Consider the following 115,343-nt stretch of genomic DNA (forward strand, 5'->3'; position numbering starts at 1 on the left):
TTTTGTGCAATTAATTTCCCTTCACCTTTTGGCATAAAACGTTCCTTCCCTTCAGCCGTACTTACGTATATGTATGATATTATGTATCATTTTACTGTATGGAAATCTAAACAACAACTAAAACGTTTAATGGAGCTGTTTTGAAGCAGAAGGACTATCCTTCTGCTTCACTGCTGTCGATTATTTGCGCTTTTTCTTTTTACGCTTAACGTTTGGGGCACCCTCGAAGAATCTCTTTTTCTTTTTCTTCTTTGGATTTTGAGTGGACCATTCTTCATTTTTGCTTCGGCTGCCCTCTCGACCTTTTCCTTTGTCATCTTTGCGTGATTTTTGCTTTGCTTTAATCACTTTAGGACGATCTTTGGATAAACGCTTACGACTTTCTTTCATTCCTACAATAACAAAGTCTACTGAACGCTCGTCTTTATTCACAGCAGCAACTTTTACTTCAATTTCGTCTCCGATTCGGAAGACATTTCCAGTTCTTTCTCCAATCATCGCATAGTGACGTTCGTCATAACGATAATAGTCATCCGTTAAATCACTAACGTGAACTAACCCTTCAATCGTATTTTCTAGCTCCACGAACATTCCAAAGTTGGTAACAGAGCTAATAATACCATTAAATACTTCCCCAACTTTATCAGCCATAAACTCAGCTTTCTTCATATCGTCTGTTTCCCGCTCAGCATCAACTGAACGACGTTCCATATTAGAAGAATGCTCAGCAATATCAGGCAGAAGCTCGCGCCATTTTTCTTGCGTTTGCTGATCTGATTTTCCTTCAATTAAATACGTGCGAATGAGACGATGAACGATTAAATCTGGATAACGACGGATTGGAGATGTAAAATGCGTATAGAACTCCGCTGATAAACCGAAATGGCCTAAGCTTTCTGCTTCATATTTCGCTTGTTTCATCGAACGAAGCATAACAGTTGAAATAACCATTTCTTCAGGCGTACCTTTTACTTCTTCTAAAATATCCTGCAGCGCACGCGGATGAATATCGTTTCCGGTTCCCTTCACCGTATAACCGAAGTTTGTAATAAACTCTAAGAAACGAGTAAGCTTCTCTGCATCTGGATCTTCATGAATACGATAAATGAACGGCACGTTCATCCAGTGAAAATGTTCCGCTACTGTTTCGTTTGCCGCCAGCATAAATTCTTCGATTAGCTTTTCAGCAACTGAACGTTCACGCAAAATAACATCGTGCGGATGGCCATCATCATCTACCAACACTTTTGCTTCTTTGAAATCAAAATCAATGGCACCGCGATCCATTCTCTTTTTACGAAGAATAGCAGCCAGCTTTTCCATACGCTCAAACATTGGAACGATTGGCTCGTAGCGTGCTAAGACTTCTTCATCTTTATCCACTAAGATTTTGTTCACGTCTGAATACGTCATTCGTTCTGTCGTTTTAATGACACTTTCAAAAATCTCGTGTTTAACTACTTCACCCTGTGCATCGATTTCCATCTCGCATGAAAGCGTAAAACGGTTAACTTTTGGATTCAATGAACAGATTCCGTTAGATAAACGATGAGGAATCATCGGAATAACACGGTCTACTAAATAGACGCTTGTTCCGCGCTCTGCTGCTTCTACATCAATGGGAGAACCTTCTTTAACGTAGTGGCTTACATCTGCAATGTGAACGCCTAATTTGTAGTTTCCGTTTTCAAGCTCTGTAACCGTTACGGCATCATCCAAATCTTTTGCATCTGCTCCGTCAATGGTTACAATAACTTGATCACGAAGATCGCGGCGGTTACCGATATCTTTTTCGTCAATCGTTTCAGGTGTATCAATTGCTTGTGTTAAAGCATCAGCAGGAAATTCTTGAGGAAGACCGTGCTTATGGATAACAGAAATGATGTCAATCCCCGGGTCATTTTTATGTCCTAGAATTTGAACAACTTTTCCTTCTGCATTCATGCGGCCTTCCGGATAGGTTGTCAGCTCTACTACTACTTTATGACCTTCAACTGCACCGTTTCTTGCTGCTTTGGGAATAAAGATATCACCTGCAATTTTTTTGTCATCCGCAATCACAAAGCCAAAATTCTTGCTTTGCGTATACGTGCCTACAATTTGCTGAGTACCTCGTTCTAAGATTTTTACAATTGTTCCTTCACGACGAGCACCTGATGATTCTGATAACACTCTTGCAAGCACAATATCCCCGTGCATAGCATTGTTTGTTTCAGTAGGCGGAATAAATACATCTCCCGCGTCTTTTTCTTCAGGAACTACGAATGCAAAGCCTTTTGCATGTCCGCTTACTTTCCCTTTAACAAAATTCATTTGTTCCGGCAGCCCGTAGCGGTCGTTTCTTGCTCGGATAATTGAACCCTTCTCTTCCATAATAACAAGTGCCTTCACAAACTCTTTGAATGACTCTGCATCCTCAGTATTAAATTCTTTTGCAAGCTCTTGGACAGTCAAAGGTTTATAATTATCCCTTTTCATAAAATCCAATATTTCATTCATATAGGGCTGATTTTCTTCTTTCACTTTTTGTCCCTCCTTTTTCCTTATTCACATTATCTCTATTACCAATCAAGTGATTCCAAAAATGCATATACATCCTCATGAAGCTGATCACGCTCTTTATCAAAGGTAATGGTATGACCAGACTCTTCGTACCATTTAATATCTTTTGTAGGAGACTCGACGCTATTATAAATAATATTGGCGCTGTCTGTATTAATCATATGATCATGACGACCTTGTACAACAAATGTCGGTGCATAAATCATATCAACTGAATTTCGCACCTCAGCGATTAATTCCTGTAAAGACTTTAATGTGTTCATTGGTGTTTGTTTGAACTCTTCCATTTCCTGTTCAATCTGTTCAGACGATTTACCTTCACGCTTTTTATATTCGCGTGCATACGCTAAAACACCTTCATACATGACTTCTTCACTCTTTATATACATAGGCGCGCACATAGGCACAATACCCTTTATAGGTACAGTGTAACCTAATTTCAGTGAAAATACGCCACCTAGTGAAAGACCTACAGCAGCAATACTTTCATGACCCTTGCTTTTTAAAAACTCATAGCCTTCCATGACATCTTTCCACCAATCCTCCGGACCAGTATGAACAAGCTCTTCAGGCGCTACACCGTGTCCTTTGTAATGAGGTGCGTGGCATGTGTATCCTTTTTTCTCTAAAAACCGACCTAACATGCGAACATCAGCAGAGTTTCCGGTAAAACCGTGAAGTAATAAAACAGCTTTTTCGCCGCCTTCAAATGTAAATGGCTTTGGTTGTGCAATTTTCATATATCATTTAACTCCTTTTAGTTATAATATCTGCAGTCCTAATAGAAAAAAACATGTATTTATGTGACGGTCATCACATACACGGATATATGCCCGTCAACTTTTGCGCTTTTATGCTATATTTAGTACTTTTTTCTAAAGCTATATTATATCATTACTTAAAAATGAAATTAAAGTATTCAACACGCCCATTAAAAAACCACCTAATACATAAGTTGGTATACACCAAGTACATATGCATTGGGTGGCAGTCTATCCAGTAACATATTAAAGTTTGAAATAAGATACAGCAAGTGTTAAAGCAAAAAATAAGATAGATAACACTACTGTCAAACGGTGTAAAACTAAGTCAATTCCACGTGCTTTTTGTTTTCCAAATAACGTTTCAGCCCCACCGGAAATAGCTCCAGATAATCCAGTAGTTTTGCTTGATTGTAAAACGACCACAACAATCAATGCAATTGAAACAATCACTAGCAAAGTAATCAGCAATGTATGCACTAAGACACACCTCCTACACCAAGTAATAGTCAATCAGCGGGGTTTCTTCATCCCTTCTGACTGGCATTACCGGGGATAAAGTACGCGCACTACGCTAAGGTTAATTTATCATAAAAAGCCCTCTCATACAAGTAACGACAGCGAAATACACCGGATTTTAACATAAAAAAACGGATGACAATCGTCATCCGTTTTTTATGATTTCAACTTATTTTTTTAAGTTGTAGAAAGATTTAGCACCATCGTATACAGCTAGAACACCTAGCTCGTCTTCGATGCGTAGTAATTGGTTGTATTTCGCAATACGATCTGTACGGCTCATAGAACCAGTTTTGATTTGACCAGCGTTTGTTGCAACAGCGATATCAGCGATTGTTGCATCTTCAGTTTCACCAGAACGGTGAGAAACTACTGCTGTGTAACCAGCACGTTTAGCCATTTCGATAGCTTCGAACGTTTCAGTTAATGTACCGATTTGGTTAACTTTGATAAGGATAGAGTTACCTACGCCTTGTTCGATACCTTGAGCAAGTTTTTTCGTGTTTGTTACGAATAGATCGTCACCAACAAGCTGTACTTTGCCGCCAATGCGCTCAGTTAATAGCTTGTGACCATCCCAGTCATTTTCGTCTAAACCGTCTTCGATTGAAACGATTGGGAATTCGTTAACTAACTGCTCGTAGAAATCTACCATTTCAGCAGAAGTTACGCCTGTACGGCCTTCGCCTGCTAAGTCATATTTACCAGTTTCTTTGTTGAAGAACTCAGAAGAAGCTACGTCCATACCTAATTGGATGTCTTTACCAGCTTCATAACCAGCTTTTGTGATTGCTTCTACGATTACTTCTAATGCTTCACGGTTAGAACCTAAGTTAGGAGCGAAACCACCTTCGTCACCTACAGCTGTGTTTAAGCCTTTAGAAGCTAAAACAGATTTTAACGCGTGGAATACTTCAGCACCCATACGGATTGCTTCTTTGAATGTAGGAGCTCCTACAGGTAAGATCATGAATTCTTGGAAGTCAACGTTGTTATCAGCATGAGAACCACCGTTGATGATGTTCATCATTGGAGTTGGTAATTGCTTAGCGTTGAATCCGCCAAGGTAACGGTATAATGGAAGACCTACGAAGTCAGCTGCTGCGTGAGCTACTGCCATAGATACACCAAGAATAGCGTTGGCACCTAATTTACCTTTGTTTTCAGTACCGTCTAACTCGATCATAAGGCGGTCGATACCGATTTGATCAGTTACATCCATACCTACTAATTCAGGAGCGATAATTTCGTTTACGTTTTCTACTGCTTTTAATACACCTTTACCTAGGTAGCGAGATTTGTCACCATCGCGTAATTCTACTGCTTCATATTCACCAGTAGAAGCACCACTTGGTACTAAAGCGCGTCCGAAAGCGCCTGATTCAGTATATACTTCCACTTCAACTGTTGGGTTACCGCGAGAATCTAATACTTCGCGTGCATAAATGTCAAGAATTGCTGGCATTTTAAAACTCTCCTTTATAATTAATTATTTAATTAATGTTTTACCTGTCATTTCTTTTGGCTGTGCTACATCTAGAAGAGTAAGCATCGTAGGAGCTAGATCTCCTAGGATACCGTCTTCACGAAGCTCTAAGCCTTGTTTGGTTACGATTACTGGAACAGGATTCGTTGTATGAGCCGTCATTGGATTACCTTCAAGCGTAATCACTTCATCAGCATTACCATGGTCTGCTGTGATGATTGCTGTACCGCCTTTAGCTAAAATTGCATCTACAATTTTGCCTAAGCACTCATCTACTGTTTCAATCGCTTTTACCGTTGGTTCTAACATACCTGAATGGCCTACCATATCAGGATTTGCAAAGTTTAATAAAATAGCGTCCTGCTTGTCGCCTTCGATTTCTGCAAGCAACGCGTCCGTCACTTCATAAGCACTCATCTCAGGTTTCAAGTCATATGTTGCTACTTTTGGTGAATCGATTAAGATACGTGTTTCACCAGGAAACTCTGCTTCACGTCCACCGCTCATAAAGAACGTTACGTGAGGATATTTTTCTGTCTCAGCAATACGAAGCTGCTTTAAGTTATTTTGAGATAATACTTCACCAAGCGTGTTATCTAAGTTAATTGGCTTAAAGGCTACATATCCGTCAACTGTTTCGCTAAAGTGAGTTAAACATACAAAATGTAAGTTTTTCGGATGTTTTTCACCGCGATCAAATGAGCGGAAATCTTCGTTTGCGAACGTGTTTGAAATTTGAATTGCGCGATCCGGACGGAAGTTGTAGAAAATAACTGCATCTTCGTCTTGAATTGTCGCAACTGGCGATCCGTCTTCTTTTGTAATAACAGAAGGTAAAACGAATTCGTCATAGATTCCATTTTCATATGAATCTTTTACGCACTCTTCAGCGCTTGTATATGATGGACCTTCGCCGTAAACCATTGCGCGGTATGATTTCTCTACGCGCTCCCAGCGTTTGTCGCGGTCCATTGAGTAGTAACGTCCTGAAAGTGTTGCAATTTCACCAACGCCGTACTCTTCAATTTTTTCATTAAGTTCTTTTAAATACGTTTCAGCAGATTGAGGTGCTACGTCACGACCATCTAAGAAGCCATGAATGTAGACTTTTTCTAAGCCTTCACTCTTAGCTAGACGCAATAATGCATATAGATGTTCGATGTGACTGTGTACACCGCCATCAGATAAAAGTCCGAAAAGATGGAGGTTTGTACCCTTTTCTTTTGCGTGCTTTACAGCTGCTAGAAGCGTTTCGTTTTGTTCAAACTCGCCTTCACGAATTGCTACGTTTACACGAGTTAAGCTTTGGTACACAATTCGGCCTGCGCCGATGTTTAAGTGACCTACTTCAGAGTTACCCATTTGGCCTTCTGGTAAGCCTACAGCTTCTCCAGATGCCTGAAGTGTAGCATGAGGATACTCGTTCCAGAAACGGTCGAAGTTTGGTTTTTTTGCATGTGTTACCGCATTACCTTTATCTTCATCGCGTAATGCAAAACCATCTAAGATGATTAATGCTACTGGCTTTTTACTCATTACTTACCAGCCTCCAAAAGCTGTAAGAAAGAATCTGCTTCTAAGCTTGCTCCACCTACTAAAGCTCCGTCAATGTCTGATTGAGACATATATTCTTTAATATTAGCAGGTTTTACGCTACCGCCGTATTGAATACGTACAGCATCTGCAACATCTTGAGAGAATTGTTCTGCAACAACGCTACGGATGTATGCACAAACTTCGTTTGCACCTTCAGCAGTTGAAGATTTACCTGTACCGATTGCCCAAATTGGCTCATATGCGATAACCGTTTGTTTTACTTGCTCATCAGTTAGACCCGCTAATGCTTTTTGTACTTGATTAGCTACAACTGTTTTTGTTTGGTCTTGTTCGTATTCTTCGTTTGTTTCACCGCAGCAAACAATTGGTGTTAAACCGTGTTTGAATGCAGCAATTGTTTTTTGGTTTACTGTTTCGTCCGTTTCAGCAAACATTTCACGACGCTCAGAGTGTCCTAAAATAACATAGTTCACGCCTAAATCTGCTAAAGCAACAGGGCTCACTTCTCCAGTGAACGCACCGTTTTCTTCAAAGTGCATGTTTTGTGCACCAATTTTTAAGTCTGTGCCTTTAGTCGCTTCTACTAAACGATCTAAAAATAGTGCAGGTGCACATACTACTGAATCTACGCTTTCAGGAGATGGTACTGCTCCCTTTACTTCTTCAACAAAGCTAGTTGCTTCAGAAAGTACTTTGTTCATTTTCCAGTTTCCTGCAATAATTGGTTTACGCATGTATAACACCGTCCTTTGTTTATTGTGGGTTTTCCCTTCACGCGTTAGATGTCCAAGAGGGTGCTGTTAAAAGTGATTCGGTCCCTTTTATCTTTTGGTCATCCTTCTTCGCTGCTTGATAATTATTTATATTATCAGTCGTCAGGTCGGTCCTCCGTCTTACTGAAACATAAACTTACTTATCGTTTAGTGCAACTACGCCTGGAAGTTCTTTACCTTCCATAAACTCTAGTGACGCACCGCCACCTGTAGAAATATGGCTCATTTTATCAGCTAGGTTGAATTTTTCAACAGCTGCTGCAGAGTCTCCTCCGCCGATTACTGAATATGTGTCAGTTGCTTCTGCTAAAGCTTCAGCTACTGCTTTTGTTCCGTTAGCAAATGCATCTAATTCAAATACACCCATTGGTCCATTCCAAATAACTAACTTAGAGTTTTTGATTACGTCAGCATAGATTTCACGCGTTTTCGGTCCTGCGTCTAAGCCTTCCCAATCGCTTGGAATGTTTTCAATTGATACAACTTGAGTATTAGCATCATTTGAGAAGTCATCTGCTACTACCACGTCCACTGGCATGTAGAAGTTTACTCCGTTTTTCTTAGCTTTTTCCATGAAAGATTTTGCAAGTTCAATCTTGTCTTCTTCAAGAAGTGATTTACCTACTTCATGACCTAGTGCCTTAATAAATGTGTAAGAAAGTCCTCCACCGATGATTAAGTTATCTACTTTATCAAGTAAGTGGTCAATTACACCGATTTTGTCTTTAACTTTTGCTCCACCAACGATTGCAGTAAATGGACGTTCTGGGTTTGATAATGCTTTTGAAAGCACATCAAGCTCTTTTTCCATTAAGAAACCTGCTACTGCTGGAATGTGTTGAGCGATTCCTTCTGTTGAAGCATGCGCACGGTGAGCTGCACCGAATGCATCATTTACGTATACATCTGCTAATTCAGCAAACGCTTTTGCTAATTCAGGGTCGTTTTTCTCTTCGCCTGGGTAAAAACGTACGTTTTCAAGTACTAAAACATCGCCTTCGCTCATGCCGTCGATTGTTTTCTTTACTTCTTCACCAAAAGCTTCGTCAGCTTTTGCAACGTCTTTACCAAGAAGAGCTTGTAAACGTTCTGCAACAGCATTTAGACGTAATTCTTCAACAACTTCGCCTTTTGGACGTCCAAGATGGCTAGCTAAAATTACTTTTGCACCTTGTTCTACTAAATATTGAATAGTAGGAACAGCTGCACGAATACGAGTTTCGTCTGTTACTTTTCCGTCTTTCATTGGTACGTTAAAGTCTACGCGACAAAATACTCGCTTTCCTTTTACATCGATGTCTTTCAACGTTTTTTTGTTCATCGTTAAAAGGCCTCCTTAAGTATTTATGGTACTAAGCAAGTAGGCTTCTATGTAATCATCAATCCACAAACCACCGTACATTTCATTTTATATATTGGCGCCTTTCTATATAAAGTGAAACTCCAGTTAGCTGTTTATGACGCTTTTTCATGTAGAAGCCAATACATAAATCAAGGAAGAGGGGGTATGCCCCTCTCTTCCTTAGCAAGTCTTATTATAGTCGTTCTATTTTCAGATATCCAATAAAAAAGGAAAGTCTAGTCGATTTCTGTCTTATTGAATCAAATAGAAGCGAATTTTAAGTTATTCTTATAGTCCTTTAGCAGCGATGTATTGAGCAAGGTCTACTACACGGTTAGAATATCCGCTCTCGTTATCGTACCAAGAGATAACTTTAACCATGTTACCTTCCATTACCATTGTAGATAATGCATCGATTGTAGAAGAGTTGATGTTACCATTGTAGTCACCAGATACTAGTGGCTCTTCGCTGTAACCAAGGATGCCTTTAAGATCGCCTTCAGCAGCTTCTTTAAGAGCGTTGTTTACATCTTCAACAGTTACTTCTTTGTCAAGTTCAGCAACTAAGTCTACTAAAGAAACGTTTGGAGTTGGAACACGCATAGCTCCACCGTTTAATTTACCTTTTAATTCAGGTAATACTAGAGATACAGCTTTAGCAGCACCAGTTGAAGTTGGGATGATGTTTTCAGCAGCTGCACGAGCACGACGGTAATCTTTGTGTGGTAAGTCTAAGATTTGTTGGTCGTTTGTGTAAGAGTGAACTGTTGTCATCATTCCGCGTTTAAGACCGAACTTGTCGTTTAACACTTTAGCAAATGGCGCTAAGCAGTTAGTTGTACAAGAAGCATTTGAAATTACGTTGTGGTTAGCTGCATCATATTTGTCTTCGTTAACACCCATTACGATTGTGATATCTTCATCAGATGCTGGAGCAGAGATAATTACTTTTTTAGCTCCTGCTTCTAAGTGTTTTGCAGCGTCAGCGCGTTTTGTGAAGAATCCAGTAGATTCAACAACGATTTCTACGCCTTGTTTGCCCCAAGATAATTGAGCTGGGTCACGTTCAGCAGAGATTTCGATTGTTTTACCGTTTACTACTAAGTTGCTACCATCTACTACTACTTCTGCATCTAATTTTCCGTGTACAGAATCATATTTTAAAAGGTGAGCAAGCATGTTAGCATCTGTTAAGTCGTTGATTGCTACTACTTCAACGTTATCATTTTTTAAAGCTGCGCGGAATACATTACGGCCGATACGACCAAATCCGTTAATACCAATTTTTACTGCCATGGGTATTTCCTCCTTGAATGTAAAAAGTATTTTTTATATGAGGGATTAATTAAAATCCCTTACTAACTCTTTTGCGGCGCCTTCATCTGTAATGAGAATCGAATCATGCGCTTGTTGCATAAACGCTTTAATTGCCTTTGCTTTTGATGAACCTCCTGCAACAGCAATAACACATTTATTGTTCTTTAAATCATCGAGTTGTATGCCAACTGTTTTAACTTTATGAACAACTTCGCCTTGATGATTAAAATAGTATCCAAATGCCTCACCTACAGCATGTCCATTTTTCACTTTTTCTAAGTCAGCTTGTGGTGTTTTACGGCGTTCTGCCATTGTCATAGCGTCTCCTATTCCGTGAACAACCATACCAGCGGACTTGATTAAATGAAGCATGTCTTTAATAGATGGCTCACCGATAATGGATCGGTATGCTTCATCACTAAGCTGATCTGGAACATGAAGCAAGCGATAGTGACTCATGGACTTTTCAGCCATCTTAGCACAAATCGTGTTTGCTTGGTTTTGTACATTTTCACCTAGCCCTCCGCGAGCAGGTACAAAAAGTACATCAGGGTGTTTTGAATCAGGTGTCATCATTTCCGCAACGGCGGCAAGCGTTGTACCACCTGTAACAGCAACGGTATTTTTTTCACCAACAAGGCGCTCCTTGATACACGAAACAGATGCTCGACCCATTTCATTTTTGACCCAAGGAGACTGATCACTATCTCCAGATACAACAACAACTTCTGATAAAGAAAACGCCTCTTTTAATGTTGTTTCCAATAATCGAAGTCCTGAAACTTCCTTCATTACTTCTTCTAATTCAGCTAGAAGTAGTTCTCCCTCGTTTGTAAGCGTCATCCCACTAGGGTAAATGTCAATCAAATCTTGTTCTTTTAAGAATGTTACTTCGCTTCGTAACACACGCTCTGTTAGCCCAAGGCTTACAGCTAAGTTTCTGCGGCCAATCGGCTGCATTAAACGTATGTATTGCAAGATTTGATAGCGCTTTTGCATAACTGAGAGAAGTTCAGGTAATAATTTTCGTTGTACTTCTATTAAAGAACGCATGTTAAAATCCCCTTAAGGCATAAACTTGCTGGACATATTTTGTCCCGTATAGACATATTATGTCCCACCTTGCGCAAAAAAATTCACCCTGCTACAAATTCTATTCTAACAGGAGTGAATCCTTTATTCAACTCATGTGTTGCCTATTTTTAAAAGTAAGCGTTTTCTTAATGGAATACCTGTTATTTTTCCATATTCCACTTCTTCTCCATCCATTTCTACTACAGGAATCGCAAGGTGATACTTTTCCAGCCACTCATCGTTTTTGTAAATATCTCGTTCAATAAGCTGAAAGGGAAACTCAGACTGCAGCTCTGCAAGCAGCTTCTTTGCATCATCGCATAAATGACAGCCATTTTTGATATACAGTACGACTTCCACATTCTCACTCCTTTACTGTGTGACAAAAAGTTTTCGTTGACTAGATGGTAGAACGTTTAATTGGTCTCGATATTTGGCTACCGTTCTTCTTGAAATAGTAACGTTATAATTGCTTTGCAAGACGTTAGCCAACTGCTGATCTGAAAGCGGACGCTGTTTGTTTTCTTCCGATACTAGCTTTTTAAGCAGTTCTTTTACGTGAGTTGTAGAAGTCGCTTCGTTGTTGCCCAGTTGAATGCTAGTTGAGAAAAAAGATTTCATTGAAAAGGTGCCAAAAGGCGTTTGAATATATTTGTGCCGAGTAGCACGGCTAATCGTTGATTCATGCACAGATGTTTGCTCCGCTACTTCCTTCATTGTTAAGGGCTTCAAATACGAAGGACCCTTTTTAAAAAATGCTTCTTGTTCAACGAGTAAGGTATTCATTAATGCGTTTAATGTATCTTTGCGTGTGTGTAAGCTTTTCATAATCCATTGAAATTCACGATATTTCTCTTGTAAATAAGAAAACATTTCTTGGTTTTGCCTATTTTTCAGCTGAAGTTTGTACTGTTCATTCACTGAAAGTCGAGGTTCCAAATCCTCATTTGCATAAGCAACGACATTTCCATCTTCAATTTTTACAATAAAATCCGGTACAATGAATCGTTCATTGGACTTCATATAAAACGATCCAGGACGAGGATTTAATTTCTTAATCTGTTCATGTAAGTGTTGAAGAGCTTCAAGTGAGATTTGACATAACTTTGAGATTTTCATCCATTTTTTATACGCAAATTCCTCAAAGTGATGTGTCAAAATTTGCTCTATTTTTTCTGTCCATTGATTATTCCTTTTTAATTGAAGCATTAAGCACTCTTGTAAACTTCTTGCCCCTACTCCTGCCGGGTCCATCTGCTGCACAAGCTGGAGAGCCTTTTCAACCTGCTCTTGATCTTGGCCCAGCTGGTTAGCAAGTATGATTAACTCATCGTGCAAATAGCCAGCATCATCCAGACTATGAATAACAAACTCAACGGCTGCCTGCTCACATTCATCTAATTTTAATAATGCGGATTGATTCATTAAATGTTCGTACAGCGTTTCTTTAGGAGCTGGTATACTGCTCATATAATCTGTTGAATCAGAAGTTGCATGATTTTTTTGATTGTGAGATGTATAGACGGGCAGCTCTGAAAAATCTATAAGCGGATTTTGAAGCGCCTGCTCATGTAAAAACGCTACAATATCCATCGATGAATATTGTAAAAGAGAAATAGCTTGTGATAATTCTTTTGACATCGTCAGCTTTAACGACTGCTGCTGAAATAATCCAATCTCCATTATTTCTCCCCTCCCCTTCATCTATTTTACTATAAAAACGCTTTCAAAGAGCATGTAACTATTTTTTATATGTAATTTTTTCATCAAAAAATCTCCGTCAACCTTTGTTAACGAAGCGGTTCATCCTACTTTTAATTACTAACCATCAAATAAGTAATAGAGCTATACACCTTTATAACTTTTCATTATAATTCGCACCGACCACATGATCCGAGTAATAATCCGACATGACGTTTTCTTCGTCATGTCGAATTTTCTGCATTTGTATAATATATAGAAGAATTGCTTATTGAATAGTTTGTGCCATTTGCATAAACTTGTCCAAGTTTTCTTCATCATTTTTCGTAAAAATGGTTAGCTTCATTGGTTTCTTTCCTTTAACTAACACGGCATTTACCGTATGATCGCCAGATGTGGCTTCATACCAAACAGAATCTTTGAAGATTCCATTCTCTTCAAGATTCTTTTTCTCTGCTGCATTTTTATTAACTGCTGCTGCCGTTTGTTTAACAGATTGAGCAGCGTCGTCCAGCGATGCTTCTGATGAAAGCATTTCAATACGCATAAATTGAGAATCATCTGAAGTTAATACTAACGCATCTTTTCCTGGTTCTTCACCCGTTAGTTGATAACCGTCCATTACTTGAATAGAATAATCTTGTTCTGGGCTTTTTGTTAGTTTTGTTTCTGAAGAAGACGTTGACTGTCCATCTTCCGCTGTTTCGCTAGTTGATGATTGACTTCCTGAAGGTTTGGCTGAGACCTCAGAAGAATCCGCATCTTTTTTCGAATTTTCTTTTGCAGCGCCTGATGTTTGATCAGATTTAGAAGCTGTATCCTGCTGAACATTTTCTGCTTGATCATTAGACTTCGGCTGAGCAGAATCTTCGTTCGTCCCGCATGCAGACAGCAATAGTGCTACCGATGCACTGACAATGAAAAGTTTGTTTATATATTTCATATTTATTCCTCCTCCGTGTTTCTTTTCCTTATATACTGTTTTATAGTATTCTGACAAATTCCGCAACCGGTACAATGGAATTAATTTCTTGCTTCCTTACGCGTATAAAGGATTACAGAAGAAAAATAAATATTGTTTTTTGAGAATATGAGCCTTTTTACTCAAAATAAAAAACGCTGCGTAATCCGCAACGTTTTAAGACGCCCTCGACAGGATTCGAACCCACCCTAAGAGAACCGGAATCTCTTGTGCTATCCACTACACTACGAGGGCATATTTGTCACAACTTCCATTATAGGAGAGAAAACTTCTCTTTTCAATAGAATACTACGTTTATTTTTTTTAGAAGGGGGAAAAATTTTAATAATGTCAAAGAGGAATACATAGTCTTTTAAGCGAATATGTGTAGTAGAGGTTCTTTTGTTTGACCTTTATTGACCATACGTGTATTATAGGTACATAACAAATTATTCTTGTTAAGGAGGAATTTAATATGAACTTAATTCCTACAGTTATTGAACAAACAAACCGTGGTGAACGTGCTTATGACATTTATTCACGTTTATTAAAAGACCGCATTATTATTTTAGGTAGTGCTATTGACGATAATGTAGCTAACTCAATCGTTTCTCAGCTTCTATTCTTAGCTGCTGAAGACCCAGAAAAAGACATCTCACTTTATATCAACAGTCCAGGTGGCTCTATTACAGCTGGAATGGCTATCTACGATACGATGCAATTCATTAAGCCAAAAGTTTCTACAATTTGTATCGGTATGGCTGCATCAATGGGTGCTTTCTTACTGGCTGCTGGCGAAAAGGGCAAACGTTTTGCTCTTCCAAACAGCGAAGTAATGATTCATCAACCTCTTGGTGGTGCTCAAGGACAAGCTACTGAAATCGAAATTGCGGCAAAACGTATTCTATTCTTACGTGAAAAACTAAATTCAATTTTAGCTGAGCGTACAGGTCAACCGTTAGAAGTGCTACAACGTGATACAGATCGTGATAATTTCATGACTGCTGAACGCGCTTTAGAATACGGTCTAATTGACAAAGTATTAGAAAACGACCCTAAATAAGAAAAAAGCCTTTCCCACTTTGGGAAAGGCTTTTTTATGCATCGTTCTCTACGTAAGCTACTAACGCATCCATTGCTTCTTTTTCATCTACCCCTTCAACAATGAGCGTAATAAGAGACCCATTATTAATCGCTAAGCTCATTAACCCCATGATACTTTTAGCGTTGACTACTTTCTCATCTTTCTTCAAGTACACATCAGATGTAAAACGAGTTGCTTCTTGCACAAATAGTGCCGCAACACGAGCCTGTAATCCCGTTTTTAATTTTACTTCTACTTGTTTTTCCATGATAAAATCCTCCCCCTTGCAATTCCCCTTATGTGACTGGCTGACCGGCGCGAAGCTTGTCTGCTATTTGGTCAATTTTACGCAACCGATGGTTAATGCCCGATTTGCTAATTTGACCTCCAGATACCATCTCACCAAGCTCCTTTAACGTGACGTCTTGGTATTCCACACGCAAACGAGCAATTTCTCTTAGCTTTTCTGGTAAGATATCTAATCCAGCTGTTTCATCAATATAACGAATGTTTTCCACTTGACGAATAGCCGCTCCGATCGTTTTATTTAAGTTAGCTGTTTCACAATTAACTAAGCGATTAACGGAATTCCGCATATCTCGGACGATTCTTACATCCTCAAACCGTAAAAGAGCGTTATGGGCTCCAATGATATTGAGAAACTCCGTAATTTTCTCAGCTTCTTTCAAATAGTTAATATAGCCTTTTTTCCGTTCTAATGTTTTACTATTTAATTGAAATTCGTTCATTAAATTGCATAAAGCTTCGTTGTGCTCTTCATACAATGAAAAGATTTCAAGATGGTATGATGATGTCTCTGGGTTATTAATAGAACCGCCGGCTAAAAATGCGCCTCTTAAGTAGGATCGCTTACAGCATTTCTTTTGTACTAGCTCTGGTGAAATACGATGTGTAAAGGTGAATCCTTCTTCTACAATTTTCAAGTCTTCCAAAAGCATTCTCGTTTTCTCTACTAATCGAACAATATATACATTGTTTTTCTTCAAGCGCATTTTCTTACGCACAAGCAGTTCTACTGACACATCATAATTTTTCTTAAGCAGGACATAAATGCGCCGAGCAATCGCTGCATTTTCTGTTTGAACATCAACCGTGAATTTTTTATTCGAAAAAGAAAGTGAACCATTCATTCGAATTAATGCAGAAAGCTCTGCTTTTGCACAGCAATCTTTGACTTCTAAATTCGTTAACTCTTTTTTTGTTTCTGATGCAAATGACATAACTTCACCTCCAATCTACATACGGAAATAGTGTTAAACACCCGTATTGGCTTTACCTTGCAGCGATGTCAGCATAGAATACACAAGCTTTGCTACTTTTTTTGTATCATGCCTAATTACGCTGCCGTCATATTGAATAATTTGATCTTCAATCACTTCTAACCCTAACTTTAGCAATACTTCACGATCATATTCTACAGGCTGAGCCTGCTCTACTTGATATTTCTTTTTCAAAGGTGCTGGAATAGGTGCATTATTGACGATAATCGCATCTAAAAATGCACACGGCATATGATTGTAAAGCGCTTTAATATGATCACTTGCCTTAAAACCTAATGTCTCACCTGGCTGCGTCATCACATTGCATACGTACACTTTCTTTGCTTTTGTCGAACAAAGCTCGTTACAAATATCTTGCACCAGTAAATTCGGCAAAATACTTGTATAAAGACTTCCGGGCCCCAATACAATTAAATCAGCGCGTCGAATAGCTTTTATTGTCTCGACAAGCGGTTTCACATCGGCAGGCGATAAAAACACTTTATTAATTTTTTTATTAACTTCTGGAATTTTTGATTCACCTGTTACGATGGATCCATCTTGCATCTCCGCATGCAGCACGACACTTTGATTAGCTGCTGGAAGTACTTTCCCTCTGACGTTTAGTACTTTGCTCATTTCTCGTATAGCATGCACAAAATCGCCAGTAATAGACGTCATAGCTGCAAGCAACAAATTGCCAAGAGAATGGCCTGTAAGCTCATTTCCTGTATCAAATCGATGCTGAAAAAGCTCTTCAACTAGTGGCTCTACATCAGATAAAGCAACTAGCACATTTCGAATATCACCAGGAGCAGGGATTTCAAGTTCATCGCGCAATCGGCCAGAACTTCCCCCGTCGTCTGCTACGGTTACGATAGCTGTAAGATCAAGAGGGTATTCTTTCAACCCTCTTAACAGCACTGGTAAACCCGTTCCTCCCCCAATGACGACAACTTTTGGAAGCTGTTCACTGCTCATCTATGATTTTCCTTTCTCCTCTCAATGTCACGATGAGAAATATGAGTTTTGTATTCATTCTGGAAATGGTGACCTAAATATTCAGCTAATGTGACGGAGCGATGCTGTCCGCCTGTACATCCTATAGCAATGACCAGCTGGCTTTTACCTTCTCGCTTGTACTGTGGAAGCATAAATGAAAGCAAGTCTACTACCTTTTCAATGAACTTTTGAGTTTCCGTCCATTTTAATACGTAAGAAGAAACCTCCTCTTCAAGCCCTGTTTTAGGACGCATATGGTCAATGTAGTGAGGGTTTGGCAAAAAGCGCACGTCAAAGACTAAATCAGCGTCAATAGGCACCCCGTATTTAAAACCAAATGACATCACATTAACAGTAAAAACCTGTGAAGCGTGCGAAGAAAACTGAGTTAAAATCTTTTCTCTAAGCTCTCTTGGCTTTAACTCTGATGTCTCATAAATAAGCTGAGCTCTTCCCTTTAACTCCTCAAGCAGCTCCCGTTCCATACCAATTCCTTCTAACGGTAAACCCGAAGGAGCTAGCGGATGTGAACGTCTCGTTTCTTTGTAGCGCGTCACCAGTACAGAATCTTTTGCATCTAAAAATAAAATTTGTGGCGTGACCCACGTTGTTTCACTCATGTTATCCAATGCTTCAAATAGGCTTTCAAAAAACTCTCTGCCTCGCAAATCCATAACAAGAGCAACTTTATTCATTTTATTCCCTGACTCTTTCATGAGTTCTAAAAATTTCGGTAGCAATGTAGGGGGTAAATTATCTACACAAAAGAACCCTAAATCTTCAAAACTCTGAATTGCTACTGTTTTTCCTGCACCTGACATTCCAGTAATAATTACTAATTGAATATCGCTTACAGACCCAGTACTCATTTTCCATCCCCCTCAATCTATGCATACATGTCTATTTATCATTAACAAGGATCAATTCGATAAGATAATAACTCGAAATCCGTTGTATACGTAAAGTTGCCATAAATAACACCCGACCCTTTTGCTACATAATCGATAATGTGATGATCTCCCGGTGCCATCGGCAATTCACTTACTTCACTCAAATTATGCCAACCGAGTTTGCCTTCTTCTGATTCTAGCACATTTGTCCCATCAAAATCTGTAGCAAAAAAAGTAAACATCATCCATTCAGATGAAATTTGATCGTTTTCTTTCATCGTAAAAGTAAAGATACCTTTTACAGTGGGATTTTTCAAATAAATTCCCGTTTCTTCACGAAATTCTCTTACAACCGAGTCTTTTACAGATTCTCCTTGCTCCATTTTCCCACCCGGGGCCACCCACCAGTTTCTTCGTGGCTTTTGAAGCAACAATACTTTATCGTCTTTCATTAATACGCAATTTGTGACCCTTTGCATGTTTTCCACCTCATCATATGTATACTGACATTTTCTTTTATTATACTACGAAACAAACTTCTCTCACAACGGAGATGAACTAACTATTACTAAATTTTCTGAAAATAAACACTTGCTGTTATATACGTAAATTCAATCTGTTACAGTCACAAAAAAGAGGCATAGGAACACGTCCTATGCCCGACATACATATATTTTATAAAAGGGGGTCAATTACTATCTATATAGTACCCCATCAATGTTTCACAGGTGTTACAGAACAGTTAAAACCGAATTACGTTTTGTAAAAGATTGATTTCAGCCTTATTGCTGAATAGCTTTTAACTTTTCTTTTAACTCTTCTACATAGTGCTGAGCCGCTTGAGCAGCAATGCTGCCATCGCCTGTAGCTGTTACAATTTGACGAAGAGCCTTTTCACGAACATCTCCCGCTGCGAACACACCTGGTACTTTTGTTTCCATTTGCTCGTTCGTTTCAATATATCCTTCTTTATTCGTGATGTTTAGGCTTTCGAATGGTTTTGTTAGTGGAACCATTCCAACATAAATGAATACGCCGTCCGCACCGAACTCGCGCTCTTCACCTGTTTTTGTGTCTACTAACGTTACGCTGCCTACTTTACCGTCTTTTTCATTTACTTCTTTGACCGTTGTATTCCAAATAAAATCGACTTTTTCGTTGTCAAATGCACGCTGCTGTAGGATTTTCTGCGCGCGAAGCTCATCGCGTCGGTGAATAATTGTTACTTTTGTTGCGAAGCGAGTTAAATATACGCCTTCTTCAACCGCAGAGTCTCCACCGCCTACAACGACTAGCTCTTTGCCTTTAAAGAATGCACCGTCACATACAGCACAATAAGATACCCCACGGCCGCCTAGTTCTTTTTCTCCTGGGGCGCCTAATTTTTTATATTCTGCACCCGTAGCAACGATTACTGAACGTGTTTTATATTCTTTGCTGCCTGCACGAACTGTCTTGTATTTTTCTCCGTCGATGATTTCTTTAATATCACCGTACGCATATTCCGCACCGAATTTTTTTGCATGCTCAAACATTTTGTTTGAAAGGTCAGGACCAAGGATATGATCATAACCTGGATAGTTTTCTACATCTTCCGTATTAGCCATTTGACCGCCTGGAATTCCTCGTTCAATCATTAGTGTTGATAGATCTGCACGAGATGTATATACAGCAGCAGTCATACCTGCTGGACCTGCCCCAATAATAATGACATCATAAATTTTTTCTTCTGTCATTGCTTTACACTCCTTTTAGGAAATTCCTTCGTAGTTGATTCCAAATTTATGGATAATTATTTCGTTATCACTATCCTAATATGTTCTTCCTATTACCGTCTATTTTTTTGCTCAATTTAATAACGTATTCACAATTTTACTGTACTTTCTAACTGTTGCAGCGGAAATGGAATATTGTTTTGCCGCATCGGCTTGAGTAATAGACTGGTTTTGTTCTTTCGCCCATATATATGTGACGGCTGCGGCCCACGCATTTACGTTCACATGCTGAAAATCATAGGATTGTTTATATACCTGTACATATACATAGAACCAAAAACTTAAAAGATCCTGGATATCACTTTCAGTCTGCGATTCCATCTCCAGTTCAATAACATCTGCCACCTCAAAAATTACATGGTGTTTATCCTGCCATACATACGTATATACTTCATCTAAAAGTGTACTCATATGTATGGACGACTTGATTTCTTCTAAAAGAAGCAGACGCTGTTGTTCAGGAAGCTTCTTCGCCATATACAGGCTGTAAAGCTGATCATGAACATTTTTTGTTGCACATTTCTTTTTCGCTGTAACATCCACTTTCGATTGAAAAATCTTCGCAGCTTTTTGACTGATGCGCCAAGGCTCCTCTCCTTCTTTATCAGGAACGTCTTCCAATGCCAGCTTCCACATTTCTTTAGCGAACGCTTCACGTCCAGTATAGTAAGAGGCATATGAGAGCCAATAATGAAATGAGTTGTCTCCTTGAAATCCTTGTGTATAAAGCTTTTTTAACCATCTGTATGATAGTTTGTATTGACCAATCAACGCAAATGTTGCTCCAAGCTTATAGCGGTGCTCAAATGACATTGGATAAACGCGGCTAAGTCCGTCTGTAAGCTCCTCAACTTCTTTATGCTTATGGCAATAATAATAGAAAATCAGCTGATTGCATAACGCATGAAGATTTCCAGGGTTTTTCTCCAACACTTCATTCAGCAAATCCATTGCCTCATCAATTTTATTTAAATAAAAATAAGCTAACGCTAAATTATTATATGCAGACCAGAATTCTGGATACTCATCAATTATTTCAGTTAATAAATCCACTGCTTCTTCAAAATTCGTTGCTTCAAGCAGTCTTTTTGCTTGTTCTTGTTTTATAATCAGCATGTCGCCTAGCTGATTTTTAGGCTCTTCATCTTCTTCATCCACATCAATTGATAGTAAATCTAACAGATCTGTAGCCGATCGAAAGAGGTCACCATTTGGAAAATGCTCAATGTAATACATCGCGTATTTTTTTGATTCTTCAAACAGTCCAAGATGCGCATAGCTGTTGGCTATATAGTAGTAACAGCTTCCTAATGTATCGTCCATATGATGAATCACATGGAGAAAAAGCTCGTTGGCATCTTGATAATCTCCCCGCTCCGTTAAAGCTACCCCAACGTTTGTAAGAAGCTGTGGATTACGGGCATTTTCTTTGTTTGCACGCGTTAAATACTTGAGCGCTTTATCTGACTCCTCTTCTTCAAACGCCTGCAGCGCTTTTTCGAAATAGAAGTCACCCGTTTGCGAAAATGGAATTACTTGTGCCATTTTTTGAATTACTTTTGAGTGTTTTTCCATTAAGCCCTCCAAATAAGTTGATAATTTCGACGTTCGTAGTATATCACATTTGCCAAGAAGTTTAATACCTCTATTCAAAAAAGGAGCCTGCAAGCAGTCGTTTCTTGACACAAATAAGAGAAGGTTTTGCCTCTTTTATCTAAAATGAGACAACTCCTTCTCTCCTTTCACTATGTAGCTATTAGCTAGAGTGACGCTCTTTTAATACTGCTAGGACATCGTCTAAAGGGAGCTTTTGCTCACGAAGTAAAACAAGTACGTGGTACAATAAATCTGCAACTTCCCACTTCAGCTCATCATGGTCACGATTTTTTGCTGCAATAATCACTTCACCAGCTTCTTCTCCTACTTTTTTGAGGATTTTATCTACGCCTTTATCGAATAAGTACGTCGTATAAGCTCCTTCTGGCATTTCAGCTTCACGCTTAGCGATTACTTCTTCTAGCTCATTAATAATAGCGAACCGATTATCATTTTGTTTATTTTCGCCAAGAATTGTTTCATTAAAACAGCTGTAAGCCCCCGTATGACAAGCAGGACCTTGAGGCTCCACTTTTACAACAAGAGAATCAGCATCACAGTCATATGCCATGCTTACAATTTTTTGCGTGTTCCCAGAAGTTTCGCCCTTGTGCCACAACTCTTGTCGAGAACGGCTGTAAAACCATGTTTCACGTGTATCAATTGATTTTTGAAGTGATTCTTCGTTCATATAAGCCAATGTTAAAACTTCTTTGCTCACAGCATCTTGTACAATAGCTGGTACAAGTCCATCACTGTTGAATTTAATGTTTTCAATCGTCATCGAATGCTCACTCCTTGTTGTTTTGCATAGCTTTTAATTTCTTTTACAGATGTTTCTTTATAGTGAAAGATCGAAGCCGCCAAAGCTGCGTCAGCTTCTCCTTTTTCAAACGCATCGACAAAATCTTGACCATTTCCTGCGCCGCCAGAAGCAATAACAGGAACGCTCACCGCTTGGCTGACTGCTTTGGTTAATGCTAAATCAAACCCTGACTTTTCGCCGTCTTTATCCATACTCGTTAACAAGATCTCACCCGCACCGCGCTTCACTGCTTCTCTTGCCCAGTCGATTACTTCCCAGTCCGTTGCATTGCGGCCTCCGTGTGTATAGACTCTCCATGAATGTAAACTTTCATCGTACTTAGCATCGATGGCTACCACAATACACTGAGCTCCAAAAAAGTCGGACCCTTCTGTAATCAGTGCTGGATTGAGTACGGCCGCTGTATTTAATGACACTTTGTCTGCACCAGCACGAAGCATTCTCTTCATATCTTCTAATGCATTAATTCCTCCGCCCACCGTAAAAGGAATGGCTAGCTGAGATGCTACTTCTTCTACAACATGTACCATTGTTTTGCGTCCTTCATGAGAAGCAGAAATATCTAAAAAGACTAATTCGTCTGCGCCTTCTTCATCGTAAAATTTCGCCAACTCTACAGGATCTCCTGCATCTCGAAGTTCCACAAACTGAACTCCTTTTACCACACGGCCGTCCTTTACATCTAAACAAGGAATGATTCGTTTTGTAATCATTACGCTTTCACCTCTTGAAGTGCTTCAGCTACTGTAAACTTATTTGTATAAAGTGCTTTCCCTACAATCGCACCAATAACGCCGTCAGCTTCATATTTCTTTAGTGCATCTAGATCAGCAAGCTTACTAACTCCCCCTGATGCAATCACACCTTTTCCAGTAGCCTTAGCCATTTCAACAATTCCTTCCACATTAGGACCAGACAGCATACCATCTGTAGAAATATCTGTGAAAATAAATGTTTCCGCACCAGCATTAGCCAATTCTTTTCCTAGTTCTGTCGCTTTGATTGTAGATGTTTCCACCCAGCCTTCCGTCGCAACATAGCCATCGCGTGCATCAATACCAATAGCAATACGCGCACCATATTTTTTCAACATTTTTTTCACAAATTCAGGATTAGAAATAGCTGCACTTCCTAAAATAACGCGGTCAATTCCGCTTTCTAAATAGTAAGCAACGTCAGCTTCTGAGCGAATGCCTCCTCCAATTTGCACACGTACATTTAATTTCTTTTTCACGCCTAGCACAAATTCATCATTTACGCGCTTGGCCGCTTTTGCGCCGTCTAAATCAACCATGTGAATCCACTGAGCGCCTTCACTTGCGAATTGTGTGGCCATATCTACCGGAGAATCTCCGTACACCGTTTCTTTTGTGTAATCTCCTTGAAGCAAACGGACGCACTTTCCTCCGCGCATATCAATGGCTGGATATATTTCAAATTTGCTCATACGATGGGCTCCTTTTCTCTACGAAGTTTGCATAATTTTGCAGCATTTGCATTCCGATTGCACTGCTTTTTTCAGGGTGGAATTGAGCGCCAAATACGTGTTCTTTTCCAACAACTGCTGGAACTTCAACATCATAAGGACTTGTTGCTAAAAGCACGTCTTGGTCATTTGTTTTTACGTAATAAGAGTGAACAAAGTACACGTGACCTTCACTGATTCCATCAAGCAGAGCAGACTGCTGATGAAAATCTAAAGAGTTCCAGCCCATATGCGGAACTTTATATGTCTGTCCTTCGGCAGTAATGCCGGGAATACGCTCGACTCTCCCTTTTAACAGTTCCAGCCCTTTTGTTACACCGTTCTCATCGCTTTCTTCAAATAAAAGCTGCATACCTAAACAAATTCCAAGCAAAGGCATTCCTTTTTCTACTTCTTCTTTAATAAATTCCGTCAGCTTTGTTTGATTCAGCTGTTCCATCGCATCTTTGAATGCTCCAACTCCAGGAAGAATCAGCCCTTTTGCCTTTCTTAGTTCTGCAGGATCTGCGGAGATAATATAGTCATAGTTTAATCGTTCAAGAGCTTTACTTACGCTATATAAGTTCCCCATCCCATAGTCAATAATGCCAATCATTTACAACATCCCTTTCGTCGAAGGCACACCTTTGACACGCGGATCAATCGTTGTCGCTTCGTCCAAAGCACGCGCTAATGCCTTAAATACCGCTTCAATAATGTGGTGTGTATTTTTACCGTAGTGTACGATTACATGTACATTCATGCGAGATTCTAATGCAAATTTCCATAAAAATTCATATACAAGCTCTGTATCAAATGTACCGACGCGGGACGCGGGAATGTCACCTTTAAATTCAAAATGAGGACGATTGCTTAAATCTACTACAACTTGAGCCAACGCGTCATCCATTGGTACAAAAGCATTTCCATAGCGTTTAATTCCTTTTTTATCACCGAGCGCTTCTTTGAATGTTTGACCAAGGCAAATACCGATATCTTCCGTTGTATGGTGATCATCAATCTCCGTGTCTCCATCTGCTTTTACATCAAGGTTAAACTGTCCGTGTTTTGTAAATAAATCCAGCATATGATTTAAAAAAGGAACGCCTGTATCAATGTTCGCTTTTCCTTCTCCATCGATTCCAATCGCTAATGCAATATCCGTTTCGTTTGTTGTACGTTTAATACTTGACTCTCTCATTGTGAAACTCCTTTCAACTGTGCATGTAATAAGTAAAGAAAAGAACATTTCTACTCTTTTCTTTTAATCTCCACATTATTTTTTAAAGCGTTCTTCAACCGCCCTTGCATGAGCTTCTAGCCCTTCTAAACGAGCAAACGCTGCAATTTTCGAGACATTTTTCTGCAGGGCTTGTTGGCTGTATGAAATGATACTAGACTTCTTCACAAATGAATCAACTGATAAAGGACTTGAGAATTTTGCTGTCCCATTTGTTGGAAGAACGTGGTTTGGTCCCGCGAAATAATCCCCAACAGGTTCTGAGCTGTATCTTCCTAGAAAAATAGCACCGGCATGACGAATGGAACCTAAAAGTTCAAGCGGACTTTCAGTCATAATTTCTAAATGCTCAGGGGCTAATTGATTAACAGCTTCAACCGCTTCTTCTAATGACCCGGTCACATAAATAGCACCATGGTTATCAATAGAAGGTTTGGCGATTTCTTTACGAGGTAAAGATTCCACTTGTCTTTCCACTTCTTCTTTAACAGCTTCGGCTAATTTCATAGAAGGTGTTACTAAAATGCTTGAAGCTAAGTTGTCATGTTCTGCTTGAGACAATAAATCAGCTGCCACTTCGTTGGGCTTAGCCGTTTCGTCTGCTAGTACGACAATTTCACTAGGTCCAGCAATTGAGTCAATGTCTACTAATCCATATACTTCTCTTTTCGCTAATGCAACAAAGATATTACCAGGCCCTACAATTTTATCAACAGGTTTAATTGTTTCTGTTCCATAGGCAAGTGCTCCTACCGCTTGAGCTCCCCCTACTTTATAAATCTCTTCAACCCCAAGCTCATTCGCTGCTACAACTACTCCAGCAGGCAGCGCGCCGTCTTTTCCTGGAGGTGAAACCATCACAATACGTTTTACCCCTGCCACTTGAGCAGGAATAACATTCATTAAAACGGAAGAAGGATAAGCCGCAAGGCCTCCCGGTACATAAACACCTACTGCATCTAAAGGCGTTACTTTCTGACCTAAAATGGTGCCGTCTTCTTTTGTTGTCATCCAAGACTGCTCGACCATTCTTTCGTGGTAATCACGAATGTTGTCAGCAGCTTCGCGAATGATTGACAGCATATCTGCATCAACCAGCTCATAAGCACGCTTCTTTTCTTGTTCTGTCACAAGCAAAGAAGAAAGCTCAACGCCGTCAAATTGGGCTGTATATCTTTTTAAAGCTTTGTCTTTTTGCTCTTGCACCTGCTTTAAAATATTTACGACAATTTCTCTTTGAGCACTCGTCCCTTGATCAATCGTACGCTTTAAGCTCACTTGTTCTGTTACACGTGTAATTTTCAATGTATGTCACCTCTTTTATACAGGTTGAACCACTTGGGCTAAACGATTCACTAAATCATCAATTCGTTCGTCTTTTAAACGATAGCTCACAGGATTCACAATCAAACGCGATGTAATATCTTCAATGTGCTCCAATTCAACGAGTCCGTTCTCTTTTAGTGTTTGTCCCGTTGATACAATATCAACGATCCGATCAGCCAGGCCGATTAAAGGCGCTAATTCAATCGAACCATTCAATTTAATAATTTCTACTTGTTCTCCTTGCTCCCTGAAATAAGTCGATGCTACATTTGGATATTTGGTTGCCACTTTTTGAGCAATTTCTGATTTTTTAGCATTAGGCAAACCGGCAACGGCCAAATGACATTTACTAATATTTAAATCCAACAGCTCATAGACATCTCGTTCTTCTTCTAACATTACGTCTTTACCTGCAATACCAAGATCCGCTACTCCGTATTCTACATAAGTAGTGACGTCCATTGGTTTTGCTAAAATAAAGCGCATGTTCTCTTCAGGAATGTCTACAATCAGCTTGCGCGAATCGTCAAATTCTGGCGGCAATTGAAAGTCTGCTTGACGCAAAAGTTCAGCTGCTTCTTCAAAAATACGTCCTTTTGGCATTGCAATTGTTAATAGTTCACTCATTATTGTCCCCCCTTGCCTCGTTTTCCAATTAGAAACGTGACTTCTTCAAACTGTGCAGTAAATACATCAACATCATCAACGCCTGCAATTTCCTGAGTCACTACTCGATATCCTTGCTTGCGCTGTTCAGCAGCTAAAGCTAATGCCTCATCTAAACGCTCCTGGCTATATAATATGCCGTATACTGCTGAAGGCTCATATACTTCTTCGCCCAGCGCTTCAATTAAGCGGTCGAGCTGAATTCCAAATCCTGTAGCTGGTGTTTTAGACGCAAATTTTTCAAGAAGCTGGTCATAACGTCCTCCATTACCGATATGGAAACCAACGTTTTCAGCAAAAACTTCAAATAAAATACCTGTGTAATAGCTCATATGACTGACTAAGTTAAAATCAATTTTAATTTCATCCGTTACACCGTACGCATCAAGCATATTCCATAACTTTTTCAAATCACTGGCTGCTTTTTTACCAGCTTCGTTTTCAACTAGTTCGACTGCTTCTTCAATCTTCTTTTCATCTCCGCGCAGGTTAAGCAGCTGAAGGAGACGCTGTTTATCAATAGAAGATAGATTCAAATCTTTTACATGATTACGATAGCCCACGTAATTTTTTTCATATAAAAAGCGGCGAAGCACGTTAGCACGTTCTTCATTTCCGACAATTTCTAAAAAAAGCGAATTAACAAACCCGATGTGGCCAATTGCGACTTTAAATGATTTAAGTCCCGCTCTTTTTAATGCGCCGATCATGAGAGCAATGACTTCAGCATCGCTGCTCATCGTAGCGTCTCCAATTAGCTCAACGCCTATTTGTTCAAACTCCGCCGGGCGGCCGCCCTCACGCTGCTGAGCTCGGAATACATTTGCTTCATAAGCTAAGCGCAAAGGAGAATTATTTAAAAGTTTTGAAGCGGCCACACGTGCAAATGGCGTTGTTACATCCGGTCGCAGCACAAGCGTATGCCCTTCTTTATCTAAAAGTTTAAACAATTGTTGATCTAAAATAGCTGATGCGCTTCCTACCGTCTCGTAATATTCCACAGTAGGCGTTGCCATATATTGATAGCCCCAGCTGCTGATTTCATCTGCCAGCTGATTGCGAACTTGTTTTTTTCTTTCAAAAAGAGCTGGCAGGGTATCTCTCATTCCAAGGGGTTTTTCAAACATAAATAACTTTGACATTCCGACACGTCCTTTAAGCTTGATTTTATCTATTAAGGAACCATTGATAGGTTGTTTTTACTTTATCACACTAATGTATTAGCGAAATAATAAATTAAAGTTATTGATAGTTTACACCCGATAAAGTCAGCCGTCAACCGCCAGCTGTTCAAATTTACAAAAAAAACCACAGCTTAGTTCTTGCTAAGTTGTGGCTTTAGGTTCTGCTTCCCTGCGCTTTTCCATTTCTTCTTTTGTATAGATGACACGCATAGGGTTACCTCCAACAAAGAAACCGGGTGCTACATCTTTATGAACCACCGTTCCAGCCGCTACAACCGCTTCATTGCCGATTGTTACACCTGGAAGGATGGTGCTATTTGCTCCAATCATTACTTCATCCCCAATGATGACATCTCCAAGACGATATTCCGTTATCAGATATTCATGAGCGAGAATAGTCGTATTATATCCAATGACCGTATTGCGTCCTACTTGTATTTTTTCAGGAAACATAATATCGAGCATTACCATAAGGGCAAAGGATGTTTGAGGCCCTACTTTCATCCCTAAGCACGTTTTATACAGCCAGTTTTTCATCGAAAGAAAAGGCGTATAGCGAGCGCATTGAATGATTAGGAAGTTGCGCACTACTTTCCAAAAAGGCACGGTCTTATAGACATGCCAAAGGGAATTAGCTCCTTTAACCGGATAGCGCGTCGTTTTTCTCACTGACGTTCTCCTTTTAATATATCAATTAAATCCGTCATATTTTCTAAAATAATATCAGGATTATAAGAAGCGATATGTTCTCTTCCTTTTGCACTCCATGCAACTCCAGCTGTTTTCGTATAAGCTCTTTGGCCAGAAACGATGTCGTGATGGTTATCTCCCACCATCAGTGCTTCTTCAGGTTTAGCATCAAGCAGCTTCAGTGCTTTTTCTACTGGCTCAGGATGCGGCTTTGCATTTGTTACGTCTTCAATTGCGACAATCGTATCAAAGAACTGGTCTAACTTTGTTAACTTAAGCCCCATCATGACCGTATTTCTTTGCTTTGTTGTGACAATACCTAATTTATAATTCTGCTCGTGCAGCCATTTAACTGTTTCAAGTACGCCTTCAAATTCTTTAACAAGCAAATCATGATTAGCTAAATTATGCGTGCGATACATCTCAATCATTTCGTTTACTTTCGTTTTATCCATTTCTACAAACGTGTCGTATAAAGGAGGCCCCATAAACTGTAAAATATCTTCACGAGTATATTGTTCAGGATAATAGTGATTAAGCGTATGAGTAAACGAAGCAATAATTAATTCATTTGTATCAATTAACGTACCGTCTAAATCAAACAAAACCGTATTAATCGTCATTATTCATTTCCTTCCCTTGCGTCAAATCAAGTTTGTGTAAATCTTGTAGCTTTTCTTCATTTACGCCTTAGATTGTGCTTCTTCATTCTCTAAGTATTTCTGTTTACTCATTCCCGTCACGCGGCGGACAATAATTAAAATAATGGCTATTACAATCAGTACAAGTGAAACAACTTGAGCGATTCTGAGTGTATGCGTCAGCATTAAACTATCCGTGCGAAGCCCTTCTACAAAGAAGCGTCCAACTGAGTACCAGATTAAATAAGATAAGAAAATTTCTCCTTTTCGCAGACTGGTGCGGCGAAGTACCATCAACAGGATAAATCCGGCAAAATCCCATAATGATTCGTATAAAAACGTAGGATGATAATATGTACCGTTAATATACATTTGGTTAATAATAAAATTGGGAAGGTGCAACCCTTCTAAAAAAGCACGGGTAACCGGCCCCCCGTGTGCCTCTTGATTCATAAAGTTGCCCCAGCGCCCAATGGCTTGGCCAAGGATTAAACTAGGCGCAGCAATATCAGCCAACTTCCAAAATGAAATCTTCTTTACTTTCGAATATACAATGGCAGTTAATACGCCTCCGATTAAGCCACCATGAATGGCAATCCCACCTTGCCAAATCTGAGGTATTTCATTTAAATGCTTTGAATAGTATCCCCATTCAAAGGATACATAATAAATTCGTGCACAAATAATAGCTATTGGCACAGCAAATAAGATAAGATCAACAAATGTATCTTTTGATAAGCCTCTTCTTACGCTTTCTCTTGTCGCAATATAAAGACCTAATAGAACACCTGCACCGATAATTACGCCGTACCAGTAGACCGTTAGAGGGCCAATTTCAAGGAAAACGCGATCTAACGGCTGAATAGTTGCTTCCACAAGTTAACACCCTTTCTTATAAATCTTCACGATCTCCTTCTTCAATTACATCTGTTAGACGTGCGGAAAATTGTTCTGCTGCGTTAATACCCATACGCTTTAAGCGGAAGTTCATTGCTGCCACTTCAATGATAACAGCTAAGTTTCGTCCCGGACGTACTGGCAATGTAATTTTTGTAACGTCTGTATCAATAATTTTCATTTTATCTTCTTCTAAACCAAGGCGATCATAATGTTTCTGCTGATCCCATGTCTCCAACTGAATAACAAGTGAAATTCGTTTATAGCTTCGTACAGCTCCTGCACCGAATAGCGTCATCACATTGATGATCCCTAGTCCGCGAATTTCAAGCAAATGCTCGATTAAACCAGGCGCATTTCCTACAAGCGTGTCTTGATCTTCTTGACGGATTTCCACACAGTCATCGGCTACTAGACGATGTCCCCTCTTAACAAGCTCTAGAGCTGTTTCACTTTTACCAACGCCGCTTTTCCCCATGATTAATACACCAATTCCGTATATATCAACTAATACGCCGTGCAGGGCAGTAGTAGGTGCTAGCCGGCTTTCAAGAAAATTCGTTAAATGGCTGGAAAGTCGCGTCGTTTTAAAGTTCGAACGCAGCACAGGAACTGATTCACGCTCTGAAGCTTCAATAAGTTCTTTCGGTACATCCATTTCGCGCGAAACAATGATAGCCGGCGTGATATCTGTACACATCTTTTCCATTCGAACTTTTTTTTGTTCATCATCTAACTGTTTAAAAAATGATAGTTCTGTTTTACCTAACAGCTGGATACGTTCTGCTGGGTAATATGTAAAATAACCTGCCATTTCAATACCCGGGCGTGAAATATCACTTGTTGAAATAGGACGGTCGATTCCTTCTTCTCCGCTAATAAGCTCTAATTTAAATTTCTCAATGATGTCTTTTGTACGTACTTTAACCACCGTGCATCCTCCTTTTATAAACAGTCATATACCTGTTCATGTCTACAGTATATCCAACTCTCGCTTTTATGTCGCGTTTGGTTCTACTAGCCATTTTATTTTATCATTAATACGGAAAGAAAAGAAAAAAAGATGGCATAGGCTGCATCGCCTTACCATCTTTTTTAGAAAATTAAATATTGCAAGAAAGTTATCTTCTATTTTGAAGCGGTTCAACAATCACTCGTTGAATAAGCGCATTTAAAAGCGACATGATTACTGAGGCTAAAAGCGCTGTACCAAACCCGTCAATATTAAAAGAATCTCCCATAACACTTTGTGTAATCATCAGCGTAATGGCATTAATGACGAATAAGAATAGGCCAAGCGTAAGAAATGTCACCGGCAGGGTAAGTAAAATTAAAATCGGCTTAACAAACACATTCAAAATCGATAGAATCAAGCTCGCGATAATAGCTGCACTGACTGATTCCAAGTGAAAGGTGTCGATATAACCTGCAATTACGATTAATACGAGGGCATTGATTAAAATACTAATGATTCCACGCAATAACATTTTTAGAAATCTCCTTCTTCATTTGGAACTAAAAATACAAAAATCATATATAAAATGACCGGGGTACCTACTGTAAAAAATAAACTGATGATAAACAATACGCGCAGTAGTGAAGCATCTATTCCGATATACTGAGAAATACCGCCGATAACACCCGCAAGCTTGCGATTTGTTCGCGAACGATACAACTTTCGCACGTTAATCATCTCCTTTGCTTTTTACTAAAACAAGCGTTTTCTATTTTATAACAATTGAACCCGTTTTGGATTCAGCTAACAATTTATAGCCTTTAGGCGAAGCGACATTGGCTTTGAAACGAAGTTGTTTCATAACCGTTTCTTTTTTCTCATCTACTATTTCCATCTCAGGAAGTGTACATGTAAAATTCCCAAAGTTAGATTTCAAATCTCCGTCAACGGAGAGGTGGGGCGGAGTATAGAGCGTAATGCTCCCCGTAGTCGTTTTGAAAAATGCTTTTTCAATGCGCTCTCCTTTTAAATACGTATCAATATCTCCGTTAAATGTTTGAACGTCAATTTTCTTTGTGTCCCCATCAAATTTAACCGTTCCATTGATTGTTTCAAGCTCACATTTTGAAGCGAGTATTCGAGAAAGTTCCATGTGCCCATTTGATGTCTCCATTTCAAGAGAATGGCTATTCACATCGTAAAAGCGGATGGTACCATTAGCTGTTTTGGCTTTCAGGTCTCGTACGCTTAGTCTTTCCCCATCGATTGAACCATTAAACATACGGAGCTTGACGCGTTCATATTCCATTTCTGGAATATAAATAATCGCTTTCACCTTCATTTGCTTTTGCTGAATTGCAAAGCGCAATTTGCCATTTTCAATGGAAAATGCCGTATGCTGTAAGAAAGTGCGGCGCGCTTCATCCGAATTCTCTACTTTGTAGATAGCAGCTTCACACTCTATTCGTACTTCTGTACTCCCCCAAGGACGGAGCTGGACGCTTCCATTTGCTAAATCTACATCAATCTCTTGAATATATGCTTCTGATTGTTGAAAGATGTGCTGAACGTCAATTGAAGGCCCAAAGTTAAAATCTAAATCTCCCTCTTTTACTTTTTTTACCGTTTGATCCACAAATGTAAATAATTTTTCTTTTAAAGAGCTTTGAGATGACTTAGAAGCGTACGTTTTTTTCTGTTTTCCTCCTACATAAGGGGATAGCTCAGCTTTATCAGACGTAGCATAGGAAGAATCATTAGCCGAGTCTTTTTCCAGTGAGTTTAGCAAAGTTAAAGCCTCATCTACGCTAAGTTTCCCTTCTTCTACCATCTGTAAAATTTGTTTGCGCTTTTCACTCATACGTTCCATCTCCTCTTTACGTTTTAGTCATTTAACTTTTATCTGCTTAATATTTGTATCCCTTTTACAATATTCCATACAAACACAACAACATTAACTAAAGAAACAACAACTAAAGCTACAATTAAAAGAATAAATACCGTTCCACTAGAGCCAGTAAGAGCAGGAAGTAAGAAAAATAAGAACAAGATCGCTGTAGCGATAGGTAGTAAATGTGACAAGAATGCAGTTTTTGCATGTTTCTTTACTTCTATGTTATGAACAACAAAATAAATAATAATAGGTAATAAAAATGGTGCAAAGAAAACGCTAAAATAATTTAAGGAAGATAGTACGCGATTTCCTTCCATAATAATCAACTCCTTATATCATGTATTACGGTTTAATGAGTTAAAAAGTTTCATTCTTTATAAAAAAGACACCAATGCTGGTGTCTTTTAACGAGTTAATGCCTCTGCTTTTTCAACTTTTTTCTCCATACGCTTACGATCACGTTCTAAAATTGGCTTCAAATAATGACCCGTATAGGATTCTTTTACTTTTGCCACTTCTTCTGGCGTACCCGTAGCCACAATTTGTCCGCCTTTATCTCCACCTTCAGGCCCTAAATCAAGCAGGTAATCAGCAGCTTTGATGACGTCTAAATTATGTTCGATCACTAGAACCGTATCTCCATTTTCAACTAAACGCTGGAGCACTTTTAATAATCGTGCAATATCATCCACATGAAGACCAGTGGTCGGTTCGTCTAAAATGTAAAGCGTTCTTCCTGTTGAGCGGCGGTGAAGCTCTGACGCTAACTTTACACGCTGTGCCTCTCCACCGGATAAAGTAGTGGCGGGCTGTCCAAGCGTGATATAACCAAGTCCTACATCGTAAATGGTCTGCAGCTTCCTCTTAATCTTTGGAATGTTTTCAAAGAAGTGAAGAGCGTCTTCAACTGTCATATCCAACACATCTGAAATGTTTTGATCTTTGTATTTCACTTCTAAAGTTTCACGGTTATATCGTTTGCCGTGGCAGACTTCACAAGGGACGTATACATCTGGCAAGAAATGCATTTCAATTTTAATAATACCGTCTCCTCGACAAGCTTCACAGCGGCCGCCTTTTACGTTGAAGCTAAAACGACCTTTTTTATATCCGCGCACTTTTGCTTCGTTTGTTTGTGCAAATACATCTCGAATGTCATCAAATACACCTGTGTAAGTTGCAGGATTCGAACGAGGCGTGCGACCTATTGGAGACTGATCAATATCAATGACTTTATCTAAGTGTTCAATGCCTTTGATTTCTTTATGTTCTCCTGCTTTGCTTTTTGCTTTATGCAGCTTTTGTGCCAATGATTTGTGAAGGATATCATTTACCAGCGTACTCTTACCTGATCCAGATACACCTGTAACAGCCGTGAATACACCTAACGGAAGCTTTGCTTTTACATTTTTTAAATTGTTTTCTTTTGCTCCTATAATTTCAATCATCCGATCTTTATCTATTGACCGTCTTTCCGCTGGAAGAGGAATAAACTTCTCTCCTGATAGATATTGACCCGTTAAAGAGTTTTCATCCTCCATCACTTCCTGAGGCGTACCTTGAGAAACAACGGCACCCCCGTGTACGCCGGCTCCTGGTCCGATATCAATTAAATAATCAGCTGCCATCATCGTATCTTCGTCATGTTCTACAACAATCAACGTATTCCCAATATCGCGCATATCTTGCATCGTGCGAATTAAGCGATCATTGTCACGTTGATGAAGACCGATAGAAGGTTCATCTAAAATATAAAGAACCCCCGTCAAACGAGAACCAATTTGAGTAGCCAAACGAATGCGCTGTGCTTCTCCTCCTGAAAGAGTTCCAGCAGAGCGGTTTAATGTTAAGTAATCAAGTCCCACGTTAATGAGAAAGCTTAGACGCTCACGAATTTCACGCAGTATCATATCAGCAATCTTCATGTCTTTTTCAGATAGGCTGAGACTTTCAAAAAAGTCATATGCTTCTTTTACTGAAAAGCGGGTTGTATCTCCTATATGCTTTTCGTCAATAAGCACCGCTAAGCTTTCGCGTTTTAAGCGATTCCCTTTACATTTTGGACAAGCTTGCTGAGCCATGTATTTTTCCATTTGCTCACGAATGTAATCTGAACTTGTTTCATGATAACGGCGCTCTACGTTTCGAAGCACGCCTTCAAATTCGATGTGATTTTCTCTTACTTGGCCAAAATCATTTTCATAGCGAAAGTAAATCTTTTCTTTACCGCTGCCATATAATACTTTATCAAATAAATGTTCCGGGATATCTCGAACCGGCACATCCATGTCGATGCCGTAATGTGTACATACGGCTTCAAGCAGCTGCGGATAGTATTGAGAACTTGTTGGCTCCCAAGGTGCAATTGCGTGCTGATGAAGCGTTAAGTCATAGTTAGGAATAACTAAATCTTTATCCACTTCCAATTTCGTTCCTAACCCATCACACGTTGGACACGCCCCGTACGGACTATTAAACGAAAACATGCGGGGCTCAAGTTCTCCAATGGAGAAACCACATTTTGGACAAGCATGATGCTCGCTAAAAAGCAGTTCTTCTTCACCTATCACGTCAATAATTACTTTCCCTTCTCCAAGGCGAAGAGCTGATTCCAAAGAGTCCGACAAACGAGCGGCTACACCTTCTTTTACAACAACGCGATCAATCACTACTTCAATAGAGTGCTTTTTGTTTTTTTCCAGTTCAATTTCTTCTGTTATTTCACGCATTTCTCCGTCTACTCGAATGCGAACGTACCCTTCCTTTTTAATATCTTCTAATACTTTTACGTGGGTGCCTTTTCGGCCAGATACCACAGGGGCCAGTACTTGAAGTTTTGTGCGTTCAGGGTACTCTAAAATTCTATCTACCATTTGCTCAATCGTTTGAGACGTAATTTCAATTCCATGATTAGGACAAATCGGCTTTCCTACCCGAGCAAACAAAAGGCGCAAATAGTCATAGATTTCCGTCACAGTTCCGACGGTTGAACGAGGGTTTCGGCTCGTTGTTTTTTGATCGATTGAAATAGCAGGCGACAATCCTTCAATCGAATCTACATCCGGCTTATCCATTTGACCTAAAAACTGTCTTGCATATGCCGAAAGCGATTCAACATAACGTCTTTGTCCTTCTGCATAGATTGTATCGAAAGCTAAAGAAGATTTACCAGAACCTGATAACCCTGTTAACACTACTAATTTGTCCCGCGGGATTTCAATATCGATATTTTTCAAATTGTGGGCTCGTGCACCTTTTACCACGATTTTTTCCATCGCCATGTTTTATCACCCTTCCGCTTTTAATTCTAGAATCAAGTCACGAAGCTCAGCTGCGCGCTCAAAGTTAAGCGCTTTGGCTGCTTCTTTCATTTCTTGTTCCATTTCTTCTATGAGCTTTGCTTTTTCTTTTTTGTTGAGCTTATCAAATGCCGGTGCTTCTTCATACGTTTCTGTATCTTCTGCCACTACTGTTGCACGAATTGAGCCTCGAACTTCTTTTTGAATCGTTGTCGGCGTAATGCCGTGCTCTTCATTGTAAGCTTCTTGAATACTTCTACGACGCTTGGTCTCATTGATTGCAATGTCCATGGAGTTTGTGATGCGATCTGCATACATAATGACATGTCCATTAGCATTTCGCGCAGCACGTCCGATGGTTTGAATAAGCGATCGTTCTGAACGCAAGAACCCTTCTTTATCAGCATCTAATATAGTTACTAACGAAACTTCCGGAATATCTAAACCTTCACGAAGTAAGTTAATTCCTACAAGCACATCATATTTTCCAAGCCGCAGCTCTCGGATAATTTCAATACGCTCGAGCGTCTTCACCTCAGAGTGAAGATATTGAACTTTAATGCCAATTTCTTTTAAGTAGTTCGTTAAATCCTCAGACATTTTCTTTGTTAACGTCGTAACGAGTACTCGTTCATTTCGCTTAATCCGGTCGTGAATTTCTCCAATTAAATCATCAATCTGCCCTTCAATTGGTCGAACTTCAATATTTGGATCCAATAATCCCGTTGGACGGATAATTTGTTCAATCACATCAGGTGCCTTCTCAAGTTCGTAAGGACCTGGTGTTGCAGAAACATGAACAATTTGGTTAATATGCTGTTCAAATTCATCAAATTTAAGCGGGCGGTTATCTAATGCGGACGGCAGGCGGAAACCATGGTCTACTAACACTTGTTTACGCGCTTGGTCTCCATTATACATTCCTCTAACTTGAGGAATTGTAACGTGTGATTCATCCACAACAAGAAGGAAATCTTCCGGGAAGAAGTCCAGCAGTGTATAAGGTGTAGAACCAGCTGGACGAAGCGTTAAATGGCGAGAGTAGTTCTCGATTCCCGAACAAAAGCCCATTTCTCTCATCATTTCTAGGTCGTAGCGCGTGCGCTGCTCCAAGCGCTGCGCTTCTAAAAGCTTTCCTGCTTCTTTTAGCTTCTCTAGCTGTTCTTCTAATTCTTTTTCAATGTTTTGAATAGCAACACGCATTTTTTCTTCTCTCGTGACAAAGTGAGATGCCGGGAAGATAGCTACATGTTCACGATCTCCAATAATTTCTCCTGTTAGAGCGTCAACTTCTCGAATGCGGTCAATTTCATCCCCGAAAAACTCGACGCGAATACAGTGTTCATCTCGAGATACAGGAAAAATCTCCACAACATCGCCGCGAACGCGAAACGTTCCGCGCTTAAAGTCAATATCATTCCTTTCATACTGTACATCCACTAGCGTACGAAGCAGCTGATTGCGCTCTTTTTCCATCCCTACTCGAAGAGATACGACCATTTCTTTGTATTCTTCCGGAGATCCTAATCCATAAATACAGGACACGCTGGCAATAATAATGACATCTTTTCGTTCAAAAAGAGCAGAAGTTGCCGAGTGACGAAGTTTATCAATTTCATCATTAATGCTTGCATCTTTTTCAATAAATGTATCTGTTTGAGGTACATAAGCTTCAGGCTGATAGTAATCGTAGTAACTGACAAAGTATTCAACTGCGTTATTAGGGAAAAACTCTTTAAACTCACTGTACAATTGACCAGCAAGCGTTTTATTATGAGCCATAATTAATGTCGGCTTATTTATTTCCTTAATAACATTAGACATGGTGAAGGTTTTTCCCGTTCCTGTAGCACCTAATAAAACTTGATGCTGCTTACCTTCTTTAATTCCTTTCACAATCTTTTCAATTGCCTTTGGCTGATCACCTTGCGGTTGATATGAGGATACTAATTCAAACTGATCTTTCAAATGAAGGCCTCCGTTTCCATTTTCTTGTTTTATCTATTTTTTATTACGATATGTAAAAACCGAAAATACGAACTGATATTCGTATTTTATCACTTTATAATCATAAATGAAACTAATGAGTATTAATCTTATATAGTGTTTGTTTGTTTTTATTTTTTACCCTGTTACTTTATTACCCACTAAATTCTTATACTACCCTTTTCGAAGGGAATACAACTCTTTAGATGAAAGCAATAAAAGAAAGCAAGCTGCGTTATTGTTTGAAAAAGATAGGCTTTTGCGCCAATTTCTAAATTATGATACAGTATAAAAAATATGTACTGAGAGGGGTTTAGTATGGCAAGCGTTGATCAAGTTCTTATAAATAACTCCTTTACAACAGTTGAAGAATCAACTTCTTTAGCTAAAGTGAAATCTGAACTTTCAAACTATGACTTCGTCGTAGTCACAGCAAGTACCTTTTATGTAATACAAAAAGATGAACGATACCTGTTAACAGGTCATGACGAGGCATCGTCCATAAAAAAAGTAATAGCGGATACAAATTGGCCTTCATCTTCTACTTCTACGTTAGCCAATTTACAAGCCAACACAAACTGGAACAGACCAGTCCTCATTCAAGCAGAAAACCAAGAAACCACAATAGGACTTGTAACACCTTCACAGTGGATTACACATTTGCATAGCCAAAATGAGATATTAGCTTCCTATTTTGATACATTGGCAGAAACCATTAATGATGCAGTGACAGCGGTCGATAATGAAGGAAATGTAATCTTGTGGAATACTGCTGCGGAACATACGTATAAGATTCAGAGAGATGATATTTTGGGTAGAAAAATCGGAGAGCATTTCAAAGATGAATCCATCATTCTACATACGATTCTAAATGAAGGGCGCCCTGTACGCGGAACGTATCATCGTCCTAATGAACAAACTCACGTGCTCATCAATGCATCTCCTATTATAAGAAACAATCGGGTCATAGGTGGAGTCGCAACTGAACATGACATTACCAATATTGTAAGATTAAATGAAGAAATTGATGTGTCTCTTCTCATTCCAAAAGATAATCCATTTTCTTCTTTCGCGGGTATCAGTCCTGAAATTAAGCAAGCCGTTGACATTGCCAAAAAAGTGGCATCTACAGATATGCCTATTTTATTAACAGGAGAACCTGGTTCTGGGAAAGAAATGCTGGCTCAGGCCATCCACTACGGGGGATCCAAACATAAAGAACCTTTTTTATCTTTAAATTGCGCCACTATTCCATCTGGGCTTCTGGAAATTGAGCTCTTTGGTCATCAAAAAGATGTCTTTTCAGAAGATCCAACGACCATTGCGGGAAAACTAGAGCAGGCTCATAACGGGACGTTATTTATTGAAGAGATTGATAAAATGCCTCTTGAAATTCAAGTTAAGTTTCTCCGTTACTTGGAAGAACAATCCTTTTATCACGTTGGAGGCACCGAAGAAATTCAAGTCCAAACCCGAATTGTAGCCTCTACCACGACGCCTTTGGAAGAGTTGCTAAAAGCCGGTGAATTCCATGAAAATCTTTACTATTTGCTGACCGTCATTAATATTATCATTCCGCCGCTTCGAGACCATAAAGAAGACATTGAAGCATTAACTCAGCAATTTGTACAGGAATTTAGTAAAAAGTATAAAAAGAAGGCTCCTTTCATCAGCTCTGAAGTTCTAGAAGCCTTTATGCAATACGATTGGCCAGGCAATATTCGCGAGCTAAGAAATACGATTGAACGAATGATTTTTCTAAGTGATCAGTCGTTGATTACCCTTACGCACCTTCCTGACAATCTGAAGGATGCAAGTTCTTTCACAGAAGTTCAAAAAGAAGAAGATTCTCTTCAAGAAGCTAGGCTAATAGAAGAAACTCTTCAAAAAACCTATGGAAACAAAAGTGCTGCAGCAGATCTGCTTGGCATTTCACGCGGCACCCTTTACAATAAAATCAAAGAATATGGACTAAACTAATGAAAAAATTCGACACGAAGCTAAGGTGCTTGTGTCGAATTTTTTATGTTTCTTGGACTGAACTTATTTGGAGAAATTTTTTAACACGAACCATACATTGGCGGGACGTTCGGCTAGGCGTCTCATAAAATACCCAAACCAGTCAATGCCGTAAGGGACATATACTCTTACTTTATATCCTTCTCTTACTAGACGATCCTGCAGTTCTACACAGATTCCATAAAGCATTTGGAACTCAAATTGGTCATTTAAAATACCATTTTCTCTTACTAATCGTTTTGTGTACTGAATCATTTCTTCATCATGACTTGCTACAGCTGTATAGTGTCCATTTAGCAAATGCATTTTAATTATTTTTTTATAGTTTTCATCTACGTCTTTCTTTTCGGGAAATGATACTTCTGGTGATTCTTTATAAGCTCCTTTTACCAGACGTAAATTGGCTTGATATTGCTGTAAGTCATTCATATCTTGTTCTGTACGATAAAGATACGCTTGAATCACAATTCCAACATTATCGAATTCTTTGCGTAATTCTTTATACATATCAAGGGAGATTTGGCAGTGCAAGTAGTCTTCCATATCAATTCGAACAAAAATATCATTCACCCTGGCCGTGTGTAGGATTCTGCGCATGTTTTCCATACAAAGCTCTTTGCTAATATCCAACCCTAAAGAAGTCATCTTTAACGATAAATTTGATTGAACGCCTGATTCTGCAATGGCTTCTAATGTCTGAATACACATGGCCGTAGATAACCTAGCTTCCTCTTCTGTAAAAACAAACTCTCCTAAATGATCGAGTGTAACAACTTTCCCACTATTGTTAAGCTCCTTGGATGTTTGAATTGCTGATTCAATTGAATCTCCAGCAACAAAACGAGCTGCCCCCATCCGCAATCCATACTTTTTAGCTAATTTATTCATTGAATGATTTTTGCCAAGCGACTGAAACATCGTTCTCATTAACACTTCCATCGATACTAAACCTCCCTTTGTTTAAAAAATCAAAATAAATATAATTTTCAGATTAATATCTTTATTTTTCTATACCCCAACTACATATTTGTACACGTAGTTAAAATAATTTACACAAAATTGTTTAAGTTAATTTAGTTGAATACATATTTGTATGATTAATTTAATTATACTCATTTATCGATGGAACTGTAACAACAATGTTATGAGTTCTAACTCGTTTTTGGACATAAAAAAGCTCTCCACATTTCGTAGAGAGCTTTTGCGTACGTTTTGATAATAAGACGATTCACTTATCATCAAAATAACAATCTTTATTTCCCAGCTGCTAGCATGCCTTTTGCATATAGAAAACCGATGGCTGCGGAAAGTAAATCTATTAAAATAATAAGCGGATAATCTGCGTACCCTTTATATACAGAAACAGCTATCAATAAAAGCGTCAGTGCTGTTGCAACATATAAGTTATATGTTACTCTAGCAAATAGAACAAGCAATATGGCGGGTAGAAAAACTGCGGCAATCGTTTTGACTTCCACAAACATTTCTCCTTTTTATCCGTCTTTTAACCAGCTTGCGAGTCACGTTTTGTATAATTGTGTACAAACAAAATGCCTAGTTCATGGTGTTCATTGTCATACAATGCTCGCTGAGTAAAGCGAACTTCTCCATTTTCGTCAATAACTTCTAGCTTACAAAAAGCACGGTTATTAACTTGTAATGCTTCATAAAATTTATGGACTTCAGATACAGCGATTCCATTTACCTTAATAATCACTTCTCCTACTTTCAAACCCATTTTCTCTGCCGGAGAATGAGGGATGATTCCTAATACAATCAAACCTTGTGTACGCTTAGTAAATAGTGCGGGCGCTTTTTCATCGCTTCGACGCTGCTGCAAACGAATCCACTCTCTTCCTATGATCGCTAGAATAACAACAGCTACAGCGGCAGGAGGATAAAAAATAGCAGCAATCGTAATGATTGTTAATCCCACGCCTAATGCTAATACACGCTTACCGGTAAATTCAATAGATTTAAACGGAACCATACTTTGAATTCGCTGATAAAAACCGATAGCAAAAGGAACAAAAAACAGGCTAAATGATGTTCCTTCAATAGATAACACAGGCCACCATGGAAACACAGACGTAATGGCGCTGCCTGGAATTAAGACAAAAAGCGGAACAACCCATAATTTTTGAGAGTAATGAGCCCCAATTTCCTGCCCTCTTTTACTTTTCACAATGGCTGGAGACGTACCTTTTGCTCCAAATTTCCAAATTAAATACCCTTCTGCTAATACAAGCAGCGACATTAAAATAGTAAGAGAAGGTAAATCTGCGTTATGAGCTTGCACTGACCACGTTTGAATAAATCCTTCACCGAAACCAGCTGCAGGAATAAGCAAGGTCGCAAGCACAGCCAGTCCTACCGTATAAGAAGGAGAAAGCCATTTAAACGTCCAAGGACCGCTTATGATAAAAGTTAAAACAGCTACAAGTACAATCGTTCCTATAGATACATAGACACCTAGCAACACGGTAACAACGGATAAAATCAACCCAATAATGATACCTGGAAAAAATAAATATTTTGCTTCTAAAATAAAATCAAACACGCGAACATGAAAATTTTGACGCTCTCTCTTGACGCGAGAAAGACCTACAAAAAACGAGACGAGCAGAAATAAATAAGTTAACGGGTGTAAAAACAAACGCCCGATACCTTTTAATAGCTCTAATGCAAAATCCATTTTTTCACCACCTGTATTTTTCACATTTTTATTACAACATTTACGATTGATTGTTATGTATCATAGGCTTCTTTATTTTATCAAAATGCATCACTAACCGACAATGTTGTTTTTACTAAAAAAGTTCCGCGCTTTGGAAAAGCACGGAACTTTTTCTACTTCTTATTGACTAGCTAGCTTTAAAGCCGTTTGAAGCTGACGATCTTCATCTTTTGATTTAATTTTTTCTAGAAGTTTTGTTTGTAAAAGCGCTGCTGTATCTTCATCAATTTCACCTGTAGCTTTTTGCTTATTGGCTTTTTGGAATGCTGTTACAGCTGTTTCTGTCTCTTTACTAAAATATCCGTCTGTACGTCCAGGTTCAAAACCAAGGCCTTTTAGCATCACTTGAGCATTCTTCACCTGGTCACCTGTCATATCACGTGTTAATGGCTTTTTATCAACTTGAATTGGATTTGCATAATAATAATCCGGCTGCTTGACTTCTACTGTCGGTTTTATACCTTTTTCGTTAATCCAGTTTCCATCAGGCGTTAGCCATTTATAGAACGTTAATTTTAAATTACTGCCGTCTTCCATTGGAACAGCTTGTTGAACCGTTCCTTTTCCATAGGATTTTTCACCGACTAGCTTGTATCCTCCTGCTTCTTTTAATGCCCCGGCAAGAATTTCAGAAGCGGATGCACTTCCTCCATCAATCAAGGCCACAATTGGATAATCCTTTTGCTTTTTCATTGAAGAAACCACTTTTTGACGTTCACCGTTACGATCTTCAATTTGGATATATGGCTTTTTATTCGTTACTAATTTATCGAGCATTTTTTCAACGCTCGTTAAATAGCCACCAGGATTTCCACGAACGTCTAGAACTAAGCCATCAATATTTTTATTTTCAAGTTTTTTCAACTGTTTCGTAAATTCGTCTCCCGTTGACTCAGAGAATGACGTAATTTCCATGTAACCAATTTTTTTATTGTTTACATTTTTAACAGAAGAATAGACGGTTTCAATTGGAATCTCATCTCTTACAACTTTTACTTTCATCGTTTCTTTCACGCCTGGTCTTTGAACATCTAATGTCACGGTAGAGCCTTTTTTACCGCGAATTTTTAATACCGCTTCATTCAATTCAAGACCCGCGATACTTTTACCATCGATCTTTAAAATCTGATCATTTGGTTTTAATCCTGCTTTTTCCGCAGGAGATTGTTTAAACGGAGCTACGATTGTTACTTTTCCATCTACCATGCTTACTTCAGCACCAATCCCCTCAAACGATGAATCAAGAGACTGCGTGAATTGCTGTGCCGTTTTCTTATCCATGTAAGATGAATGAGGGTCTCCTAAGGTTTGTACCATTCCTTGGATTGCGCCATCTAATAATTTTTTGTCATCTACATCTTTGTAATATTTTGAAGATATCAGTTCGTAAGCCTGCTTGATTTTGTCTAGCTCTTCCTTTTCCACTTTACTATCATTTGAAGAAGTTGTAAGGGGGGTACTGACCGTTCCAGCATTTGCATACTGAATGCCAAAATATGTACCTGCTGCTCCAACAACTAAGGAGAGTGCCATTAATAGTGCAACGATTTTCCGATTCAAGTTCTTTCATCCTCCTCAACCTTAAGCCATCTCTTCTTATTATAATAGATACAACCAAAACTATGTAATAAAAAGGATGCATGTGTTATTTGTAGCAAAAGGCACCACACAAATCAAGTGCGATGCCTTTTTGTTAAACTATATGTTGAGCTTGTACCACGTATGCTAGGAACTTAAAATTTAATATAACGTTCAGGGTTTACAGCGGAGCTTTTGCCTTTCCAATCGCCCTTATGCAATTCAAAATGCAGGTGAGCACCAAACGAACGCCCTGTGTTACCTATATAACCTAATTGTTGACCTTTATTGATAGATTGACCACTTGAGACGCTGTAGCTCTCTAAGTGAGCATAAACTGTAACCCACGTCTGGCCTTCGACATTGTGACGAATAAATACGGCATTACCAAAAGAAGAAGAATGATATGCTCTAATTACTTTTCCGCTTGCTGCGGCTACAACTGGCACACTTTCTCCTCGCTTTCCAATATCAATACCGTAATGTCCTCTTCCAAACGTTTCTCGATATCCAAAATGAGACGTTACCGGTCCCTTTGCCGGCCTCATAAACGACCCGCTTGTAACAGGGGGTGCCTCCTCTGTTCCCCCCGCTTTTTCAATTTCTTGCTGTTGAGCTTGCGCTGCATTTTTTTGATCAGCTAGAATAGAAGCTTGCTCTTCTAATCCAACGGCTTCTTCATTAAATTCTTTTTCCTGATCTTTGAGTGTTTGCATGAGCTCATTCTTTTCGTCTACTTGCTTTTGCAGCTGCGAGCGAAGGTTTTTAAGCTCTTCAAGCGCTTGATTTACTTCCGTTAGCTTGTTTTGCACTTTTGTTTCTTTCTCTTCTTTTGCCTTTTTATCGGCTTCATGCTGCATTAACAAATCGCGGTCAGCCCCTACAATTGTCGAAACCGCACTCACTCTGCTAATAAAGTCTCCGAAGCTTTCAGAGCCTAGCAGTACATCTATGTAATCCACAGACCCGCCGTTTTCTTGTAAAGCACGAGCACGCTTTTTTAATAGCTCATTTCGTTTTTCAATTCGTTTTTTTACAACGTCAATTTCATTTTTCAGCTTTTCGATGTCTTGCTTTGCTTTTTCTACTTCAGCTTCACGGCTGCGGATGTCTGCATTTGTCTGTCCGACTTCTGAATCCAAACGCGCAATCTCAGCTTCTTCGTTTTTTTGCTGTTCTTGAACTTCTTTTAATTTCTCTTTATTTTGATTAATATTTTGGTTCACATCGTTACTTTTTTTCTCTAAATCACTGAGTTTAGTAGTGCTGGCACTTTCTGCATAAGCAACTTTTTCATTACCTATCCAAGCTGCACTTAGTCCAACTAAAACTGCTGCTGTCATTACTAATGTCTTACGTGTCATTTGTTTCTCCCCATTTGCACATATTTCCCCGTATAAACGGGCATTAGCAAGACCCCCATTAGCACTTTTTTCTATTTTTATCTGTAATTACACAACAACCTCACATCTGATAAACATCAAATGTGAGGTTGTTATAATCTATTATGTTAAAAATCTATTCTTATTTTCGTAAAAATTTACGAATGGATAATGTACTTCCCCACATCCCAATTAGACCGCCGATTACTAGTAATAATAGCGATACTTGAAGCACGAATGGAAAGGCAGGTAAAAGTTCAAAGAATCCATCAAATTTAGGTTGAACTTCATTATACAAAACGCTGTACACGCCGATAATAACAGCAATTGGCACAATAGAACCAAGCACTCCTAAAAACAGACCTTCAATAAAGAACGGCCAGCGAATAAAGGAGTTTGTGGCTCCAACTAAGCGCATAATTTCAATCTCTTCACGGCGAGCTACAATCGTAATTTTAATTGTATTGGAAATTAGGAACATCGCTGTAAATAGAAGCCCTAAAATCAGTACTACTCCGATATTACGAGCTACTTTCAGCACTTTAAATAACTTTTCAACTTGATCTTGTCCGTATTGAACTTTTGCTGCATACGGATATTTCTCAATTTGTTTAGCTACTTTTGCGACATCAGTCGGCTCTTTTGTTTTAACAACAAACACATCATTTAATGGGTTTTGCTGTTCAAATGGTTCAAAAGCTTGTCCTTCATCACCCATACTATTAATTAAATCTTTTAACTCTTTATCTTTAGAAGAAAACGTCACCGTATCAACTTGCTTAATTGCATCTAGCTTTTCTTTCATTGCTTTTCGATCATCTGCTGTCGCTGCAGCATCAACGTGAACGCGAATTTCTACATCATTTTCAATCAATTTAGCAATGTGATTTAAATTCATCATCAACATAAAAAACACGCCTACAAGCAAGAGCGTTACGGTAACCGCACTGGCAGATGCGAATGTCATCCAGCCGTTTCTTCCTAAACTTTTAGATCCTTCACGTAAGTGGCGACCGAATGTTCTAGCCTTCATATCCGTATTCACCTCTTACTTCATCGCGCACAACATTTCCATTTTCAATCGCAATTACGCGCTTTCGAATTGTATTTACAATTTCACGGTTATGCGTTGCCATTAAAATAGTCGTACCGCGTTTATTAATCTCCTCAAAGATATCCATAATTTCCCACGAAGTCTCCGGATCAAGATTCCCTGTCGGTTCGTCGGCGATGACAACCTTAGGACTATTCACAATTGAACGCGCAATAGACACACGCTGCTGCTCTCCTCCAGATAGTTCATCAGGGAAAGAATCCATTTTACCCTTTAACTTAACAAGCTCTAGCACCTCTAGCACTCGCTTTTTAATTTCTTCGGGACTTTGCTCAATTACTTCTAGTGCAAAAGCAATGTTTTCATAGACCGTTAATTTTGGAAGCAGCTTGAAATCTTGAAAGACTACACCAATATGACGTCTAAAGATAGGAACTTTGCTATCTTTTATTTTTGCTACATTTGCACCGTTTACAATGATATTTCCTGAAGAAGGCTTTTCTTCACGATACATCATTTTAATAAAAGTGGATTTTCCTGCTCCACTTGGTCCTACGATATAAGCAAACTCACCTTGATTAATCTTGATGCTAATGCCATTGATTGCTTTTACACCGTTCGGATACGTTTTATATACATTTTGCATTTCAATCATAAGTAATCACCTAATCAAGTGTGTTATTTTAATACTATGTAAAACTTGTCAAAATACGACAAAACTCTACAATTCAAACCAAAAATTCGACTCTTCTCACGCGCTTTCTCATTATAACATCACTCTTCGTGAAAATAAGCCCCAAAAATATTACATTTTTATTTCAAATATGACATAAGTAGGATATTTTTAGCAGGTTATGAGAATTTATCCTTATTTTTAATTCTGTTGTTTTTTGCTGTTCATTTTTTTACGAATCTCGTTAGACAAAGCACATTCATGTCTACTTTTTTACAAACGAGGTATGATAAACAAGAAAAACGATGAGGAGAGATAACATGATCACTATTTATGGAAGTTCACGGGAAAACGGAAATACGGAAGAATTGGCTAAAGCAGTCTTAAAAGATATCAATCCTGAAGAAGTTTACTTACGTCAGCATACCATTTACCCTATCACTGATATGCGTCACGATGAACATGGATTTACCAATCAACAAGATGATTATTATGATATAGCGAAAAAGATGGCAGCGCACGATACTATTTTATTTGTTACGCCTCTTTACTGGTACGGTATGAGCGGATTGATGAAGAACTTTGTGGATCGTTGGTCTGAAAGCCTTAGAGATTCAACAATCAACTTTAAAGAACAAATGAAAAATAAGCGCGTGTATGTATTAGTAGTAGGAGGCACAGGCGCATCTGTAAAAGCCCTTCCCCTTATTATGCAATTTCAATACATTGTCGATTTTATTGGCTCTTCCTTTAGCGGATACATCATTGGAGAAGCCAATGCACCTGGAGACATAGCAAAAGATGTCAAAGCTCAACAGCAAGCTATTGTCTTAAACGAACAATTAAAGCAGCTTTAACACAAAAATAAGACGGATACCCGTCTTATTTTTTCTTTGCCAGCCAAGCGGCAACTTTTTTGGCATCTTCTTCATTAATCAGTCCTTTTGGCATACCGCCTTGACCATTGTTAATAATGTTTTCAATTTCAGCTTCCGAGTGCTTGCTGCCTACCTTTTGCAGGCTTGGTCCATTCGCTCCTCCTAAATCTACTCCGTGACAGCCTGTACAGTTTTTCTTCACAATATCCTCTGCACTAGCTGAAGATTCACCAGCAGATTCATTTTTAGAGCTGCCTCCTCCGCATGCGGACAAAACAAGCGCTAGACCAATTGTTAACGTTAATAATACTTTTTTCAAGCCTTCTCCCCCTTGCTGTAGAGTTTTCACTCTATTATAACCTACTCCAGAATGTTTAAAACACTCTGTTTACAAGGACTTTGTTTCAATTTCATGAATTCTCTCATCGCATTTATGTATGAGGTCAAGCAATTGATTCGTTTCCTAAACGTTTTTTGTATACTATGCGTGAAATAGTCACACTGAGCTCATATAAAAGCAGAAGCGGGACAATGACTAAAATATCCGAAATAAAATCAGGAGGAGTAATAAGTACGGATATCACAATTAAAGCAAAATAAGATAGCTTCCTTGCTTTAGCTAACCTCACTGGATTTAGAACCCCTAAACGCGTTAAAAATAAGACAACTAAAGGCATTTCAAATAAAAAACCAAATGGCAAACACAGATTAAGCATAAAACGGAAATAATGCTCCGCCGTAAACATCAGTGAAAACTGATCATTCGACAAACCTGTTAAAAACGCTAAAACCATTGGAAATAAAACAAAATAACCGAAACCCAGTCCGCTTACAAATAAGAGAAAAAAGAATGGAATGAAGGTAATTATAATCTTATACTCTTCCTTTTTTAATCCTGGTGAAACAAACCGAAATACTTGATAAGCAGCTACTGGAAGTGTAAAAGCAAGCGCAAAAACAAATGCGATTACCATATAAATCCATACGATTTCACTTGGTCCAAGTACCGCAAGCTTGCCGTCCAAATCTTTCACTAGCCACTGATAAATATCTTGTACAAATACAAAACTGACAATAAGTAAAACTACAAATGCACAAAGTGTTTTAATAATACGAACACGCAATTCTTCAAGGTGCTCCATCAAGCTCATTTCTCCCATTGTATTTTTCTCCTTTCTGACAAGTAGAAATAGACGAGTTTCCTCGTCTATTTCCTTACTTACAATGTGGATTCATTCCCTTTTTGTTCAGAAACGGTTGCTGCCTGCTTTTCTTTAACATTTTCATCATCTGATACGAGCCCTTTTGCTGCTCCTTTAAATTCAGTTAATGTTCGCCCAAACGCCCGTCCAACTTCCGGCAGCTTAGACGGTCCAAAAATAATTAACGCAATGACCAAAATAATAACTAAACCAGGAATTCCAATATTAGAAAGCATACTTGACCTCCTTTCCCTTACTCAATTTACTGCTGTACTTTTTCTTTCTTTTTCAACTCTTGTTTTTCATGTGCTTTCCCGTGTGCACGCATACGATCTTCCTCTACTTCCTTAGAAATCTTTAATCCACGCGGCACGTTTTTTACTTCAACTTCCGTCATACCTCTTCCATCTTTTTTATATTGAAAGGAAGCTCGAGTTGAAATTTCCGCACCAGGTTCTGTTACAAAAGGCACAACACGATAATCAGCTTGCCATATATCAGGAGTGACCGTACACCTTACATATCCTCTGTAATCATTAAAGAATGTGAGATGTGGATTTTGACTTAAAATTTTATCCGTATCAGCTCGTTTATCTGCTCCGTTCCCTCCGGAAGTGATGGAGGTGCCGACGAACTCTGCACCAATAATTTTTGAATTAAGATTGGCAAAATCAGTGTGTAAATTAGAAGCCCAGTTAGCGTGCACATCTCCAGTTAGTACAATGACGTTGTCCAACTTTTTCTTTTCAATAAAATCAATAACACGCTGACGATTCGCCGTATACCCATCCCATGCATCCATGCTGTATGTAGGCTTAGCCGCCGTTCCAAATTTTCTTGGGGCAAAGAAAATTTGTTGAGCCAGTACGTTCCAATGACACGCTGATTTTTCAAGATTAGTAAAAAGCCATTTTTCTTGTTGAATCCCCAATAGCGTACGTTTAGGATCAAGAGATTCTGGCGTTTGCGGCTTTGTTCCGTCTCCGTTTGCTTGATCGTCTCTGTATTGACGCGTATCCAACACTTGAAAGGAAGCTAGTTTCCCATATGAAAAGTCACGATACAATCTCATATCCGTTCCGTGAGGCAAGGATGTTTGACGCAAAGGCATATGTTCGTAATAAGCTTGATAAGCTGCCGCGCGGCGTTGAATAAATGCTTCTACTGATTGTCCTTTTTCAGGAATTACATTTGCATAATTGTTTTCTACTTCATGATCATCCCACGTCACAATCCACGGAAAAGCAGCATGAGCAGACTTCAAATTGGCATCTGACCTGTACTGAGCATGCCTGTTTCGATAGTCTTGAAGCGTTTGAATTTCTGCGCTACTGTGAGTACGAACATTTCCGCTTGCAGCCACATACTCGTTTGGTCCATATTCATAGATGTAATCGCCCAAATGAACCACAAAATCCAATTGTTCTTTAACCATATGTTCATAGGCCGTAAAGTACCCATGTTCATATTGCTGACACGAAGCGAATGCAAACGTCATGCTGGCTACTTCTGCATTTGCTGAAGGAAGTGTTTTTGTTTTTCCAACCGGGCTTAACTCATGACCGCTTTTAAATCGATAATAGTAAATACGGCCTGGCTTTAATCCTTTTACATCAACGTGAACAGAGTGAGCAAGTTCAGGTCTAGCTATTTCTGTTCCTCGTTTGACAATTCGATGAAAATCTTCATCTTCGGCAAGCTCCCATTTTACTGGAACGGGTTTATTAGGCATTCCCCCGCCACTCAATGGGTCTGGTGCTAATCTTGTCCAAAGCACAATGCTATCTGCTAAAGGATCTCCTGATGCGACGCCTAAAGTGAACGGATAACTTGAAAATTTAGGCGCTGCAGCTGAAACTTCTCCTGCATTTAAACCGATAGACTGAGCAATTGTTAAGCCAAGTGATACTCCTGCTACTTTTCCAGCTCCTTGTAAAAAACGCCTTCTATCAAACCCTTTACTCGAAGAAAAACTGTTCTGTTTTACTTGCTCTATTAATTCGTTTAACGATTTATTTGCCACTGCACATGCCCCTTCCTCTTGATTTAGCTCAAATTATAAAAGCTGTTTGTAAAAGAGGTATAAAGGATTGTAAAGAAGCATTTACCATAAAACAGGTATTTTTAACCATTTTATTTCATTGACAAAATAAGCGAACGGACGACAGCAACCTTTAAATTTCTGTATTTTCTTAATTTTCTTTTTAACAATAGTTCTTTACGCTCGTTTTTCTTCATTCAAATTTTACAAAGTCCTAACAACTAAAAAAAGCAGCATACCTAAGTATGCTGCCTTTTGATTAAATATGAGAACGTAAATACGCATCGATAAACGGATCTAGATCTCCATCCATTACGCTTTGCGTGTTTCCAACTTCCGTATTTGTGCGGTGATCTTTTACTAATGAATACGGATGGAATACGTAAGAACGAATTTGACTTCCCCATCCAATATCTTTTTGTTCTCCGCGAATTTCAGCTAGCTGTTCTTGCTGCTTCTCAATTTCTAACTGATACAACTTAGATTTTAACATCTTCATTGCTTGCTCACGGTTTTTAATTTGTGAACGTTCCGTCTGACAAGATACGACTACATTAGTTGGGAGGTGAGTAATACGAACAGCTGAATCCGTTGTATTGATATGCTGACCTCCGGCACCGCTTGCACGATACGTATCAACCTTCAAATCTTCCGTACGAATATCAATTGAAATTTCATCGTTAAATTCCGGCATTATGTCGCACGATACGAATGATGTATGACGACGGCCTGATGAATCAAACGGAGAAATACGAACGAGACGATGAACGCCTTTTTCAGCTTTTAAATACCCGTACGCATTATGACCTTTAATTAAAAGCGTTACACTTTTAATACCCGCTTCATCTCCAGGTAAGTAATCAAGCGTTTCTACTTTGAAACCTTTTTTCTCCGCCCAGCGCGTATACATACGTAGTAACATTGAACCCCAATCCTGTGATTCTGTTCCACCAGCACCTGGGTGCAGTTCTAAAATGGCGTTATTTTTATCATATGGCTCGCTTAAAAGCAGCTGTAATTCAAAGTCGTTCATGCCTGAAATAAGCTCTTTTAGTTCACTAACTAGTTCTTCTGCTAAATCTTCATCGTATTCTTCTTTTACAAGTTCATAAGATACCTGTAAGTTTTCGTATGTTTCATCCAAGTGGTTAAATTGATTTACTGCATCTTTTAAACCATTGGCTTCATTAATAACAGTCTGAGCTGCCTGCTGGTCATTCCAAAAATTTGGATCAGCCATAGTCTCATCTAATTCATCGATACGAGCTTGTTTTGTATCGAGGTCAAAGAGACCCCCTAAAGTCCGCTAATCGCTTAGCTGTTTTGTCAAGTTCTTGCTTAATTTCTACTAAATCCATGAGTTAAACACCTCTATTTTATTTTTGACGCACAGGAAGGAAATGAGAAGACTCATTTCCTTCCTGTACTAGTTCATTCTATACTAATTGACTCTTATTTTATGATTCTTTACCGCAGCAGTTTTTATACTTTTTGCCACTTCCGCAGATACAAGGATCATTTCGACCAACTTCTATCGCATTTACTTTTGGCTTCTTCTTAGCCGGCGCGTCTCCTTCTTTTGGATGAACAGCCGCCTGACCTTGCGCTACTTCTTGACGCTCAAGGTTGTTGTTAATTTCTGCTTTCATGATATATTTCGTCACTTCTTCTTCAATGGTTGCGATCATATTTTCAAACATCGCAAAACCTTCCATTTGATATTCGCGAAGAGGATCTGTTTGGCCGTACGCACGAAGGTGGATACCTTGGCGAAGCTGATCCATCGTATCGATATGATCCATCCATTTAGAATCAACTGCTCTAAGAACAACAACTTTTTCAAATTCACGCATTTGTTCTTCAGGGAGCTGCTCTTCTTTTTCATTATAACGAGCTTTTGCATGATCTACCAGCAGTTCTACCATTTCTTCAGGCTCTTTACGGCGAAGATCTTCTTCTGTGACTTCACCTTCCTCAAGAACATTAGCATTTACGTAATCAATAATCGCTTGTAAATTCCATTCTTCTTCTAATTCTTCACGCGGTGTATTTACCTCAACCACACGCTGTAGCGTTGATTCAATCATACGTTCTACAATCGCACGTAGGTTGTCTGAATCAAGCACTTCAAAGCGCTGTTTGTAAATAACTTCACGCTGCTGACGAAGAACATCATCATATTGAAGCAATTGTTTACGCGCATCAAAGTTATTACCTTCAACACGTTTTTGAGCGGATTCAACAGCTCTTGTTACAATTTTACTTTGAATTGGCTGTGAATCATCCATACCAAGACGATCCATCATCGCCATCATATTATCAGAACCAAATCGGCGCATTAATTCATCTTCCATGGATAGATAGAATTGAGATACCCCTGGGTCCCCTTGACGTCCAGCACGTCCGCGGAGCTGATTATCAATACGGCGTGATTCATGACGCTCTGTACCAATTACAGCAAGACCTCCAGCTTCAACGACACCTTCACCTAGTTTAATATCCGTACCACGACCGGCCATATTTGTTGCGATTGTTACCGCACCTTTGTGACCCGCATTTTCGATAATATCCGCTTCACGCTCATGCTGTTTTGCATTTAAAACGTGATGGCGAATGCCTTTTTTCTTTAATAAAGCTGATAAAATTTCAGATGTTTCAATCGCAACTGTACCAACAAGAACAGGCTGCCCTTTTGCGTGGCGCTCGGCAATATCTTCTACTACCGCATTAAACTTGCCTTCCATTGACTTATAAATTAAATCTGCTTTATCATCACGTGAAATTGGCTTGTTTGTCGGAATAACAACAACGTGCATATTGTAAATATTACGGAATTCTTCTTCTTCCGTTTTAGCTGTACCCGTCATACCTGATAATTTTTCATACATACGGAAGTAGTTTTGGAATGTAATGGTAGCTAATGTCATGCTTTCATTTTGAATCTCAACGTTCTCTTTAGCTTCGATAGCTTGATGCAAGCCGTCGCTAAAACGTCTTCCTTTCATTAAGCGACCAGTAAATTGGTCAACGATTACGACTTGATCTTCATCAATTACATAATCCACATCATTTTGCATCGTTACATGTGCTTTGAGCGCTTGATTGATGTGATGGTTTAGCGCTACGTGCGAAATATCAAATAAGTTTTCAATGCCAAATGCGCGCTCTGCTTTTGACATACCTTCTTCGGTTAGCTGAACGCTTTTGGTTTTGATATCAAACGTAAAATCGGTTTCTTTATCAAGCGTGCGAACGAATGCATTAGCTTGAATATAAAGAGCAGTCGATTTCTGCGCGCTGCCGGATATAATAAGCGGCGTACGTGCTTCATCAATTAAGATAGAGTCAACTTCATCAATTACAGCAAAATGAAGCGGACGTTGAACCATTTGTTCTTTGTAAAGCACCATGTTATCACGTAAATAGTCAAATCCTAGTTCATTATTTGTACTATACGTAATATCCGCCGCATATGCTTCTTGTTTTTCTTCACGCGTTAAATGGTTTAAGTTCAATCCTACTTTCAAGCCTAGGAATTCATATAAACGACCCATTTCACTAGCGTCACGGCTTGCTAAGTATTCATTGACTGTTACTACATGTACACCTTTTCCTGTAATAGCGTTTAAGTATACAGGCATAGTAGCTGTCAACGTTTTACCTTCACCCGTTTTCATTTCCGAGATATTCCCTTCATGCAGAGAAATACCCCCCATTAGCTGAACTTTGTACGGATACATGCCTAACACACGTTTCGCTGCTTCACGTACAACCGCAAAAGCTTCATCTAATAGGTTATCGAGCGATTCGCCATTTTGGTAGCGTTGTTGAAATTCAGCTGTTTTTTCACGAAGCTGATCGTCCGTTAAAGACGCTATTTCAGGACCTAACGCATCAATTTGGTCCGCCATTTTTTCTAAACGGCCAATTTGGCGCTGATTGCCGTCAAACACTTTTTTAAATAATCCAAGCATATTAAAACGCTCCTCTATTTATAATCAGTACATTTTATACTATTTTCATTCATATCTGTATCTTTCATTATAAAACATTCTGAGTAAAATTGTAACATTGCAGCTAAACAAGTAGCAACTTGTACCCTTTTTCGTCTGTCTCGTTACTAGCACTACTCTATTAACAAGTTATTTTCTATTGTGATTTCTCTTGTCTCACTCTTACAATAAAAAAGGGGGAATGTAGAATGAACGTTCAATCGATTACAAAAGAACAAGCTTGGGAAGTCCGACACACCGTCATGTGGCCTGATAAAGATTTCAGTTATATTCAGCTGAAAGATGATCCGTCAGGCATGCACTATGGACTGTTTGAAGAAGGAGAGTTAAAATCAGTTGTTTCCTTATTTATAACAGGTGATGAAGCTCAATTTCGAAAATTTGCTACTCTTAAAGAAGAACACGGAAAAGGATATGGCAGTCGTCTATTAGAGGAAGTTTTTCTCAAAGCCAAGAACCTTGGGGTACGAAAGATCTGGTGTAACGCACGAGAAAATAAAGTCTCTTTTTATAAGGTATTCAAAATGAAAGAAACCACGCGTATGTTTACTAAATCTTCTACGCGCTATGTAGTAATGGAACTATTTTTTTAAACAGCTAAAAAAGCAGCGTGCTTCCGCACGCTGCTTTTATTTTACTGCTCTTACTTATGAAAACCTACAACCTTTAATTTGGTTCAATTAATCCATATCGTCCATCTTTTCTTCGGTACACAACGTTCGTAATATTTGTTTCAGCATTTGTAAATACAAAGAAACTATGTCCTAACATATTCATTTGTAAAATAGCCTCTTCGCTATCCATTGGTTTTAAATTAAATCGTTTTGTACGAACTAGCTCTAATTCATCTTCTTCAGTTGCAACAGCTACGTTCGCTTCGCTTTCTAATGCTGCGAACAGATACTTCTCAGCGCCTTTTTCACGCATTTTTCGATTCACTTTTGTTTTATGTTTACGAATTTGACGCTCTAATTTATCTAGGACAAGATCGACAGCTGCGTATAAATCACTGTGTGTCTCTTCAGCTCTCAATACGAGATCATTCATTGGGATTGTGACTTCTATTTTTTGATCGTTATTGTAGACTTTTAAGTTTACATTTACGTCAGCAGTTGGTGTTTCGTCGAAATAACGCTCTAACTTACCAAGCTTTTTCTCTACGTATTCCCTAATTGCTGGAGTCACCTCAATGTTTTCACCGCGAATGTTATACATCATGTTCGAACTCCTCCTTTAATCCATTGCTATACCTCTACAATTCTACAATACCCGACACAATCCCTTCCTAAACTATTAAAATTTTTTGAAAATTTAGTGAAAAATTATGGAACCTGAGAAAAGTTTATGAAAAAACCAAAAAAATAGACCTTCTTCATAAGAAGAAGGGTTGTATTTTTTCAGGCAAAATTAATTTTTTTTATCGTAAAACATCCCATCAAACGTTTTTGTTTCGTAAGGGTTTACATAGCTATTACTATGCTTTTTTTTCGCTTTTAGCAAACGGAGATCCGCCATAATTTGATGCCGAATTAAGATCAGCTTTTGATTCGATTGCCTTGTTCATTTCGACAATTTTCTTACCCATCGATTCAGTATTCCTACTTTTTGGCGGCAGCTTCTCTATGAGGTCCCGTCTTTTTAATAGAAGATACTCTAATTTTTGAATGTCTTTTTCTCGATTTTTGTCAGAAAATGTTTGAGTAAGCTGGTAAATCTTATCAGTTAGCTGATACAGTTCATTTATCATATTTATGCCTGACCGCCGCTTCCATGGACTTGCTGGCGGTGAAGCTGCACAACTTGCTTCCATGTATCGCGGAATTCTGTTACATATTGTTCGGCTTCATCCAAGCTTGCTGTGTCATTTTTTGTATTTGCTTCAATTAAACACTGGTTAATATAGTCATACATAGCCATCATAGACTTAGCAACTTGCACGTTTGTATCCAGGGTAATCATTAATTCTTGAATAATATTTTGTGCTTTTAACAGATTCGTATTTTTCAGCTCAATGTTTTTTTCCTCTATCCCTGTTCGTGCAAGCTTGATAAATTTTAAACACCCGTTATACAGCATAAGCGTTAACTCTCCTGGAGAAGCAGTCTGAACAGCTCCTTGCTGATACGCTTGATACGGATTATTTGCTGCCATAAACGTTCACTCCTTCTTAACTAAAATATTGCGATAACTGCGCGCTTTGAGCATTTGCATTTTGAATGGCTTTTTCCATTGCTGTAAACTGACGATAATACCGGTCCTCTACTTGTGTGAGCCTGCTCTCAAAACTAGTGATTTGGCTATTTACGCTTTTTAAATTCCGCCCAAGCAAAAATTGTTCACTTGTCCATGTTGAACGGCCAGCGCGCTGCTCAACTTTGGATACGGTTTGAGTAATCGTATCTCGTAAACGTCGTACAATCCCTTTTTCACTTGTTGCACTTCCACTTTTTATAAATAAATCCATAACAGACTGCGGGTCTTTTTCAATTGCTTCTTTTAATTTAGTTCCGTCACCTTCTATGACTAGCTTGCCTCGATCGCTATAGTTTGCACTAGTTGAAATACCGATGTCAGTTAGCTGCGAAAATGCTCCGCTCACTCCTGATACAGAGGCGTACCAGTTAGAACGCATTTGGTTTAGCCCGCTTGATAAAATTGAGTCTCCTTTTAACAAACCGCTTTTCGCCTTATCATCCCACTGCTCAGCTTGTTTATCCGTTAGTTTTTCTCTTTCTTCATCAGTCAAAGGCTGATAGTTCCGGTCTCTTTCTTCCGTAATCTTTCCGTTAATCTTCTCAATCAGTTCATTGTATTTGGTCACAAAATCTTTAATTGTATCAAATACTTTCTGCGTATCATTGCTTACGTTAACGCGCACGTCTCCTGTAAAATTATTTTGGAGGGTATAGGTAACACCTCCCGTTGTAAACGTATTGGATTTACGAGTTGTTTCTAGACCGTTTAGCGTAAACTTTGCATCTGTTCCTTTGGCATCACCGGCGAGCTGTAAAAAGCCCGTCAAAAATTCTCCTGAAAAAACCATGTTTGAACCATCCGCACTATCAGCAGAAGATAAATTTCCCGTATCTTTACGAGTCATGACAACTTTATTTGTTCCTTCATCGAAAAAAGCAGAAATGCCTACTTTTGAATTGCTGATTTGTGTAAGAACAGTGTTTAAGGATGTAGAACCGTCAAACTCAAATGATGTACTGCCATCTTTATTATCACCCGTTGCTTTACCGTTGCTGTCATATGTTGTAATAGAAAAGTTCAATACATTCTGCTGATACGAGAATGCTTCAATTGTACTACCGCTTGTTAGTGTGGTACCAAACGTCATTTCACCTGTGTCTTCGTTAATGAAGACTTCATCAGAACCTAATGTTTCAGCCTTTGTTCCTATTGTCACTTTATACTCTTTACTTGTACCTCCAGTGGTAACTGAGATAAAATTTAAAGTGCCTGTGTCTTGATTTACAGCAGAAACAGAACCCTTAGCTAATTTTATTGTGCTAGTATCAGCGCTTAGCGTTATAGCCGCTTGTTCCACTTTTTTCTCAGTCCAAACACTTGAACCTGTTTTTATTGAATCTCTTTGAGACCACAAGCTTTTCGTTGGATCAATCTTAGAAGCAATACTCTTATCGCTAATACTCTGAGCAGCAGTCGCCATTGTCACGTTTGAAAGTGTATAAGACGCGTTACCTGCTGAGGAAGTAGCTGCTGCTTTTATTTTCGTTTCATCTGCTGAAGATACCGTTTTGGACGAATAAGAAGACTGCAAGGTCATATTAAAAGCAAGATTATTAAATTCTGATAACAGCAAATTCATAGAGCGATAATCATCTCGCTGCCACTCTAACGTTTGCTTTTGTTTTTTCATTTTATCAATAGGCATACGTTCAGCCTTCATTAAATCACTGACGATTTGATCAATATCCATTCCGCTTGCTAACCCACTTACTCTTACCACTTACCATCACCACCGTTTTGTTATTCATCTATTCATCAACTGTTAGTCATAAAATATGAGTATATTTTTTTGCATCTACTTATTCGTTCATAGGTTCAACACTTCTCTATTTTGTATCGGTAAAACAAACATTTTTTTCATAGGTCAAATGGTGCAAGATAGAAAAAGCTCACTTATTTTTCTACAATAAGTGAGCTTTTTATTATTGGCCAAACAAGTTCAGTTTCTGGGATAAATTTCTTTGAATATCTTTAGGAATAAGGTATGGTGCTAGATTTATAATATCTCGTAACGAATCAATGGTTACAGAGGCAGATAAATTTATGTATTCATCCGTTGTATCTGCTTGCTCAAACGAAATGGAATCTGGCAAATTATTGAGCAGAGTAATTTCATTCATTTCTTTATCGACCGTGACATCAGAAGTCTTATCAATATTTAAGCGATCCCATACAAGAGACATCGGAATCGGCATTCTTCCTAGGTGCACGCTATTCACCTTTAAAACAAGCTTTCCATTTTCGGCATTTGGTGTTACGTCAACTACAAACTGTGATTCCATAAAAGATACTACATGTTTATTAATATAAAATTTTATATGTTCTGGAAGCAACTCGGCTTCTGCTCCGTCAACCGTTTCATCATTTTCGTAAAGGTAGCTGCGCAAATAATCATTAACATCGCTCTCGCTTAATCGGTATCCTAAAATAGGAGAGCCTCCGTTCAGTTCTAGCGACGTCGCATGAGCGGACTTTTCTTGTGCCAGTGAAGATAATGAAGCAGTCTGATCAAGTTTTTCAATATTTCTGACTGGACTAACAAAAAAATACAACCCAACTAAAAGGATAACAAATAGAAAAATAACAGCTATAAGTTTTCTCAAACACACGCACCCTCTCAAACATTCTTCTTGGAATATAATACCGATTTCTCTTTTATCATACAAGATATATGAGATAGTTGTCGAAAACTTGTATAAAATGTACGTATATACCCGACATCCCAAGGGGCGAATAAGTCTACGATGAATAAAACGAGTCTTTTTCGACTTAAAATGCGTCAACTTTAGTAACTTAAAGTCGATTTTTATAGGAATTTGATAATTGGCACACTTCTTGCTTATTATAAAGGTAAGGGGAGGAATTTCTATTTATATTTTCAGAATTTACTTTATTTTCTAATAGTCTTTCGATAATTTTAAAGGAGTGAATACGATGGGAAACAAAACAGAATCACACGGAAAGTTAAAGCAACGTCACGTTTCCATGATTTCCATTGCAGGTATTATCGGAGCCGGCTTGTTTGTAGGAAGCGGATCCGTTATTAACGCAACAGGCCCAGCAGCAGTAGTTTCATATGCAGCAGCCGGACTGCTAGTCGTTCTATTGATGCGTATGCTCGGTGAAATGGCTATGGTAAACCCAGATAAAGGCTCATTCGCAACATATGCTCAGCAAGGAATTGGCGCGTGGGCAGGTTATGCTGTTGGATGGCTTTACTGGTTTTTCTGGCTAATTGTAATTGCGATTGAAGCCACTGCAGGAGGAGCAATTGTTCATGAATGGCTCCCTTCCGTACCAATTTGGCTTTTAAGCTTAATTTTAACCTTTGCATTAACTTTAACAAACTTGTTCTCTGTCAAATCATTTGGAGAATTTGAATATTGGTTTGCTATGATTAAAATTGTGGCAATCGTTGCTTTTATGGGAATCGGTTTAGCTATTATTTTCGGATTAATCCCAGGTACATCTTCACCTGGTCTAGCTAATTTAACAGGCCATGGAGGCTTTATGCCAAAAGGTATGAACTCTATCTTCTTAGGAGTTATTACCGTTATTTTCTCTTATTTTGGAGCTGAAATTGCGGCTATTGCAGCTAGTGAATCAGAAAATCCAGCAAAAGCTATCACGACTGCTATTCGCAGTGTCGTATGGCGAATTTTAATTTTCTATATTGGTTCAGTTGCTATTTTAGTAACTCTTTTACCTTGGAACTCAGCTGATTTACTAAAAAGTCCATATGTAACAATGTTAGAAATGGTCAATATTCCAGCAGCTGCACAAATTATGAATTTAGTCGTATTAGTATCCGTTTTGTCTTGTTTGAACTCTGCTTTGTATACGAACTCACGAATGATTTTATCATTAGCTCAAAAAGGACAAGCTCCTCGCGCTTTAGCAAAGGTAAGCAAATCAGGCGTGCCGGCAAGAGCCGTATGGATTAGCACAGCTGCCGCATATGTATGTGCTATCTTTAGCTTCGTTTCGCCGGATAAACTCTTTTTATTCTTAGTTAATGCATCAGGAGCCATTGCTCTTATTGTGTACTTAGCTATCGCTATTTCTCATTTACGCCTGCGCAAGAAAATGATTCAAGCCAACCAGCCAATTAAAGGGATGAAAATGTGGTTGTTCCCGTATTTAACATACGTAACAATTGCTGTTATTACCGTAATCTTCTTATCAATGGCATTTATTGATTCGATGCGCTCACAGTTTTTCTTAACTCTTGGATTAACCGTTGTGGTTCTTCTTTCATACTCGTTCATCAAAAAAACAAACAACAAGCGACCTGACGATCAATTTTCCGAGTCGGAAAATATTGCAAAATAAAAAAGCCGCAGATGCGGCTTTTTTATTTTGCTTTTGATTATTTCTCAACCGATATGTTACGATGAAGATTTCGAAGCGGCTGAGGAGGGCAAATACGTCGCGTCGTGTAAGAAACGATAAAAATAGTTAACAACCCGCCTACCATCGCAAATGTACGAAACGGAAACATGACCACTCCGTCTTCAATCATCGGGTACGGAAGCAGTGCCTTTAAATGAAGCAATGGTTCTCCTCCACCGATTCGAAGAACAAGAGACACAATGAACCCAGCCAAAGATCCGTACCAGTTAGCTCCTTTAAAGAATAAAGCACAAACCAACTGCGGAAAAAGTATGCAATACACTAGGTCCCCTGATAAATACCATAAAGAGTAGACACTCTCAGAGTTTAAAGCAATTAGAGTTGCTCCGGTTCCAATAATAATGATTGAACGCTTAATAACTTTATCTAACTGCGCCTGTGTCGCATTTGGTTTTACAATCGGACGATACACGTTCCAAGCTGCCATACCCGAAGCTGAAAGCAATGAAGCCGCTACTGCAGCCATGACGGCAGCAGCTAGTCCGCCAAGCGCAATCGCTCCTACTAAATCAGGCGTTAGGTATTTAAATACGTATGTTAAAATCATAGACGCGCTCTCCGGGCTTGACGCTCCGAATGAAGACCAGTCTGCACTATAACCAATCATTCCTATTAAAGTTGGAGGCAAGGCCGCTAGAGCGCAAAAAATGCCGGCTGTAATAGATAGCCACATTGCTGCTTTTTCATTTTTAGCAGATAACACGCGCTGAAAATAAATTTGCCATGGAATACCACCAAAAATAAGTAAAAAGGTGCTATCCCACCATTGCCAATATGTATTTCCCCATTTCGGATCTTCCCAGCCTTTTAATGGAGGAAATAAATGAAGAGAACCAGCCATACCTTCTGAATAAGTAGAAAAAACGGCTCCCACCCCTCCCGTATTCGAAAATGCAAAGGGAAGTACCAGAAATAGTCCTAAAAACATAATAGAAAGCTGTAAGATATCGGTATGTGCTACTGCCCACAAGCCGCCAATCACGGTGTATGCAATGGCAATAAGTGCGGAAAGAATGATGGAAATTGAAAAACTGAGGCCTAAAATCACACCGAATGTTGTTCCTAAAGCGGTTAAGATAGCTGCGCTCCAAAACAGCTCTCCTAATATAGCTGGAAAATAAAGAACCGTAGCCATTTTCTTACCGAAACGAGATTCCAAAGGATCGAGCATTGTCATAAACTCAAATCTTCTCATCTTTCTAGCAAAAAAGATACCGCCTAAAATTAAGCTGATTGAATAACACCACGGTGCTTGAGTCCATGTCAACCCTGAGGAATAAACGGTTTCAGCCGTTCCAGCGATATATCCTCCACCGACCCAAGTGGCGGTCATTGTAAACATTGAAATCCATAGCGGCATCGATCTTCCTGCAACGAGCATATCGTCTGATTTTCCTTTTTTACTTGCAGCGGCTCGAGCACCAATAAAATAAATAACACCATACATAATGAACATTAAAATGAGGCCTGGCCAATAGAGATCTGGATTATAGAGAGAATAGATAAATGCAACAACCATAAAGATTGAAAATCCTATAATTGTTGTCCATAAGGGGGTTAGTAGACGGTTGTTCCTGTTTGATTTTCCTGAAAAGTCAGAAGTCTCATTCGACTCTTCAGGCCTGGCTTGTTGTGTGTCTGAACGAAAGGGCTTTTTAGCATTTTGCATCGTCTCACATCCTTTAAATTGATGAAGAAATCTAAAGACATAGATGTCCTCTATTCCTTTTTCCTACTAGCATACAATTAAACCTAAAAATAGATTTTTTTAGAATAAAATATAAATAGTTGGATTATAAATACCAATATTAAGGGGAGGAATTACGGTTATATAGCTATACTAAAATAATTTAATTTCACGTGTTTTATTATTTCGCTAAAAATTCATGAATGTTTTCATTATCTACTTAAACTCCTTTCTTAATTTCCACATCTGAAATTCTTTATTTTTCAAGGTTTGTATGCAAGCAGATACGGTACTATGGTTAATATATCTGAATGTTTAGGATATTGTCAAAAAATTTCGAGTTTTTTTATCTGTAAAAAGAATAATATTCTCTTAGTTTATGTATCAAAAAACCCTTTGCATCAAGCGGCATAGCAATCAGCATCTTTTTATTAAATTTTTTCCTAATATCCGAATGATCACCCTCCTATAGAGAAGGTTTTCTATTAAATTCAGAACATTTCAAGTTTTTTAATTTGACTAAATTAAATAATCGGTGCTATAATTCGAATTGTTAAGAACGTTAAATATAAATTTAACAAATTCTATTATTTGGAGGTCGATGCTATTGGAACAAACACTTACGCTTGAAAAAATGCACATAAACGGCGAATGGGTTGAAGCACGCAGCGGTGAAAAAAGAGAAATTATAAATCCTTTTAATCAAGAGATTATCGCTGTTGTTACAGAAGGAAATCGTGCTGATGCTGTAGAAGCCATTGAAGCAGCTAGAAAAGCTTTTGATGCAGGTGAATGGTCTAAATTTACAGCGGCCGAAAGAGGTTCTTTGCTATTTAAAGTAGCCGAAGAAATTCGCAATGATCGCGAGGAACTAGCAAAACTTGAAACCTTAAATACTGGAAAAACCCTCGTTGAAAGCCTAGCAGACATGGATGGAATTGCTGATGTCTTTCAATACTATGCTGGATTAGCAGATAAAGATGGTGGACAGATGATTGAGTCACCTAATCCCGACTCTGTTAGCCGCGTTGTCCGCGAACCTGTAGGCGTGTGCAGTCAAATCACTCCTTGGAATTACCCTTTATTGCAAGCCTCTTGGAAATTGGCTCCCGCACTTGCTGCTGGGAATACAATTGTTATTAAACCAAGCGAAATTACCCCTTTAACAACTATTCATATGATGAAAATTTTTGAAAGAGTTGGCTTCCCATCAGGTGTCATTAATATCGTGCTTGGCCCGGGTGCGACCGTTGGACAAGAAATGGCAGAAAGTCACTTAGTAGATTTAGTTTCATTTACAGGTGGCGGTGTATCCGGACGTAAAGTCATGCAGGCTGCCGCAGGCAACTTTAAAAAAATCGCTCTTGAACTTGGAGGGAAAAATCCAAACATCGTCTTTGCTGACGCTGACTTTGATACTGCAGTTGACTATGCATTAAATGCGGTATTCTTTCATGCCGGTCAAGTGTGTTCAGCTGGTGCGAGATTACTAGTTCAAGATGACATTCATGATAAATTTGTTTCAGCAGTTATTGAACAAGCCAAAAAAATCAAGCTAGGAGATGGCATGGATGAAGCCACTCAAATGGGACCTGTTATCTCAAAAGAGCACCTAGCTAAAGTGGAACATTACATTGAGCTTGGCAAACAAGAAGGTGCTTCTCTTGTTTTAGGAGGTAAGCGTCCAACTCAAGATTCTTTACAAAAAGGTTTATTCATTGAACCAACCATTTTTACAGACTGTCATGGAGATATGAAAGTTGTCCAAGAAGAGTCATTTGGTCCAATTATGACCATTGAGCGCTTCAGCACCGAAGAAGAAGCGGTGGCACTTGCTAACGATACAATCTATGGATTAGCTGGAGCCGTTTGGACAAGTGATATGAACCGAGCTGAACGTGTAGTGAAAGCACTCCGTATGGGAACAACGTGGATTAACGATTATCACCCCTACTTCCCGCAGGCTCCTTGGGGAGGCTATAAGCAATCTGGGATCGGAAGAGAGCTTAGCCACATTGGGCTAGAAGAATATACGGAAATTAAACATATTTATACGAATACAAATCCACAGCCAATGCGCTGGTTTCAATAAAATTCAAGGGGGAATGTAAAGATGTTTATGCGATTTGAAAGAATGGAACGTTTAAAAAGTTTTGAGATGCCAACGGTTGTAAAACATGGAATTGGTGCTGTAAGACATACTGGAGAAGAAGTAAAAAACCTAGGTGTATCTAAAGTTTTATTAGTAACAGATCCTGGTGTAAAGAAAGTAGGCTTAGCAGACCCTGTAATCGCTAGTTTAAAAGAAGCGGACGTAGATGTTATTTTATTTGATCAAGTAGAAGCCAACCCTTCTATTCACGTAGTAGCAGACGGCACAAAAATGTACAAGGAAAATGAATGTAACGGACTAGTAGCCGTTGGAGGCGGAAGTTCAATGGATACGGCAAAAGCTATTGGTGTGGAAGTAGCTCATAATGCTCCCGTATTAGATTATGAAGCTGCTGAAGGAAAAAAACCTTTAACAAAACGTATCCCTCCTTTAACGACTATTCCTACAACTGCCGGTACGGGAAGTGAAGTCACACAGTGGGCTGTTATTACGGATCCTGTTCGCGAGTTTAAGTTTAATACAGGCGGACCTTTAATTGCTGCCCACTTAACCATTATTGATCCAGAACTGCACGTGTCTATGCCTGCACACATTACGGCCGGTACAGGAATCGACGCATTAGCGCACGCAATTGAATGTTATACATGTCATTTTGCACAACCAATGACAGACTCTGTTGCTTTATTGGCTATTGAGTACGTTGGAAAATACTTACGACGTGCAGTTGCAAACGGTCAGGATATCGAAGCACGCTATGGAATGGCGCATGCAGCTATGCTTGCGGGACTTTCATATGGAAGTGAGTCTGCCGGAGCAGCTCATGCGATGGCTCAAACATTAGGAGGCATTTATCCAATTGCTCATGGCCCTTGCGTAGCAGCGATGCTAGGTCCTGTAATGGAATATAACTGGATGGGTGAACCTGAAAAATTTGCGCGCATCGCTCAAGCTCTAGGCGTTAATACACATGAATTAACGCTTGAAGAAGCAGCTCAAGCAGCTGTTCGTGAAGTATACCAACTAGTTAAAGATGTACAAATCCCTTCTTTAGAAGAACAAGGTGTTCCAAAAGAAGCCGTTTCTCGCTTAGCTCAAGAAGCATTTAATGATCCACAAACAGTGGGTAACCCTCGTGATTTAACGGTAAAAAGTTACGAATGGATTTATAACCGCTGTTTTGAAGCTACACTGTTAACCGTGTAAAAATAATAAAAAGGCTGTTGATTTTTCAACAGCCTTTTTTATGTTATTCTTTCGCTAATTCTTCATTTAAAATATCGATGATTCTTCGGTCGTCAAAAACTTTCACTACTTTTTTCAAGAAATAATAATACTGTTTTGACTCTGTAATCTGCGCTAAATTACGCTTTGCTTTTACTGTGATCTCCTCAGGTACATTCTCATCGTTTAAAAGAATCTGCAGCTTGTTTTCCGCTTCTTCGATTGCCTCTAAATTAACCGAAATTTCTCTTTGCCACTTCTTACAGAAAAAAGAAAAAAAGGACTTAGAAAAATCTTTTTCTGCTTCATATAGGTCTTTTCGAACACCTTTTTTCCACACTTTGTGGACCATATCAATATTTTGCAGTGAACGAATGGACGTACTCATCGTTGGTTTACTCATACCCAATTCTTCACTCATCTGATCTAGCGTAACAGGTTCATCCATAAAATAAAGCATGCCATACAGCCTTCCTACTGAAGGTGTGACACCATATAAATCCATCGTATCAGCCAGGGCGCTGACGACAACATCTTCCGCTTCTTTTAATAAATCATGATACTCTTGAACATCACTCATTCGTTCTTCTCCTCTTTTGTTAAATTTATTTGAATTATACTTAATAAATTTAATGATACACGATAAAAAGGAAAAAAACAGAAATTCAGTTCAATTTTTTTGATAAAAAAAGCCTTTCTCTTAAAGAGAAAGGCTTAAGACATAGTGGGGAATACTATGTGTTTATCTTTCCCGATTTAGATATTATTTATACCGTATATTTTTGATTATTTTCAAACTGATCGTTTTATTTCTTTTTCGGTAATTGTTTCAGCATATCAATAGCATGCAGTGTAATTTGAGAAGCACTTTTATTTTCGTTACGTATTTCTTCATAAATCTCTTGTCTATGAATATCTACAGACTTTGGAGCTTGAATTCCTAACTTTACTTGATCACCATTAACTGCAAGGACGGTCACTTCAATTTCATCACCTATTTTGATTGTTTCATTTAACTTTCGTGTTAAAACAAGCATGGAATCACTCCTTATCTATTCCTCTTACTCAAATAACCTGTGCTTCGTTTCATAAGCTGTATTCATTAAAATCACTTGTTTAGCAAGCTGCTGCTTTGTATTAATAATAACAGGAGCCTGCAAATTAGCCGTTATCTTTTCCACAGAATCTGACATCGTAAGCATTACGTAAACAGCTGCATCTTCCGCTTGTTGTAATTGAAGCTTTTCAATTTCCTGAGGTTCTAGTTGAAAATCATAATCTAAAAAAAACTGAAATGGATCCGTGATAATAAAAGCGAGTTCTTTGGTTTGAATAGACTGCAGAACTTGGAAAGCTTCGGCTTCCGGAAGTGGTAAAATAACAAATTCAGTTTCATCCAAAAAACCTGGAATCCCTTGATTGAATGTCAGTGTTTGCTGATTATCTATTTCTATATCTCCATGATAGCTTGTTGAAATTTTCATCTCATCACACCTTTGCTAATTGATTTTTTCTTATTACTTTTTTCATTGTAAAAAAGCTCCTTCTGTTTAGAAGGAACTTTTTAACGCAAGAAATCTAGCAGCGTAGGCTGAATAATTTGAGCCCCTACTCCCAAAGCAGCACGATGCACACTTTCTTGTACGGTTAAATCCGTAATGACTTGTTCAATATCTGCATCTTCATTATTTGAAAGCATCTTAGTAGCCGTAATTTCCTGTGAATCAAGGCGGTTTTCGATCAACTCAAGCCGATTGCTTCTTGCTCCCAATTCAGATCGCTCCGCTAATAGCGTAGACAGCTGCGTGTCTACCTGTGTAGAGAGATCTTTTAGTGAGTTTACATCGTTTTGTTCAAAAGCTGTTTGAACGCTGTTCATTAAGTCGAATGCACCTTGTCCAAAAATGTTTTCAGGATGAATATTGACTCTCAGCTGGATACCTTTTGAGACTTCAACTGAAAAAGGATCCAGGTTAATAGTTGATTTTATCATACTGCTTGCGTCCTCACTAACAGGCGGCGCTCCTACATTTACACCATTAAAAATGTAGTTTCCTGCCACCTGCGTATTGCCTACTTGCATATAATCCAGCTTTAACTGTTCAATTTCACGTGCAATCGCTTGGCGGTCATCACTTTCATTCGTACCGTTTAACCCTTGCACGACCAGCTCTTTCGTGCGCTGAAGAATGGAATTGACTTGTTCAAGTCCTGATTCTGAACTATCAAACCAAGACTGGGCTTCTGTTAAATTACGTTTATATTGATTTACTTCAGAAAGATTAGAACGATAAGCCATTCCTTTAGTAGCCACTACCGGGTCATCCGACGGACGAGTAATTTTCTTTCCCGTTGATAATTGGTTTTGAAGTGTTTCCAGCTTATTATAGCTATTGCTAATCTGTTTTAACGAATTAGCCGCTAACATCCCTTGTGTGACACGCATATTTACCTTCCTCCAGTTCCAAGACCGTTTACAATTTTATCAAGCATTTCATCAATCATAGTCACCATACGGGCACTAGCGTTATATGCATGCTGAAACTGAATCATATTGGTCATCTCTTCATCTAATGAAACTGCACTGGTAGACTGGCGCCTTTGCTCCACAGCTCCCTGGAGAGTTTCTGAATTACTTTTTAAGCGGTTCGCTTGTTGGGCATCTACTGACATTTGGCCAATGACAGATTGATAAAATCCATCTAATGAAACAGCTCCGTTTCCGGAATTAATAAGCACCTTTTGACGAAATTGAGACAACAGCTGAGCATTTTGTCCATCTCCTTGGCGATCAGTTCCAGCAGCACCAGAAGCAGCAGCAATATTGTTTGTGTTTTGTTTAATTTTATCAGCAATAACAATTCCAGTTGCAGCCCCTTCTTTCTGAGAAATCTCATTAAAAAAGGACATACCAGTATCACCATCTAGCGTGACACCTTGTTGGTGCTTATCATTAAACCATTTCACAAATTCATATGCCATTTCATCTAGATCATCAATCATTGAAGCGTAAACACCTGTTTTATTACCACTATTATCTATATATCCAGAAGCCTCAATTAACCCTTTAAGTTTTCCTTGAGGAAATGACTCAGGGTTCCGTATCTCATCCCCTATATGAATTTCCGTCACATAGGAATCTTGATTTGTTGTCAAACTGATGGCATTTACTTGATGAGTTTTCCCATCTAAAAGGGTAATAGACCCTTGAGAAGTTTGAAGCTGAACCGTTACCACTCCTTCTGACGTTGCAGAAGCGTTCCCGCTGCTTTTTGTATACTCTAAAGAAACCGGCATAAATTTAGAAATCTCATCTAGCAACCGATCTCTTTCATCATACAGATCATTAGGCAAATAGCCATTCGGTTCTACATTTTGTATTTGTTGGTTCACGTTATTTATTTGCTCTAGCAAAGAATTCACTTGTGTTACAGCTACGTCACGCTCGTTTTGTAAATCACCTTGAATCGTTTTTAGAGAAGTAGATAAATAAGAGAAGGTATCGCCTACTGCTTCAGCTCGTTCAATCATAACAGACCTGGCTCCTGCTTCTGAAGGGTGTGAAGCTACATCTTGAATGGACTCAAAGAATTGATTAAAAACAGCTGAAAGTCCATCTTCAGTAGGTTCATTCATAATTTCCTCCATTTTTTCAAGAGCACCAGCGCGTGCATCCCAATACCCCACTTTAATGGTTTCATCTCGATACTGGGTATCTAAAAATGTATCACGTATTCGCTCTACCGTGCTGGCTTCTACTCCCATTCCTATTTGACCCGCAGTTCCAGCCTGATTCATCCCTGGGGCTGGATAAGCTGAGAACGTTTCTAAACTTACTCGCTGACGCGTATAGCCCGGCGTATTTGCATTAGATACGTTATGGCCAATCGTGTAAAGAGCCGCTTGTTGGGCATCCATTCCTCGTTTAGCCACCTGCAAACCATGAAATGTTGAACTCATTCTGCTTTCCTCCGTTCTTTATACCTTCGAATTAAAAATAGAGTTGGACTGAAAGGATCTATTATTTGTTTTTGTGTAATTGAACGAATCCTCTCGTTTCGATGGAACAAGAAGGTCTAGTTCGGTATGAATCAGCTGCAAAGACTGTGTGAGCAGCTGATTGTTCAAGTCATTTGCATACTTTATATCTTGAATGATATCTATTAGCTGTTTTTGAAAGGGTATCAAGATGGAGTATTCAGAGAATGAGCCTGCTATTTCTTCAATAGAGCGAGCAGCATGCCCGCTTTTTTCCATCGCTTCTACACGTTTTGTTTCCAGTGCAGAAATAGCAGCTATATGAGATTGCTCTTTTTGCAAAGAAGCCGTCAATGCCTTTACATCTTGTTTAATAATAAAATTCGTTTTCTCTTTAACAATGACAGACAAACTTTTGTGAAGCGTTACTTGTTTTTCTAGTATCGTTTGAATTTCTTGCACGTTCAATCAATGTCAGTCCTTTTATTTTTTATAGAAATCTACAATACTTTTAGCAATTTCTTTTCCGTTAATTTCGTATGTTCCGCTGTTAATTTGCTGTTTTAGTTTCTCCAATTTTTCAAGTCTTTCTGGAGATGGTTCATTTCCCTGAAGTTTCTTCGCCTCAGATGAAATATGAATCTGGTCTTGTGGATTCTTTTTAGAGACCTGTTCTGTTTTTTCTGATTGTTTTTTGTACGGATTTATTCCAAATAAGTTCGATGGGTTAATCTTCATCTCTCTCACCTCTTTTTATATTTGTATCCGTTATCTCTATTCATTATATCGGAATTTCCACCCAAACCTTTAGCATCGGCAAGGAAGTTGAGACCATTTTCACAGTCCACCTTAAACATAGGTCTATAGATAGAGAACCTGCAAACACTCAGCACACTTTTACTCTTTTTTCCTTTCGTTAGAACGATAGGTGGGACGCGTCGGCTCTTCATTTGAACGAATCATCTCACGATTATGCTTTTCTAACCCATGTTTAATTTCTTGAGAGCATGAATGACAAAGTTTCCCTTCTCGAATCTGAGCGTTGCATTGCATGCATGGATAGCTTATATTTGGAAAATTAGTTAGTACTAAGCGACCTTGTCGAATAAATTGATGAATTAACGAATCTGAAACGCCCGTTCCTTTCATCACTTCGTAAGTCGTTGCTGTACGATTTGCTCTTTTCTTCAAGAATGAAGAAACACGTTGAAACAGAGCTTCTTCTTTGTCAAAACATGATTTACACATGTTTATTGATCCATTTTTTACAAATAAATGACCGCATTCCCTGCAATTATCTAACGTTCCCATATTCGAAACTCCTCATTTGTTTTTTATTTTACTATCGGTCAAAGTTTGAAATTATACATCTTCATGCACGAATTAAAGTGAGCGAACGAACCGAACGTGCCCCAGCTTCCTGCAAACAATTTGCCGCTTGGCGCACGGTTGCTCCCGTTGTATAAATGTCATCAATTAAGAGAAATTCTTGATTCGTAACCATTGAGGAATCGACTACTTTAAATTCCAGCCTTTCTGTCAGCCGACTTCGCCTATTCTTCTTTGATTGCTTTGTTCCTGAACAGCGAATAAGAGGTATTTCTATATTATCACTGAGAAGCTCAGCTAGCGCTAAGGATTGGTTAAACCCTCTCTCATATAATCTTTCGTCCGTTAAAGGTATAGGAACTAGTATAGCTTTTGGATTACATTCTTTTTTATAGAACTTATACCACTGCTCCTTGAATGCTTGGATAATTTCATAATCTCCTTGAAATTTAAAACGTTCTATTATGCTTTGCATAAAATCATTGTACCTATAAAGAGAACGGTTAAAAAAAGAAGCATCATTCCACTTCTGACAGTCCATACATGTGTCTAGCTCATAATGAGAAGGAGCCAGGTCTGCAAGAGAGCGGCCGCACCCCCTGCAAATGCTACTGCTAATGATAGAGCATCTTTGCAAGCAAACAGTGCAAATCCTGTCCGTTGAAGAAGGTTTTAACAATGACCTCCAATCGAATGAAGAGACAAGAGGTTCAAAACAAATCAGACATATTGTCATCAATCAATCAGCCCTTCCTTATAAGCTAGAGCATTCATATATTTAATATGTTCTTTTGCTTTTCGCATAGACAGAGATTGCCCATAATGAAAAAAAACCACGTCGCCCGTTGGGAATTGAGCACTCCTCCCTACTCTTCCTGAAATCTGAACAAGAGCACTTTCAGTAAAAATCGTTTCTTCTGCTCCCAATACTGCAACATCTATGTTGGGAACCGTTACGCCTCGCTCTAATATTGTTGTCGTTACTAAAATAACTAGCTGTCCTTCTCTAAATTTCATCACTTTTTCTTTTCGCTGAGAATCTTCAGCGTGAACACCTTCGACCTTTCCCGTCAGCTTTCGAATCATGTCTGTGATCGGAGCAATCCACTTAATTTGCGGGACGAAGATAAAGCATTGTTTCCCTTCATTTATTCTTTTTTTCAGCCATTTCTCAACATTAGCAGGCAAGGTATCTGTTTTCATTTTTTTCTTCCAATTACCACACCATTCAAAACGAGGAACAGGAATAAGCATTCGGTGATAGCGGGCTGGAATTTTAACTACTTGTTTTTTCCCTTGCTCAACGTCTTTTTTTAATGATTCACTTGGAGTCGCTGTTAAATAAATCTTTGATGCAGCGTGTTTAGCTGCTTTTGCAACAGCGTAGTGCAGCATAGGCTCTGTTGAATACGGGAATGCATCTACTTCGTCAATAATCAACACATCGAATGCTTGATAATAATGCAGAAGTTGATGAGTGGTGGAAATAATAAGAGAGGATTCATGAAAACGGTCTTCGCTCCCTCCATACATAGCCAGCACAGACATATCTGGAAATGCCGATTGAATTCTTGGCTTTAACTCAATCACTACATCTGTTCTTGGAGTAGCAATACAGACTTTCTTTCCGCTGTTCAACGCTGATTCAATACCTTTAAATAAAATTTCCGTTTTTCCTGCTCCGCAAACAGCCCAAATTAACAGCTCTTCATCCTTTTTTATAGCTTGAATGAGTTCATTTGAAGCACGTTCTTGAGCTTTAGACAGCGTTCCTTTCCAATTCATCACGCTGCTTTTTGGCAGGACATTACTTGCTGGTCCTTCCCAGTTTATAAAGGGTGTACACTCACTTACTTTGCCCATTACGATACATGCTCGGCAATAGTAGCAGTCCTGGTGACATCTACTGCATGGAAATGAAGTAAAATAAAAGGGGCTATCACTTCCACACCGGTTGCATTTATATCCGTTTTCTTTCTGGGTAATTGCTTTTTGATAGGAAATATATCCGTTTAGATAATGTTCATGAATGAGAGATAAAGGATAGGGAGTCTGAGTTAGTAGAAGCTGCTTTCCGCTTAGAGAGCGCTGAAGATCTAAAGAGTAGGGGTATGAAGGATTTAAAGGTGGAGTTCTCCACGTATTGATTTTTGAGAGAGGAAAAGCAGCTGGGCTAGGTACTTGAACGGGATCTAGCAATTCTTGTTTAACAGTAAAAAGCATATCTTCATTCCTTTCCATGTTTATCGTACACATCTATATACGCAAAAAAAGGTGTTTTTTCCTGCAAAAAAACCAAATCAAATGATTTGGTTTTCGATTACTTTTTATACCAACCTATACCAATAGCACCTTCACCTAAATGCGTGCCAATGACAGCGCCAAAATAAGAAAGACTCCATTCAATATGAGGATATTCTTGTTCTAAGTCTCGTTGAATTTCTTTTGCTTCATTTTCACGATTAGAATGAATAACTACAGCTTTCATAGGTACGTTTTCTTTTGCATCTTCATCAAGAAGCTCGGTGATTCGTTTTAATGCTCGCTTACGCGTACGAATTTTTTCAAACGGAACGATTTTTTTAGATTCAAAATGGAGCACGGGCTTTACTTGAAGCAGACTTCCGATAATAGCCTGAGCAGCATTTAGGCGACCTCCACGCTGCAAGTGAGATAAATCATCTACCATAAAATACGCACGCATTGATAGTTTCATCTCTTCAAAACGCGCAATGATTTCGTCAGGATGTTTATTTAATCGGACCATCTCGGCTCCTTCAATCGCATAAAAGCCTTGAACCATACAGCTGATTTCTGAATCAAATACGTGCACATCAAAGTCTTCTACCATGCTACCTGCCGTCAAAGCACCCTGATACGTTCCGCTAATTCCACTAGATAACGTAATAACGATAGCAGCATCGAATTGATCTCGTTTTAACTGTTCAAACAACTCTACAAATTCTCCGATAGCAGGCTGAGAAGTGGTTGGAAGATTTTTTGCTTCTTTAATTTTTTCAAAATATTGATCTGCAGTCATATCTACTTCTTCACGATATGTTTCTTCACCAAAAATAACGCTTAGCGGTACCATATGTATATGATAGTTTGATCGAATTTCCTCTGATATATAGGCGGTACTATCTGTAATAATTGCTGTTTTCATAAGATAGGGATCCATCCTTTGTTATATAAAATAATTTCACTCTATTCTACAACATTTAGGATTAAAATGCATGTAACGAGAGGTTTACCTATTAGTAAAGCTCCCTCACGTATACATATTAATTAACAAACCTTGAATTTCTCCAACCCGCTTGAGTAAATTTAAACTGTCTTTTTCTTTTTGAAGGATATCATTTGTCAAGTCAACTAGTTTCGTATCCACTTCTTTCACTAACTTATATACTTTAGTCGTTCCCCTATGGTTAAATCCTCTTTCTTCATGCAGTTCAAAACCATTTTTAACGACTTCGTTCATAAACTGCTTCACAAGCGTCTTGTATTTCCGCAAAGAATCAATGGTTTGACTTTTCACTAACTGCTTTCCCTGTTCTTCAATTTTATTTATCACTTGAGTTAAATGTTCATAGGTTAGTTCTTTTTGTTTCTTGGCCATTACTCCTGTAAATGAAACCGAACCACTTACTTCTTTTTCTCTAATGAGATTCACGGAAGAAGAAAGACCGTTAATTCGCTGCACCTCCACTATGTATCTCTCCTTTCTCTGTTAGTATACACTCCATTCAATTTAGACTTTTAGATGTGCCAGCTTGATTAGCTGAAAGGTTTCGAGAGGCATCTGATGTGTGGGCATGATGATTATCCTTTAGCTAAGAGTGATACTTATGTGCTGTTCATAAGAAGACAGCTTGTTTTTTCGGAGCGAAGAGGTAACTTTAGGCGTTGCTTTTAACACTTCATTCCAAGCGTTAGAAAGTTTCTGCATCATTTGTTGAACTTCATATAAAACAAACGTATCTTTTTTAAAATTAGCCATAATTAATCGCTCAGACATATAGTTGTATAGGATATCTAACTGCTCTGCAATGATACCTGCTTGATATGTTAAGCCAATTCCTAGCCGATATAAAATATCGTTGCACTGTTTAATTTTTTCATTCGCTATAAAATAATCGCTGTGTTGAATTGCTATAACAGCGTCATCAATATTTTGAATGAATTTTTCATACATCATAGCCGTTAGCTCTTGCGGAGATTTATGATAGATTAATTCTTCCGTTATAAAATTCAGCTTCATCACCTTCTTGTCTTCTTTAAATCAGTTTTCTATTTATTTGACTAAAAGCTAACTCTTAAATTTCTAAAGGATACCAGTTGAGGTTTGAATAAATTCTTCTACAACCTCATATGTATCTCAAAGTATTAAAGACCTTCCTTTACAAGAGCTTGCGTCAAATTGATGGACATTGTTTTGAGGTATGGATGCTTTTGTCGAAATTTGAAGGACGAGTAAATGCGCAAAGATATCACCCTTCGCCTTCCTAAAAGATATTTTCTCCCTTTAACTTATCGGGTGTTTTCCTCTCTCATTAAACATGACTTTTTACCCACAATTTCAAAAAAAGTTATAAAAAGAAAAAAAAAGTCCGATATACCTAGTGGTATATCAGACTTTTGGACTTATCTTACTTCTACCCAACCGTTTTTAATTGCCACAACAACAGCTTGAGTACGATCATTTACATTCATTTTTTGCAAAATATTACTCACATGGTTTTTAACGGTTTTTTCACTAATATATAATGCTTCTCCGATTCCTCGGTTACTTTTACCATCAGCTAACAGTTGTAGCACTTCGCACTCACGACGTGTTAACAAATGTAGTGGACGGCGAATCTCAATTGGTTCGTGCGGATAAGAAGACGATTGTCCTTGAGCTGCTAGTCGACGGTACTCTTTTACTAAACTATGTGTTACTTTAGGGTGTAAATATGAACCACCTTCTGCAACTACTTTCACCGCTTCAATTAACGCATCCGCATCCATTTCTTTTAGCAGATAGCCTCGTGCCCCTGTTTGTAAGGCATGAGTTACATATGTCTCATCATCATGGATAGATAAGATAATAACTTTAGCATCCGGATTTACTTCTACAAGCTTTTTCGTAGCTTCTACACCATTTACAGCCGGCATGTTAATATCCATGATTACAACATCAGGTTGATGTTCTTCTACAAGGTCAATAACTTCGCTACCGTCGTCACCTTCTGCAACTACTTCAAAATCTTTTTCGAAATCTAAAATTCTTTTTACTCCTTCACGGAATAATTGGTGATCGTCGATTATGATAATTCTTGTCTGCATGTTTGATTCCTCCCCAAATCGAACAACAAATGTTTTACTCTATATTGACCCCTATTTATATACATATCTCTGCCTTTTTAAGCGGCTATAATCGGTACTTTAATCATAACAAGCGTGCCTTGGTTAATTTTCGAATGAACAGAAATAGTCCCATCTAATAAATCAACACGCTCTTTCATTCCTATTAAGCCGAACGAATTCTCTTTTTTCTCTTCTTGATTAAAACCGCAGCCGTCATCTTTGACAAGCAAAATAGCGTGTTCATTGTTGAACTCTATCTTCACTTGGATTTCCGTCGCGTCTGCATGTTTTAATGCGTTCGTTACAGCTTCTTGCACTAGACGAAACAGTGCTACTTCTAATTTTGAAGCAGTTCGCTTCTCTTGTCCAATGGAAATAAACGTAATCCGAGGCTTGCCTTCGTTATAATCTTCGATTGTATCAAGATATTTACGTAGCGTCGGAATTAGACCTAAGTCGTCAAGTGCCATCGGTCTTAAATCATATATAATTCGACGCACTTCGTATAGGGCAGAACGAACCATTTTTCGTAAATCTCGAATTTCTTCCATTGCTTCTTTTGCACTACGTTCCCGGTAAATTCGGTCAATTAATTCCGATCTCATCATAACATTTGCAAGCATTTGAGCTGGGCCGTCATGAATCTCTCTTGACAAACGTTTCCGTTCCTCTTCCTGAGCTTCAATAATCCGAAAGCCAAAATACTCTTTTTGAATAGCATCTTCTACTATTTCCCCTACTTGTTTTAAATCACTTGTTAAATAATTTAACACAACGGAAATTTGACCTACTAGGTGATCTGCACGTTTAATCGTTTCTTCCAATGTAAGCAAGCGTCTTTCTAGTTCATCTCGACGATTACGCAGCTGATATTCGCTTTGCTGATTCATCAGTAGCTTGGTTTGTAATTCGTGTGCTTTTTCATAAGCGTCTTTTACTTCAGGCTCTGAATAAATTTGAAAATGTCGGCTCACATCAGACAAACGCTTTCGAGCCAACCTTGCCTGAGTTTCCAATTTATCGCCTTGCTCTATCGTCTCAAGGACTTTTCCTTTTAACACTTCTAACTCTTCTTTAATTTGCTGATATTCTTGTCTGGCATCTTCAGAAAGGCGATAGACTTCATTTTTACTATCTCCTACTGTGCCAATAATCTTCTCAAAAATTTCATCAAGTGCCTTGCTTGTTAATTTATGTTTCGACATTTACTCACCCCAAACTATACTCACATTCGGAGAAATGTCTATACGTTCATGCTATATATAGTATTCGTATGACCTATCTGAATTGTGAGGATAAGATCCATATTTTCTCCCTATCTGACTTTTTATATCCAAAAAGTAACGGTTGTTTTTAGTACCCTCAAACTCGACATCAATCAACGCTTGACTCGCGTTATTTGAATAGATTACCATTTACGCTCACTCTTCAACAGTGACTAACTGCCTGTTTAAATCATTTCATTATTTAGCTATACAAGCCTGCACACTCTTTTATTATAACGTATATTCTGTATGGCTTGTTTAAGTGATGTTGAATTTGATTAATTGATGTCTTTTCATAAACATTTTATACTAATAGCAAGTAAACAGTACGTAAATACCCGTTTTTCTTCTATTTATAACGCTAAGGAGGATTTTTTGATTGTTATCACAATATTATACCGTAAAACAAGAAGGTTCACATGAAATCACTATTCAAAAATCTAGATTCATTTGTCATATGAAACGTGTAACAACTGAGGAAGAAGCTCAGCAATTTATCCAAGACATCAAAAAACAGCACTGGAATGCTACTCATAACTGTTCAGCTTACCTAATTGGAGAACGAGATCAATTTCAAAAAGCAAACGATGATGGAGAACCAAGTGGCACAGCAGGCGTACCAATGTTAGAAGTGCTTAAAAAGAGAGGCTTAAAGGATACCGTGGTCGTCGTTACGCGCTATTTCGGAGGCATTAAATTGGGCGCAGGTGGCTTGGTGCGCGCGTATGGAAAATCCGTTTCCGAAGCGTTGAATGAATTAGGTACAGTCAAACGAACTCTCATGGCGGTTATGCATACAACCGTCGATTATACATGGCTTGGAAAATTAGAAAATGAGCTTCGCAGTTCCGTTTATCTATTAAAAGAAATCCACTACGCAGATATGGTAGAGATTGAAACATTTGTAGAGGAAGCTCAAACAGAAGCATTTACTGAATGGATGACCGAGCTAACAAACGGCCAAGCAGATATTCGAGCAGGTGAGACGACCTATTTAGAAGAAGATGTAGAATGAATTATTTACTCTTATTAAAAAACATTGTACAATTGATAAATAGCGCAACTATTCTGATGGTTGCGCTACTTGTCAATGAGTAAAAACCTCGTACAGATGCATAGCTTTGACGAGTTTGATTCATACATTCCAATTTATAACACATACTAAGTGTCACAATAAGTGTTCGAATATACGAATAAAAGGAGAAACCGTATGGCTCAATATAGACGTTTTCAAAAAAGAGTAAACAAACGGAAAAGAAAGCGAAGGCTTTTTACATTTTTTCTGTTACCTATCCTTATTTTAGGGCTTTCTGCAACCGCTTATGGCTCTTATTTATTTGTTAAAGCTAAAACAGTAGCTTCTGATTCTTATGAAGGTCTCGGAGATCGCGATAATTCTCCTATGCGTGATCGTAAAATTGACCCCAAAAAAGATGATATATCCATTTTATTTATGGGCGTAGATGATAGTGAAACGAGGAAATTCGGAAAATCAGCCCGTACAGATGCTTTAATTTTAGCAACTTTTAACGAAACGAATAAAACCGTGAAGCTTGTAAGCATACCTCGAGATTCAAGAGTTTATATACCTGAAGTGAATAAAAAAGATAAAATTACTCATGCGCATGCGTACGGCGGTCCAAAAGCAACGGTAGAAACGGTAGAACAGCTGTTTAATGTCCCTGTTGATTACTATGTTAAAGTAAATTTCAAGGCTTTCACAGACATTGTAGATTCACTTGGCGGAATCGATTTTGATGTACCTTATGCGATGAGTGAAAAAGACTCGAAAGATCGTCATAATGCTATTGTCTTAAAACCAGGAGAACAACATTTAAATGGTGAAGAAGCGTTAGCTGTTGCTCGAACACGAAAACAAGACAACGATATTGAGCGAGGAAAAAGACAGCAGCAGTTGATTGAAGCCATGATTAAAAAAGCTGCCTCCATTGGATCACTAAATAAATATGGCAATCTTATCGAAGCTGTTGGCGATAATATGAAAACGAATTTAATGTTCGGTGAAATGCTTTCGTTTTATGATTATGCTTCGAAAAAAGTAGACATCGAAACCGTTAACTTAGACGGTAGCGATGAAAAAATTAACGGCGTTTACTACTTCAAACTAGATAATGATTCAGTGGAAAAAGTAAGTGAAAAGCTCCGCAAGCATTTAGGCATTGAATCAACTTCAGATACAACAGAATAATTAAAAAGACCTCTTGGATATCCAAGAGGTCTTTTTAATTAATTTTTTAAACGAAGCCCACGAACCATGTTGAGAATTGGCCTATATGTCTTATCAACTAGTCCTATCTTTTCAACGATAATTTCAATCGCTACAAGGAGGATAGCTAGTACAAGAAAAGACCCCCACATTGTTTGTACCTTTGAGAAGATAACTGCCGCTAAACCAAATATCGCACTCATTCCATAAATAATTAAAACCGTTTGTCTATGGCTGTACCCTAAGCGCAACAAGCAATGATGCAAATGAGATTTATCAGGAGCCGATAGCGGTTGATTTTTTACGATTCGGCGAATAATAGCAAAGAACGTATCTGAAATTGGTACCCCTAAAATAATAACTGGAACAATGAAGGAAATAACCGCTACATTTTTAAATCCTAACAGAGACAATACAGAAATCATATAGCCTAAAAATAGTGCTCCTGTATCGCCCATGAAAATCTTAGCGGGGTGAAAGTTGTAAAACAAAAATCCGAGCGTACTTCCCAATACGATGAAACCCATGCTTGTCACAAACACATTGCCCATCATAATAGCCATACCCGAGATGGTAATCAATACAATAGAGGAAACGCCGGCAGCTAATCCATCCAATCCATCAATTAAATTAATAGCATTGGTAATTCCTACAATCCATAATACCGTAATTGGAATACTTAACATTCCGAATTCTAATTTTCCGCCAAACGGCAAGTTAATGAAGTCAATTTGGACTCCACCGTATACAACAACAATTAATGTCGCTACTAGCTGACCGCCTAATTTGATTTTAGCGGATAGCTCAATCATATCATCTAAGACACCGGTAATAATGATAATGATGCTTCCGATTAAAATCGGCAGCGCATATTTACTGTCAGGCTGTAAAACGAGGTATCCAATAAGAAAACTAAAAAATATCGCCAAACCTCCAAGGCGAGGCATAATTTTTTGATGAACTTTTCGTTGATTTGGTTTATCCGTTGCACCTATTTTAAACGCCAGCTTCTTAACCAGCGGAGTGATCAGAATAGATGTAATAAAACAAATAAACAAGGTCAAATATAGCATGGAGACCCTCCTCAGGTTTATGTTAACCAAAACCATAAAAAATGTATCCAACTTTATATAATTGGATAGTATTTCAAATTGCGTATAACAATAATTACTTACTTATTCCCAAAATGGATTATATCACAATGATTCTACTACTTAAATAGAAATTTATTCTCAAAAATTAGCACATTTACAAACTATTAATAGAAAAGAACCGTATTTTTTGGTGTATAAACAGCTGATTTACTTTATTCTTATGTGGTTATTTTATGTAGAACATTTTCTTTACTATATTTTATTAAAATATAAGCGAACTCCCCCCTTTTCGTCTAATTTATTCGTCATCTTTAACTCTTTTTCCTTTTTATTAAGCATATTTAAACCTTTATTTTTATTTCACATGGCCCCACTCATTATATGAACAAACTTTTGACCTATGCATGTCCACTACTCCAAACCACATTCACTGAATCGTTGTCCTTATCTTATATCATTTAAAAGTTAAAATATAGTGAAATGGACAGAGATAAAATTAAACAAAAAAAGGAATTTTATCAAAAAAATGAAACTTTTTTTGATACGGTTCGTAATACATAGTAGAAACAGCATCAATCATCTTACATAAAGGGGGTGTTGAATGAACTATGTTCGATCTATCTGTTCAAACAGTGTATTTGTATGGATTAATTATCTGCGGAAGTCTCACCTTCTTATACATTTTATTTAGCGATTTGTTAGATGGATTATCTGAAGCGATACCTTTTTTTAACCCCACTCTTCTTTTTTCTTTTTTAACATTCTTTAGTGCCAGTGGATATTTGTTCACCTATACGTCATTGCAAAATTATTGGATTATTTCGATTTCCGCTCTTATTGCCCTTCTACTCGTTATTTTGCTCAACGTTTTCGTATTGATTCCTTTATCATCGGCTGAAGAGTCTCTTGCTTTTACTGAAGATTCGTTAAAAGGAAGACTTGGTACCATTATTACTTCCGTTCCTGCAGATGGTTATGGAGAAGTATTTATCGAAGGGGTTAGCGGCACGATCTCCAAACCCGCTGCCAGCTTTAAAAACACTGCTATACCTTTAGGCAGCAAAGTGCTTGTGGTAGATATACAAAGGGGCAACGCACTCGTTGTGATTTATGAAGAAGTTATGACCAATCACTCATTATAAATAGTATTAGGGGGAGTTTTATGTTTTCAACACCTATATTAGTTGTCGTTGGAATTGTTGTTTTTTTATTAATTGCGCTGATTGCCGTATTTATTACAAAATACCGTACAGCAGGTCCAGATGAAGCGTTAATTGTAACAGGGAGCTATCTCGGAAATAAAAACGTGCACGTCGATGAATCCGGAAACCGCATTAAAATTGTTCGCGGCGGCGGTACGTTTGTGCTGCCAGTTTTTCAGCAGGCTGAGCCTCTGAGCTTGCTATCAAGCAAACTGGAAGTGTCTACACCTGAAGTATATACAGAACAAGGTGTTCCTGTTATGGCTGATGGGGTATCAATCATCAAAATTGGAGGTTCTATTTCAGAAATCGCAACGGCCGCTGAGCAGTTTTTGGGCAAAGCAAAAGAAGATCGTGAAACTGAAGCTAGAGAAGTCTTAGAAGGTCACCTTCGCTCGATTCTTGGTTCTATGACGGTAGAAGAAATTTATAAAAACCGTGAAAAATTCTCTCAAGAAGTACAGCGCGTAGCTTCACAAGATCTAGCTAAAATGGGATTAATTATTGTATCGTTTACAATTAAAGACGTTCGGGATAAGAACGGCTATCTAGAATCGCTAGGGAAGCCTCGTATTGCTCAAGTTAAACGAGATGCTGACATTGCAACAGCGGAAGCTGAAAAAGAAACAAGAATCAAGCGTGCTGAGGCTCATAAAGATGCCCAAAAAGCGGAACTTGAGCGAAATACAGAAATCGCGGAAGCTGAAAAAATGAATCAGTTAAAAACCGCTGAATATCGTCGCGAACAAGATATTGCCAAAGCTCGCGCTGACCAAGCATATGATCTAGAAACAGCTCGCGCGAAACAAGATGTAACAGAACAAGAAATGCAAATCCGCATTATTGAACGTCAGAAACAAATTGAATTAGAAGAAAAAGAAATTCTTCGTCGTGAGCGTCAATACGATTCTGAAGTAAAAAAGAAAGCAGATGCAGATCGTTACTCTGTTGAGCAATCCGCTGAAGCTGAAAAAGCAAAACAGCTTGCTGAAGCAGACGCCAACAAATATCGAATTGAAGCAATGGCTAAAGCTGAAGCTGAACGCGTTCGAATTGATGGTTTAGCAAAAGCTGAAGCTCAGCGTGCCCAAGGTGAATCTGAAGCTGAGATTATCCGCTTAAAAGGTTTAGCTGAAGCTGAAGCTAAACAAAAAGTAGCTGAAGCATTCGAGCAGTTCGGTCAAGCGGCTATTTTAGATATGATTATCAAAATGCTTCCTGAATATGCAAAACAAGTTGCAAGTCCTTTAGCAAATATCGACAAAATTACGGTTGTGGACACAGGAAGCAACGGTGAAAACAGCGGAGCTAATAAAGTGACTGGCTATGCAACAAACTTAATGTCTTCTCTTCAAGAATCGCTGAAAGCATCCTCAGGTATAGATGTGAAGGAATTGATTGAAAACTTTTCTGGAAAAGGAAATGTGCGACAAAGCTTGCACGAACTAACGGATGAAATCAAGCAACAAAACAAGAAAGAAGATATCTAAAAATAAAAAGCATGCGGATATAATCCGCATGCTTTTTTAACCTCTTAACACTCGAAGAAGAAACCTAGGTAATTCTAACTGACGCTTCCATCTCCATGGTTCTTTTAACAGTCGATAAAGCCACTCTAAACCAAACTTTTGAAAAACAGCAGGTGCTCGGTTCAATCGTCCTGAAATAACATCGAACGAGCCCCCTACGCCTTGATAAACAGAAGGATTAAGTTTCTCTTTATGAGCAATAATCCAATTTTCTTGGGCTGGACTGCCTAAAGCCACAAACACAATTTCTGCTCCTGAATCATTAATCGTACATTCAATGACTTCTTCATTTTTTTCGTAGCCATTTAATGTTCCAACAATTAAAATCCCTGGAAACATCTCTTCCAACTTAGCTTTGGCTTCATCTGCAATGCCAGGCTTGGCTCCGTATAAAAAAATCTTTTTACCGTTATTCGTTGCTTCTTGACACAGCTTCAGCATCATATCAATACCCGTTACACGCTCACGAATACGTCCTTTTTTGAGCTTTGAAGCTAAAATCACACCGATTCCATCTGGAATTTGATAAGTCGCCTGGTTTAATAGTGACTTTAATTCCCTGTCTTCTTGTGCTTTCATAATTTTTTCAGGGTTGATTGCTACAATAAATGATTTTCGGCCTTTATCTATATCCTGAAGTAACTTTGCCGCTAGCTCATCGTACGTGTCGCTACAAACGTCTATTCCTAAGATGTTTTCCTTCATTAAATCACCCGTATGTTGATTTTTTAGTTTTTTACAAACGAAAGACAGGCTGTTCAGCCCGTCTTTTTATAAAGTAGAAACTTTTGAATCACCAAGTAACACTACGTCAAAGCCTGCTGCTTTCCATTGATCACGCTGAATGCAGTTTTTCGTATCAAAAATAACTTTTGTACGCATATGATTTTCAACAGCTGATGGAAGAAGCTCTTTGAACTCATTATGATCTGTTAAAATAAGAATCACATCTGCATGTGCAACAGCTTCATCCAAACTTTGCGTTTGACGTTCGATTTTATTCTCTTTGATATGAGGATCAAATGCTGTGTAATCAACACCTAGCTTTTCTAAGTGATGAAGCACATCCGTTGATGGACTTTCACGCATATCATCAATATTTCCTTTAAAAGCTAAGCCTAAAACCGCTACACGTCCATGTTGAATGCCCTTTTCATCTAGTAGGCTTTTCGTTTTTAATGCTGTATATTCAGGCATTGAATCATTTGTCTGACGAGAAAGAGAAATAATTTTCGCCAGTTCCGGCTGAAGCTCCGTTAAGAACCAAGGGTCAACAGCAATACAGTGGCCGCCTACACCAGGACCTGGTAAGTGGATGTTTACACGTGGATGATAGTTCGCTAACTTAATCGCTTCCCACGCATTTACACCAATTTTTTCACTGATTTTTGCCAGCTCATTTGCAAAGGCAATGTTCACATCACGATATGTGTTTTCAATTACTTTCACCATTTCAGCTGTTGTAGCATCCGTTACGTGAATATTTCCTTTTACAAATGTTTTATAAAGCTCAACAGTCAAGCGACTGGACTCTTCGTTAATACCACCGACAATACGGTCATTATTTACTAGTTCCTCAAATACTTTTCCTGGAATAACACGTTCAGGTGAGTGAGAAACAAATAGCTCACTGCCTAATTCTAAACCAGTTTCTTTTAGCACAGGTAGCATAACGTCTTCTACTGTACGCGGAGGAACTGTGGATTCTAAAATGACTAAATTTCCTTTACGAACGTAAGGAACAATTGATTTTGTCGCTTCTCGAACATAGTTCAAGTTTGCCGTTTTATCTTCATTAATTGGTGATGGTACAGCAATAATAAAAATATCCGCCTCTTCAGCTGTTGTGCCTACCGTGAAGTGGCCTTTGTCAACTGCTGATTCTAAACGTTCTTGTAAGCCGTTTTCTTCTATATGAAGTTGCTTATTTTTAATTAATTCTACTGCTTTTTCATTTACGTCGACACCATGTACATATAAGCCGTGATTGGCAAACATAACAGCTGTCGGTAAACCTATATATCCTAAACCAACTACACACAATTTCTTTGTCATTGCAGAAAATCTCCTTTATATGACATGCTTAATAAATAAAACCTATCTGATATTATATCGAAAAATGTCATTTCATGATAGCATTTATATAAAAACATGAAATAATTTCTTTTACTTATTATTATGTAACATTTTATGAGAATTCATCAATAAACGATATAACCATCTTTTGTACAAAGAGCTCTAACCCAAAAGAACTATTGAAAATCTCCTTGATTCCCAATAGTTCCCCCAGTAAATATATTTTACATATGCCCTTCTTTTTCGACAATTTCTCTAAAATAGCTCACTAGCTCTGCTCGCAGCGGTTCTCTTTGCAGAGCTAAATCAATTGTTGCTTTAATGAATCCAAATTTATCTCCAACATCATAACGTTTTCCTTCGAAATAATAAGCAAGAACACGTTGAAATTCATTCAGACGTAAAATAGCATCTGTTAATTGAATTTCTCCTCCTGCACCAATCTCTTCTCTGCTTAAGATATCGAAAATTTCCGGTGTTAAAATATAGCGCCCCATAATTGCATAGCCTGAAGGGGCATCTTCTGGATTCGGTTTTTCAACGAGCGTTTCTACGTCTAATAATCCTTTTTCAAGAGGCTCTCCTTTAGGACCTACAATTCCGTACTTTGAGGTTTCTTTCCTAGGCACCTCCTGTACACCAACTACAGCGCATTCATATTTTTCGTATACGTCCATTAACTGTTTCAAACAAGGTGTTTCTGATTGGACTACATCATCCCCTAGCATAACAGCAAACGGTTCATCTCCGATAAAACTTCTTGCACAGTGAATGGCATGACCTAATCCTTTAGGTTCCTTTTGACGAATGTAGTGAACATTAGCCAAATTCGAAATCCCCTGCACTTCTTCAAGCATGTCCCACTTTTCCTTTGCGGCTAATGTTTCTTCTAACTCATATGATTTATCAAAATGATCCTCGATTGCTCGTTTTCCGCGACCGCTTACAATTAAAATGTCTTCAATACCTGATGCTACTGCTTCTTCCACAATGTATTGAATCGTTGGTTTATCTACAATTGGCAGCATTTCTTTAGGCTGTGCTTTTGTAGCCGGCAAAAAGCGTGTCCCTAATCCAGCTGCTGGAATAATAGCTTTACGAATTTTCACTTACTTTTCCTCCTGTCAATGTCAATCGTGCTTATTGGTTATAGTATAGTAAGTCTTCGATTGAGTATGTACACAAAGTCATGTTGAATCCATTTCTTTTTATAAAGAGTCATGTTGGATTCTGCTTTATCATAACAAAAGATTTTGTATAATTCTATTTTTATCATTTATAATGAAAAGAAAATTAATCACTTATAAATATAATTTTATGTTCCACTTATGTATAGAAAGGAATGGGATTATGAGTTCGTTTTCAGATCACTTACAGCACCAATTTATACATTATTTCCCGTATAGTGATACACGCTATCGTACGAATGCCCAAGCAGGACTAGACCTTTACCGTACCCATTCATTCTTCATTTTGCACAATGATGAACAGATATTAAACGTTAAAATCGATTCGTTTTATGTTGAACTAAACAAGCAGCTGCTCCCTGAAAGTACCTGTTCTTGTCAGCATAACGGATTTTGTGAACACTGCTTTGCAGCGTTTTTTTATATGTATTCATTAATAGAACCGCTTGCGCCCCTATTCAAAGAATGGCGAAACCATGAAAAAGAAGCTTTGACTATGCTATCTGCCAAACAAGTGTTAAAAAAGCCGAAGGCAACTTTTCAAGAGTGGAGACAAACTTTTGAGGAGCAGTATACGCTTTTTATGCAGGGGCGGAACGAAAATGACCGTTCCATTTATCATGAATATCATCAGTACTATTACCGTTCTTTAGTGAAAAAGGCTCCTGAGCATCCATTGCTTTATGCTTTATTTTGTATGTATGGAGCGGTTCATACATTTTATAAACTATCAGCTCAATTACAGGCACATCAGCTTTCTACTAACATCGAGGAATCGTTCGTATATAGTCACGTCTACAAAATAACAAATGAAATTTATGCTACCGCTGATTCATTAAAGCAAACGAAATACGATAGGGATGCATTATCTATTATAGAGGACAGCATCCCATACATCCGAGAATTATTGCATAAAGATATGCCTTTACAATATGAACGTATTGAGATTTATCGCGTTATTTGGCAAAAAATCTTCACGTTAGAAAAGTGGCGAAAAACTGAGGAAAGCGAATTAAAAGCTAAGCACGGTTCTTTTATAAACAATACAGCTCTTTCCTATCTTTTATTCCTTCAAGAAAAAGATGGAGAAGCAAAAGAACGTTTGAGCGATGAAACATTAAAAATGATTCCGTATCTTATTCCTTGGTTAAATGATTTATTGCACGAAAAAGAAACTGACCGCTTTGCTCAGTGGGGCTCTTATATAATGGCCTATATAGGAGATTACGTACGCACCGTTCCGACTACTTATCAAGGAAGCCGAAACATGGTCTCCATGATTGTAAATTTATTTCAGCACTATAAAGACTTAACGAACGATCAAACTTTGTATACTGAAGCATTGCAAACATTACTTCCCTATAGTTTTATTGAATACAGTGATTTTCTATATGCTTCTGACCAATTAAAAAAATGGGTTGAATTACAGGTGCTTCTTCAATATGACAGCATCAAATATGACGAGCAAACGATAGAAGCCTTAAAACAAAAAGATGAAAAGCTGGTTATTCCTCTTTATCATCAAATGATTTCAAAGCTGATTTATGAAAAAAAGAAAAGCAGTTATCAAGAAGCCTATATCTACTTACAAGAATTAAAGAGACTTTATCTACAAATGAATCGCTCTCTACTATGGGAACATTATATAGAAGAATTAGCGATAAAAACGAAGAAACAGCGCGCGTTTCAACAACTATTAGAAAAAGGAGATTTACTGAATGTTTGATTTGTTTCATTTAACACTTGAAGTCGAACCTGTACACGGTGACTTTTTTCTCTACTGTGTATCACCTAGCGGCCAAATTTTACTCCCTGATACATGGAAAGATGCGCTGTTTCTATGGCATGAACAGACCTATTACGGAAGCAAAGCTACACAGGTTGAGATTAATGGAAAAAAAGGAATTCTTCTTTCTGCATGGCAAATGTTCACTTTCATACAATCACCTATTCAACAGCATGTGTTGAAACCAGCTTTGTCCGCTTCAGCGGAAGCTTATCAGCAAATTGCAGTTGATATGACAAAGAGGATTATCCAAGGGAAATTTCATTCTCTTCCTTTTAAAAAACAAATGACTGGATTGCTTTCACAAGCTGATGAGCAAGAGTGGCGAGCACAAATTAAAGAGAGCCTATTAAAAAAAGAAGGAAAGGACTTTTTAATAAGCATAGAAGGCGAGAGCTATAATCCTCCCTTTGACCTTTCATTACGTATTGTAGAGCCAGCAACCGATGGAGATGTATGGACGGCTGAAACATTCGTGATTCCCCACGATGAAGCCAAAGAACCTTTTATACTGGGAAGAACGCTTCCTAAAGAATGGAATCACTACGAATCATATATCGCTTACGAACACGAACGATGGAAAGCATTGGCTCCTACTTTATACCAAAAAGGAGCGTTTATTCAGTCTGTCCTAACAGACGAGGAAGTATGGGAATTTCTAACTCAAGATAGTGCAGCATTGATTAAACAAGGTGTCTCTATCCATTTGCCAAGCTGGTGGGAATCATTAAAAAAAGCCACCATAAAAGTATCTGGCGCTATAGAAAATACTTCATCTGCATTGTTTGGTAAACAAGCTATCAGCAGCTTCCGCTGGTCATTTTCTATTGGCGATCAAACTTTCTCAGAAGAAGAGTTTCGGAAATTAGTCGAACAAAAACGCCGATTATTATCTATTAACGGACAGTGGATTCAACTGGATTCTAGATTAATTAAACAAGCGCAGAAAATTGTTAAAGAAGCTAGTAAAAAAGGCGTCTCAATTCATGAAATTTTAAAAACGAAGCTAACCTACATGGCAGACAGTAAAACTGATGAAGAAGAGGTAAAAGTTGAGTTCCAACTCCCCGCTTCCTTTCAATCATTTATTACATCCTTAACGGATTTAGAACGGCTGCCGGAAGTGCTGCCTTCCTCTGAATTTAAAGGTGCATTAAGACCTTATCAGCAACAAGGTTTGAATTGGCTCATGTTTCTAAGAAAGTTTAACTTAGGAGGATGTCTAGCAGATGACATGGGGCTAGGTAAAACCATTCAATTGATTAGTTATTTAACAAATATTCATCAGTTACATAGCTCTCCTTCTCTTATCGTTTGCCCAACTTCTTTAATTGGAAACTGGGAAAAAGAATTACAAAAATTTTCCCCTTCTCTTCGTGTTCATGTTCATTACGGACCGAAAAGAACCAACGGATACGCATTTGAGAAGATATGTGAAAGTACTGACGTTGTGATCACGACTTATCAAGTTGCTCTTTTGGATGTCGAATTGTTGAAAGGGTTTATGTGGAACAGCATTTCCTTAGACGAAGCACAACATGTTAAAAACCCGCAGACTAAACAGGCGAGAGCCATCCGTCAGCTGCAAGGAAGACACAAAATTGCGCTTACTGGAACTCCAATTGAAAACCGTCTGCTGGAACTATGGTCATTATTTGAATTCATCAATCCTGGTTACTTAGGAACAATCAATTCATTTAAAAACCGATTTGTAGCCGGCATTGAAAAAGGCGAGAAACCTGAACGAGCTGTTGAGCTTAAAGCACTCATTCAACCTTTCTTATTGAGAAGAACAAAACAAGATAAAAACATCGCCCGCTCATTGCCTGATAAACAAGAACAAAAAGAATATATCCCGCTGACAGCGGAACAAGCTTCACTTTACCAGGAGCTAGTTCAAGGAATGCTTCAAGAAACAGAGGAAAAAACAGGATTTGAACGAAAAGGCATGATTTTGCAAACACTAAATAAGCTAAAATTATTATGCAATCATCCAGCTTTGTACTTAAAGGAAAGCCCATCTAAACAAACGGTAAGGCGATCTCATAAAAGTGAAAAGATTATTGAACTCGTAGAGAGCATTCGCACACAGCAAGAAAGCTGTTTAATCTTTACTCAATATATTGAAACAGGACTCATGCTGCAAAGAACCTTAGAAAAAGAAATCAACGAGCCGGTTTTATTTCTTCACGGAAGTTTGTCAAAAGAACAAAGAGATGAAATGGTTGCTCAATTTCAAGCAAGAAAAAAAGCCATCTTTATTCTTTCTCTTCGCGCAGGTGGAACTGGATTGAATTTAACAGCTGCAAATCACGTTATTCATTTTGACCGATGGTGGAACCCAGCCGTTGAAAACCAAGCAACCGATCGCGCTCATCGAATTGGGCAGAATAAATTTGTTCATGTTCATAAGTTTATTACAAGAGGAACGATTGAAGAAAAAATTGATGAAGTGATCAATCAAAAACAACATCTAAACAATGAACTCATCCAAGGAGATCAATGGGTAACAGAACTTTCTAATAAAGAACTACAAGAGCTTCTTGCGTACAGAAATGAATAAGAAAAATTATAAAATGTGTTAAAACGTTACTAAAAAGAGGACTTTTTTACTTGTCCTCTTTTTTTATTAGATCATTCGACATAAAAAAATCAGTATAAATCATTCTCCACCTACTGATAAAGATACAAAAAACGCAATAAATATCGTTTTTTGAATAAAAAGGTATTTTTATAGCGAAAAAGACCCTTTACTTTCTCTTTAAATTCCAGCATATTTATACATATAATATTTTTGTAATTTAATAGACATATTGGAAAAATAAACACGAAATATTTACATAATTAGGGGGATTTATTAATGAAAAAAAGGCAGCTCGCTTTATCTCTAGGCGCCATTGTTGGCGGGACATTCTTATATCAAGCTTCAGCTGAAGCATCTGCTTCAACTGTTCAAGTGAAAGCTGGAGATACACTTTGGTCATTATCTACCAAATACCATACAACGGTAGAAGCTTTAAAAAGCGTAAATAAGTTATCTTCAAATACAATTCGTGTAGGACAAACGTTATCGATTCCTTCTGCTTCAACCTCTCAACCATCTAATAAGGAAGAAAAGCCTTCAGCTCCTGCTACTGGTTCAACCTATAAAGTTCAAAGCGGCGATACCCTTTGGAAAGTTGCTACTCGTTTTAATATGAGCGTAGAAGAATTAAAACGTTTGAACGCTCTTTCTTCTAACATTATTTATATTAACCAAACGTTAAAAGTAAATGGAAGCAATAGCGCATCGACTCCAACTACGAGTAAACCAGCAGAAACTCCTTCTAAGGATGCAAATGGAACTTACAAAGTTCAGCGTGGAGATAGCCTATCTAAAATAGCTTCGACATTTCACATGAGTGTCAGTGAGCTAAAACAAATAAACGGATTAACATCTAATACGATTTATGTAAATCAGCAATTAAAGGTATCAAAAAGCAGCCAAACAACTACGCCAACAACAAAACCAAGTACATCCACACCTCCAACTTCTAACGGAACATTAAATGTATCGCAAATGATTTCAGATGCAAAACGTTATATAGGTGTTCCTTACAAATGGGGTGGCACAACTCCTTCTGGTTTTGACTGCAGCGGATTCATTTATTACGTAACGAAACAACAAATTTCTACAACGCGCTATACGACGGCTGGTTATTGGAGTGTATCAACACCCGTCAGTAATCCACAGCCTGGAGACTTAGTGTTTTTTAATACATATTCTAGCGGTCCTACACATATGGGCATTTACCTTGGTAATCGTCAATTTATTCATGCTGGATCTTCTACCGGTGTAACCATTGCAAGCTTAGATAACAGCTACTGGAGCAAGCGCTACTTAGGTGCAAAAAGATTTGCTAAATAAATGATAAAAGCTGAGACAAAAGTATTTTAGTTGAAGGAAAATCCGAACGAGTTTGATTCTTGATGGAGAATCAAACTCGTTCGGATTTTTTCATTGGTAGGGCGGACGCAGGTTTCATATGTGTAGGTGCTTCTAGCTGTTGAGTGGAGGGCAAAGCGAAGACTCCTGCGAGAAAAGCAGAATAGATGAGACCGTGCGCAAGTGACGAGGAGGCTCATCGACCGCCTGCGGAAAGCGAAGTCTTGCACGGAAATCAACAGTGGTGTAACAAGTGACCTATACTAGCTCATCCCATTTGTTTGTCTTTAGATTGCATTGATTCAGTTACGTCTCAATCTCTTATATACAGAAAAAAACCGTTAAATGATTTAACGGCTGAAATAGAGGAATAGTTCGGGGATAGTAAATACTTTAATTTTCTCTCTTGAGAATATAGAAAGAGCATTGCTCTTAAAGAGGATCTATCTTCTATTATGATAGATAAGAGGACTTAGAACCTTAGCCGAACTAATCACCCCCTTTCATGCTAGATAACTTCATTCTTCTTGCTGATTTGAATCAAATGAAGAAGAACCGGATGGCTTTCCACTTAAAAACTTAACAGCATCAGCCACAACGTCGGTCATATATACTCGTTGCTGAAGATTATTTTCAAATGTGCGCGTTTGTACACGCCCTACCACACCTACAACCGCTCCTTTATCACAGTAAGCAGCCGTATTTTCTGCATTTTTTCTCCACAGAGTAATGTTGACAAAATCAGCATCATATTCACCTTCAACATTTCGAAACGTTCGATTAATTGCTAAAGTAATAGTAGATACTGCAATCCCTTCATGGGTATATCGAAGCTCAGGTTTTTTTGTCAGTCTTCCTACAAGAACAATATGGTTAATCATAGTCTACCACTCCAACTGATTGAATAATGAGAATCTTTAAGCTCATTCATGTTATAATATGGATAACCTACTATTTACGTAAAGGAGGAAACATCAATGAAAACATTTAAACTTGTGTCATTTCAATTGGTTGATGATCAAGAAAAACGTCAGTCTGTCTCACTCACTAATGGCCTTATTATTAATAAAGAAGACGGCGAAAATAACTGGATTTTAGAAGCAGTTATCGATAAGAAATGGTACGATGAATTTCATGTTTTGTTGAAAGATAAACAAAAAATGACGGTAGAAGCTAAAATTACGAAAGAAACAAATGATCCGGCTACCTTTATAGCTACCGTGGCTTCCATTACTTCAATTGGTGAAAATCGTATTAGTTTGTTGATGAAAGGTGTTTTAAAAGAACGGAGACTTCATTATGCTGAAATGCTCTTAGAGGATTTAATTAACCAAGGGTTATCAGGTCAAGATTTACTTCAACAGTTCAAACTGCAGCTTCGAAACAGACCGATAAAAAGTACATCTAAAAAATAAGTCAAGTCATCTCAAGGTGTCTGGATTTAAAAGAGAGGATTATTGTTTGCGGTCTTTTTCGTTGGTCCATGAGAAGGATAAAGAAAAGAGAATTCACTGGAGAGGTGCCTTTCTTTTTTCCCTAAAAATAAATGAGCACAACTAGAACGTTTGAAGCGATTATCTCTTGTGCGAGCGCCTTGCCTTTTCAAATAAAAATTTGTCATTTTTTCACTCCTTTTTCTTTGTAATTCGTATATTAATGCATTTTTCCCCGTTATTCAACCATTTTTTCAATATACCGAACAAAAAATAGGATTTTTTTACTATGAAAACCTCTATTTTTGTTCTTTTTTTTATATCTATGCAGAAAAATGAATATTTTTAGAGAAAAAAAAGAAATAAAAACAGGTTTTATTCCCTTTATTGCAGAAGGTAAAGTATATATGTTTCATATTGTGCGAATTCAGCATGTTACAAAGAACATGAACTACATTCGAACAATAAGACATGTACTTATCTTTACGAAATCAGGTGATGCATATGAAAGATTTGGGAGAAAGAATTAAACATTTCAGACTAAAAGGAGGGTTTTCACAAGAAGAATTAGCAAATCAGTTGAATGTTTCTCGTACAACTATTTCAAAATGGGAATGTTCGAAACAAACGCCTTCCATTTTTGATTTTCTATCTCTATGTAATTGTTTTCAAATTACGCTGGACCAACTTATTGATCCTTCCTCTTATAAACAAGATTATTTACATGACTTCCAACTTCTTTACTTAACAAGAAAACGTGAATCGGATTCACAAGACGATACCATTTTAACCCTCATAGATAAACAGCCCTTATTAAAACATGTGCTCTTGCAATTTTCATCTCTGTCACCAACTCTTCAAAAAGAGTTGCTAACGGATATTATACCTTTATTAAAGAAACTGTTTTCTGCTTTGCAGCGCCAATAAAAAAAGCTGCATCAGCAGCTCTTATGTACTATTCTTTTTTATCGCCTAAAGCAAACATAATATCTGTTTCGCAGACTAACTCTCCATCTACAGTTGCGATACCTTTTCCTTTGCCAATAGATCCACGCGCACGTACAATTTCAACCTCTAAACGCAGTTGATCACCAGGTCTTACTTGCTTTTTAAAACGGCAGTTGTCAATGCCTGCAAAAAATGCTAAACGTCCTTGATTTTCTTCTTTTTTTAGCATAGCTACGGCTCCTACCTGAGCCAAAGCTTCTACAATTAAAACCCCTGGCATCACAGGATAGTCAGGGAAATGCCCATTAAAAAATTCTTCATTGGCAGATACGTTTTTTAAACCAACTGCTTTTTTTCCCTCTTCCACTTCTAAAATACGATCGACCAATAAAAATGGATATCGGTGTGGAATAATTTCTTTAATTTGTTCAATATCAAGCATAAATAAGTCTCCTTTCAAACCGCATGTAACATACGATACTATTATCAATATACAGAATGCTCAATTGAGAAGCAACTACTTGCTTAAGCTCTGATCCCATTCACCAAGCCCATCATTTGGTCTGCAATTGAAATAGAGCGGGAATTAAATTGATACGCACGTTGAGCGATGGACATATCAGTAAGTTCTTTGCTCAAATCTACATTTGACTGTTCCAATTTCCCTTGCTCTACGCCTGCTGTTTCTCGAGCTTTTCCAGTCAAATCTGTAAACATATTCGGTTGGTTCATCCTAGCTGGAAAGGCAAATAGATTTTCTCCTTTAGCTTCTAGCACCTGCGGCTTTTGGACATTTGTTAACCCAAGGGTAAACTGGTCAACGCCCGTATTCGTAGTAACTGTTATCGTCCCACTTCCATCAATTTGTATATCTTTGAAGGCGTTACTGAAAATAATAGCTTGACCATTTTCCCCCAGCACATCCTGACCAGAACCGTTTACTAATTTAACATTGTTCGGGCCTTCAGGGCTAAGATGGAAAGAACCATCTCGCGTATATTGTACAGGCTGTTGGGAATCGTTTACGGCAACTTGAAAATAAACGTTTGGATTTGATGCAGCTACGTCTAATAGTTTATCTGTGTTCTGAAAAGCACCCTGCGTCATATTCAAGCTCGTTTGATCTAAATAAGCGCCTGTGCCTTGCCGAATTCCGGCTGGCGTAAGCCGCTTTTCTGTTCCCTTATCTTCTTGATTGTTTACTTGTTGATACAGCATATCATTAAATGAAGCATCTCTTGATTTATATCCTGTCGTATTTGTATTAGATAGATTATGACCAATGACATCAAGCTGCTGCTGCAGCTGCCCCATCGTATTAGCTGCTGTTATCATTGTACGGTTCATCCTTCTCATCTCCCCTGTTGCTTTTAGCGCACACGCCCAATTTCATTTGCCGCTTTATCCATGCTTCTATCGTAAGCTTGCATTATTTTTTGATTTGCTTCAAAAGCTCTGTAAGCCGTCAGTAAATCAGTCATACTTTGAGCAGCATCTACATTAGAACGCTCAACAAACCCTTGGTTTAACTGATAAGAAACTCCTGGATTATTCCGTGCTGAAGGCAGGGGCTGATTGTTGAGGGTTTCATATAATCCATTCCCGGCCTTTTTAATCGTTTGTAAATCACTAGCATAAGCAACATCAATTTGCGCAACCTGCTGATTATTCTCCGTTACGTTACCCTGTGAATCAACTGTAAAGTTTTCACTTTTTAGTTGAATTGGCTGATTATTTGTATTTAATATATAAGCTCCGGTAGACGTAGTTAAAAACCCTTCTTGATCTAATGTAAAATTACTGTTTCTTGTATATTGAGGCGTATTATCAGGGCTTTGTACCACAAAAAATAGGACGCCCTCTTTTGTAGGCATATTTTGCTCCATCAATGCAATATCAGTTGATTGAGACGTTTGTTGAAGATCACCTTGTGTAAAATTTGGAACTGTTTCTTGCATATACACGCCCGTATTAATCGCACCTATGTCTTTTTTGTTCTGAACAGAGATGTTACGATCAGTGGGTAAATCTTGAGATTCCATTCGCTGCAGTAACATATCAGGAAATGCCTTTAACGTACCTTGATCTGCTTTAAATCCTGGCGTATTAGCATTTGCTATGTTATTCGTTAATAAGTCAGTTTGACGCTGCTGAGACAGCATACCCGCTGCTGCCGTGTAAAACCCTTTAAACATACTTCATCCTCCTTACAAGTAAACGTTGTTCGTTATAGACGGCTGACAGAGTATAATAAATAAAAGAAGAGACTCCTCTGTATGAAACGAGCCAATAGAGGAGTCTTTATTTAAACAATATTGCGACGAGATAGTTTATCAATATTATCGAGCATAATACCTGTTCCAACAGCTACACAACCCATTGGATTTTCTGCAATTAGCACAGGCACCTTTAATTCTTCCGCTAACAGCTGGTCCATACCGTGAAGCAATGCTCCACCGCCAGTTAAAATAACGCCTCTGTCTATAATATCGGCAGAAAGTTCGGGAGGTGTACGCTCTAATACACTTTTCGAAGCTTGTACAATGACGCTGACAGACTCTCTAAGTGCCTCCTCCACTTCTTCAGAATAAACAGTAACCGTACGAGGGAGGCCTGAAACCATGTCTCGCCCACGAATGTCCAGCTCTTCATTACGAGCTTTAGGAAACACCGTACCAATTTTCACTTTAATTTCTTCTGCTGTACGCTCACCAATTAAGAGCTTATATTTCTGCTTGATGTACTGCAAAATTTCGGCATCAAAACGATCACCAGCCATCTTAATAGAAGCTGCTGTTACGATATCACCCATTGAAAGGACAGCCACATCGGTTGTACCTCCACCAATATCTACGACCATATTTCCGCTCGGCTGAAAGATATCCATTCCAGCGCCAATAGCCGCGACTTTTGGTTCTTCTTCCAAATAAATGGTTTTTCCACCGCTTTTTTCAGCAGCTTCGCGAATGGCTTTTTGTTCAACAGAGGTAATATTTGTTGGACAACAAATTAAAATACGAGGCTTGGATAAAAAACCTTTTACATTTAATTTATTAATAAAGTGTTTGAGCATAGACTCAGTAATTTCGAAGTCAGCGATAACGCCATCTTTTAGTGGACGAATGGCAATAATATTACTGGGCGTTCTTCCTACCATACGTCTCGCTTCTTCCCCTACTGCTAGCACTCTATTTGTATTTTTATCAATCGCCACAACAGACGGTTCATTTAGCACAATTCCTTTGCCTTTAACGTGAATTAAGACGTTAGCTGTACCTAAATCGATACCAATGTCTTTTGCTAACATACCTTAAATCCTCCTTCTATTTACATATCTTTGCATGATAACCATTCTTTTTTCCTAATTTACTATTTTATCACAATTTGTATATGTATGTTGTTATTAGCAAAAATATTTATTATATACCTATTTTATCCAAAAATTAAAATGCCCTATACTACCTCTATAAAAAAGGCAATATCGGGCATTTTTTTACTTTACAGTTTCTTCTTCTTTTTTGTACTTTAATTTTGTTGCTTCTCCTCCACGCAAATGCCGAATAGATTTATGATAATCAAGAATTTCTTTTACTTCATTTGCTAATTCAGGATTTATTTCTGGTAGACGCTCTGTTAAATCTTTATGGACAGTACTTTTCGAAACGCCAAATTCTTTCGCAATTACACGAACTGTTTTCTTTGTTTCTACAATATACTTTCCAATCTTGATAGTTCTCTCTTTGATGTAATCGTGCACACTACTCGCCCTCCCCAAATTGGATATGAGAAGTATCCAAGGGAATGTATATATTATCCCTTTTCTAACATTCTCTTTATAGGTTTGTAACAGTTTATTAGCTTGTGTGCAGATATATGCTAGAAAAGTCAGTAAGGACAAGTGATTTCTTATATTTTTTTGAAAATTTAGTGTTTTTTATTTATTTTTTTAACATAATGCATCCCATTTTAAAAAATTTCATAAAAAAAGAAGCTCGGTTTTGCCAAGCTTCTTTTCGTATTCATAGCCTTGCTTTATGCATTTGGTTTAGACGTATCTGTTGAAGGTTGTTTTGAATCTTTATCTTCTTTAGTCTTTTCATCAGATGATTTTTCGCTATCCTTTGATCCTTCAGAAGAAGAGTCGTCTTTTGGCTCTGTTACTTCAGCTGCTTTTACTTCTTTAATAGAACTAACAGATTTACCAAAGTAACTGCTCGGATTAATCGCTACACCATCTTTACGAACTTCAAAGTGCACATGTGTTTTAGCTTCTTGATTATATAAGCTTTTTCCAGCTTTTGCGATCGTTTGACCTTGTTTAACAATATCTCCCACTTCTACATCAGCTTTCTCAAGAGATTGATACTGTGTTACTAAACCGTCTTTGTGATCAATTTCTACTACATAACCAAGTAAAGGATCTTTTGTTGCTTTTGTTACTGTACCGCTAGCTGCTGCTACAACATCAAATGATTTATCTCCCTTAACAGCTAAGTCAACACCTGTGTTTGGGTGATACGTATTGTTGTAGAACACTAGTGCTTCTTCTTGTTGTTTTTCAGATGCTTGATCGTCGTAGAAAGGCTTTTTCACGATAGCTGATGCTTCACTAGCAACTGGCATTTTTAAATTTTCAAGCGAAGCATTTACCTCTACAGCATCGTCTCGATAAGCCGTACCGTCTTGGCTATAGCCGCTTTTGTCTTCTTTGCTAATATCGTTGCCATTAGCTTGAAACCAAAGGACTGCTGTAAGAATAATTGCTGCACTCGCTAAATAGATAGCCGGGAACACCCAACGCTTTCTAACTAATTTTTGAACTTTCGATTTTGGAGAAGTACGTTTCTTTTCTTCCTCTCTCATATATCATCACCTCAGCAATCAGTCTGAACACAATTGAATGAATATATACACAGCGATAAAAAAATTTTTTCGATTATTTTTTAACAAATGAATCTAAAATATACATTTTTATTTTAAAAAAACGAAAAACATAAAAAAGACCCTGCTATAAGGGTCTTTGAATTAGCGCTTAGCTGTCAATTGTGCAACGAACTGATCGTTAGGGGTAATCGCAACGCCTGTATAATAATGAGTAACAATATCTTTATACGTTTTCCCTTCTAGTGCCATGCCATTTGCTCCGTACTGACTCATCCCAATACCATGTCCATATCCTTTTGTGTTGATGATAATTTCATTCCCTTTTTTTGTCCAATGAAAGTCGGCTGACGATAAGCCCAGTTTTTCCCGAACATCTTTTCCAGACAGTTCTTTACCGTTTATCTTTACGTAGTCTACGCGTTGCCCCGGCGTTCTAGAGACGATTTCACCTACTGATCCACTGTTTGTTAATTTCACTCCAAGCCTCTGTTCAAAACTAGCAACCGACATTACTTTCTGATTTGTAAATTCAGGAGATTTTTTATCCCATGGACTAGCCACACTTTTTAGATAAGGAATAGAATTCTTCCAATACGCTTCTGAATTTTCAGTGTAACCATTGCTGGTAGAAAAGAACGTAGCATTAATTGGTTTGTTTTTGTACGTAAGAATTTGACCTTGGGTGTCCTTCACCGCTTCTTGAATTTTTTTGATTTTCCAATCATAGTCTTTGTTCCATCTGCTTCTTAGCTCATCTTTATTTAAATACACTTGGTACTCTACGGTATCTGTCACGTCCGCTCCTTGGGGAAGATGACTATTTCCATTCATCATTGTTTGCACAATATAGGTTCTGGCTGCCAAACTTTGAGCTTTAAGTGCTTCCAGTTCAAAAGTAGCAGGCATTTCAGCTGCTACTACCCCTACAAGATAGTCTTCGAGCGGCAGTTTTTCTACTTTTTTCGTTTCTGTACGATAAACACTGACGTCAAGAGGAGATTCTGTCACTTTTTGTAGTTTTTCGGTTTTTGGGGTCTGCTTGACATTTTCATGTAGCTTTCCATCTATCTTTTCAGTAAAAGGAACAACGAGCAGTGTTGGGATGAGTAACACAACGAAAAAAAAGATGACTCCTAGTACGACGATTGGCTTTGCTTGTTTCATGAACGCCTAGCCTCCATATCTATTATTTTGACAAGGAACACCTATATCCTTATATTTCATGTGTATGGAGGTGGACAACCTTTTATGACAGCAAACCGGCTATAAGGGTCGTCCAACGACAAAAAAAGCACCTCGCCATGAGATGCTTTTTTTATGATATATTTACTTAACGTCTGAAGCCTGTTGAGTTTGTTCTACTTGCTTTGTTTCGTCATTTACACGTTCAATATCAGCGCCTAAAGCGGCTAATTTATTGTGGAAATTCACATAACCACGATCAAGGTGTTTTAATTCCGTTACACGCGTATAGCCGTCTGCTACAAGTCCTGCTAATGTTAACGCTGCTGCTGCACGAAGATCTGTTGCTGCTACTTCAGCGCCTTGTAGTTGAGAAGGTCCGTTAATAATAACAGAGCGTCCTTCAATTTTAATATCAGCGTTCATACGGCGAAACTCTTCTACGTGCATAAAGCGGTTTTCAAAAACTGTTTCTGTAATCATACTTGTGCCTTCTGCTGCTAATAATAATGCCATCATTTGAGACTGCATATCCGTAGGGAACCCTGGATGAGGCATTGTTTTAATATCTACTGATTTTAGCTTTTCAGGTCCTACAACACGTAAGCCGTCGCCTTCTTCAGTAATTTCAACACCCATTTCTTCCATTTTAGCAACAAGTGAACTGATGTGCTCTGCCACTGCACCGCGTACAAGTACATTTCCACCTGTAATAGCTGCTGCTACCATGAACGTTCCAGCTTCGATACGATCTGGAATAATTGCATGTTCTGCACCATATAATTTATTAACACCTTCAATACGGATCGTACCAGTTCCTGCACCGCGAACTTTAGCGCCCATTGCGTTTAAGAAGTTTGCTAAATCGACAATTTCAGGTTCTTTTGCTACGTTTTCCATAATTGTAGTGCCTTCCGCTAATGCTGCTGCCATCATAATATTTTCTGTGGCACCTACACTTGGGAAGTCTAAATAAATTTTAGCACCTTTTAGTCTTCCTTCAACTTTTGCATCAATAAAACCATTTCCTACTTGAACTTTAGCACCCATTGCTTCAAAGCCTTTAAGATGCTGATCAATCGGTCTTGATCCAATCGCACATCCACCAGGTAAAGCTACACGAGCCTCACCCATACGCGCTAATAAAGGACCCATTACAAGTACTGAAGCGCGCATTTTTCTTACATATTCAAAAGGTGCATCTGTTTTTAACTCTCTTGATGCATCTACAACTACACGATTTGTTTCAAAATCTACTTCTGCATTCAGATGTCTTAAAACTTCGCCAATCGTAAATACATCGGAGAGAGCTGGTACATCATTTAGAATTGTTTTTCCTTCACTAGCTAATAAGGTTGCAGTGATAATAGGTAAAACGGCGTTTTTTGCTCCTTCAACTTTAACTGTACCGCTTAATCTATTTCCACCGCGGACGATGATTTTTTCCAAGGTATTCCCCTCCGCGTCCATTTTCTCTATATTAATATTCAGACGTAATGATAGGTGTGCCAACAACTATGGTTGTTTGACCGCCCATTCTTGTCTTGCGTAATGCAATTTGTAAGTTCATTTCCTGCTTTTTCGTTTGAAGAGCTTCTTTCCACAGTCCAGTATATGCTGAAACAGAGGTAAATGACTCTTCCACTAGAGATTCCACTGGTTTAGCATTGAAAGCTCGTAATAGGTCTTGAATTTCAACAGACAAAACACTTTCCATCTTATCATTGATTTCCCCTGTTGCACAAGAGAAAATTATGGGTTCTGACAGGAAAATTTTTTCATAATTTGTCTGAAATACATTTTGAAAATGGGTCATATTTTTTTCTTTTAAACCTTGTCCCGTTACATGATACGATATGTACGCATTGCTGTGTTCATCGATCGCATAAGTTAACAGAATGACTTCGTTCACATCTTCACTTTTGCGTGTACCTATTGCTTTCCATAGGTCTCTTTCCCTCTTCACTTCCCATTTAAAACCTCTAAAATTACTTTTAATACTTTTTGCTTGCGAATAAAAGGTTTTTTGGTCAGTAACAGCTTTTACTTCTTCTCTTGCATACAACGATACTTCAGTTAACGAAACATGCTGCTTATTTAAGGTGTGAACAATCTTCTCAATAGTAGTTTCATTGTTTTGGGCATTGCTCACATAACTTCCATGATATACGAATAAGCCAGTAATGAAAATAGCCAAAAAGACACTAATTTTTTTAAACATTTCGCCACTCCCTCTCCGTACTCATCAGTCTTTCCAGAAGGCGATGATACATACATGAAAAGGGTCGTCATATTTAGACATAGTGACATACATTAGCGTATAAATTCGTATATTCTTCAATGAATGAAGGTCTGTTTTATAGTAGACTCATAGCTTGCCAATCATTGAAAAAATGTGGGAATGCGCTGTGACCAAAATAAATAATCCAAAAAGAAATTACTTACTGTTGATGAAATCGTAATGGTCAATAAAATAAGCATTAATTTTGCTTGAAACACATGATTAGGTTTCATCAGCTTTTCAATTTGAAAGCCTTGCAAAGCATACCAGGTAATCACAATAAAAATCAAATGTGAAATCATGGTTAGTAACGTTTGCTGTTCAATTCCTCCAAACAATAAAAGCACTCCTTTTAGACACCATATGAAAAGAAGAGACGATCATCGTCTCTTCTTTTCATATTAAAGCACACTTATGCAAATTCGTAAACGGTAACATGAAAAACATTTATTTTATTCCCTATTTTAAGATCTTTTTCCATTATTGAGCAAAATAAAGAAGATGGATGCGCTTAGTTAAATGGAATATATAATCATAGATGAATGCTATTTGCTCTCCCCTTTTTGTATAATAGAGCAAAAAAGCCCTCTCATTCGTTTGAGAGGGCTTTTTTTAGAACTTACGTTGACTAATATCTAAACGATTGACTGCCCGTTTTAAGGCAATTTCAGCACGCTTAACATCAACGTCGTCTTGTTTGCTATCAAGGCGCATTTCAGCGCGCTTTTTCGCTTCTTCTGCACGAGCTACGTCAATCTCTTCAGCTGTTTCAGCAGCCTGTGCAAGAATTGTTACTTTGTCAGGTCTTACTTCAAGAAATCCTCCGCTAACAGCCACAAGTTCTGTACTGCTTGCTTTCTTCAAGCGGACGGCTCCAATTTGTAAAGGAGCAACCATCGGAATATGGCCATGTAAAATACCAAGCTCACCGCTCTGTGCTCGGGTACTTACCATTTCCACTTCTGATTCGTAAACTGGGCCATCAGGAGTCACTACACTGACATGGATTGTCTTCATTTAAAAAACCTCCTATGTCCCTTAAATTAAACTTCTACTCCCATACGTTTCGCATTTTCAATAACTTCTTCAATGCGACCAACTAAACGGAACGCATCTTCAGGTAAATGATCGTATTTACCTTCTAAGATCTCTTTAAATCCTTTAACAGTTTCTTTTACAGGAACATAAGAACCTTTTTGGCCTGTAAATTGTTCTGCTACGTGGAAGTTTTGAGACAAGAAGAATTGAACGCGACGAGCACGTTGTACAACAAGTTTATCTTCATCAGATAACTCATCCATACCTAGGATTGCAATGATATCTTGTAACTCTTTATAACGCTGTAATGTTTGTTGAACTTGACGCGCAATTGCATAGTGCTCTTCTCCAACAATTTCAGGAGATAAAGCGCGAGATGTAGATGCTAATGGATCTACCGCAGGGTAAATACCCATCTCTGATAATTTACGCTCTAAGTTTGTTGTTGCATCTAAGTGAGCAAATGTTGTCGCTGGAGCTGGATCCGTATAGTCATCGGCTGGTACGTAAATCGCTTGAATCGATGTTACAGAACCTACGCTTGTTGACGTGATACGCTCTTGAAGCTGACCCATTTCTGTTGCTAATGTTGGCTGATAACCTACTGCTGATGGCATACGGCCAAGTAATGCTGATACTTCTGAACCCGCTTGTGTGAAACGGAAGATATTATCGATAAAGAATAATACGTCTTGACCTTGTTCGTCACGGAAGTATTCTGCCATTGTTAATCCTGTTAATGCAACACGCTGACGTGCACCAGGTGGCTCATTCATTTGTCCAAATACCATAGCCGTCTTCTTAATAACACCAGAATCTGTCATTTCATGGTATAAGTCATTACCTTCACGCGTACGCTCACCTACACCAGCGAATACCGAAATACCGCCGTGCTCTTGAGCAATGTTATTGATTAACTCTTGAATTAATACTGTTTTACCTACACCGGCACCACCGAATAGACCGATTTTTCCACCTTTAATGTAAGGAGCTAATAAGTCTACTACTTTAATACCTGTTTCAAGAATTTCAGCTTGCGTAGATAGATTTTCGAACTTTGGTGCTTGACGGTGGATTGGATCACGACGTGCACCTGCATCGATTGGGGCGTCTAAGTCGATTTTTTCACCTAATACGTTAAATACACGACCTAACGTAACGTCACCAACTGGTACTGAGATTGCTGCACCTGTATCTTCTACTTCTAATCCACGAACTAAGCCGTCAGTGGATGACATTGCTACTGTACGAACTGTGTTATCACCTAAGTGAATCGCAACTTCTAATGTTAATTCGATTGCAACTTCACTTGCACTGCTCGGTTTATGTGAAATTTTAAGGGCGTTATAAATTGCCGGAAGGTGTCCGTTGTCAAACTTTACGTCTACAACTGGACCCATGATTTGAGTAACGCGTCCTTTTGTCATCGTGTTCCCTCCTAACTTGCTTTTCCATTACACTTTCTATTCTAACGCTGCCGCTCCGCCAACAATTTCCGTAATTTCCTGGGTAATTGCCGCTTGACGTGCACGGTTATATGACAATGTAAGATTATTGATAAGATCTTTTGCGTTGTCTGTTGCACTTTTCATTGCTGTCATACGAGCAGCATGCTCACTTGCTTTTCCATCAAGCAGGCCGCCGTAAATTAAACTCTCTGCATACTGAGGAAGTAATACTTCTAAAATCTCTTCTTGTGATGGTTCAAATTCATAACCAACAAGTTTACCAGAAGGTTGAAGATCTGTTAGAGGCAATAGCTTCTTCTCCGTCACTTCTTGTGAAATCGTATTGATAAAGTGATTGTAGTATAAGTAAAGTTCATCAAACGTACCGTCCGCAAACATTTGAACTGTTTGTGAAGCGATTCCTTGAATGTCAGCAAAAGCTGGCTGATCTGCTAAGCCTGTGATTTCAAGCAAAACCGGAATACCGCGTTTTACGAAGAAATCTCTCCCTACTCGTCCAATTGCAATCACACCGTATTCATCAGGTGATTGATGGCGTTCTTCAATAGCTTGAGATACTTTTCGTAAAATATTACTGTTATATGCTCCTGCTAGACCGCGATCTGAAGTGATTACGATATAACCAGTCTTCTTCACGCTGCGTGCAGTTAACATTGGATGTGAAGCGCCTCTGCTGCCAAGGGCTACGCTTGAGACTACCTCTTGAATTTTTTCCATATATGGAACAAACGATTTTGCATTTTGTTCCGCTCTATTCAGCTTTGCAGCTGAAACCATTTCCATTGCTTTCGTAATCTGGCTCGTTTTTTTCGTCGATGTGATTCGAGTTTGTATATCACGTAATGATGCCAAAGGTTTCACCACCTTGTTTTAGAAGATCACGTGGTATGAAAGGTGAACAAATGTTCACCTTCACCTTATTGAAAGATTGTCTTAACATACCATGCTGACAATATATTATTCAGATGCAATAAATGTTTTCTTGAATTCTTCAAGTGCTGATTCGAATACGCCAGCTTCAGGAAGGCCACCAGTTGTACGGATTGATTCAAGTACTTCTTTACGGTTTGATTCTAACCATGTTAAGTACTCGTCTTCAAAGCGTGTAATATCTGATACTGGAACATCATCTAAGAAGCCTTTTGTTAATGCGTAAAGCACAGCTACTTGTTTTTCTACGCGAAGCGGTTTGTGTAAACCTTGTTTTAAGATTTCAACTGTACGCGCTCCTCGATTTAATTTTGCTTGAGTTGCTTGGTCAAGATCAGAACCGAACTGAGCAAACGATTCAAGCTCACGATAAGATGCAAGATCTAGACGCAGTGTACCTGCTACCTTTTTCATCGCTTTAATTTGTGCAGATCCCCCTACACGTGATACAGAAAGACCAGCATTGATCGCAGGGCGTACGCCTGAGAAGAATAGATCTGACTGTAAGAAAATTTGTCCGTCTGTAATCGAAATTACGTTGGTTGGGATATAAGCAGATACGTCCCCTGCTTGTGTTTCAATAAATGGAAGAGCTGTTAATGAACCTCCACCTTTTGCGTCCGATAATTTTGCCGCACGCTCTAATAAACGAGAGTGCAAGTAGAATACATCCCCTGGATACGCTTCACGACCTGGAGGACGACGTAATAGTAATGAAAGTTCACGGTAAGCTGATGCTTGTTTCGTTAAGTCATCATAAATAACAAGTACGTGCTTACCGTTATACATAAACTCTTCACCCATTGTTACCCCAGCGTATGGTGCTAAGAATAATAGCGGAGCTGGTTGTGAAGCTGATGCTGTTACAACGATTGTGTAATCTAGAGCACCGTGTTTACGTAATGTCTCTACTACGTTACGAACTGTTGATTCTTTTTGGCCAATCGCTACATAGATACATACCATATCCTGATCTTTTTGGTTTAAGATTGTATCGATTGCTACCGATGTTTTACCCGTTTGACGGTCACCGATAATTAACTCACGCTGTCCACGACCGATCGGCACAAGTGCGTCAATCGCCTTGATACCTGTTTGAAGCGGCTCATGTACTGATTTACGATCCATAACGCCCGGTGCAGCACCTTCAATTGGACGTGTTTTTGTTGTTTCGACTGGGCCTAAGCCGTCTACTGGCTGACCTAGTGAGTTAACAACACGACCAATTAACTGCTCCCCTACTGGAACTTCCATGATGCGTCCTGTACGGCGAACTTCGTCACCTTCACGAATTTCCGTGTATGGTCCTAAAATAATGATACCTACATTGTTTTCTTCTAAGTTTTGTGCCATTCCCATGACACCATTTGAAAATTCAACCAGTTCTCCAGCCATGACATTGTCGAGGCCATGAGCACGTGCGATACCGTCCCCAACTTGGATAACAGTACCTACATCACTCACTTTAATCTCAGACTGATAGTTTTCAATTTGCTGCTTGATCAGCGCACTAATTTCTTCAGCTTTGATGCTCATGAATTTCACCCCTATCTACGATCTGTGTGCAAGAAGTCCTCGGTGGATCGTTTCTAATTTGCTGCTAATGCTGCCATCATAGATACGATTGCCAATGCGAAGCTTCACGCCGCCGATTAGGCTTTTATCTACTATATTTGAAATATTTAACGTATGTTTTCCAACTTTTGAAGCAAATGATTGTGAGATTGCTCGTTTCTCATCTGCACTTAAAGGTTTGACAGAATAAACAGTTGCATCTGCCACGCCACGTACTTCGTTCGCTAGGAAACGATACTCTTGCACCATTTGGCCAACGATTTGAATGCGGTGACGCTCTAATAATAGAAGAACCGTATGTTGAACAGTTGGTGAAAGTTCAGCGAATGCCTCACTTACAAACTGTTTTTTTCGCTCAATTGTAATTTTTGGATGAGTTAATACATCCATTAATTCAGGTGTTTTAGCAAACACCTCTTCAACAATTTGTAGCTGGTCTTGCATTTCATCGATCATCTGTTTTTCTGTTGCTAATTGAAAAAGAGCTAGTGCATAGCGCTTGGCTACAGCTGGTTGACTCATCGTACATCCCCTACTTCTTGGATATATTCATGAATTAACTTCTCTTGATCTTGTTCAGAAAGTTCTTTTTCAATAACTTTCGACGCAATTAAAACAGATAATGAAGCAACTTGCTCACGTAACGCAGCAACTGCTTGATCTTTTTGCTGTTCGATTTCTTGTTTTGCTGCAGCTTTTAGACGCTCAGACTCTTCACGTGCTGCCGCAATGATTTCTTCTTTTTTATCTTCTGCAGACTTTCTAGCGTTTTCCATCATTACTTGCACTTCTTGACGAGATTGCTTTAAGATTTCACGCTGCTCTTCAACAAGCTTCTTCGCTTCCTCATTTTGCTTTTCTGCTTCATCAATCTCACCGGCAATATGCTCTTCACGTTTTTTCATGATTCCCATTACAGGACCAAACGCGAATTTTTGAAGTAACGCAAGTAGGATAAGGAACATCACTAATTGGAAAAGAATATCTCCACCATTAATGCCTGCTGCTCCTAACACAAACATGTTCGACACGGCCATGTTCACTCCCTTCAGAGACTCCACATATATAATTTACTTATTAAAGACATAAAGTAATGGCGAAGGTTCTTTTGAATGATCTTCGCCACATGTAACACATTATTATTTACCTTGTACCATGAATGCAATAACTACGGCGATAATTGGAAGCGCCTCAACTAAGGCAACCCCAACGAACATCATTGAAGTTAATGTACCACGTGCTTCTGGTTGGCGAGCTGTGCCTTCAATCGTCTTAGAAACGATAAGACCGTTACCAATACCAGCACCTAGTGCCGCTAAACCAATCGCAATTGCAGATGCTATTAAACCCATTTTATAAAGTCCTCCCTTAATATATATGATTTTGTTTAACTAAGTTTTGTTTTGTCCAAATTGGGTATTACTTGAACAAAGCTTTATAAATTAATGGTCGCTACTCACTTTGTGAGATAAATAAACCATCGTTAACATTGTGAAAATGAAGGCCTGAATTGCGCCTACAAAAATACTGAATCCTTGCCATAAAAGCATTGGAATAGCAGCTCCAATTGTACCTAGGAAGCCTGTTGTTGCTAAACCAGCTAGCAAGCTTAACAAAATTTCCCCAGCATAAATATTACCGTAAAGACGAAGGCCAAGCGTTAACGTATTGGCAAACTCCTCGATAATCTTAAGCGGGAATAAAAATGCCATTGGCTTGAAGTAATCTTTCGTGTATGCAGAGAAACCTCGCATTTTAATACCATAATAATGTGATAGTACAACTACCATAACGGCTAACGTCAGCGTAATTGCTGGATCAGCGGTTGGCGATTTCCACCATAAGTTATGGTCAATCACGATGGCAAATGGAAGACCCAACATATTTGACACAAAAATGTACATAAGTAAAGTTACACCTAGCGTCAAAAAGCGGCCACCTGTTTTCCAATCCATATTGCTATTAACGAGTCCTTTAACAAAATCTAAGACCCATTCAATAAAGTTTTGTGCACCGCTTGGCTTCATAGCAAGAGTACGAGTACATAAAACTGCAATTAAGAATACAATAACAGAAGCTACGGTAACCATAAGCAAGTTACTTTGACTAAAAGTAAGGCCTAGAAACTCTATAGTTGGTGATTCATGACCCAACTGTGTTCACCTCTCTTTCTATCTTCTACGCATATTTTGAACAACTAAATCTATGATAATGACAACATAATACGTCATTAATCCCACAACTACACTAATAATATGAAAGGTTTTTGGATAAGAGATGGTAATCACAACTGCGAGAGCAGCTGTTGCAAATCTTACAACAGTACCAATTGAACGGGGCTTTTTCCCCTCATCCAACGCCTGTCCAAACTGCTCAAACTTTCTTACTAAGTTCCACAAATTATACAAACTCAGGGCGGTTCCTAAAATTAAACCTGCAAAAACAGCCTTATAACTTGTAAATCCCCAGCCGAGAACGTATAATGCTAACAAATACAATATGTATGAACGAAGTCTTGGAAAAACGTGCTGCAAATCCTGCATGAATTATTAATCTCCTGAAAAAAAATGGTGGACTGTCCGCAGCATCATAAAAACACCTGCTGCTAGCCCTGAAAGAAGGCCTAAAATCAAAAATAGTGGTTCGGTGTCAAGCCATTGATCAGCCCATCTTCCAGAGAATAAGCCAATTAAGACTGAACCTGCTAACTGTGATAGAATGATTGACACTAATGCCATCGCTTGCAAAGGATGACGGTTGCGATCTTTCATAAGCTCATACCCCTTTTGCAAAATTTTCTTTTTTCCGAATTCTCTATCGTTTTTATAGCTCAATATATGATAGAAAGGCAAAAAAAATTGCTAAAAAAGGTAAAAACAGCTAATAAAATACGCAGAAATATCAACGGTTTTCACAGGTTGAAAACCTTATCATTTATATTCCCTGTAAGCATACAATAGCGTATATTTAATGTCAATGTGTTTAAGCTAAAAACTTCACAATCTCTTCTTATTGTTCACATTTCTGCCACACATAAAACCTCTTCAAATGAAAACATTTAAAGAGGTTCATTCAATCGTTATTGTACTGTGTACAACCTGCTCTTGTCTATGCTTTTTCACAAATGCAAATATTTGGTACACCCCTGGTACAAGCGATTCATCAATCGTTATTTTTCGTTTTCTCATGCCTCTTTCTACATCAACGTCAACATCTAAATACGACACAAACTGTAAAGACTGCTTATCAAAAAGAGCAACGCCTAACTGATCTGCTCCTTCAGGCAAAAACAGTTCATAGCTATACGTATTTTTCTCTTTTTCCGCTGCTACTTGCAATCCCATGACACGAGGATAATCTGGAATGCTAACCATGTACATATAAGGAAGCGAAAATGTTTCACGTGAATCATTTATTTCCAAATATCCGTCATATATACCTTTATTTTTAAAACGGGGCTGCACCGATAAAGTGACAGCTATTTCTTTTGTCTGATGGGGCTGCACCGTGACGGGTAATGGAACATCCCAGTTCACTCCTTCATCCCTTTTTGGAACGTTTAAGCGATACGTTTTTGCTTTACCAGACTGGTTATCAATTTTAAATGATAAGACTTTCTTTGATGGGCGCGTAAAAATACCGAAAGATAAAGAAGATGGATAAAACAAAGAGTCTGCTGTGACAGCTTTTGCTATTTGAATTCTCCCGGCTCCTTGTTCATATACGCGATACGTTTGACCGTTTAGCTGCTCCATTACTTTACTTGTGTTCATCAATGAAGCTTTGACTTGTTCAGGAGACCAGTTCGGGTGAGCTTGTAAAATAAGGGCGCACGCTCCAGCTACATGGGGCGCAGCCATACTCGTGCCATGCATGCGTTCATATCCTCCAGGAACTGTACTATTAATGAAGTAACCAGGTGCGACAACGTCCGGCTTGATTCCCCAAGTAGTCGTTACAGGCCCTCTTGAACTGAAAGATGTGAGTAAGTCTTGCACCACTTGCTTGCCAGTGCGTAAGTATGGTTGTTGAGACTGAATGTGTTGGTTAATGGTATCACCGCTTTTTTTACTTACCCATATCACTGGAATATTTACTGAATCTTTTAGTTTACCGATTATGCTTTTTTCAGTCGGACTATATAAAATAACGGCTTTTGCTCCTGCCTGTTCAGCTTGTTTAATCTTTTTTTCAACCGCATTGCCTTCTGCTTTTAGCAAAATGACGTTGCCCAACGCATGCTTTTGCTCTTTGGAGTATTCTTCATTTATTACACGCAGCGTTTGATTAAACGTCCATGGACGAGACCCTTCTACTGGCGCCATCATAATTTTTTCTTTGTTAAATCCGATTGTTAGAAATTGAACTGTTGTCGGGGAAACAGAAGCGCCAACCGAAATAGCTTTTCCCGCTGTACCCGGAGAGCCCACGGTCCATAAACCTGGACCTGAATTGCCGCTAGATGTGACCGTTACAATTCCTTTTTCAACAGCTCGATCTAACGCTAAGCTTGTTGGTAAATCAGGGCCATTCACATCATTTCCTAATGATAAATTAATAATGTCTACATCATCTTGAATTGCTTTTTCGATAGCTAGAATCACACTTTCAGACGTTCCAGCCCCTCCTGGTCCAAGAGC

At 38.5% G+C, this 115,343-nt stretch carries 114 protein-coding genes and 1 tRNA gene (2 of these 115 running past the window's edge); 16 read left to right on the top strand and 99 right to left on the bottom strand.

Annotation, left to right across the window (positions count from 1 at the left end; translation table 11 throughout):
• The 14 genes from smpB to ACO1DI_RS09975 form a co-directional block, all read right to left on the bottom strand.
• Positions 1-35: the start of an SsrA-binding protein SmpB gene (gene smpB / locus ACO1DI_RS09910; RefSeq protein WP_013059694.1), read on the bottom strand. 433 nt of this gene lie to the left of the window's left edge; 35 of the gene's 468 nt are visible here — the first part of the coding sequence; it begins with the start codon at positions 33-35; the stop codon falls past the left edge of the window.
• Positions 36-180: 145 nt separating this feature from the next.
• Positions 181-2,523, bottom strand: a complete 2,343-nt coding sequence (rnr, locus tag ACO1DI_RS09915; protein ID WP_014457845.1) for a ribonuclease R — start codon at positions 2,521-2,523, stop codon at positions 181-183.
• A 38-nt stretch (positions 2,524-2,561) separates the two neighbouring features.
• The gene (locus ACO1DI_RS09920; RefSeq protein ID WP_029714523.1) at positions 2,562-3,302 is read right to left on the bottom strand and encodes an alpha/beta hydrolase; all 741 of its coding nucleotides are present in this window, start codon (positions 3,300-3,302) and stop codon (positions 2,562-2,564) included.
• A 267-nt stretch (positions 3,303-3,569) separates the two neighbouring features.
• Positions 3,570-3,803 carry a preprotein translocase subunit SecG gene (secG, locus tag ACO1DI_RS09925; RefSeq protein WP_014457843.1) on the bottom strand — a complete coding sequence of 78 codons (234 nt, stop codon included), beginning with the start codon at positions 3,801-3,803 and terminating at the stop codon, positions 3,570-3,572.
• Between the two features lie 208 nt (positions 3,804-4,011).
• Complete coding sequence (gene eno, locus ACO1DI_RS09930; protein WP_014457842.1) at positions 4,012-5,307, bottom strand: phosphopyruvate hydratase; 1,296 nt, start codon at positions 5,305-5,307, stop codon at positions 4,012-4,014.
• A 24-nt stretch (positions 5,308-5,331) separates the two neighbouring features.
• Positions 5,332-6,864 (bottom strand): 2,3-bisphosphoglycerate-independent phosphoglycerate mutase, encoded by a 1,533-nt coding sequence (gene gpmI, locus ACO1DI_RS09935; protein WP_116074735.1) that lies wholly within the window; start codon positions 6,862-6,864, stop codon positions 5,332-5,334.
• The gene (gene tpiA / locus ACO1DI_RS09940) at positions 6,864-7,619 is read right to left on the bottom strand and encodes a triose-phosphate isomerase (protein ID WP_013085385.1); all 756 of its coding nucleotides are present in this window, start codon (positions 7,617-7,619) and stop codon (positions 6,864-6,866) included. The genes gpmI and tpiA overlap by 1 nt, the downstream gene beginning before the upstream one ends.
• A 175-nt stretch (positions 7,620-7,794) precedes the next feature.
• Complete coding sequence (locus ACO1DI_RS09945; protein WP_115655052.1) at positions 7,795-8,979, bottom strand: phosphoglycerate kinase; 1,185 nt, start codon at positions 8,977-8,979, stop codon at positions 7,795-7,797.
• 309 nt (positions 8,980-9,288) lie between these two features.
• Positions 9,289-10,296 carry a type I glyceraldehyde-3-phosphate dehydrogenase gene (gene gap, locus ACO1DI_RS09950; RefSeq protein WP_013059702.1) on the bottom strand — a complete coding sequence of 336 codons (1,008 nt, stop codon included), beginning with the start codon at positions 10,294-10,296 and terminating at the stop codon, positions 9,289-9,291.
• Between the two features lie 45 nt (positions 10,297-10,341).
• Positions 10,342-11,370, bottom strand: a complete 1,029-nt coding sequence (locus ACO1DI_RS09955) for a sugar-binding transcriptional regulator (protein ID WP_014457838.1) — start codon at positions 11,368-11,370, stop codon at positions 10,342-10,344.
• A gap of 132 nt (positions 11,371-11,502) precedes the next feature.
• Entirely contained in the window at positions 11,503-11,751 is a 249-nt protein-coding gene (locus ACO1DI_RS09960) for a glutaredoxin family protein (RefSeq protein WP_014457837.1), read from the bottom strand.
• A gap of 12 nt (positions 11,752-11,763) precedes the next feature.
• Positions 11,764-13,074 carry an RNA polymerase factor sigma-54 gene (gene rpoN / locus ACO1DI_RS09965; RefSeq protein WP_209368027.1) on the bottom strand — a complete coding sequence of 437 codons (1,311 nt, stop codon included), beginning with the start codon at positions 13,072-13,074 and terminating at the stop codon, positions 11,764-11,766.
• Positions 13,075-13,360: 286 nt separating this feature from the next.
• Entirely contained in the window at positions 13,361-14,035 is a 675-nt protein-coding gene (locus ACO1DI_RS09970) for a hypothetical protein (RefSeq protein ID WP_209368030.1), read from the bottom strand.
• Between the two features lie 201 nt (positions 14,036-14,236).
• Positions 14,237-14,308: transfer RNA gene (locus ACO1DI_RS09975), tRNA-Arg, on the bottom strand.
• Positions 14,309-14,528: 220 nt separating this feature from the next.
• Between ACO1DI_RS09975 and clpP the strand changes: the two genes are divergently transcribed.
• Complete coding sequence (gene clpP, locus ACO1DI_RS09980; protein WP_013059707.1) at positions 14,529-15,116, top strand: ATP-dependent Clp endopeptidase proteolytic subunit ClpP; 588 nt, start codon at positions 14,529-14,531, stop codon at positions 15,114-15,116.
• 34 nt (positions 15,117-15,150) lie between these two features.
• Here clpP and ACO1DI_RS09985 read toward each other — a convergent pair whose 3' ends face one another.
• The 25 genes from ACO1DI_RS09985 to uvrB all read right to left on the bottom strand — a co-directional run bounded on the left by ACO1DI_RS09985 (position 15,151) and on the right by uvrB (position 38,731).
• Positions 15,151-15,405: an HPr family phosphocarrier protein gene (locus ACO1DI_RS09985; protein ID WP_013059708.1), complete on the bottom strand. Its 255-nt coding sequence runs from the start codon at positions 15,403-15,405 to the stop codon at positions 15,151-15,153.
• 28 nt (positions 15,406-15,433) lie between these two features.
• Complete coding sequence (gene whiA, locus ACO1DI_RS09990; RefSeq protein WP_013085390.1) at positions 15,434-16,378, bottom strand: DNA-binding protein WhiA; 945 nt, start codon at positions 16,376-16,378, stop codon at positions 15,434-15,436.
• Positions 16,379-16,411: 33 nt separating this feature from the next.
• The gene (locus tag ACO1DI_RS09995; RefSeq protein ID WP_013085391.1) at positions 16,412-17,398 is read right to left on the bottom strand and encodes a gluconeogenesis factor YvcK family protein; all 987 of its coding nucleotides are present in this window, start codon (positions 17,396-17,398) and stop codon (positions 16,412-16,414) included.
• Positions 17,395-18,288, bottom strand: coding sequence for an RNase adapter RapZ (gene rapZ / locus ACO1DI_RS10000; RefSeq protein ID WP_013059711.1), 894 nt, complete (start codon positions 18,286-18,288; stop codon positions 17,395-17,397). The genes ACO1DI_RS09995 and rapZ overlap by 4 nt, the downstream gene beginning before the upstream one ends.
• Positions 18,289-18,329: 41 nt before the next feature.
• A complete protein-coding gene (locus ACO1DI_RS10005) occupies positions 18,330-18,788 on the bottom strand; it encodes an 8-oxo-dGTP diphosphatase (protein ID WP_013059712.1) in 459 nt (152 codons plus the stop codon).
• Between the two features lie 303 nt (positions 18,789-19,091).
• The gene (gene trxB, locus ACO1DI_RS10010) at positions 19,092-20,045 is read right to left on the bottom strand and encodes a thioredoxin-disulfide reductase (RefSeq protein ID WP_423145216.1); all 954 of its coding nucleotides are present in this window, start codon (positions 20,043-20,045) and stop codon (positions 19,092-19,094) included.
• Between the two features lie 111 nt (positions 20,046-20,156).
• On the bottom strand, positions 20,157-21,659 hold the full coding sequence (locus ACO1DI_RS10015) for a tetratricopeptide repeat protein (RefSeq protein WP_042991823.1): 1,503 nt from the start codon (positions 21,657-21,659) through the stop codon (positions 20,157-20,159).
• A 181-nt stretch (positions 21,660-21,840) separates the two neighbouring features.
• Positions 21,841-22,464: a bifunctional phosphoribosyl-AMP cyclohydrolase/phosphoribosyl-ATP diphosphatase HisIE gene (hisIE, locus tag ACO1DI_RS10020; protein WP_014457832.1), complete on the bottom strand. Its 624-nt coding sequence runs from the start codon at positions 22,462-22,464 to the stop codon at positions 21,841-21,843.
• Positions 22,461-23,219, bottom strand: coding sequence for an imidazole glycerol phosphate synthase subunit HisF (gene hisF / locus ACO1DI_RS10025; protein WP_014457831.1), 759 nt, complete (start codon positions 23,217-23,219; stop codon positions 22,461-22,463). Before hisF ends, hisIE begins: the two co-directional genes overlap by 4 nt.
• Complete coding sequence (hisA, locus tag ACO1DI_RS10030; RefSeq protein WP_014457830.1) at positions 23,219-23,953, bottom strand: 1-(5-phosphoribosyl)-5-[(5-phosphoribosylamino)methylideneamino]imidazole-4-carboxamide isomerase; 735 nt, start codon at positions 23,951-23,953, stop codon at positions 23,219-23,221. Before hisA ends, hisF begins: the two co-directional genes overlap by 1 nt.
• On the bottom strand, positions 23,940-24,587 hold the full coding sequence (gene hisH / locus ACO1DI_RS10035) for an imidazole glycerol phosphate synthase subunit HisH (RefSeq protein WP_209368032.1): 648 nt from the start codon (positions 24,585-24,587) through the stop codon (positions 23,940-23,942). Before hisH ends, hisA begins: the two co-directional genes overlap by 14 nt.
• Positions 24,588-25,172, bottom strand: a complete 585-nt coding sequence (hisB, locus tag ACO1DI_RS10040) for an imidazoleglycerol-phosphate dehydratase HisB (RefSeq protein WP_013059719.1) — start codon at positions 25,170-25,172, stop codon at positions 24,588-24,590. It abuts the gene before it with no gap.
• A 75-nt stretch (positions 25,173-25,247) separates the two neighbouring features.
• On the bottom strand, positions 25,248-26,516 hold the full coding sequence (hisD, locus tag ACO1DI_RS10045; protein ID WP_209368034.1) for a histidinol dehydrogenase: 1,269 nt from the start codon (positions 26,514-26,516) through the stop codon (positions 25,248-25,250).
• A 15-nt stretch (positions 26,517-26,531) separates the two neighbouring features.
• On the bottom strand, positions 26,532-27,164 hold the full coding sequence (hisG, locus tag ACO1DI_RS10050) for an ATP phosphoribosyltransferase (RefSeq protein WP_013059721.1): 633 nt from the start codon (positions 27,162-27,164) through the stop codon (positions 26,532-26,534).
• Positions 27,164-28,345, bottom strand: a complete 1,182-nt coding sequence (locus ACO1DI_RS10055) for an ATP phosphoribosyltransferase regulatory subunit (RefSeq protein WP_014457827.1) — start codon at positions 28,343-28,345, stop codon at positions 27,164-27,166. The genes hisG and ACO1DI_RS10055 overlap by 1 nt, the downstream gene beginning before the upstream one ends.
• Before the next feature lie 183 nt (positions 28,346-28,528).
• Positions 28,529-29,056 carry an acyltransferase gene (locus ACO1DI_RS10060; protein WP_028409652.1) on the bottom strand — a complete coding sequence of 176 codons (528 nt, stop codon included), beginning with the start codon at positions 29,054-29,056 and terminating at the stop codon, positions 28,529-28,531.
• A complete protein-coding gene (ppaX, locus tag ACO1DI_RS10065) occupies positions 29,053-29,700 on the bottom strand; it encodes a pyrophosphatase PpaX (RefSeq protein WP_042991821.1) in 648 nt (215 codons plus the stop codon). Before ppaX ends, ACO1DI_RS10060 begins: the two co-directional genes overlap by 4 nt.
• 60 nt (positions 29,701-29,760) lie before the next feature.
• Positions 29,761-30,594 (bottom strand): prolipoprotein diacylglyceryl transferase, encoded by an 834-nt coding sequence (gene lgt / locus ACO1DI_RS10070; RefSeq protein WP_014457826.1) that lies wholly within the window; start codon positions 30,592-30,594, stop codon positions 29,761-29,763.
• Positions 30,595-30,610: 16 nt separating this feature from the next.
• Positions 30,611-31,546, bottom strand: coding sequence for an HPr(Ser) kinase/phosphatase (hprK, locus tag ACO1DI_RS10075; RefSeq protein ID WP_042991820.1), 936 nt, complete (start codon positions 31,544-31,546; stop codon positions 30,611-30,613).
• Between the two features lie 190 nt (positions 31,547-31,736).
• Positions 31,737-32,102: a phage holin family protein gene (locus ACO1DI_RS10080; RefSeq protein ID WP_013059727.1), complete on the bottom strand. Its 366-nt coding sequence runs from the start codon at positions 32,100-32,102 to the stop codon at positions 31,737-31,739.
• Between the two features lie 2 nt (positions 32,103-32,104).
• Positions 32,105-32,299 carry a PspC domain-containing protein gene (locus ACO1DI_RS10085; RefSeq protein WP_013059728.1) on the bottom strand — a complete coding sequence of 65 codons (195 nt, stop codon included), beginning with the start codon at positions 32,297-32,299 and terminating at the stop codon, positions 32,105-32,107.
• A 40-nt stretch (positions 32,300-32,339) separates the two neighbouring features.
• A complete protein-coding gene (locus ACO1DI_RS10090; protein ID WP_014457823.1) occupies positions 32,340-33,431 on the bottom strand; it encodes a DUF4097 family beta strand repeat-containing protein in 1,092 nt (363 codons plus the stop codon).
• A gap of 38 nt (positions 33,432-33,469) precedes the next feature.
• Entirely contained in the window at positions 33,470-33,781 is a 312-nt protein-coding gene (locus tag ACO1DI_RS10095; protein ID WP_014457822.1) for a hypothetical protein, read from the bottom strand.
• Between the two features lie 87 nt (positions 33,782-33,868).
• A complete protein-coding gene (uvrA, locus tag ACO1DI_RS10100) occupies positions 33,869-36,745 on the bottom strand; it encodes an excinuclease ABC subunit UvrA (RefSeq protein ID WP_115655058.1) in 2,877 nt (958 codons plus the stop codon).
• A 6-nt stretch (positions 36,746-36,751) separates the two neighbouring features.
• Entirely contained in the window at positions 36,752-38,731 is a 1,980-nt protein-coding gene (uvrB, locus tag ACO1DI_RS10105) for an excinuclease ABC subunit UvrB (protein ID WP_042991819.1), read from the bottom strand.
• Positions 38,732-39,067: 336 nt separating this feature from the next.
• On the opposite strand from uvrB, the gene ACO1DI_RS10110 reads away from it, so the two are divergent.
• Entirely contained in the window at positions 39,068-40,729 is a 1,662-nt protein-coding gene (locus ACO1DI_RS10110; RefSeq protein WP_014457819.1) for a sigma-54 interaction domain-containing protein, read from the top strand.
• Between the two features lie 63 nt (positions 40,730-40,792).
• Here the strand turns inward: ACO1DI_RS10110 and ACO1DI_RS10115 are convergent, their stop codons facing one another.
• The 7 genes from ACO1DI_RS10115 to ftsE all read right to left on the bottom strand — a co-directional run bounded on the left by ACO1DI_RS10115 (position 40,793) and on the right by ftsE (position 48,174).
• Positions 40,793-41,707, bottom strand: a complete 915-nt coding sequence (locus ACO1DI_RS10115; RefSeq protein WP_014457818.1) for a proline dehydrogenase family protein — start codon at positions 41,705-41,707, stop codon at positions 40,793-40,795.
• Between the two features lie 314 nt (positions 41,708-42,021).
• Positions 42,022-42,246, bottom strand: coding sequence for a DUF2198 family protein (locus tag ACO1DI_RS10120; protein WP_014457817.1), 225 nt, complete (start codon positions 42,244-42,246; stop codon positions 42,022-42,024).
• A gap of 26 nt (positions 42,247-42,272) precedes the next feature.
• A complete protein-coding gene (locus tag ACO1DI_RS10125) occupies positions 42,273-43,463 on the bottom strand; it encodes a PDZ domain-containing protein (protein ID WP_182421408.1) in 1,191 nt (396 codons plus the stop codon).
• Between the two features lie 162 nt (positions 43,464-43,625).
• Entirely contained in the window at positions 43,626-45,065 is a 1,440-nt protein-coding gene (locus tag ACO1DI_RS10130) for a S41 family peptidase (protein ID WP_013059738.1), read from the bottom strand.
• 173 nt (positions 45,066-45,238) lie between these two features.
• The gene (locus tag ACO1DI_RS10135; RefSeq protein ID WP_014457814.1) at positions 45,239-46,447 is read right to left on the bottom strand and encodes a murein hydrolase activator EnvC family protein; all 1,209 of its coding nucleotides are present in this window, start codon (positions 46,445-46,447) and stop codon (positions 45,239-45,241) included.
• Positions 46,448-46,607: 160 nt separating this feature from the next.
• The gene (gene ftsX / locus ACO1DI_RS10140; protein WP_014457813.1) at positions 46,608-47,498 is read right to left on the bottom strand and encodes a permease-like cell division protein FtsX; all 891 of its coding nucleotides are present in this window, start codon (positions 47,496-47,498) and stop codon (positions 46,608-46,610) included.
• On the bottom strand, positions 47,488-48,174 hold the full coding sequence (gene ftsE, locus ACO1DI_RS10145; protein WP_014457812.1) for a cell division ATP-binding protein FtsE: 687 nt from the start codon (positions 48,172-48,174) through the stop codon (positions 47,488-47,490). Before ftsE ends, ftsX begins: the two co-directional genes overlap by 11 nt.
• Positions 48,175-48,512: 338 nt before the next feature.
• Between ftsE and ACO1DI_RS10150 the strand changes: the two genes are divergently transcribed.
• Entirely contained in the window at positions 48,513-49,049 is a 537-nt protein-coding gene (locus ACO1DI_RS10150; protein ID WP_014457811.1) for a flavodoxin family protein, read from the top strand.
• A gap of 25 nt (positions 49,050-49,074) precedes the next feature.
• On the opposite strand, the gene cccB is transcribed toward ACO1DI_RS10150, so the two are convergent.
• From cccB to secA, 6 genes are all read right to left on the bottom strand, one after another.
• Positions 49,075-49,389 (bottom strand): cytochrome c551, encoded by a 315-nt coding sequence (gene cccB, locus ACO1DI_RS10155; protein ID WP_014457810.1) that lies wholly within the window; start codon positions 49,387-49,389, stop codon positions 49,075-49,077.
• A 124-nt stretch (positions 49,390-49,513) separates the two neighbouring features.
• On the bottom strand, positions 49,514-50,230 hold the full coding sequence (gene tatC, locus ACO1DI_RS10160; RefSeq protein ID WP_014457809.1) for a twin-arginine translocase subunit TatC: 717 nt from the start codon (positions 50,228-50,230) through the stop codon (positions 49,514-49,516).
• A gap of 59 nt (positions 50,231-50,289) precedes the next feature.
• A complete protein-coding gene (locus ACO1DI_RS10165; RefSeq protein ID WP_014457808.1) occupies positions 50,290-50,508 on the bottom strand; it encodes a twin-arginine translocase TatA/TatE family subunit in 219 nt (72 codons plus the stop codon).
• 26 nt (positions 50,509-50,534) lie between these two features.
• Complete coding sequence (locus tag ACO1DI_RS10170) at positions 50,535-52,268, bottom strand: alkaline phosphatase D family protein (RefSeq protein WP_423145251.1); 1,734 nt, start codon at positions 52,266-52,268, stop codon at positions 50,535-50,537.
• Between the two features lie 304 nt (positions 52,269-52,572).
• Positions 52,573-53,671, bottom strand: a protein-coding gene (prfB, locus tag ACO1DI_RS10175; RefSeq protein WP_115655064.1) for a peptide chain release factor 2 whose coding sequence is annotated in 2 segments (ribosomal slippage) — positions 52,573-53,607 and positions 53,609-53,671 — 1,098 coding nt in all. Because the reading frame shifts where the segments join, the coding sequence is not laid out codon by codon here.
• A gap of 99 nt (positions 53,672-53,770) precedes the next feature.
• Positions 53,771-56,287, bottom strand: coding sequence for a preprotein translocase subunit SecA (gene secA, locus ACO1DI_RS10180; RefSeq protein WP_014457805.1), 2,517 nt, complete (start codon positions 56,285-56,287; stop codon positions 53,771-53,773).
• 227 nt (positions 56,288-56,514) lie between these two features.
• Between secA and ACO1DI_RS10185 the strand changes: the two genes are divergently transcribed.
• The gene (locus ACO1DI_RS10185; RefSeq protein ID WP_115655065.1) at positions 56,515-56,919 is read left to right on the top strand and encodes a GNAT family N-acetyltransferase; all 405 of its coding nucleotides are present in this window, start codon (positions 56,515-56,517) and stop codon (positions 56,917-56,919) included.
• Positions 56,920-56,992: 73 nt separating this feature from the next.
• Here the strand turns inward: ACO1DI_RS10185 and hpf are convergent, their stop codons facing one another.
• The 5 genes from hpf to ACO1DI_RS10210 form a co-directional block, all read right to left on the bottom strand.
• Positions 56,993-57,544 carry a ribosome hibernation-promoting factor, HPF/YfiA family gene (gene hpf, locus ACO1DI_RS10190; RefSeq protein ID WP_013059750.1) on the bottom strand — a complete coding sequence of 184 codons (552 nt, stop codon included), beginning with the start codon at positions 57,542-57,544 and terminating at the stop codon, positions 56,993-56,995.
• A 256-nt stretch (positions 57,545-57,800) separates the two neighbouring features.
• Entirely contained in the window at positions 57,801-58,073 is a 273-nt protein-coding gene (locus tag ACO1DI_RS10195) for a flagellar assembly protein FliT (RefSeq protein WP_423145217.1), read from the bottom strand.
• Positions 58,074-58,075: 2 nt separating this feature from the next.
• Complete coding sequence (gene fliS, locus ACO1DI_RS10200; RefSeq protein ID WP_014457802.1) at positions 58,076-58,477, bottom strand: flagellar export chaperone FliS; 402 nt, start codon at positions 58,475-58,477, stop codon at positions 58,076-58,078.
• Between the two features lie 16 nt (positions 58,478-58,493).
• Positions 58,494-60,302, bottom strand: a complete 1,809-nt coding sequence (locus tag ACO1DI_RS10205) for a flagellar hook-associated protein 2 (protein WP_014457801.1) — start codon at positions 60,300-60,302, stop codon at positions 58,494-58,496.
• 202 nt (positions 60,303-60,504) lie between these two features.
• On the bottom strand, positions 60,505-61,185 hold the full coding sequence (locus ACO1DI_RS10210) for a hypothetical protein (RefSeq protein WP_014457800.1): 681 nt from the start codon (positions 61,183-61,185) through the stop codon (positions 60,505-60,507).
• Between the two features lie 331 nt (positions 61,186-61,516).
• Here ACO1DI_RS10210 and ACO1DI_RS10215 point away from each other — a divergent pair, with 331 nt between their 5' ends.
• A complete protein-coding gene (locus ACO1DI_RS10215; RefSeq protein ID WP_014457799.1) occupies positions 61,517-62,914 on the top strand; it encodes an amino acid permease in 1,398 nt (465 codons plus the stop codon).
• Between the two features lie 37 nt (positions 62,915-62,951).
• Here the strand turns inward: ACO1DI_RS10215 and ACO1DI_RS10220 are convergent, their stop codons facing one another.
• On the bottom strand, positions 62,952-64,664 hold the full coding sequence (locus ACO1DI_RS10220; RefSeq protein ID WP_423145218.1) for a sodium:solute symporter family protein: 1,713 nt from the start codon (positions 64,662-64,664) through the stop codon (positions 62,952-62,954).
• Between the two features lie 619 nt (positions 64,665-65,283).
• Between ACO1DI_RS10220 and betB the strand changes: the two genes are divergently transcribed.
• Both betB and ACO1DI_RS10230 read left to right on the top strand, forming a co-directional pair.
• Positions 65,284-66,774, top strand: a complete 1,491-nt coding sequence (gene betB, locus ACO1DI_RS10225) for a betaine-aldehyde dehydrogenase (protein ID WP_181903755.1) — start codon at positions 65,284-65,286, stop codon at positions 66,772-66,774.
• 21 nt (positions 66,775-66,795) lie between these two features.
• Positions 66,796-67,998, top strand: coding sequence for an iron-containing alcohol dehydrogenase (locus ACO1DI_RS10230; protein ID WP_423145219.1), 1,203 nt, complete (start codon positions 66,796-66,798; stop codon positions 67,996-67,998).
• A 43-nt stretch (positions 67,999-68,041) separates the two neighbouring features.
• Here the strand turns inward: ACO1DI_RS10230 and cudC are convergent, their stop codons facing one another.
• The 15 genes from cudC to ACO1DI_RS10305 form a co-directional block, all read right to left on the bottom strand.
• Entirely contained in the window at positions 68,042-68,596 is a 555-nt protein-coding gene (cudC, locus tag ACO1DI_RS10235) for a choline uptake/conversion transcriptional regulator CudC (RefSeq protein ID WP_014457795.1), read from the bottom strand.
• Between the two features lie 226 nt (positions 68,597-68,822).
• Positions 68,823-69,053, bottom strand: coding sequence for a carbon storage regulator CsrA (csrA, locus tag ACO1DI_RS10240; RefSeq protein ID WP_013085431.1), 231 nt, complete (start codon positions 69,051-69,053; stop codon positions 68,823-68,825).
• 24 nt (positions 69,054-69,077) lie between these two features.
• Complete coding sequence (gene fliW / locus ACO1DI_RS10245; protein ID WP_014457794.1) at positions 69,078-69,500, bottom strand: flagellar assembly protein FliW; 423 nt, start codon at positions 69,498-69,500, stop codon at positions 69,078-69,080.
• 80 nt (positions 69,501-69,580) lie between these two features.
• Positions 69,581-70,462 (bottom strand): flagellar hook-associated protein FlgL, encoded by an 882-nt coding sequence (gene flgL, locus ACO1DI_RS10250; protein WP_014457793.1) that lies wholly within the window; start codon positions 70,460-70,462, stop codon positions 69,581-69,583.
• A gap of 2 nt (positions 70,463-70,464) precedes the next feature.
• A complete protein-coding gene (gene flgK, locus ACO1DI_RS10255; protein WP_423145220.1) occupies positions 70,465-71,976 on the bottom strand; it encodes a flagellar hook-associated protein FlgK in 1,512 nt (503 codons plus the stop codon).
• Between the two features lie 18 nt (positions 71,977-71,994).
• On the bottom strand, positions 71,995-72,456 hold the full coding sequence (locus tag ACO1DI_RS10260) for a flagellar protein FlgN (RefSeq protein WP_223260217.1): 462 nt from the start codon (positions 72,454-72,456) through the stop codon (positions 71,995-71,997).
• Between the two features lie 21 nt (positions 72,457-72,477).
• A complete protein-coding gene (gene flgM / locus ACO1DI_RS10265) occupies positions 72,478-72,732 on the bottom strand; it encodes a flagellar biosynthesis anti-sigma factor FlgM (protein ID WP_014457790.1) in 255 nt (84 codons plus the stop codon).
• A gap of 159 nt (positions 72,733-72,891) precedes the next feature.
• Positions 72,892-73,305, bottom strand: a complete 414-nt coding sequence (locus ACO1DI_RS10270) for a TIGR03826 family flagellar region protein (RefSeq protein ID WP_014457789.1) — start codon at positions 73,303-73,305, stop codon at positions 72,892-72,894.
• A 61-nt stretch (positions 73,306-73,366) separates the two neighbouring features.
• Complete coding sequence (locus ACO1DI_RS10275) at positions 73,367-73,798, bottom strand: ComF family protein (protein ID WP_406866596.1); 432 nt, start codon at positions 73,796-73,798, stop codon at positions 73,367-73,369.
• Positions 73,799-74,058: 260 nt separating this feature from the next.
• Positions 74,059-75,564, bottom strand: a complete 1,506-nt coding sequence (locus ACO1DI_RS10280) for a DEAD/DEAH box helicase (RefSeq protein WP_423145221.1) — start codon at positions 75,562-75,564, stop codon at positions 74,059-74,061.
• 79 nt (positions 75,565-75,643) lie between these two features.
• Complete coding sequence (locus ACO1DI_RS10285) at positions 75,644-76,489, bottom strand: DegV family protein (protein ID WP_014457786.1); 846 nt, start codon at positions 76,487-76,489, stop codon at positions 75,644-75,646.
• Between the two features lie 105 nt (positions 76,490-76,594).
• Positions 76,595-77,032, bottom strand: a complete 438-nt coding sequence (locus ACO1DI_RS10290; protein WP_208732833.1) for a YaaR family protein — start codon at positions 77,030-77,032, stop codon at positions 76,595-76,597.
• Positions 77,033-77,152: 120 nt separating this feature from the next.
• Positions 77,153-77,584 (bottom strand): flagellar export chaperone FliS, encoded by a 432-nt coding sequence (fliS, locus tag ACO1DI_RS10295; protein WP_014457784.1) that lies wholly within the window; start codon positions 77,582-77,584, stop codon positions 77,153-77,155.
• 383 nt (positions 77,585-77,967) lie between these two features.
• Positions 77,968-78,651 (bottom strand): response regulator, encoded by a 684-nt coding sequence (locus tag ACO1DI_RS10300; protein ID WP_013059772.1) that lies wholly within the window; start codon positions 78,649-78,651, stop codon positions 77,968-77,970.
• A gap of 77 nt (positions 78,652-78,728) precedes the next feature.
• Positions 78,729-79,877, bottom strand: a complete 1,149-nt coding sequence (locus ACO1DI_RS10305; RefSeq protein ID WP_013059773.1) for a sensor histidine kinase — start codon at positions 79,875-79,877, stop codon at positions 78,729-78,731.
• A 439-nt stretch (positions 79,878-80,316) separates the two neighbouring features.
• Between ACO1DI_RS10305 and ACO1DI_RS10310 the strand changes: the two genes are divergently transcribed.
• Together ACO1DI_RS10310 and ACO1DI_RS10315 are read left to right on the top strand one after the other, a co-directional pair.
• Positions 80,317-80,952: a YigZ family protein gene (locus ACO1DI_RS10310; protein ID WP_013085443.1), complete on the top strand. Its 636-nt coding sequence runs from the start codon at positions 80,317-80,319 to the stop codon at positions 80,950-80,952.
• Between the two features lie 195 nt (positions 80,953-81,147).
• Positions 81,148-82,146, top strand: a complete 999-nt coding sequence (locus tag ACO1DI_RS10315; RefSeq protein ID WP_014457782.1) for an LCP family protein — start codon at positions 81,148-81,150, stop codon at positions 82,144-82,146.
• A 38-nt stretch (positions 82,147-82,184) separates the two neighbouring features.
• On the opposite strand, the gene ACO1DI_RS10320 is transcribed toward ACO1DI_RS10315, so the two are convergent.
• Positions 82,185-83,237: a glycosyltransferase family 4 protein gene (locus ACO1DI_RS10320; RefSeq protein ID WP_013059776.1), complete on the bottom strand. Its 1,053-nt coding sequence runs from the start codon at positions 83,235-83,237 to the stop codon at positions 82,185-82,187.
• Positions 83,238-83,866: 629 nt separating this feature from the next.
• Here ACO1DI_RS10320 and ACO1DI_RS10325 point away from each other — a divergent pair.
• Positions 83,867-84,400: an NfeD family protein gene (locus tag ACO1DI_RS10325; protein ID WP_014457781.1), complete on the top strand. Its 534-nt coding sequence runs from the start codon at positions 83,867-83,869 to the stop codon at positions 84,398-84,400.
• 20 nt (positions 84,401-84,420) lie between these two features.
• Positions 84,421-85,950 (top strand): flotillin family protein, encoded by a 1,530-nt coding sequence (locus ACO1DI_RS10330; protein ID WP_013085445.1) that lies wholly within the window; start codon positions 84,421-84,423, stop codon positions 85,948-85,950.
• Between the two features lie 36 nt (positions 85,951-85,986).
• On the opposite strand, the gene ACO1DI_RS10335 is transcribed toward ACO1DI_RS10330, so the two are convergent.
• The 3 genes from ACO1DI_RS10335 to galU all read right to left on the bottom strand — a co-directional run bounded on the left by ACO1DI_RS10335 (position 85,987) and on the right by galU (position 89,174).
• Positions 85,987-86,694: a WecB/TagA/CpsF family glycosyltransferase gene (locus tag ACO1DI_RS10335; RefSeq protein WP_014457780.1), complete on the bottom strand. Its 708-nt coding sequence runs from the start codon at positions 86,692-86,694 to the stop codon at positions 85,987-85,989.
• Between the two features lie 66 nt (positions 86,695-86,760).
• Positions 86,761-88,044 (bottom strand): nucleotide sugar dehydrogenase, encoded by a 1,284-nt coding sequence (locus ACO1DI_RS10340; RefSeq protein WP_423145222.1) that lies wholly within the window; start codon positions 88,042-88,044, stop codon positions 86,761-86,763.
• A 245-nt stretch (positions 88,045-88,289) separates the two neighbouring features.
• Positions 88,290-89,174: a UTP--glucose-1-phosphate uridylyltransferase GalU gene (galU, locus tag ACO1DI_RS10345; protein ID WP_014457778.1), complete on the bottom strand. Its 885-nt coding sequence runs from the start codon at positions 89,172-89,174 to the stop codon at positions 88,290-88,292.
• Positions 89,175-89,415: 241 nt separating this feature from the next.
• On the opposite strand from galU, the gene ACO1DI_RS10350 reads away from it, so the two are divergent.
• From ACO1DI_RS10350 to ACO1DI_RS10360, 3 genes are all read left to right on the top strand, one after another.
• Complete coding sequence (locus ACO1DI_RS10350) at positions 89,416-90,978, top strand: replication initiation protein (RefSeq protein WP_243550080.1); 1,563 nt, start codon at positions 89,416-89,418, stop codon at positions 90,976-90,978.
• Positions 90,971-93,601: a DEAD/DEAH box helicase gene (locus ACO1DI_RS10355; RefSeq protein ID WP_115655074.1), complete on the top strand. Its 2,631-nt coding sequence runs from the start codon at positions 90,971-90,973 to the stop codon at positions 93,599-93,601. The genes ACO1DI_RS10350 and ACO1DI_RS10355 overlap by 8 nt, the downstream gene beginning before the upstream one ends.
• A 297-nt stretch (positions 93,602-93,898) precedes the next feature.
• The gene (locus tag ACO1DI_RS10360; protein ID WP_014457775.1) at positions 93,899-94,945 is read left to right on the top strand and encodes a LysM peptidoglycan-binding domain-containing protein; all 1,047 of its coding nucleotides are present in this window, start codon (positions 93,899-93,901) and stop codon (positions 94,943-94,945) included.
• Positions 94,946-95,481: 536 nt separating this feature from the next.
• Here ACO1DI_RS10360 and ssb read toward each other — a convergent pair.
• On the bottom strand, positions 95,482-95,844 hold the full coding sequence (gene ssb / locus ACO1DI_RS10365; RefSeq protein WP_014457774.1) for a single-stranded DNA-binding protein: 363 nt from the start codon (positions 95,842-95,844) through the stop codon (positions 95,482-95,484).
• A 96-nt stretch (positions 95,845-95,940) separates the two neighbouring features.
• On the opposite strand from ssb, the gene ACO1DI_RS10370 reads away from it, so the two are divergent.
• On the top strand, positions 95,941-96,378 hold the full coding sequence (locus tag ACO1DI_RS10370) for a YwpF-like family protein (RefSeq protein ID WP_014457773.1): 438 nt from the start codon (positions 95,941-95,943) through the stop codon (positions 96,376-96,378).
• 522 nt (positions 96,379-96,900) lie between these two features.
• Positions 96,901-97,323, top strand: a complete 423-nt coding sequence (locus ACO1DI_RS10375) for a helix-turn-helix domain-containing protein (RefSeq protein WP_014457772.1) — start codon at positions 96,901-96,903, stop codon at positions 97,321-97,323.
• A 28-nt stretch (positions 97,324-97,351) separates the two neighbouring features.
• On the opposite strand, the gene fabZ is transcribed toward ACO1DI_RS10375, so the two are convergent.
• The 21 genes from fabZ to ACO1DI_RS10480 form a co-directional block, all read right to left on the bottom strand.
• Positions 97,352-97,786 carry a 3-hydroxyacyl-ACP dehydratase FabZ gene (fabZ, locus tag ACO1DI_RS10380; RefSeq protein ID WP_013059788.1) on the bottom strand — a complete coding sequence of 145 codons (435 nt, stop codon included), beginning with the start codon at positions 97,784-97,786 and terminating at the stop codon, positions 97,352-97,354.
• 83 nt (positions 97,787-97,869) lie between these two features.
• Positions 97,870-98,691 (bottom strand): flagellar hook-basal body protein, encoded by an 822-nt coding sequence (locus ACO1DI_RS10385; protein WP_140451795.1) that lies wholly within the window; start codon positions 98,689-98,691, stop codon positions 97,870-97,872.
• Between the two features lie 23 nt (positions 98,692-98,714).
• A complete protein-coding gene (locus ACO1DI_RS10390; RefSeq protein WP_014457769.1) occupies positions 98,715-99,539 on the bottom strand; it encodes a flagellar hook-basal body protein in 825 nt (274 codons plus the stop codon).
• 110 nt (positions 99,540-99,649) lie between these two features.
• A complete protein-coding gene (locus tag ACO1DI_RS10395; RefSeq protein ID WP_013059791.1) occupies positions 99,650-100,651 on the bottom strand; it encodes a rod shape-determining protein in 1,002 nt (333 codons plus the stop codon).
• Positions 100,652-100,837: 186 nt separating this feature from the next.
• Positions 100,838-101,101, bottom strand: a complete 264-nt coding sequence (gene spoIIID, locus ACO1DI_RS10400; RefSeq protein ID WP_013059792.1) for a sporulation transcriptional regulator SpoIIID — start codon at positions 101,099-101,101, stop codon at positions 100,838-100,840.
• Between the two features lie 275 nt (positions 101,102-101,376).
• Positions 101,377-102,207 carry a M23 family metallopeptidase gene (locus ACO1DI_RS10405; RefSeq protein WP_014457768.1) on the bottom strand — a complete coding sequence of 277 codons (831 nt, stop codon included), beginning with the start codon at positions 102,205-102,207 and terminating at the stop codon, positions 101,377-101,379.
• A gap of 162 nt (positions 102,208-102,369) precedes the next feature.
• Entirely contained in the window at positions 102,370-103,392 is a 1,023-nt protein-coding gene (gene spoIID / locus ACO1DI_RS10410; protein WP_423145223.1) for a stage II sporulation protein D, read from the bottom strand.
• 162 nt (positions 103,393-103,554) lie between these two features.
• The gene (gene murA, locus ACO1DI_RS10415) at positions 103,555-104,859 is read right to left on the bottom strand and encodes a UDP-N-acetylglucosamine 1-carboxyvinyltransferase (RefSeq protein WP_028411990.1); all 1,305 of its coding nucleotides are present in this window, start codon (positions 104,857-104,859) and stop codon (positions 103,555-103,557) included.
• 31 nt (positions 104,860-104,890) lie between these two features.
• Positions 104,891-105,631, bottom strand: coding sequence for a YwmB family TATA-box binding protein (locus ACO1DI_RS10420; RefSeq protein WP_013059796.1), 741 nt, complete (start codon positions 105,629-105,631; stop codon positions 104,891-104,893).
• Positions 105,632-105,792: 161 nt separating this feature from the next.
• Positions 105,793-106,029: a DUF1146 family protein gene (locus ACO1DI_RS10425; protein WP_042991814.1), complete on the bottom strand. Its 237-nt coding sequence runs from the start codon at positions 106,027-106,029 to the stop codon at positions 105,793-105,795.
• A gap of 274 nt (positions 106,030-106,303) precedes the next feature.
• Positions 106,304-106,708, bottom strand: coding sequence for a F0F1 ATP synthase subunit epsilon (locus ACO1DI_RS10430; RefSeq protein WP_013059798.1), 405 nt, complete (start codon positions 106,706-106,708; stop codon positions 106,304-106,306).
• Positions 106,709-106,734: 26 nt separating this feature from the next.
• Complete coding sequence (gene atpD, locus ACO1DI_RS10435; RefSeq protein WP_013059799.1) at positions 106,735-108,156, bottom strand: F0F1 ATP synthase subunit beta; 1,422 nt, start codon at positions 108,154-108,156, stop codon at positions 106,735-106,737.
• Positions 108,157-108,192: 36 nt separating this feature from the next.
• Entirely contained in the window at positions 108,193-109,050 is an 858-nt protein-coding gene (locus ACO1DI_RS10440) for a F0F1 ATP synthase subunit gamma (protein ID WP_013059800.1), read from the bottom strand.
• Positions 109,051-109,155: 105 nt separating this feature from the next.
• Positions 109,156-110,664, bottom strand: coding sequence for a F0F1 ATP synthase subunit alpha (atpA, locus tag ACO1DI_RS10445; RefSeq protein WP_013085461.1), 1,509 nt, complete (start codon positions 110,662-110,664; stop codon positions 109,156-109,158).
• Between the two features lie 15 nt (positions 110,665-110,679).
• Positions 110,680-111,225, bottom strand: a complete 546-nt coding sequence (locus tag ACO1DI_RS10450; RefSeq protein ID WP_014457762.1) for a F0F1 ATP synthase subunit delta — start codon at positions 111,223-111,225, stop codon at positions 110,680-110,682.
• Positions 111,222-111,740: a F0F1 ATP synthase subunit B gene (locus ACO1DI_RS10455; RefSeq protein ID WP_013085463.1), complete on the bottom strand. Its 519-nt coding sequence runs from the start codon at positions 111,738-111,740 to the stop codon at positions 111,222-111,224. The genes ACO1DI_RS10450 and ACO1DI_RS10455 overlap by 4 nt, the downstream gene beginning before the upstream one ends.
• Before the next feature lie 102 nt (positions 111,741-111,842).
• Complete coding sequence (gene atpE, locus ACO1DI_RS10460) at positions 111,843-112,055, bottom strand: F0F1 ATP synthase subunit C (RefSeq protein WP_013059804.1); 213 nt, start codon at positions 112,053-112,055, stop codon at positions 111,843-111,845.
• Positions 112,056-112,145: 90 nt separating this feature from the next.
• On the bottom strand, positions 112,146-112,856 hold the full coding sequence (gene atpB / locus ACO1DI_RS10465; protein WP_013059805.1) for a F0F1 ATP synthase subunit A: 711 nt from the start codon (positions 112,854-112,856) through the stop codon (positions 112,146-112,148).
• An 18-nt stretch (positions 112,857-112,874) separates the two neighbouring features.
• Complete coding sequence (locus tag ACO1DI_RS10470) at positions 112,875-113,246, bottom strand: ATP synthase subunit I (protein ID WP_013059806.1); 372 nt, start codon at positions 113,244-113,246, stop codon at positions 112,875-112,877.
• A gap of 6 nt (positions 113,247-113,252) precedes the next feature.
• A complete protein-coding gene (locus ACO1DI_RS10475; protein ID WP_013085464.1) occupies positions 113,253-113,474 on the bottom strand; it encodes an AtpZ/AtpI family protein in 222 nt (73 codons plus the stop codon).
• A 297-nt stretch (positions 113,475-113,771) separates the two neighbouring features.
• On the bottom strand, positions 113,772-115,343 hold the 3' portion of the coding sequence (locus ACO1DI_RS10480; protein WP_226556368.1) for a S8 family serine peptidase. The gene runs 621 nt beyond the window's last position; the window shows 1,572 of its 2,193 coding nt (coding positions 622-2,193); its start codon lies beyond the right edge, outside the window; its stop codon occupies positions 113,772-113,774.

Source organism: Priestia sp. 40, from assembly GCF_049368575.1.
Taxonomy (GTDB): Bacteria; Bacillota; Bacilli; order Bacillales; family Bacillaceae_H; genus Priestia; species Priestia zanthoxyli.

Excerpts from the sequence above, each read along its gene's own strand:
- ACO1DI_RS09920 (WP_029714523.1), bottom strand. The coding sequence starts at position 3,302 with ATGAAAATTGCACAACCAAAGCCATTTACATTTGAAGGCGGCGAAAAA.
- eno (WP_014457842.1), bottom strand. The coding sequence starts at position 5,307 with ATGCCAGCAATTCTTGACATTTATGCACGCGAAGTATTAGATTCTCGC.
- gpmI (WP_116074735.1), bottom strand. The coding sequence starts at position 6,864 with ATGAGTAAAAAGCCAGTAGCATTAATCATCTTAGATGGTTTTGCATTA.
- tpiA (WP_013085385.1), bottom strand. The coding sequence starts at position 7,619 with ATGCGTAAACCAATTATTGCAGGAAACTGGAAAATGAACAAAGTACTT.
- ACO1DI_RS09945 (WP_115655052.1), bottom strand. The coding sequence starts at position 8,979 with ATGAACAAAAAAACGTTGAAAGACATCGATGTAAAAGGAAAGCGAGTA.
- gap (WP_013059702.1), bottom strand. The coding sequence starts at position 10,296 with ATGGCAGTAAAAATTGGTATTAACGGATTTGGTCGTATCGGCCGTAAT.
- ACO1DI_RS09955 (WP_014457838.1), bottom strand. The coding sequence starts at position 11,370 with ATGCGTTCTTTAATAGAAGTACAACGAAAATTATTACCTGAACTTCTC.
- rpoN (WP_209368027.1), bottom strand. The coding sequence starts at position 13,074 with ATGGAGATTGGATTATTTCAGCAGCAGTCGTTAAAGCTGACGATGTCA.
- ACO1DI_RS09970 (WP_209368030.1), bottom strand. The coding sequence starts at position 14,035 with ATGAAATATATAAACAAACTTTTCATTGTCAGTGCATCGGTAGCACTA.
- clpP (WP_013059707.1), top strand. The coding sequence starts at position 14,529 with ATGAACTTAATTCCTACAGTTATTGAACAAACAAACCGTGGTGAACGT.
- ACO1DI_RS09985 (WP_013059708.1), bottom strand. The coding sequence starts at position 15,405 with ATGGAAAAACAAGTAGAAGTAAAATTAAAAACGGGATTACAGGCTCGT.
- whiA (WP_013085390.1), bottom strand. The coding sequence starts at position 16,378 with ATGTCATTTGCATCAGAAACAAAAAAAGAGTTAACGAATTTAGAAGTC.
- ACO1DI_RS09995 (WP_013085391.1), bottom strand. The coding sequence starts at position 17,398 with ATGAGCAGTGAACAGCTTCCAAAAGTTGTCGTCATTGGGGGAGGAACG.
- rapZ (WP_013059711.1), bottom strand. The coding sequence starts at position 18,288 with ATGAGTACTGGGTCTGTAAGCGATATTCAATTAGTAATTATTACTGGA.
- ACO1DI_RS10005 (WP_013059712.1), bottom strand. The coding sequence starts at position 18,788 with ATGCAAAGGGTCACAAATTGCGTATTAATGAAAGACGATAAAGTATTG.
- trxB (WP_423145216.1), bottom strand. The coding sequence starts at position 20,045 with ATGACAGAAGAAAAAATTTATGATGTCATTATTATTGGGGCAGGTCCA.
- ACO1DI_RS10015 (WP_042991823.1), bottom strand. The coding sequence starts at position 21,659 with ATGGAAAAACACTCAAAAGTAATTCAAAAAATGGCACAAGTAATTCCA.
- hisIE (WP_014457832.1), bottom strand. The coding sequence starts at position 22,464 with ATGACGATTGAAAACATTAAATTCAACAGTGATGGACTTGTACCAGCT.
- hisF (WP_014457831.1), bottom strand. The coding sequence starts at position 23,219 with ATGATTACAAAACGAATCATTCCTTGTTTAGATGTAAAGGACGGCCGT.
- hisA (WP_014457830.1), bottom strand. The coding sequence starts at position 23,953 with ATGAGCAAATTTGAAATATATCCAGCCATTGATATGCGCGGAGGAAAG.
- hisH (WP_209368032.1), bottom strand. The coding sequence starts at position 24,587 with ATGATTGGCATTATTGACTATGGGATGGGGAACTTATATAGCGTAAGT.
- hisB (WP_013059719.1), bottom strand. The coding sequence starts at position 25,172 with ATGAGAGAGTCAAGTATTAAACGTACAACAAACGAAACGGATATTGCA.
- hisG (WP_013059721.1), bottom strand. The coding sequence starts at position 27,164 with ATGAGTGAACTATTAACAATTGCAATGCCAAAAGGACGTATTTTTGAA.
- ACO1DI_RS10055 (WP_014457827.1), bottom strand. The coding sequence starts at position 28,345 with ATGTCAAAGTTATTTATGTTTGAAAAACCCCTTGGAATGAGAGATACC.
- ppaX (WP_042991821.1), bottom strand. The coding sequence starts at position 29,700 with ATGACGATTAATACGGTTTTGTTTGATTTAGACGGTACGTTAATTGAT.
- ACO1DI_RS10080 (WP_013059727.1), bottom strand. The coding sequence starts at position 32,102 with ATGTTATTGCGTGGAATCATTAGTATTTTAATCAATGCCCTCGTATTA.
- ACO1DI_RS10090 (WP_014457823.1), bottom strand. The coding sequence starts at position 33,431 with ATGAGTGAAAAGCGCAAACAAATTTTACAGATGGTAGAAGAAGGGAAA.
- ACO1DI_RS10095 (WP_014457822.1), bottom strand. The coding sequence starts at position 33,781 with ATGGAAGGAAATCGCGTACTATCTTCCTTAAATTATTTTAGCGTTTTC.
- uvrA (WP_115655058.1), bottom strand. The coding sequence starts at position 36,745 with ATGGCGATGGAAAAAATCGTGGTAAAAGGTGCACGAGCCCACAATTTG.
- ACO1DI_RS10110 (WP_014457819.1), top strand. The coding sequence starts at position 39,068 with ATGGCAAGCGTTGATCAAGTTCTTATAAATAACTCCTTTACAACAGTT.
- ACO1DI_RS10115 (WP_014457818.1), bottom strand. The coding sequence starts at position 41,707 with ATGGAAGTGTTAATGAGAACGATGTTTCAGTCGCTTGGCAAAAATCAT.
- ACO1DI_RS10125 (WP_182421408.1), bottom strand. The coding sequence starts at position 43,463 with ATGGATTTTGCATTAGAGCTATTAAAAGGTATCGGGCGTTTGTTTTTA.
- ACO1DI_RS10135 (WP_014457814.1), bottom strand. The coding sequence starts at position 46,447 with ATGACACGTAAGACATTAGTAATGACAGCAGCAGTTTTAGTTGGACTA.
- ftsX (WP_014457813.1), bottom strand. The coding sequence starts at position 47,498 with ATGAAGGCTAGAACATTCGGTCGCCACTTACGTGAAGGATCTAAAAGT.
- ftsE (WP_014457812.1), bottom strand. The coding sequence starts at position 48,174 with ATGATTGAAATGCAAAATGTATATAAAACGTATCCGAACGGTGTAAAA.
- ACO1DI_RS10150 (WP_014457811.1), top strand. The coding sequence starts at position 48,513 with ATGATCACTATTTATGGAAGTTCACGGGAAAACGGAAATACGGAAGAA.
- tatC (WP_014457809.1), bottom strand. The coding sequence starts at position 50,230 with ATGGGAGAAATGAGCTTGATGGAGCACCTTGAAGAATTGCGTGTTCGT.
- ACO1DI_RS10165 (WP_014457808.1), bottom strand. The coding sequence starts at position 50,508 with ATGCTTTCTAATATTGGAATTCCTGGTTTAGTTATTATTTTGGTCATT.
- secA (WP_014457805.1), bottom strand. The coding sequence starts at position 56,287 with ATGCTTGGATTATTTAAAAAAGTGTTTGACGGCAATCAGCGCCAAATT.
- ACO1DI_RS10185 (WP_115655065.1), top strand. The coding sequence starts at position 56,515 with ATGAACGTTCAATCGATTACAAAAGAACAAGCTTGGGAAGTCCGACAC.
- hpf (WP_013059750.1), bottom strand. The coding sequence starts at position 57,544 with ATGATGTATAACATTCGCGGTGAAAACATTGAGGTGACTCCAGCAATT.
- ACO1DI_RS10195 (WP_423145217.1), bottom strand. The coding sequence starts at position 58,073 with ATGATAAATGAACTGTATCAGCTAACTGATAAGATTTACCAGCTTACT.
- fliS (WP_014457802.1), bottom strand. The coding sequence starts at position 58,477 with ATGGCAGCAAATAATCCGTATCAAGCGTATCAGCAAGGAGCTGTTCAG.
- ACO1DI_RS10215 (WP_014457799.1), top strand. The coding sequence starts at position 61,517 with ATGGGAAACAAAACAGAATCACACGGAAAGTTAAAGCAACGTCACGTT.
- ACO1DI_RS10220 (WP_423145218.1), bottom strand. The coding sequence starts at position 64,664 with ATGCAAAATGCTAAAAAGCCCTTTCGTTCAGACACACAACAAGCCAGG.
- betB (WP_181903755.1), top strand. The coding sequence starts at position 65,284 with ATGCTATTGGAACAAACACTTACGCTTGAAAAAATGCACATAAACGGC.
- ACO1DI_RS10230 (WP_423145219.1), top strand. The coding sequence starts at position 66,796 with ATGTTTATGCGATTTGAAAGAATGGAACGTTTAAAAAGTTTTGAGATG.
- cudC (WP_014457795.1), bottom strand. The coding sequence starts at position 68,596 with ATGAGTGATGTTCAAGAGTATCATGATTTATTAAAAGAAGCGGAAGAT.
- csrA (WP_013085431.1), bottom strand. The coding sequence starts at position 69,053 with ATGCTTGTTTTAACACGAAAGTTAAATGAAACAATCAAAATAGGTGAT.
- fliW (WP_014457794.1), bottom strand. The coding sequence starts at position 69,500 with ATGAAAATTTCAACAAGCTATCATGGAGATATAGAAATAGATAATCAG.
- flgL (WP_014457793.1), bottom strand. The coding sequence starts at position 70,462 with ATGCGTGTCACACAAGGGATGTTAGCGGCTAATTCGTTAAAACAGATT.
- flgK (WP_423145220.1), bottom strand. The coding sequence starts at position 71,976 with ATGAGTTCAACATTTCATGGTTTGCAGGTGGCTAAACGAGGAATGGAT.
- flgM (WP_014457790.1), bottom strand. The coding sequence starts at position 72,732 with ATGAAGATTAACCCATCGAACTTATTTGGAATAAATCCGTACAAAAAA.
- ACO1DI_RS10270 (WP_014457789.1), bottom strand. The coding sequence starts at position 73,305 with ATGGGAACGTTAGATAATTGCAGGGAATGCGGTCATTTATTTGTAAAA.
- ACO1DI_RS10275 (WP_406866596.1), bottom strand. The coding sequence starts at position 73,798 with ATGCAAAGCATAATAGAACGTTTTAAATTTCAAGGAGATTATGAAATT.
- ACO1DI_RS10280 (WP_423145221.1), bottom strand. The coding sequence starts at position 75,564 with ATGGAAAGGAATGAAGATATGCTTTTTACTGTTAAACAAGAATTGCTA.
- ACO1DI_RS10285 (WP_014457786.1), bottom strand. The coding sequence starts at position 76,489 with ATGAAAACAGCAATTATTACAGATAGTACCGCCTATATATCAGAGGAA.
- fliS (WP_014457784.1), bottom strand. The coding sequence starts at position 77,584 with ATGAAGCTGAATTTTATAACGGAAGAATTAATCTATCATAAATCTCCG.
- ACO1DI_RS10300 (WP_013059772.1), bottom strand. The coding sequence starts at position 78,651 with ATGCAGACAAGAATTATCATAATCGACGATCACCAATTATTCCGTGAA.
- ACO1DI_RS10305 (WP_013059773.1), bottom strand. The coding sequence starts at position 79,877 with ATGTCGAAACATAAATTAACAAGCAAGGCACTTGATGAAATTTTTGAG.
- ACO1DI_RS10315 (WP_014457782.1), top strand. The coding sequence starts at position 81,148 with ATGGCTCAATATAGACGTTTTCAAAAAAGAGTAAACAAACGGAAAAGA.
- ACO1DI_RS10320 (WP_013059776.1), bottom strand. The coding sequence starts at position 83,237 with ATGCTATATTTGACCTTGTTTATTTGTTTTATTACATCTATTCTGATC.
- ACO1DI_RS10325 (WP_014457781.1), top strand. The coding sequence starts at position 83,867 with ATGTTCGATCTATCTGTTCAAACAGTGTATTTGTATGGATTAATTATC.
- ACO1DI_RS10330 (WP_013085445.1), top strand. The coding sequence starts at position 84,421 with ATGTTTTCAACACCTATATTAGTTGTCGTTGGAATTGTTGTTTTTTTA.
- ACO1DI_RS10335 (WP_014457780.1), bottom strand. The coding sequence starts at position 86,694 with ATGAAGGAAAACATCTTAGGAATAGACGTTTGTAGCGACACGTACGAT.
- ACO1DI_RS10340 (WP_423145222.1), bottom strand. The coding sequence starts at position 88,044 with ATGACAAAGAAATTGTGTGTAGTTGGTTTAGGATATATAGGTTTACCG.
- ACO1DI_RS10350 (WP_243550080.1), top strand. The coding sequence starts at position 89,416 with ATGAGTTCGTTTTCAGATCACTTACAGCACCAATTTATACATTATTTC.
- ACO1DI_RS10355 (WP_115655074.1), top strand. The coding sequence starts at position 90,971 with ATGTTTGATTTGTTTCATTTAACACTTGAAGTCGAACCTGTACACGGT.
- ACO1DI_RS10360 (WP_014457775.1), top strand. The coding sequence starts at position 93,899 with ATGAAAAAAAGGCAGCTCGCTTTATCTCTAGGCGCCATTGTTGGCGGG.
- ssb (WP_014457774.1), bottom strand. The coding sequence starts at position 95,844 with ATGATTAACCATATTGTTCTTGTAGGAAGACTGACAAAAAAACCTGAG.
- ACO1DI_RS10370 (WP_014457773.1), top strand. The coding sequence starts at position 95,941 with ATGAAAACATTTAAACTTGTGTCATTTCAATTGGTTGATGATCAAGAA.
- ACO1DI_RS10375 (WP_014457772.1), top strand. The coding sequence starts at position 96,901 with ATGAAAGATTTGGGAGAAAGAATTAAACATTTCAGACTAAAAGGAGGG.
- fabZ (WP_013059788.1), bottom strand. The coding sequence starts at position 97,786 with ATGCTTGATATTGAACAAATTAAAGAAATTATTCCACACCGATATCCA.
- ACO1DI_RS10385 (WP_140451795.1), bottom strand. The coding sequence starts at position 98,691 with ATGAACCGTACAATGATAACAGCAGCTAATACGATGGGGCAGCTGCAG.
- ACO1DI_RS10390 (WP_014457769.1), bottom strand. The coding sequence starts at position 99,539 with ATGTTTAAAGGGTTTTACACGGCAGCAGCGGGTATGCTGTCTCAGCAG.
- ACO1DI_RS10395 (WP_013059791.1), bottom strand. The coding sequence starts at position 100,651 with ATGTTAGCAAAAGACATTGGTATCGATTTAGGTACAGCTAACGTCTTA.
- ACO1DI_RS10405 (WP_014457768.1), bottom strand. The coding sequence starts at position 102,207 with ATGAGAGAGGAAGAAAAGAAACGTACTTCTCCAAAATCGAAAGTTCAA.
- spoIID (WP_423145223.1), bottom strand. The coding sequence starts at position 103,392 with ATGAAACAAGCAAAGCCAATCGTCGTACTAGGAGTCATCTTTTTTTTC.
- ACO1DI_RS10420 (WP_013059796.1), bottom strand. The coding sequence starts at position 105,631 with ATGTTTAAAAAAATTAGTGTCTTTTTGGCTATTTTCATTACTGGCTTA.
- ACO1DI_RS10430 (WP_013059798.1), bottom strand. The coding sequence starts at position 106,708 with ATGAAGACAATCCATGTCAGTGTAGTGACTCCTGATGGCCCAGTTTAC.
- atpD (WP_013059799.1), bottom strand. The coding sequence starts at position 108,156 with ATGACAAAAGGACGCGTTACTCAAATCATGGGTCCAGTTGTAGACGTA.
- atpA (WP_013085461.1), bottom strand. The coding sequence starts at position 110,664 with ATGAGCATCAAAGCTGAAGAAATTAGTGCGCTGATCAAGCAGCAAATT.
- ACO1DI_RS10450 (WP_014457762.1), bottom strand. The coding sequence starts at position 111,225 with ATGAGTCAACCAGCTGTAGCCAAGCGCTATGCACTAGCTCTTTTTCAA.
- ACO1DI_RS10455 (WP_013085463.1), bottom strand. The coding sequence starts at position 111,740 with ATGGCCGTGTCGAACATGTTTGTGTTAGGAGCAGCAGGCATTAATGGT.
- atpE (WP_013059804.1), bottom strand. The coding sequence starts at position 112,055 with ATGGGTTTAATAGCATCTGCAATTGCGATTGGTTTAGCGGCACTAGGT.
- ACO1DI_RS10470 (WP_013059806.1), bottom strand. The coding sequence starts at position 113,246 with ATGCAGGATTTGCAGCACGTTTTTCCAAGACTTCGTTCATACATATTG.
- ACO1DI_RS10475 (WP_013085464.1), bottom strand. The coding sequence starts at position 113,474 with ATGAAAGATCGCAACCGTCATCCTTTGCAAGCGATGGCATTAGTGTCA.